The 115343-nt window shown below is 42.0% G+C and carries 87 protein-coding genes and 2 pseudogenes (1 of these 89 running past the window's edge); 55 read left to right on the forward strand and 34 right to left on the reverse strand.

Annotation, left to right across the window (positions count from 1 at the left end; all coding sequences use genetic code 11):
- A partial coding sequence (locus V7L12_RS06495; protein ID WP_335083149.1) for a hypothetical protein occupies positions 1-213 on the forward strand: 213 nt, incomplete at its 5' end.
- A 181-nt stretch (positions 214-394) separates the two neighbouring features.
- Here the strand turns inward: V7L12_RS06495 and V7L12_RS06500 are convergent.
- The 11 genes and pseudogenes from V7L12_RS06500 to V7L12_RS06550 all read right to left on the reverse strand — a co-directional run bounded on the left by V7L12_RS06500 (position 395) and on the right by V7L12_RS06550 (position 9988).
- On the reverse strand, positions 395-856 hold the full coding sequence (locus tag V7L12_RS06500; RefSeq protein WP_335083151.1) for a response regulator: 462 nt from the start codon (positions 854-856) through the stop codon (positions 395-397).
- Between the two features lie 72 nt (positions 857-928).
- Positions 929-1291, reverse strand: coding sequence for a DUF7219 family protein (locus V7L12_RS06505; protein WP_335083153.1), 363 nt, complete (start codon positions 1289-1291; stop codon positions 929-931).
- A gap of 89 nt (positions 1292-1380) precedes the next feature.
- Positions 1381-3693 carry an NACHT domain-containing protein gene (locus V7L12_RS06510; protein ID WP_335083155.1) on the reverse strand — a complete coding sequence of 771 codons (2313 nt, stop codon included), beginning with the start codon at positions 3691-3693 and terminating at the stop codon, positions 1381-1383.
- Between the two features lie 473 nt (positions 3694-4166).
- A pseudogene (locus V7L12_RS06515) lies at positions 4167-4561 on the reverse strand (fasciclin domain-containing protein).
- A gap of 421 nt (positions 4562-4982) precedes the next feature.
- Positions 4983-5585, reverse strand: a complete 603-nt coding sequence (locus V7L12_RS06520) for a hypothetical protein (RefSeq protein WP_335083157.1) — start codon at positions 5583-5585, stop codon at positions 4983-4985.
- 45 nt (positions 5586-5630) lie between these two features.
- A complete protein-coding gene (locus tag V7L12_RS06525) occupies positions 5631-6656 on the reverse strand; it encodes a glucokinase (RefSeq protein WP_335083159.1) in 1026 nt (341 codons plus the stop codon).
- An 84-nt stretch (positions 6657-6740) separates the two neighbouring features.
- The gene (locus V7L12_RS06530; protein WP_334822891.1) at positions 6741-7388 is read right to left on the reverse strand and encodes a histidine phosphatase family protein; all 648 of its coding nucleotides are present in this window, start codon (positions 7386-7388) and stop codon (positions 6741-6743) included.
- 156 nt (positions 7389-7544) lie between these two features.
- Entirely contained in the window at positions 7545-8285 is a 741-nt protein-coding gene (locus tag V7L12_RS06535) for a hypothetical protein (RefSeq protein ID WP_335083161.1), read from the reverse strand.
- Between the two features lie 30 nt (positions 8286-8315).
- Positions 8316-8588, reverse strand: coding sequence for an endonuclease NucS domain-containing protein (locus tag V7L12_RS06540; RefSeq protein WP_335083163.1), 273 nt, complete (start codon positions 8586-8588; stop codon positions 8316-8318).
- Positions 8589-8659: 71 nt separating this feature from the next.
- Complete coding sequence (locus V7L12_RS06545) at positions 8660-9223, reverse strand: Uma2 family endonuclease (protein ID WP_335083165.1); 564 nt, start codon at positions 9221-9223, stop codon at positions 8660-8662.
- Between the two features lie 33 nt (positions 9224-9256).
- Entirely contained in the window at positions 9257-9988 is a 732-nt protein-coding gene (locus V7L12_RS06550) for an ABC transporter ATP-binding protein (RefSeq protein ID WP_335083167.1), read from the reverse strand.
- 163 nt (positions 9989-10151) lie between these two features.
- Between V7L12_RS06550 and V7L12_RS06555 the strand changes: the two genes are divergently transcribed.
- From V7L12_RS06555 to V7L12_RS06565, 3 genes are all read left to right on the forward strand, one after another.
- Entirely contained in the window at positions 10152-10991 is an 840-nt protein-coding gene (locus tag V7L12_RS06555; protein WP_335083169.1) for an Rpn family recombination-promoting nuclease/putative transposase, read from the forward strand.
- A 133-nt stretch (positions 10992-11124) separates the two neighbouring features.
- Positions 11125-12660, forward strand: a complete 1536-nt coding sequence (locus V7L12_RS06560; protein WP_335083171.1) for an FAD-dependent monooxygenase — start codon at positions 11125-11127, stop codon at positions 12658-12660.
- Positions 12661-13146: 486 nt separating this feature from the next.
- Entirely contained in the window at positions 13147-14004 is an 858-nt protein-coding gene (locus V7L12_RS06565) for an Rpn family recombination-promoting nuclease/putative transposase (protein WP_335083173.1), read from the forward strand.
- A 21-nt stretch (positions 14005-14025) separates the two neighbouring features.
- Here V7L12_RS06565 and V7L12_RS06570 read toward each other — a convergent pair whose 3' ends face one another.
- From V7L12_RS06570 to V7L12_RS06600, 7 genes are all read right to left on the reverse strand, one after another.
- Positions 14026-14817 carry an ABC transporter ATP-binding protein gene (locus tag V7L12_RS06570; RefSeq protein WP_335083175.1) on the reverse strand — a complete coding sequence of 264 codons (792 nt, stop codon included), beginning with the start codon at positions 14815-14817 and terminating at the stop codon, positions 14026-14028.
- A gap of 51 nt (positions 14818-14868) precedes the next feature.
- Entirely contained in the window at positions 14869-15828 is a 960-nt protein-coding gene (locus tag V7L12_RS06575) for a branched-chain amino acid ABC transporter permease (protein WP_335083177.1), read from the reverse strand.
- A gap of 49 nt (positions 15829-15877) precedes the next feature.
- Positions 15878-16480: a Uma2 family endonuclease gene (locus V7L12_RS06580; RefSeq protein WP_335083179.1), complete on the reverse strand. Its 603-nt coding sequence runs from the start codon at positions 16478-16480 to the stop codon at positions 15878-15880.
- Positions 16481-16494: 14 nt separating this feature from the next.
- Entirely contained in the window at positions 16495-17445 is a 951-nt protein-coding gene (locus V7L12_RS06585) for a branched-chain amino acid ABC transporter permease (protein ID WP_335083181.1), read from the reverse strand.
- Positions 17446-17452: 7 nt separating this feature from the next.
- Positions 17453-18694 (reverse strand): ABC transporter substrate-binding protein, encoded by a 1242-nt coding sequence (locus V7L12_RS06590; RefSeq protein ID WP_335083183.1) that lies wholly within the window; start codon positions 18692-18694, stop codon positions 17453-17455.
- A 291-nt stretch (positions 18695-18985) separates the two neighbouring features.
- The gene (locus tag V7L12_RS06595; protein ID WP_335083185.1) at positions 18986-19309 is read right to left on the reverse strand and encodes a DUF6464 family protein; all 324 of its coding nucleotides are present in this window, start codon (positions 19307-19309) and stop codon (positions 18986-18988) included.
- A gap of 228 nt (positions 19310-19537) precedes the next feature.
- Positions 19538-20044 (reverse strand): hypothetical protein, encoded by a 507-nt coding sequence (locus V7L12_RS06600; protein WP_335083187.1) that lies wholly within the window; start codon positions 20042-20044, stop codon positions 19538-19540.
- A gap of 271 nt (positions 20045-20315) precedes the next feature.
- Between V7L12_RS06600 and V7L12_RS06605 the strand changes: the two genes are divergently transcribed.
- Complete coding sequence (locus V7L12_RS06605) at positions 20316-20786, forward strand: GNAT family N-acetyltransferase (RefSeq protein WP_335083189.1); 471 nt, start codon at positions 20316-20318, stop codon at positions 20784-20786.
- A 40-nt stretch (positions 20787-20826) separates the two neighbouring features.
- Here the strand turns inward: V7L12_RS06605 and V7L12_RS06610 are convergent, their stop codons facing one another.
- The 5 genes from V7L12_RS06610 to V7L12_RS06630 form a co-directional block, all read right to left on the reverse strand.
- Positions 20827-21477: a class I SAM-dependent methyltransferase gene (locus V7L12_RS06610; protein WP_335083330.1), complete on the reverse strand. Its 651-nt coding sequence runs from the start codon at positions 21475-21477 to the stop codon at positions 20827-20829.
- Complete coding sequence (locus tag V7L12_RS06615; RefSeq protein ID WP_335083191.1) at positions 21464-21700, reverse strand: hypothetical protein; 237 nt, start codon at positions 21698-21700, stop codon at positions 21464-21466. Before V7L12_RS06615 ends, V7L12_RS06610 begins: the two co-directional genes overlap by 14 nt.
- Positions 21697-22827, reverse strand: a complete 1131-nt coding sequence (locus V7L12_RS06620; RefSeq protein WP_335083193.1) for a CO2 hydration protein — start codon at positions 22825-22827, stop codon at positions 21697-21699. Before V7L12_RS06620 ends, V7L12_RS06615 begins: the two co-directional genes overlap by 4 nt.
- 175 nt (positions 22828-23002) lie before the next feature.
- A complete protein-coding gene (locus V7L12_RS06625; protein ID WP_335083195.1) occupies positions 23003-24517 on the reverse strand; it encodes an NADH-quinone oxidoreductase subunit M in 1515 nt (504 codons plus the stop codon).
- Between the two features lie 99 nt (positions 24518-24616).
- The gene (locus V7L12_RS06630) at positions 24617-26473 is read right to left on the reverse strand and encodes an NAD(P)H-quinone oxidoreductase subunit F (RefSeq protein ID WP_335083197.1); all 1857 of its coding nucleotides are present in this window, start codon (positions 26471-26473) and stop codon (positions 24617-24619) included.
- Between the two features lie 656 nt (positions 26474-27129).
- Between V7L12_RS06630 and V7L12_RS06635 the strand changes: the two genes are divergently transcribed.
- The 12 genes from V7L12_RS06635 to V7L12_RS06690 all read left to right on the forward strand — a co-directional run bounded on the left by V7L12_RS06635 (position 27130) and on the right by V7L12_RS06690 (position 37255).
- Complete coding sequence (locus tag V7L12_RS06635; RefSeq protein ID WP_012410633.1) at positions 27130-27438, forward strand: carbon dioxide-concentrating mechanism protein CcmK; 309 nt, start codon at positions 27130-27132, stop codon at positions 27436-27438.
- Between the two features lie 92 nt (positions 27439-27530).
- Entirely contained in the window at positions 27531-27875 is a 345-nt protein-coding gene (locus V7L12_RS06640; protein WP_010995041.1) for a carbon dioxide-concentrating mechanism protein CcmK, read from the forward strand.
- Between the two features lie 6 nt (positions 27876-27881).
- A complete protein-coding gene (locus tag V7L12_RS06645; protein WP_229460483.1) occupies positions 27882-28184 on the forward strand; it encodes a EutN/CcmL family microcompartment protein in 303 nt (100 codons plus the stop codon).
- A 113-nt stretch (positions 28185-28297) separates the two neighbouring features.
- Positions 28298-30304 carry a ribulose bisphosphate carboxylase small subunit gene (locus tag V7L12_RS06650; protein WP_335083199.1) on the forward strand — a complete coding sequence of 669 codons (2007 nt, stop codon included), beginning with the start codon at positions 28298-28300 and terminating at the stop codon, positions 30302-30304.
- 183 nt (positions 30305-30487) lie between these two features.
- Positions 30488-31240 carry a transferase gene (locus V7L12_RS06655; protein ID WP_334822934.1) on the forward strand — a complete coding sequence of 251 codons (753 nt, stop codon included), beginning with the start codon at positions 30488-30490 and terminating at the stop codon, positions 31238-31240.
- 57 nt (positions 31241-31297) lie between these two features.
- Positions 31298-32086, forward strand: coding sequence for a BMC domain-containing protein (locus tag V7L12_RS06660; RefSeq protein WP_335083201.1), 789 nt, complete (start codon positions 31298-31300; stop codon positions 32084-32086).
- 246 nt (positions 32087-32332) lie between these two features.
- Positions 32333-33274: a LysR family transcriptional regulator gene (locus V7L12_RS06665; protein ID WP_335083203.1), complete on the forward strand. Its 942-nt coding sequence runs from the start codon at positions 32333-32335 to the stop codon at positions 33272-33274.
- A 230-nt stretch (positions 33275-33504) separates the two neighbouring features.
- Positions 33505-35139 (forward strand): mucoidy inhibitor MuiA family protein, encoded by a 1635-nt coding sequence (locus V7L12_RS06670; RefSeq protein WP_335083205.1) that lies wholly within the window; start codon positions 33505-33507, stop codon positions 35137-35139.
- 87 nt (positions 35140-35226) lie between these two features.
- Positions 35227-35391, forward strand: coding sequence for a hypothetical protein (locus V7L12_RS06675; RefSeq protein WP_335083207.1), 165 nt, complete (start codon positions 35227-35229; stop codon positions 35389-35391).
- A gap of 120 nt (positions 35392-35511) precedes the next feature.
- A complete protein-coding gene (locus V7L12_RS06680; RefSeq protein WP_335083209.1) occupies positions 35512-36237 on the forward strand; it encodes a Uma2 family endonuclease in 726 nt (241 codons plus the stop codon).
- Between the two features lie 51 nt (positions 36238-36288).
- Positions 36289-36432, forward strand: coding sequence for a hypothetical protein (locus V7L12_RS06685; protein WP_335083210.1), 144 nt, complete (start codon positions 36289-36291; stop codon positions 36430-36432).
- Positions 36433-36472: 40 nt separating this feature from the next.
- A complete protein-coding gene (locus tag V7L12_RS06690; protein WP_335083212.1) occupies positions 36473-37255 on the forward strand; it encodes a COP23 domain-containing protein in 783 nt (260 codons plus the stop codon).
- Between the two features lie 410 nt (positions 37256-37665).
- Here V7L12_RS06690 and V7L12_RS06695 read toward each other — a convergent pair whose 3' ends face one another.
- A complete protein-coding gene (locus V7L12_RS06695; RefSeq protein WP_334822950.1) occupies positions 37666-37806 on the reverse strand; it encodes a hypothetical protein in 141 nt (46 codons plus the stop codon).
- 122 nt (positions 37807-37928) lie between these two features.
- Between V7L12_RS06695 and V7L12_RS06700 the strand changes: the two genes are divergently transcribed.
- A complete protein-coding gene (locus tag V7L12_RS06700; RefSeq protein WP_335083214.1) occupies positions 37929-43343 on the forward strand; it encodes a phytase in 5415 nt (1804 codons plus the stop codon).
- Between the two features lie 34 nt (positions 43344-43377).
- On the opposite strand, the gene V7L12_RS06705 is transcribed toward V7L12_RS06700, so the two are convergent.
- Positions 43378-45903, reverse strand: a complete 2526-nt coding sequence (locus V7L12_RS06705) for a molybdopterin-containing oxidoreductase family protein (protein ID WP_335083216.1) — start codon at positions 45901-45903, stop codon at positions 43378-43380.
- A 573-nt stretch (positions 45904-46476) separates the two neighbouring features.
- On the opposite strand from V7L12_RS06705, the gene V7L12_RS06710 reads away from it, so the two are divergent.
- The 12 genes and pseudogenes from V7L12_RS06710 (at position 46477) to V7L12_RS06765 (ending at position 81251) form a co-directional block, all read left to right on the forward strand.
- Positions 46477-51249, forward strand: coding sequence for an esterase-like activity of phytase family protein (locus tag V7L12_RS06710; protein ID WP_335083218.1), 4773 nt, complete (start codon positions 46477-46479; stop codon positions 51247-51249).
- 410 nt (positions 51250-51659) lie between these two features.
- The gene (locus tag V7L12_RS06715; protein ID WP_335083220.1) at positions 51660-54335 is read left to right on the forward strand and encodes an alkaline phosphatase family protein; all 2676 of its coding nucleotides are present in this window, start codon (positions 51660-51662) and stop codon (positions 54333-54335) included.
- An 845-nt stretch (positions 54336-55180) separates the two neighbouring features.
- Positions 55181-57208, forward strand: coding sequence for a non-ribosomal peptide synthetase (locus V7L12_RS06720; RefSeq protein ID WP_335083222.1), 2028 nt, complete (start codon positions 55181-55183; stop codon positions 57206-57208).
- Positions 57209-57211: 3 nt separating this feature from the next.
- The gene (locus V7L12_RS06725; protein ID WP_335083224.1) at positions 57212-62140 is read left to right on the forward strand and encodes an aminotransferase class III-fold pyridoxal phosphate-dependent enzyme; all 4929 of its coding nucleotides are present in this window, start codon (positions 57212-57214) and stop codon (positions 62138-62140) included.
- A gap of 86 nt (positions 62141-62226) precedes the next feature.
- Positions 62227-63225 carry a cupin-like domain-containing protein gene (locus V7L12_RS06730; protein WP_335083226.1) on the forward strand — a complete coding sequence of 333 codons (999 nt, stop codon included), beginning with the start codon at positions 62227-62229 and terminating at the stop codon, positions 63223-63225.
- A gap of 228 nt (positions 63226-63453) precedes the next feature.
- Complete coding sequence (locus V7L12_RS06735) at positions 63454-64614, forward strand: acyltransferase family protein (RefSeq protein WP_335083228.1); 1161 nt, start codon at positions 63454-63456, stop codon at positions 64612-64614.
- Positions 64615-64668: 54 nt separating this feature from the next.
- Positions 64669-67932 (forward strand): annotated as a pseudogene (locus V7L12_RS06740) (non-ribosomal peptide synthetase); the annotation flags it as partial.
- The gene (locus V7L12_RS06745; RefSeq protein WP_335083232.1) at positions 67932-72227 is read left to right on the forward strand and encodes an amino acid adenylation domain-containing protein; all 4296 of its coding nucleotides are present in this window, start codon (positions 67932-67934) and stop codon (positions 72225-72227) included. The pseudogene V7L12_RS06740 and the gene V7L12_RS06745, both read left to right, overlap by 1 nt.
- 471 nt (positions 72228-72698) lie before the next feature.
- On the forward strand, positions 72699-75167 hold the full coding sequence (locus tag V7L12_RS06750; protein ID WP_335083234.1) for a putative Ig domain-containing protein: 2469 nt from the start codon (positions 72699-72701) through the stop codon (positions 75165-75167).
- Positions 75168-75976: 809 nt separating this feature from the next.
- Positions 75977-78988 carry a peptidase domain-containing ABC transporter gene (locus V7L12_RS06755; RefSeq protein WP_335083236.1) on the forward strand — a complete coding sequence of 1004 codons (3012 nt, stop codon included), beginning with the start codon at positions 75977-75979 and terminating at the stop codon, positions 78986-78988.
- An 87-nt stretch (positions 78989-79075) separates the two neighbouring features.
- Positions 79076-80644: an HlyD family efflux transporter periplasmic adaptor subunit gene (locus tag V7L12_RS06760; protein ID WP_335083238.1), complete on the forward strand. Its 1569-nt coding sequence runs from the start codon at positions 79076-79078 to the stop codon at positions 80642-80644.
- A 109-nt stretch (positions 80645-80753) separates the two neighbouring features.
- The gene (locus V7L12_RS06765) at positions 80754-81251 is read left to right on the forward strand and encodes a DUF427 domain-containing protein (RefSeq protein WP_335083332.1); all 498 of its coding nucleotides are present in this window, start codon (positions 80754-80756) and stop codon (positions 81249-81251) included.
- A 269-nt stretch (positions 81252-81520) separates the two neighbouring features.
- On the opposite strand, the gene V7L12_RS06770 is transcribed toward V7L12_RS06765, so the two are convergent.
- Positions 81521-82513: a metal ABC transporter solute-binding protein, Zn/Mn family gene (locus V7L12_RS06770; protein ID WP_335083240.1), complete on the reverse strand. Its 993-nt coding sequence runs from the start codon at positions 82511-82513 to the stop codon at positions 81521-81523.
- Positions 82514-82604: 91 nt separating this feature from the next.
- Positions 82605-82775: a hypothetical protein gene (locus V7L12_RS06775; protein WP_335083243.1), complete on the reverse strand. Its 171-nt coding sequence runs from the start codon at positions 82773-82775 to the stop codon at positions 82605-82607.
- 509 nt (positions 82776-83284) lie between these two features.
- On the opposite strand from V7L12_RS06775, the gene V7L12_RS06780 reads away from it, so the two are divergent.
- The 3 genes from V7L12_RS06780 to V7L12_RS06790 all read left to right on the forward strand — a co-directional run bounded on the left by V7L12_RS06780 (position 83285) and on the right by V7L12_RS06790 (position 85029).
- Positions 83285-83620 (forward strand): hypothetical protein, encoded by a 336-nt coding sequence (locus V7L12_RS06780; RefSeq protein ID WP_334824590.1) that lies wholly within the window; start codon positions 83285-83287, stop codon positions 83618-83620.
- Between the two features lie 507 nt (positions 83621-84127).
- Complete coding sequence (locus tag V7L12_RS06785; RefSeq protein WP_292867016.1) at positions 84128-84478, forward strand: YtxH domain-containing protein; 351 nt, start codon at positions 84128-84130, stop codon at positions 84476-84478.
- An 11-nt stretch (positions 84479-84489) separates the two neighbouring features.
- On the forward strand, positions 84490-85029 hold the full coding sequence (locus tag V7L12_RS06790; protein ID WP_335083248.1) for a DUF948 domain-containing protein: 540 nt from the start codon (positions 84490-84492) through the stop codon (positions 85027-85029).
- 133 nt (positions 85030-85162) lie between these two features.
- Here the strand turns inward: V7L12_RS06790 and V7L12_RS06795 are convergent, their stop codons facing one another.
- The gene (locus tag V7L12_RS06795; protein ID WP_335083250.1) at positions 85163-85459 is read right to left on the reverse strand and encodes a DUF2281 domain-containing protein; all 297 of its coding nucleotides are present in this window, start codon (positions 85457-85459) and stop codon (positions 85163-85165) included.
- Positions 85460-85814: 355 nt separating this feature from the next.
- On the opposite strand from V7L12_RS06795, the gene V7L12_RS06800 reads away from it, so the two are divergent.
- From V7L12_RS06800 to V7L12_RS06825, 6 genes are all read left to right on the forward strand, one after another.
- On the forward strand, positions 85815-86621 hold the full coding sequence (locus V7L12_RS06800) for a TPM domain-containing protein (protein WP_335083252.1): 807 nt from the start codon (positions 85815-85817) through the stop codon (positions 86619-86621).
- A gap of 109 nt (positions 86622-86730) precedes the next feature.
- Positions 86731-87360, forward strand: coding sequence for a precorrin-8X methylmutase (locus V7L12_RS06805; protein WP_335083254.1), 630 nt, complete (start codon positions 86731-86733; stop codon positions 87358-87360).
- A 106-nt stretch (positions 87361-87466) separates the two neighbouring features.
- Positions 87467-88882, forward strand: a complete 1416-nt coding sequence (locus V7L12_RS06810; RefSeq protein WP_335083256.1) for a right-handed parallel beta-helix repeat-containing protein — start codon at positions 87467-87469, stop codon at positions 88880-88882.
- A gap of 276 nt (positions 88883-89158) precedes the next feature.
- Positions 89159-90157, forward strand: a complete 999-nt coding sequence (locus V7L12_RS06815) for a helix-turn-helix transcriptional regulator (protein ID WP_335083258.1) — start codon at positions 89159-89161, stop codon at positions 90155-90157.
- Positions 90158-90255: 98 nt separating this feature from the next.
- Positions 90256-92811 carry a TonB-dependent siderophore receptor gene (locus tag V7L12_RS06820; protein ID WP_335083260.1) on the forward strand — a complete coding sequence of 852 codons (2556 nt, stop codon included), beginning with the start codon at positions 90256-90258 and terminating at the stop codon, positions 92809-92811.
- A complete protein-coding gene (locus V7L12_RS06825) occupies positions 92765-93004 on the forward strand; it encodes a PepSY-associated TM helix domain-containing protein (protein WP_335083262.1) in 240 nt (79 codons plus the stop codon). The genes V7L12_RS06820 and V7L12_RS06825 overlap by 47 nt, the downstream gene beginning before the upstream one ends.
- 192 nt (positions 93005-93196) lie before the next feature.
- Here V7L12_RS06825 and V7L12_RS06830 read toward each other — a convergent pair whose 3' ends face one another.
- From V7L12_RS06830 to V7L12_RS06850, 5 genes are all read right to left on the reverse strand, one after another.
- A complete protein-coding gene (locus tag V7L12_RS06830) occupies positions 93197-93883 on the reverse strand; it encodes a phosphate ABC transporter permease (RefSeq protein ID WP_335083264.1) in 687 nt (228 codons plus the stop codon).
- 32 nt (positions 93884-93915) lie between these two features.
- Positions 93916-94752 carry a 4-hydroxy-tetrahydrodipicolinate reductase gene (dapB, locus tag V7L12_RS06835; RefSeq protein ID WP_335083266.1) on the reverse strand — a complete coding sequence of 279 codons (837 nt, stop codon included), beginning with the start codon at positions 94750-94752 and terminating at the stop codon, positions 93916-93918.
- 68 nt (positions 94753-94820) lie between these two features.
- Positions 94821-95003 (reverse strand): hypothetical protein, encoded by a 183-nt coding sequence (locus V7L12_RS06840; protein WP_335083268.1) that lies wholly within the window; start codon positions 95001-95003, stop codon positions 94821-94823.
- Positions 95004-95357: 354 nt separating this feature from the next.
- The gene (panB, locus tag V7L12_RS06845; protein ID WP_335083270.1) at positions 95358-96128 is read right to left on the reverse strand and encodes a 3-methyl-2-oxobutanoate hydroxymethyltransferase; all 771 of its coding nucleotides are present in this window, start codon (positions 96126-96128) and stop codon (positions 95358-95360) included.
- Between the two features lie 107 nt (positions 96129-96235).
- Positions 96236-97342: a ligand-binding sensor domain-containing protein gene (locus V7L12_RS06850; RefSeq protein WP_335083272.1), complete on the reverse strand. Its 1107-nt coding sequence runs from the start codon at positions 97340-97342 to the stop codon at positions 96236-96238.
- Positions 97343-98157: 815 nt separating this feature from the next.
- Here V7L12_RS06850 and V7L12_RS06855 point away from each other — a divergent pair.
- From V7L12_RS06855 to V7L12_RS06895, 9 genes are all read left to right on the forward strand, one after another.
- The gene (locus V7L12_RS06855; protein ID WP_334930702.1) at positions 98158-99588 is read left to right on the forward strand and encodes a form I ribulose bisphosphate carboxylase large subunit; all 1431 of its coding nucleotides are present in this window, start codon (positions 98158-98160) and stop codon (positions 99586-99588) included.
- 126 nt (positions 99589-99714) lie between these two features.
- Positions 99715-100122: a RuBisCO chaperone RbcX gene (gene rcbX, locus V7L12_RS06860; protein ID WP_104905045.1), complete on the forward strand. Its 408-nt coding sequence runs from the start codon at positions 99715-99717 to the stop codon at positions 100120-100122.
- 45 nt (positions 100123-100167) lie between these two features.
- Positions 100168-100506, forward strand: coding sequence for a ribulose bisphosphate carboxylase small subunit (locus tag V7L12_RS06865; protein ID WP_292731826.1), 339 nt, complete (start codon positions 100168-100170; stop codon positions 100504-100506).
- A gap of 304 nt (positions 100507-100810) precedes the next feature.
- Positions 100811-101356 carry a photosystem II reaction center PsbP gene (gene psbP / locus V7L12_RS06870; protein WP_334930705.1) on the forward strand — a complete coding sequence of 182 codons (546 nt, stop codon included), beginning with the start codon at positions 100811-100813 and terminating at the stop codon, positions 101354-101356.
- 120 nt (positions 101357-101476) lie between these two features.
- Positions 101477-102070 (forward strand): Maf family protein, encoded by a 594-nt coding sequence (locus tag V7L12_RS06875; RefSeq protein ID WP_335083275.1) that lies wholly within the window; start codon positions 101477-101479, stop codon positions 102068-102070.
- Positions 102071-102527: 457 nt separating this feature from the next.
- Entirely contained in the window at positions 102528-103265 is a 738-nt protein-coding gene (locus V7L12_RS06880) for a phycocyanobilin:ferredoxin oxidoreductase (protein WP_335083277.1), read from the forward strand.
- 830 nt (positions 103266-104095) lie between these two features.
- A complete protein-coding gene (locus tag V7L12_RS06885; protein ID WP_335083279.1) occupies positions 104096-105520 on the forward strand; it encodes an HlyD family efflux transporter periplasmic adaptor subunit in 1425 nt (474 codons plus the stop codon).
- Positions 105521-105688: 168 nt separating this feature from the next.
- Entirely contained in the window at positions 105689-106843 is a 1155-nt protein-coding gene (gene devC, locus V7L12_RS06890; RefSeq protein WP_335083281.1) for an ABC transporter permease DevC, read from the forward strand.
- A gap of 128 nt (positions 106844-106971) precedes the next feature.
- On the forward strand, positions 106972-107679 hold the full coding sequence (locus V7L12_RS06895; RefSeq protein ID WP_335083334.1) for a DevA family ABC transporter ATP-binding protein: 708 nt from the start codon (positions 106972-106974) through the stop codon (positions 107677-107679).
- Positions 107680-107751: 72 nt separating this feature from the next.
- On the opposite strand, the gene V7L12_RS06900 is transcribed toward V7L12_RS06895, so the two are convergent.
- Positions 107752-108576: a hypothetical protein gene (locus tag V7L12_RS06900; protein WP_335083283.1), complete on the reverse strand. Its 825-nt coding sequence runs from the start codon at positions 108574-108576 to the stop codon at positions 107752-107754.
- Between the two features lie 104 nt (positions 108577-108680).
- On the opposite strand from V7L12_RS06900, the gene V7L12_RS06905 reads away from it, so the two are divergent.
- The 7 genes from V7L12_RS06905 to recG form a co-directional block, all read left to right on the forward strand.
- Positions 108681-109478: an HAD family hydrolase gene (locus V7L12_RS06905; protein WP_335083285.1), complete on the forward strand. Its 798-nt coding sequence runs from the start codon at positions 108681-108683 to the stop codon at positions 109476-109478.
- A gap of 50 nt (positions 109479-109528) precedes the next feature.
- Positions 109529-110269 carry a Uma2 family endonuclease gene (locus tag V7L12_RS06910; protein WP_335083287.1) on the forward strand — a complete coding sequence of 247 codons (741 nt, stop codon included), beginning with the start codon at positions 109529-109531 and terminating at the stop codon, positions 110267-110269.
- 387 nt (positions 110270-110656) lie between these two features.
- The gene (locus V7L12_RS06915; protein ID WP_335083289.1) at positions 110657-110794 is read left to right on the forward strand and encodes a hypothetical protein; all 138 of its coding nucleotides are present in this window, start codon (positions 110657-110659) and stop codon (positions 110792-110794) included.
- A gap of 215 nt (positions 110795-111009) precedes the next feature.
- Positions 111010-111804 (forward strand): 30S ribosomal protein S2, encoded by a 795-nt coding sequence (rpsB, locus tag V7L12_RS06920; protein ID WP_163934263.1) that lies wholly within the window; start codon positions 111010-111012, stop codon positions 111802-111804.
- A gap of 238 nt (positions 111805-112042) precedes the next feature.
- Positions 112043-112987, forward strand: a complete 945-nt coding sequence (tsf, locus tag V7L12_RS06925; protein WP_335083291.1) for a translation elongation factor Ts — start codon at positions 112043-112045, stop codon at positions 112985-112987.
- A 241-nt stretch (positions 112988-113228) separates the two neighbouring features.
- Positions 113229-114095: a hypothetical protein gene (locus V7L12_RS06930; protein WP_335083293.1), complete on the forward strand. Its 867-nt coding sequence runs from the start codon at positions 113229-113231 to the stop codon at positions 114093-114095.
- Between the two features lie 111 nt (positions 114096-114206).
- On the forward strand, positions 114207-115343 hold the 5' portion of the coding sequence (recG, locus tag V7L12_RS06935) for an ATP-dependent DNA helicase RecG (protein ID WP_335083295.1). Its footprint extends 1359 nt past the window's final position; only the first 1137 of its 2496 coding nucleotides appear in the window; the start codon lies at positions 114207-114209; its stop codon lies beyond the right edge, outside the window.

Genomic DNA, 115343 nt, shown 5'->3' on the forward strand with positions numbered 1-115343 from the left:
CGGAGTTCTGAAGTGGATGAACGGAGTTCTGAAGTGGATGAACGGAGTTCTGAAGTGGATGAACGGAGTTCTGAAGTGGATGAACGGAGTTCTGAAGTGGATGAACGGAGTTCTGAGGTGGATGAACGGAGTTCTGAGGTGGATGAACGGAGTTCTGAAGTGGATGAACGGAGTTCTGAGGTGGATGAACGGAGTTCTGAGGTAGATGAATAAGTATCTTTACAATTTTTGTAGGTACTGCTTATCATTCGCTCAAACCCATGTGTTTACATTGTAGGCTGTGATCTAGCCTACGGTTGTACCCTGAGCAAGAGTTTGAGTCTACTTGAGTGGACTTTAGCTATGCAGTCTAGAAATTTATTTCAGGGCGGACAAACGACGCAGCTGTTTAAACTTATTTACACTGTAAAATTAGTAGTCTGTGGCAAAAATTTTCCGCCACCTTTTCCTGTACTTGATTGACAATCATAGAAACAAATTTGTCAAGGTGGAATGGTTTCAGTAAATATCCTTCAAACTCTACATCTGGAATTTGGTCATGAGTACCTGTAGTAGATGTTGAAGTCACAATGATTGGGATATGATTGCCATTGTCTGCTTCCATAGCACTCAATGTATTTAGCAATGTATAAATACTTTCACCTAAAAACCTAATTTCACAGACAATGACGTTGGGCGTGAACCAACTCAGGATTTCTAAAGCTTCTTTTACCAAACCAGCGGTAATCACATTTGCGCCCAGGTCTTTGAGTAAAATTGCATACAAATCTCTACTATCGCGATCGTTATCTACAACGAGTACTTCTACACCTTCGAGTAACCCAACTGCCAAGCAAAAGTCATTGATTAAATTCATAATAAGACCTGCGATTAGGGCTTGAAGTGTAAAGTGATCTGAGAAATCCGTAGTCTTAAGGAGACGAGACAATCATCCAGTTGCATTTTTCTCAATTCCTAGTGCCTTATAGCTCTGTGCTAACTGCTGCCAGAGCAACTCAATCTCCTCGTAGCACTCCTGTAAAGAAAGTTTTTCTCTACTCTGTAGATCGCAGATGTAACAAACGCTTTGAGAAAATTCCTGAAGATTAGCATTGAATACAAGGTTCTGGGGTGTGAATTCACCCAGGTATCGATGGCGGTGGTAGAGGAAATTGTTTTTGTCTACCTGATTGTAGTCATCCATATAAAAATCTTGATAGCGAAAATCCAGCTTTTTGACATAGTAAACTTGGTATTGTTTTATTTTGTGAATGAGTTGATTAATTTCGACACAAAATGTAGTCAAAATCATTTTTGCAATTCAAACCTCTTTGAGGAATTAACCAAAAGAATTAAGCTAATGCGCTTACATTCAGAGTGCAATTTAAATGCGTAACAGCATTATTGCCATTCCCTGTCCTCAAGTTCTTTTATCGGCAACAATAAGGTGGCTTCAATTTCCTGCCTGATAGCTGGCGTTACTTCCGAATTGCTATACAGGCAATCGAGTAGTAACTGATTGGCATCGTAGTAGCGTTGCAGTACTTGCTGTTGTTCAAGGCTAAACTGCCACTGATGGTTAATGTCACGATAATTAATCACCGTGATCTTTAACTGTTCAGCCCAGGCTGAATAGTTCGTCTGCCACCATAGCTCAAATCGTTCTTGACTTTGACGAGAATTGGGAAATTGATCAGAGAGTTGTTGCAGGGATTTATAGAGTCCAACATCTACAACAATGCCCAGAATGTTCGAGAGAGAATCTCCACAGGCGTGGATATGGGCGAAGTCTTGGCTGCCATCAATTGCACACTCCAGCAGCAGGTCATCTAATGCCGCATCCAGAAACATCCCCTGGTCGAGGCTGGCGGCTAGGGCAAAGTGAGGAGCTACGTGAGGAGTCCGACTCAAGGCAAGGTAAAATGCTCGAACTGTTGCATCTTTTGGTTGGGTGGGAATAGTGCGAGATTTTTGGCTAGCCCACGTCAAAAACTCTTGTAAATAAGGGTCTTCGGCAACCAGTGCATCAATCTGTTGCTTCATCAACTGTACTAGAGAGTCTGCACTTCGGAGCATGGTAGCGGTTAACAAGAAGATTTCGCGCCAGTGCGGGTCGGTGATATGACTTACCAGACCTTCGAGCGCTTGCTCTAATGCCTGTAGGTTATGGCTAGCAACGATTTTCCTCGCTGTGAAGTATTCTTGAAAGGCCAGATAAGAGAAGGAAAAAATTCCCCGCGCCCGTTCTGCCAGTAGCCCATGTTGAGCCTCGATTGACTTCAGCGCTGCTTCGCTTTCTATTTGCAGTTCTTCTGCATCTATTGGCACGTTGCTTAGATTCTGAATATAGTCACCAATGTATTGCTCAATGACGCGTTGCTCAAAAAAGTACTGACCCTGCTCAAATGCTGCTGCTGCAATTTGACTCAATAACTTCAGCTTTTGTGGTAGTAAAAACCCTCGGTAAACGTCATCCCGTTCTATGCCTCTGGCTTCATCCCATTTGCCCAACAGAAGGTCTAAACCTTGCTTATAAAAGTCAGTCCGCTTAGTCGGAAATTTTTCTTGACCGTGAAACAGCCAGCAGGCAAGGTGCAGAAATAGGGGTGTGACGACAAGTTGGCGAAATTGCCAGTTTTCAGGTAAGTCCAGCTTTTGAATAAAGTGAACGGACTGCGCCTGACCATCTTTTTGATTGGTCTTGGTAAAGGCGACGAACCATTTTTGAGCGAAGGCTCGGATTTGTTTTGAGGTAAATGGGGCAATTTCAACATCGGTAAAACCTCGGAGTCTAAGTCTTTGAGCTGCTGTTCGACAGCTCGATACCAACTGATTTTTGTGATACTTGTCTGAAAATCTGCGAATTTCGCTTAAGACAGCATTGCTTTGTTCGTTAACAACTTCATCTATGCCATCAAGTAACAGTAACACTCTGCCTGCATTCAGCAAGGTTTCGATGACTGAGGGATCTGAAATTCCAGATGTGAGAAACTCTTGGTGGATGTACTTTAATAAGCTGAACTCGTTGCTGACTTTAGATTCTTCAGCAAAATTTCTCAGTGTGATGAAGATTGGCACCTGCTTCGGCGCAAATGTGTCTTGGTTACACTGAATGGCGAGATGTTGCAAAAAAGTGGTTTTACCTACTCCTGGTTTGCCTAGCACCCTGAGCTTGGAGTATGTTTTAACTGCCTGTATACCAGATAGTTGTCTCTGGTCAATCTCACCTAAGCCAAAACGGTCAAATTCTTCTCGATCAAAGTTTTGCCGTTCAGTGATTTCTAGCCACTGTTGACTGGCAATTTTCTCCAAAATATTTACATCTATATATATGTCATTGATCGCAACGGGACGGCTGATATCCAATAACTGCAAAATACCACACTGGTCTTGAATTTTGTCGAAGCGTTGCGATCGCACTTGTTGCACTAATGTGTCAATATCCACCACAGATGACTGGGTGTATTCTTCTCGTTCCAAGAATTCTGCCGGAGGATTGGTAGCAATCTCCCGCCAATTCACTTCCAAAACCAAGCAAATCTCAATAAAGGTATGACGTTCAACCCCACGGCCACTGAAAAACCGCCAAATTGGTTGTCTAGTCTTGAGGTTGACTTCCGTTGCTAGATTGTCTTGTGTCCACCTCTTGCGAGTAAATGCTCTTTTAGCCTCTTCAATCCCAGTGACTGATGCTTGGAGCGATCGCTTGACCATAAGACAAAAACCCTGCTCCTCAAATCATGAACCTTAACTTTTATAAATATCTGCAATTTTATAGCTTTCTCTGTGATACTAACATTTTGCTCACTTAAAGTTATACAAAATCCTTGAGTCTACTCTCAAGTTTTTAAACTTTTGTGAAACACTCAAATCATTATACGTTCATCTTATACATTTCAATCGTTGATCAGACATGAATTCAAACAATGTTTCCTTTTCAAAGCATAAATTGTTCAATTAATTTAGCTGATGTTGTTTTTATTGATCAGGCAACTTTGAAAATAAATGATGTCGCCGTCTAAAGTATGAACTAAGTGAAACAACCTTAAAAATATAAAAAACCTCTCTCCTCTTAGGAGAGAGGTTTAGTTAGAGAGAGGAGTGATATTTAATGAAAGTTGAGTTACTTCAAATATATCTAGACAGTAGTGAAGTAGTGACTATAAATAGTTTCTATCCCACAGATGTTATTCGCCATCTATATGTTTATTTACCGAGGAATCAACAATGATGTGGATGACACCGTTATCATCAGCAGCATCGGGTTTTGAGCCTGTGGGGCATAATCTACCTTGACATTATGGAAAGGGTCAATTTTGAAAATTGAACCTTGAATCGGCTTTATGGGCATCACCTTGCCGGAAACTATATGATATGTCAGGATTTCCTGGAGCTTATTAATATTGTTAAGCAATGTTTCTACAGTATCTGGTGGAAGCTTGGCAAAAGCTTCATCTGTGGATGCAGAGGCGATAAACGAGTCAACACCTTTGAGAGTGTCTATCAGATTGGCAGCTTTGATTGCATCAACTAGGGTGCTAAAAGAACCAGCGGTAACAGCAGTATCAACAGTATCAGCCATTTATTTCATTTGGTTTTATTTAATTTGGCAATTATTGTTAGGATGACATCCTGGTGTTAGAAATCATGTTTGAGTAAGCGGTTGAGTAGCGTATAAGTTGTATGATATAAGCTAAAAAACTTAAAGATTAAATAAAATACAGCAGAATTTAGGGGTTAGGAGTCAATGGAAAAATCTTGTTAGCGACAATCCGAAATTGTTTATTCGATTTGCAGTGCATTGCATAACCCGTAACCGATTATACACTATCTGCCATTTCGCCTAACTACTTATTAGCCCTGCAATTGATTGCAAGGCTAATCTAGTAGAGGTTTTATAGCGCTTCTCGTTTGTGTGAGGTACGGGGCACGGCACTGCCGTGCCCCTACACCCCGCGATAGTAATCTTGTACCGCATCTAAATGGGAACCGCTATAGTTATTTCATTTTTTCAAAACCACATGGAAGGAATTTAAATACCCAGTGATGGTTTTAGCTAATATCTTCTGGTGTTTTTTTGTAGTTATTGCCATTACTTGATATAGTCTTCCTTCGGCAACATACATTCTACTTTTAGTAATTTTCCCTCCAGAATTGATGTACTCAATTTCTTTGCCGGGATGATTATTGGAACTACGAATGTTTCGTTGACTAATTAAATTGCTTTTCGTAGTTTTTAAAGCCATATCCCGTGCATTATTAAGTACAGCTTGAGGATCAGCCATTTCACCGTAACTATAAGGAAAATCATTGTAAGCAACTATGTATGCTACTTGCTGTTTTGGTGGTTGAGCAACAAATATTTCTAAGTTAATTTCCCCCATGTAGGTTTTTTGGTATTGGGTATTTCTGTTGGGGCTTCCCGGCATCAAAATAGTAAAGCGTCCATCTGGAGCGGTGTATAGCTTCCATTGTGGCTGCGCGGGTTGAGAAACGGTTGGTTTGATAACAGCCTTTGGAGGTTTTGGTTGACGCGCTTCCACAAGAACAGAGCCACCACAAACAATGGTGGCGGCTATTAGTGGCAACAGACTTTTAACTGTCATATTTTTTGCCCTTTGAGATGTTGATCTCACTGATGATGCCAGCTGTTATAACTTAGCAGCACATAAAGCAGCACCAATTAGGCCGACTTGGGAGTTAAGGATAATATACACGGGGATCTCTTCGAGGAGGCGGCGCATTCTACCTTTTTGAGTGAAATTTAATAAGAAACTGCTGTTTTGGATTAAGGGCAGGATTTTGGGCGCAATTCCACCAGCGATGTATAAGCCACCGTAAGGTAGGAGTTTCAGGGCGAGATTGCCGGCTTCTGCACCGTAAGCGTCTATAAATAATTGCAAAGTTTGTTCACAGAGGCGATCGCTACCTTGCAATGCAGCTGTACCAATAGCAGCACCAGCATCAACACTTTTCTCTTCCTGTCCGGCTTCTTGTTCCCAAGTTCTGACGATTTGGGCAATATCTGGTGATTCAGTGGCAAATTTGCGATCGCGCAAAAATTGGTAAATTGCCACAATTCCCATTCCAGAAACCACACGTTCCACAGAAAGGCGCTGGATATCATGTTTACCCAGCAGGTATTTCAACAGTTGAAACTCGATCTCGTTCCGAGGAGCAAAGTCAGCGTGTCCTCCTTCTGAAGAAAAAACTTGATAGTCGTTTCCTTGTCTAATTAAAAATCCTTGGCCTAAACCAGTACCAGCACCAATAATTGCAATCGGGGCTTCGGGTTGAGATTTACCAACTTGCAACGTCAGCAAGTCTTGTTTTTGTAAACCTAAAATGCCGTAACCAATGGCGGCAAAGTCGTTAATCAAAGAAATGTGCGGGATACCCAATTCTTCTTGTAGACGTTCGGTATCCAGAAACCAGACTAAATTGGTTAGTTTGGCAGTATTTTTGACAATAGGACCTGCGATCGCAAAACAAGCTTTTTCTGGTATTGGTGTATTAGCTTTGAGCAAAAACTGCTGCACTATAGGTACTAAATCGGGAAAATCAGCACTGTGGTAACTTTCCTGATAAATAGTATGTAAAACTGATGAATCTGATGTTTCAACCAATTGCAGAATAGTTTTCGTCCCGCCGATGTCTCCTGCTAGTAATAAAGTCATAGAATTTATTCGCGAATTAATTACTTTTTTTGTAGGATATACCCAACGTACCAGAAGCCATGAACGCAAATCTCTATCAGAGGTTTAAGCAAATCGAATAACTTCTTCTATATGGGTTAGATGGGAAGTATCTCCCGTTAGTTCTAATAACCATTCTGGGTCTTCGCGTACCACTTTTACTAGAGAACATAAAGAAGCTTTAACTTCTGTTTTGGCAATTTCCCCCACTAGCCCCATTGCTCCCCCCAACACAGATGCACCATGTGCTACTAGCAGGATATCCTCTGGGAGGAACTCAGTAGCTAAACATCTAGCAGTTTGCCCAGAACGATCTCGCACTTTTTCGCGAGTTTCAGGATATTTGGCGGCGATGCGCGAGGTATAGCTGCTGTCAATTCTGGGGAATAACTCTGCTAATGCTGGAGTTGAGAGTCTTTCGGGTTCTTCCGTCATCCAAACTGGATTTAGCCATTCACTCAAGCCTGTTTCGAGTTTAATTGGCAAGTTGAGCATTTCTGCAACTGCGTTTGCCGTTTGTACGGTTCGCAGGAAAGGAGAAGCGAAAATATGGGCAATATTTTCTCGTTTCAATCGTTTAGCTAACTGTTGTGCCTGCACCATACCATCATCAGACAAAGGTGGATCGTAGCGTCGTTCGGCGGTAAGAAACCAATCAGGGTTTACGAAGTCGAGGCGGTTAGCGTGTCTTGCGATCCAGACTATTTGACTCATGGGTTTAATTATTCCGGTGAATAGAATTCGCCGCTAAACAAATATATAGATATCTGCAAGGAGGGCTACAAATATTAATATATGACAAAAATCGTAATAATATTTAATAATACTAATAATTAGGAAAAGTTATAAATGCTGTCAATGTAGCTTTTCTTAAAGCCTTTTTAGCCAAGTTTCTAAAGCAATATCAACTAAAAGTTCTAAAGAGTTAGTTCCACTCAGAATAAGTTTTTCATATTTTTCATAACAGATGCGTGAGCGCTCATCTCGTAATTCATCCCCTGCACATCTTTTTATTGTTTCTATAAATGCTGGATATTCATACATGTTAGAGGATCTAATTTTATTACTTATAAAGGCTCTAGGGTAGTGAATTATTCTATAAAAAGTAGTCCAATCTTTATCAGGAAAAATATGCATTCTCAGAGTATTTTGTTTCAAATATGGTGCTGGTTCAGGTAATCTTAGAAATAGGTTAGGTCTACCTTGAAAACCATAAATAGTGCTACCAAAGTAAAACTCAGCACAGAGCTTACTTTTTCCTTTACCATATTCAATAGAATTAGGTTTAACAATTTCTTGGATGCGTTTGTCAAAGCCAAGAATTGCTTTACGAATTCTGAGTACAGCATCTCGCTCATTTTCACTAGAATTGTCACATTTAGCTAGTCGGTTAATAATTGCTCTAGGAGGAGCAGGTATATCTTCATTAACACCTCTTTCTTGATAAGGAATTTCTACTTTTGATAATTTGCCATTATCTAAGTCTTTTAGTTCTAAATAGAAGTTTTGACTTGCTATCAAGATTTGAAAATAGAGAAATTGAATAGACAGATGGCTGTACTTTCTATCTGTAAAATTATCTCGATGAAAGTTAGGCTTAATTGCTATCAAGCTAATAGGTTGTCCATAGTCTACCTTTTCTTAGAAGGGTTTATTCTCAAGTAAAGCTTCATAATATCGAGTTAGTTGCTGAACAATATATCTGTCTTCACCATTTTTCAATTCCAGTACTACTAACTGTTTCTTATCATTCAATGCTAAAATATCGCAAATTTGACCTTTAACATAATATTGTCGCTTTAGCGGAATTAATCCGAAAAGTTCCTTTAAATTCGCCCAGACAAAATCTTCTAAATCGGCTTCAGTCGCAAATTTCCAACTATTACCCGTTTTTATTAAATTCACGAAATCCATTATCTTGTTCTGACTTTAGTAAAATACTACCTTTAGTATTCCCAAAACTAGATATTAATCTATACAATTGCTTACAACTTCAACCATCCAAATAGTTGCCCTATAGTTAATTGAAAGTTGCTGACTAAATCGGGAACTGGTAATATTTCTTGTGATTCTTGTAAAAGTTCTGGTTGCTGCTTTGCGGGATAAACTAAAACAGAGCGATCGCCTGGATCAATTAACCAACCTAAACGACTACCATGTTTTAAACAATGTAGAATATTTCCGGTTACTTTAGTCTGGCTTTGATCTGGCGAAAGAATCTCAATCGTCCAGTCTGGATATGTCTTGAAGACATTAGCTACATCTCCACGCTCATCTATGGGAATCCGTTCCCAAGCAAACACAGCTACATCTGGCACAATTGAACGTCCGCCAAAAGTACACCGCAATTCTGGAAATGCAAGGGCAATTCTTTGAGGTTTTGCTACAGAATTGATATTACTGACTAGTTCACCCTGAAGAATACTATGTTTTCCTTGAGGCATTGGCTTTTGAATAATTTGACCGTTAATGTATTCTGAGCTAGGCTTTGTTTCTGGTAGTTTTAAAAACTCTTCTAAAGTTAGGGGTTTAGTTGGTGATTTTACCATGTGATTGTACCTCCAAATTTTTCATTTAATTAATCATCCTAAATAAGCTTTTTTAACTCGCTCATCACTAATTAATTCTGATGCTGCGCCTGTTAAGGTAATAGAACCAGCTTCTAAAACATAACCACGATCGGCAATTTGTAGTGCTAAATTCGCATTTTGTTCAACTAACAAAATAGTCACACCTGTAGCCCGGAGATTTTCAATAATTGAGAAGATTTCTCGGACGATCGCAGGTGCTAAACCCAAGCTAGGCTCGTCTAAAAGTAACAGTTGTGGTTTACTCATTACAGCCCGAGCGATCGCTAACATTTGTTGTTCACCACCGCTGAGAGTTCCTGCTAGTTGATTGCGTCTTTGTGACAAACGCGGAAATAGCTCAAATTGGTGCTGAATATCTGCTTTTACCTCAGCTTGATTAGAGCGAATATAAGCACCCAAAAGTAAATTATCAAATACTGTTTGCCGCGCTAATACTCTGCGTCCTTCTGGACAATGGGCGATACCAAGTTGTACAACTTCGTGAGTTTGGCGGCGGTTAATATTATGTCCATTATAGATAATTACACCACTCTTAGGATTAACTATTTTAGATATAGCGCGAAGTGTAGTAGTTTTTCCAGCACCATTAGCACCAATTAGAGTAACTACCTCACCTTTTTGAATAATTAAATTAATCTTTTTGAGAGCTTGGATACCGCCATAATTAACATCAAGTTCTTGAACTTCTAAAATTGTATAGTTTGGTTTACTATCGGCTTTCATGGGCGGTTTACATGCAGAAATGTTGAATGTTGATTCAAAACCTAAGATACATTAATAATACGTTTCCTAAAACAGTGCAATTGCTTTAACTTAAAAACCAACGCCAGAATACTGCAATCCTTGTGGTATACCATTAATTACTGAAAAAGATATCAAGCGTCCTGTGGTAAAATCAGCAGATATTGGTAGCAAGCGACTAATTAATTTAGCTCCCGATGCATGGGTCAAGTGGGTGACACAGCGTCCTGAAGTCGTGGCAAAAGAAATTCTGGGTTCTGAGTTTCAGTGGATTAACCGGGAAACAGATGTTTTAGTGAAGGCATACAGCACTACCCACGGGGATTTTCTGGTACTTAACGAGTTACATCTGCATTACACGGCACATCTGCCTCTACGTATGAGAGCCTATGCAGCCCTAGCACAAGAGCGCTACCGACTGCCAACTTACCCAGTACTCGTTAACATTTTACCGCCCCCATCTACCTTAACTATTGTCAATAGTTATGAGCAGGAATTTTTGGGATTACGTGCCATCCAAGATTATCGAGTGATTAATTTGTGGGAAATTGATGCTGAGATAGTATTTCAGCAACCATTACCATCGTTGTTACCCTTTGTACCAATCCTGCGAGGAGGAGGAGAAGCATCAGTTATGCAACGAGCATTACAGGTGCTACGAGCAGATGCACAGTTGAACGAGTTAGAATCATTGCTGGCATTTTTTGCTAGCTTTGTGTTAGACACGCCTTTAGTGCAACAAATCATGGAATGGGATATGGCAGTATTGCGAGAATCGCCTTGGTATCACGAAATTGAGGAAAGAGGTATTCTACAGGGTGCGCGACGGCAGCTAATCCGGGTGTTGGAACAACGCTTTGGCGAAATTCCTCATGAAGTGGAAGTAAGGCTTGAGCGCGAGAGTGTGGAAAAATTAGAAAGCTTAATGGATAGTGCGATCGCTGTGAATTCTTTAGACGAGTTTGTGAGTATTTTGTCTATTTGAGCAAACAGCGATCGCCTTTAGATTTCTCACAATTATATACGAACTAACTTTTATGGACACGGATGTGCTTGTTGCCGTAGCCGGACTACATGTCATCTCTGCCAACCAATAGGTGGTACAAATGGAAACACTTATGAATAACAACAAAAAGCAATCGGTTTACGATGTGATCGTTTCCGGGGCTGGCCCGGTAGGGCTTTTCCTATCCTGTGAACTTGCCTTGACCAAATGTTCAGTCTTAATACTGGAAAAGGCGGACAATCCGCACTCGCCCTTAAAGCAACTTCCTTTCGGGATACGGGGACTCTCGGCGCCTACTATTGAAGCGCTTTACCGCCGTGGGTTGCTAAAAGAACTTGAGGTACCTAAACGCCTTAAAAACCCCTTTGACACCTCAACTGCCGGACAAGGGTCACAACACCAACGTCAGGGAGGGCACTTCGCCGGCATTCCATTTCATTACGGCAATATTGACACCTCACAGTGGAGGTATCGCTTACCAAGCTCGACCGACACCAATTTGTTGTCTGAAATGGAGGAGCTTGAAGCAGTGCTGTCTCGCCGTGCAGAAGCCTTGGGTGTAGAAATCAAGTGCGGGCTTGCCATTACTGACTTTCATCAAACTGAGGACGGAGTAAGTGTTCAGTCAAGTGACCAATCTTTCAAGGGTAAATGGCTCGTGGGTTGCGATGGAAGCCGTAGTGTTGTTCGCAAGGCAGGCGGTTTTGAATTCGCCGGTACGGAGCCAGAATTTACTGGCTACTCTGCCCAGGTTGACATCGCCAACCCGGAGAAGCTCAGTCCGGGCCGAAACGTGACACCAACAGGCATGTACTTCCAATCCCAGCCAGGTTACCTAATAATGCAGGATTTTGATGGCGGGGCATTTCATAATGCAGAAAAGCCAATCACGCTTGAACACGTGCAGGAGGTTCTACGCCGCATCTCGAACACCGACGTTACTATCAATGCTCTGCATATCGTAACCACGTGGACTGACCGAGCACGGCAGGCCACAACCTACCGCAACGGACGGATTCTTTTAGCTGGCGATGCCGCGCACATTCATTCGCCGTTGGGAGGTCAAGGGCTTAACCTTGGACTGGGCGATGCCATGAACCTGGGCTGGAAGCTCGCCGCAACTATCCATAATATTGCGCCGTCAGGCTTGTTGGACAGTTATCATACTGAACGACACCCAATTGGTGCACAGGTTCTGGATTGGTCACGCGCCCAGGTTGCAATCATGAGACCAGTCCCACATGCCCGCGCGCTGAATGCAATTGTCCGCGACCTTATAAATACTCGCGATGGTGCCACCTATATTGCAGGAAGGGTGTGGGGCGTTTTCACACATTACAATCTCGGTGGCGACCACCCTTTAGTAGGCCACAGCGTTCCCAACTTTGAGTTCAAAGACGGTGCAAGAATTGGCGATCTCATGCACGATGGCCAAGGGATACTGCTTGATTTCGATATGAATGCTTCACTTGAGACTTTGGCGAGTGAATACGGCGACCGAATGAAGTATGTTTCGGGCCGGGCGAAAGAACAATTAGGCTTAAGCGCTGTACTGATACGCCCTGATGGGATTATCGCCTGGGCCTCTGAGAGCGAACCTAATGGGAAATCAATCAGACAAGCTGTTGCTCTCTGGTTTGCTCGATAGCCTTAAGTTCCAATATCATCAAATCCACCTAAAGTTGTATTAATTCCGCAATTACACCTTAGAGCATGTACGCAATTGTTAATTTTTGCTTGATTGCGTAGACGCTGACTTGGCGAGTCAAGAGACATGGCCTATTGTGTAGGAAGAATCTAGTGTGATTAAAGCAAGCGATCGCCTCTTCACCCATCCACTCATCCACCTTAGTACCGCAAGGCGGAATTCAAAATTCAAAATGAATATTAGAGGAATTGGATGAGTCGCGTCTACCCCAATACAGAACTAATCATCGCCAAACAGACTTTTCACCCAACAAACACGGCGATCGCGTAGCGTCTCCAAAGGAGAATCGCAAAACCCCATCACTAGCTGTTATTAACATTGCAGACAAATAAAGCAGGTAAAAGCTTACTTAATAAACATTCTTTAGATGTAATGGCACACTTCAAGCTACGATGAATCTCACTTCTTGAGAGCATCTACACCTCGATGGCAAAACCTGCTGATGTCAGCACCAAAAAATTAATCAGTCTCGCACCCGATAACTGGGTAAGATGGGTAACCCAGATTCCTAATCTTGTTGCTGGGGAAATTCTCAACAGTGAATTTCAGTGGATTAGCCGAGAAAGTGATGTATTAATCCGTGTCACAAGTCCCCAACACGGTGAATTTATGCTTCTCAACGAGTTGCAATTACGCTATCAATCCAAAATGCCACGTCGGATGCGTGCATACGCTGCACTTGCGGAAGAAAAATATAACTTGCCAACATACCCCGTTCTCATTAACATTCTTAAAACTGGCAACAACGAAATACCCACAAGCTTTACATCAAATATTGCTGGATTACGGGCAATACAAGATTATCGGGTGATTAACTTGTGGGAAGTCGATGTCAACATTGCTTTTCAACAACCTTTACCATCATTACTGCCGTTTGTACCTATTCTTAAAGGTGGTGAAAATGAATCTACTATTAGAGAAGCATTGCAAATTCTCCGTGCTGATGAACAACTAAACCAACTGGAAACAGTCTTAGCTTTTTTTGCTACGTTTGTTTTAGAGAGTGCCCTAATTCAAGAAATCATGAGGTGGGATATGACTGTATTACATGAGTCGCCTTGGTATCAGGAAATTTTACGCGAAGGAGAAGCACGCGGAGAAGCACGCGGAGAAGCACGCGGAATACTTTCTAGTATTGAAATTAATTTAGAGTTGAAATTCGGTGATAATGGATTACAGTTAATGCGACAAATTACGGAAATTAATGATATAGAACGTTTGAAGACAATTTTACGGAACGTTGTAACTGCAAATAGTATTGAGGAATTGCAACAGGTTTTGTAGTTTTAGACAGCTCATCAGATATCATTCATTTCCCAAATAAGCTTCAATTACAGCCGGATTATTTCTGACAACTGATGGTTCCCCCAATGCAATCAATTGACCGAAATCTAATACAGCAATGCGATCGCACAAACCCATAACCAATGGTACATGGTGTTCTATAAGGACGATCGTCAAATTGAAGTCATTGCGCAGGCTACGGATAAATGCACTGAGTTGCTGCTTTTCGTTGGGGTTCATCCCCGCCGCAGGTTCATCGAGAAGTAAAATTTGCGGTTCTAATGCTAAAGCACGGGCAATTTCTAGGCGACGCTGATCGCCGTAGGCAAAGTTTTTGGCTTTTTCGTCAGCGCGATCGCTTAATCCCACTAAATCCAATAAATCTAAAGCTTTTTGCTTAGTCTTCAATTCTTCACTAGGGGCTGGTGGTAATCCCAAAACTCCTGTAATCATATTACTTTTAGTGTGTAAATGTCGGGCAATTATCACATTTTCTAACGCCGATAATTCCCCAAATAAACGGATATTTTGGAAGGTACGAGCGATACCTAAAGCCGCAATTTGATGAGGACGCAGCTGAGAAACTTCTGCACCTTGATAAATTAATTGACCGCTAGAAGGTGGAATGAAGGCAGTAATCAAATTAAACAGTGTTGTTTTGCCAGCACCATTAGGGCCAATCAGTCCAAATATCTCATGTTGATTTACACTAAAAGATACATTATTTACCGCCACTAAACCACCAAAGCGGCGAGTTAATGCTCTTGCTTCTAAGACAATACTGTTATTATTTACTGGAATACTATGTGACATTTTTGCATACTATTATGAATATAAAACTTAGGCAATAACTCTCTAAAAATCTTATTCCTTTGCACTCTTCTCTTCGAGACGCTTCGCGAAGGCGGTTCGTTTTTTTCTTTGAAAAATATCTAGAGTAATTAGCCCTAGGGGGAAAAAGATTGTACCTATTACTATTAGAAAGCCAAAAATAATTAATCTACCATCTCGCAAAAACTGTGCTAACCAATTAGGTAAACCACCGATATCAGCAAGGCTTCGCAGAATCTCTGGTAAGGCTGTAAATACTATACCTCCAACTACCGGGCCTAAAAAAGTTCTCGAACCACCAATTAAAACAAAAGTTAAATATATAATACTGGCATCAAAAGTACCTTGACGAGCATTCCATGTATTGAGGAAGTGAGCGCTAATTGCACCTACAACCCCTGCAAGCATAGCCCCTAACGTAAACGCCAAAACTTTGTAATAAGTGGGATCAATTCCCATTGCACCCGCAGCTAATTCATCTTCGCGGATCGCGATAAAAGCCCTTCCGACGCGAATGCGTTCTAAACGATAAAGTAGCACCATACTAATTAATAGTAAAGGCAGAACAATCCATAAATATTCAATTTGTGTTTGGAAAGGTTGAGGAATACCAAAAATTCCGACAGCACCACCTGTAATATCTAAATTGAGGGAGATGACGCGCAGAACCTCCACAAAAGCAATAGTTGCGATCGCTAAATAAATGCCTCGCAACCGTAAAGCGGGAATCCCGACTATTACACCCAATAAACCAGAAATTACACCAGTAATTAACATCTCCAATAACAACAATGGAATTGGAAATAAACTACTGCTAGATGTTAAAACTTTTGTGGATAAAATTGCTGCAATATATCCACCTAAAGCATAAAATCCTGGGCTGGCTAAAGACAATTGTCCTGTCATTAGCGGTAAGTAAAGCGATAATCCTAATAGCGCCCCCAATACCATAGAGACAATTAAAGAAGCGTAAGTAGCGAAAAAATCACTCATTTTAATACATTTTGATTAAACTTAATCAGACTATTGGTTTTCTAAAATATTAAGATGTTAAGATTTCCTCTGCTGTCAGCGTCAGTTCAGGAAAAGTTCGTGACACAATTCGTTCTGAACCTCTAAAATATGTGCATTGGTATTTTCCATCAGCATCTAATAGAAAAACAAACACAGCCGGAACTTTTGGATTTACCAAATACTCTCTTAGCCCAATTGCCAAATAATCTACAATCCAATATTCTGTAATACCTAAACGTTGATATTCATCCAATTTATCAATGTAATCATCTTCCCAATTAGTTAATGTCACTTCTATAGCTAATTGGATAGGTTCTTCAAGTGCAGTATAAGCAGAACGATTTGAGCGCCATTTATCTTTATCTATAACACTTACATCAGGCTTGCACCCTTGCTCTATGCCATTGGCAGTTATAGTTTTAAAGACTGCTGTGTTATTAACTACATAATTCAGATTTAGTCGCCTAATTTCATGATTGAAACCAAACAATAGAAAATTAGCGACATCATCATGATTTCTGGTTGCACGCACTTCTACAATTTCTCCATCTACAAGTTCATATAAACCTGACTCTGGACACTGTTCTAAAAATTGGTCAAAAGTTAACTTTTGTTTAGTGTATGTTTTCATCGCGCTACCTCTCTTTAAACTTTCTGAATAAACCGCCGTCCTAGCAAACCTTGGGGTCTAACTAATAGCATGATAAACAAAATTGCAAAGGCTACTGCGTCTTTATATCCAGAATAATCAGCAGGGACAAACGCCTCTACTAATCCAATTACTAAGCCTCCCAGCACTGCACCAGGAATACTACCTAAACCACCTAAGACAATTACTGCTAAACCCCGCAAACCAAAAGCAATGCCGAAATATGGCCCAGCAATACTAACACTAGAGGCGACTAAAGTTCCTGCTAATCCTGCTAAAAAACTGCTGATGAAGAATGTTAGGATGATAAAGCGATCGCTATTAATTCCTAACAAACTAGCTGTAGTTGGATCTTCTGCGATCGCCTGCATTGCCTTACCATATTTAGTTCTATTGATAAAATAGGTAAGAATTGCCACAATCACCACTGATACAGTAAAAATTACCACCTGAACAGTGCGAATCGGAATTGGGTTTTCCGGACTACCAAAGTTAATCGCAGGTGGCAATTTTCCGTAAGTATCTGCGGGATATGTGTAACTTTCTGCACCTACTAAATACTGGATTAAGTTCACAATTACCACTGCTACTCCCAAGCTGGAAACAACAGTTAGTAAAGGGTCAGATCCTTGACGGCGCAAAGGTTGAAAAGCAACGCGTTCCATCACTACCCCGACCAATCCCGCCAAGGTGCTTCCTAAAATCAAGGATATAGCAAATGGTAATTTTATCGGCAAAGCTGCATTAGCTAGCAAGCCGTTAAATCCAAAGTTTTCACCCATGAGTGCATAAGTGAAATATGCACCCAAGGCAAAAATCGCACCATGAGCTAAATTAATGATGCCCAAAATAGAATAAACTAAGGTGTATCCCAATGCAAAAATTGCATAGATACTACCTATAGATAATCCGTTCAAAAATTGTTGCAGAAATAGAGTTATATCCATGTTGCAACTATTTTATAAATACGAACTTTCCAGTGTTTCCATCTTTATCCATCTTAATTTGGGCGACGTAAAATTCTTTTTGAACCACATCACCTGCTGGTGTAAAAGCAATCTCGCCTAAAGGAGTATTATACTTTCCCGCGAGTAGTTGCTTGTTCAATTCTGTACGCAGTTTATCAAGAGATAATGTGCTGATTTTAGATTTTTTATCCAACTCTTTAAGAGCTTCAACATACACCTGCACCGCAGCAAAAGATTGACCAGTGAATTGGGCTGGTTCTTTCTTGTATTGCTCAATATAGGCTTGGCGAAATATTTTATTAATCTCACCAGGATATTCAGGACTGTAAGCTTGAGCAATCAGCACACCATCGCAAAGTGCTTTACACACTGATAAAACATTTGGTGTATTTAGACCATTACCACCAATAATTATGCCTTTATAACCTAGTTCTCGCAGTTGTCGCACTAAGTTACCACCATCAGCAGCTAGTCCCGAAATAATTACCAAATCTGGTTTTAAGTTAATTGCATTGGTAGCTTGGGCTTGAAAGTCTGTATCAGTAGTTTGAAACTTTTGAACTGTTAATAATTCTAGCCCTTGATCTTTAACTGTTTGTTGAAAAATCTCCGTTTCTGATTTGTTAAATGCATCATTTTGGGCGTAAAAAACTGCCACTTTTTTAATGTTAGGATTCTGCTTAAGTGCAGCTTTCACCGAATTAGGGGCAACAATAGAGACGGGGGCAGATACACGAGCTACATAATCACCAATTTCTGGAATTCCTTTTGCGGTATTTGATGCTCCAATAACTGGCACTTTAGCACGTTCGGCGATAGGGTCAGCACTAAAAGCTTGCTGTGACAAAGTAGGGCCAACAATACCGACAACTTTATCTTTATTAATTAAAGTTTGAAAAGCGTTAATTGCTCCAGCTTCATCACCGCTAGTATCTTGGTTTACCAATTTAATCGGAGTACCATTAATACCACCTTTACTATTGAAATACTTCTCGGCAATTCTGGCTCCAACAAATCCCTCTTGACCAAGTAATGCGACGTTGCTGGTTTGTGCTAAGGCAATACCGATGGGAATAGCACTTGATGTAGTGGTTGTCTGGGTAGTGTTAGTTGTAGTAGTATTTGGAGAATTTGTCACAGTTACAGATCCACCGCCGCCACCACAGCCTGTTAGTAGCAAAGCACAAGTTGATAATAATGCTGTTGTCTGAGCAATCGCGTTGTTCATCGTTAAATAATCATCTAGTTATGAGATATTCGGCAAGAGTTAATAGTAAAGTTCATAATCTGCAAACAAAATGATGCAGATTTACACTTTTGCACGAATTCTATTAAATCATTCTTATTTCACCATGCAAAGAGAAATATTCAAAGTGCTTGTAAATACAAATTATTATAATTAGTAATGATTTTATCATTCCCTGGTTTTAGTGCTATGAAGTCGCTGGAAAATTATCCGCATCAGAGCGTCTGTGTTAACCAGGTAATTTTAGGTGGGTTAAGTATTGAGTAAGGAATCTTAAGTGCTTTTTTCATTACCAGTTAATTCTCTAGGTTCGTAGTGACGGCAACCGTTACATGGGCCTTCGGGATTGATAGCACAGCGGATATAGCCAGATCGAGCATTAAACTTGCAGCTGATATCGCCAATTAAATAACCCACCCCTTCTAAATAATAGCGATCGCCTTCCACAGGCCTGACGTTTTGCCGTCCCTGTACCACTGGAAAATTCATGGCTGCTTGCCTCATCCGCAAGCGCGAGCGCTGGGTTTTGCGGATCATCCACAGGGAAAACAGGGACGGTAAAAAACCAATGGCAATCACTAAAAGTGTCTTTAACACCTTCTTTTTACCTCTTCTGTGCACTGATTGATTGTCCCTGATGTTACACTCTGGTTTTACGGAAGTGCAAATATTAGGGCGGCTTTGTTTCTTTGTCACCAACTATGGTTGCAAAGAAATAATGGCAGTGTAGTCTCTAGCAATTTTGAGAAATAAGTTCCTTCTGCCACTTCAATCAGCATAACTGTTACAACCTCAAGGGTGAGATGCCGTTGAATGTTGATAATTTTAAGATTTGTTGACTAATACCTTTTTGAACAAGCATTTTGTGTCAGCCTCAGCCCCATTCTTGTTTTTTGTGTGTGGCTGTGATGCTAATCTTTTTTTGGTTTGCTGACGAAGTTGCTGTGCTAGCTGTGTGGCTTCCCTTTCGGCTCGGAATAAATCAACTTTTCGCGTCGTCAGAATAAATGAGTTGTCAGGCTTTTGTTTCACCCAAGGAACGCTAACTGTAAAATACTGACAAATATTTTTGCATGGCTCCTGATTTAGAACTGGGTAACTTTTTTGAGTATTTAGGGTGTTAGCGATCGCTTTCAACTCGAATATCGCTGCTTCTAACTCTCCTGCCATCTGATTGATACGTTCAACTTGTGTAATCAAACGCTCTCCTTCGCTGATGATTTTTTCCTCTTGGGGTCGCAGTGGCACTATAGCAGTAGTTACAGATTTAGGCTGCAACAACGAAACTTTCCGCAAAATGGGCTTTTTGTCCGTGTCTGGGATTTTTTTCATACTACCTCAAGCAAGGCTAGCTGACTTGTAAGGCATTTTAGCAGTAAATAGTATTTTTGTACTAAAACAATTTACCTTGAACATCAGCGAATTTCAAAGTCCCTCTCCCAAGCTTGGGAGAGGGATTTAGGGTGAGGGCTTTTGATTCATGCCAGAAGTCTATTATGATGAAGCGAAAATAGTGCCGCCAACTGGGCTTCACTGTGGAAACACTCAGACTCATCAACACTGATAATATTGTTAATTAGAGTTATTGATCGTTAATTACTTTATGAAAATAAGAATATACGAAATAGCTGATACCAAAGAAATTATGAAATTGTTCTACGACACTATTCATGAGGTGAATATTCTTGATTATACAGAAGAACAAGTAGCTGCTTGGGCACCAGCAAATATGGATATTGAAGTTTGGATTAAAAGTTTAGGAAGTAAGTTTACTTATGTAGCAGAAGAACAAGACAAAATTATTGGTTTTGGAGAATTAGAGGCTAATGGTCATATTGACCGTTTCTATTGTCATAAAGATTTTCAAAGGAAAGGTGTTGGTAAGAAAATCCTAGAACAGATTGAATTAAAAGCAAACTCTTTAGGGGTGGAAAAGTTATTTACAGAAGCCAGTATTACAGCTAAACCTTTTTTTGAGAGTCAGGGATTTATTGTTATAAAAAAGCAAGAAGTAGAGCGTAGAGGGCAAAAGCTGATAAATTTTGTCATGGAAAAACACTTCAAAAATTACTAAATTCACTGGATTCAAGCAATTTCAAAAAAGTTGTTCTAGCTTATGGTTTGTAAGCTAGAGCCAGCATCACAGAAGCGGGAATTTCCACACCATTTTCTGTGACATACTTTGAGGCTCCCTGGATAATTGCGTTTTCAATATTACACCGTTGCTCATCGCTTTGCATTGCCAACATCGACCCCAGACGCACCGAACTTACAACAATCTTTGGCATCACATCTTCAGGTGTAGAGAAAGTCCACTTGATGGGCAGTTCCGTGACAGACACCTGAGTGAATCCCTCGGCGCTTAAAACCATTTTGCATTCAGTGGGGTCGCCAAAGCGAAACAGGGGTGGCCCAGAAGGTAGATCCACATCCATGCTGCCATAAGTCTGCACCGAACCCAGTATCAGAGCCATAAATGGATTATGCGTTGGCGGTGTCCAGCAGGTGAAAGCATAGCACCCTCCCGGTTTTAGTACGCGAAAGGATTCAGCGATCGCTTTTTCTGGGTTTGGGAAATGGAGGATACCCAAGCTACAAACCACCGCCTCAAACTGGGCCGACTCGAAAGTTAGGTTCTCAGCATCCCCATGATGGAATGACCCTTGAGGACATCGCTCTCTAGCAATGGCCACCATATTCTCTGCAAAGTCTAATCCTGTTACTATAGCCTGCCGCTTTAGTGCTGCGGCACTAAGCCCACCCAGTTCCGCAAGCTACATCCAGCAATCGAATACCAGACTTAGCTCCGACGGCATCCAATATGGCTTCATCTACCTGAGAAGTCACAACAGCGATACCTCCGGTGAGCTTCTCTACGAGACGCTCCGCGAACGCTAACGCGCGATCGTATTCTTGAGCTACAAGAGAAAATTTGTTGCGCTCGAATTGCTTGAATGCCTCGTAAGTAATGGTGGAATCATCTGTCATTTATTCACATCCAACAACCGCGAAGTTTGTAACCGACTCATCCACTTCTCTAAATAAACTCGATTATCTTTTTGCTCATTTGGATCTTTAGTATCTAAAGGATGAGGCATCAGTCCTAAAATCGTTGCTGTCGTCACGCAAAACATCGATTTTTGGAAACTCATGCAAATTTGGACTCGCAAATCATCTTCACCCCGAAGACTGCGACGATAAATTTCGTGCAAATACTCTGGAAGATAATGACGCATATCTTGCATCAACAAGGTAGGAGGAATACCGGCGCCGCCGATGGGTAAAGGATCGGCATACAATGCACCATATTGAAATCGGGTTTGATCTGGGGGAATTTGATATCCTTGGGCATTATATGAAACTGTGCCGTGGAAAGGAGTTCCTCGGAAAAATACTGCTTCTACATAAGGTATTGCTGTATCTGCTAAGAAGGTCAAACCAACGCTTTTGGGAATGATTTCATAGACCTTACCTCGAATTTTAACAGCGTAGGTAATTGGGTTTGATGCATTTGCCACTAACCCGGCTTTAATGTGGTCTACAACTTGGGGAATCGATTTAATTTCGCCTCGGTCATAGCGGTCTGATAAACTGAGGAACATATCAGCCATGACTCGCCAGAATTGACCTAAACCAGTGTAGTAAGCAGAGACGCGCAACTGTTCTGTTAAGAAATCTGGAAACAGTTGGTTGATACTCAGAATGAAAGGATTCTTTTTAAATTTTGCGGCAATAACGGCTTGCGCTCTTTCTTGAAATTCTTCTGTATCTAAATACGTATCTAGTCCGCCACCACCGTGCCACATCATGCCTTTCATGCAATATTCAGCATATTCAAAATTAATTCGGTCATGCCACCAGTGACGGAGTAATTTCTGAAAAGAAACCTTTCCATTAAAGTATTTAAAAAATGGGAAAAATACTAAAAACTGATGTTCAGCAATATAGTTAAGATTTTTTGAGTAAGCATCTAAAACTACCCCATAGCTTTTAAGAATACCAACAACTTCCAGCACATTCTCTGGACTATCGGGGAGTAATGCATCTCCTTTTTGTAGACGTTCAATATACTCAGCTAAAGGATTGTGAATAGCTCTTTTTTTAATAGTTACCATTGCCATCTCTCCAAAAAGTTTAGGGATTAGTCATTAGTCATTTGTCATTAGTCATTTGTCATTGGGCATGGTTATTCTCCTTGTCCCCTTGTCCTTAATCCCTAGTACAGCACGGTGGAAGTAAACCACCCATTTCAAATCTATGAAACGCTTATGCTGTATTCATTTTTAATTTTTAATTCCGCCTTGCGGTACTAGTCCCCATTGCTTTATCTAAGGACACTACTACTACGTTTTGGGTATTTACCATTGCTGTAATTGTTGGTTCAGTCCAACGCACTAACCAACCAGGTTGAATGCCGAAAATCACAATCAACACAGCTAAAATTGCAGCTGGGATGCGATCGCTCCAATACACACGCGGTAAGTTGGTAACTGATGCAGACAGGCGTCCAAAAAAGGCGCGGTTGACAAGAATTAAGAAGTAAACTGCTGTTAAACCTGTACCAAGCATACATAACAGGGTTTGTACTGGAAAAACTGGAAAACTTCCCCGATAAACTACGAATTCGGAAATAAACCCTAGCATTCCCGGTATACCAGCGCTGGCCATGACTCCGACAATCATCAAGCTACCGATTACTGGCATACCTCGTTCTGGGTTCAGCAATCCTTGAATAATTGCTAAATCACGGCTTCCGGCTTTTTTATACACAACCCCTACCAGCAAAAACAGCATTGCCGAAATCAAGCCGTGGCTAATCATTTGCATCACAGCACCCAACACACTTAAAGGTGTCGCCGCTGCCGCCGCTAAAAGCACGTAACCCATGTGTCCAATGGAGCTGTATGCTACCATTTTTTTCATATCGGTTTGGGCGATCGCACAAGATGAACCATACAGTACACTCACTACTGCCCAAGTCGCCAACCAAGGAGCCAGATAATTCCAAGCTTCTGGTAACAAGTTCATGCCAAAGCGCAGTAAGCCGTAAGTTCCCAACTTCAACAGCACCCCAGCCAATAGCACGGAAATCGGTGTGGAAGCTTCAACGTGAGCATCTGGCAACCAAGTATGGAAGGGAACCAAGGGAATTTTAATCCCAAAACCGACCAAAATTCCTGCTAGCAATAAAAGCTGTGTTGCTAGAGGTAAAGTTGTCGTGTTCAAGGTTGCTAGTGCAAAGTTAGAGGAACCACTCAGCCAAACCATGCCGAGGAAACTTGCTAAAATCAGGATTCCCGAAACGGCTGTATAAATGAGAAATTTGGTAGCAGCATAACCCCGCTTGGCACCACCCCAAATAGCTATCAGCAAATACAGCGGAATCAGTTCCAATTCGTAAAACAGGAAAAATAGCAGTAAATCCTGTGCGAGAAAGGCTCCTGTCACCCCAGCGCTTAATAATAGTATCAAAGAGTAATAAAATTTAGGGCGCTGTAGCGATTCATCGCTGCTGTAGATCGCAATACAAGTTAACAATCCATTTAAAACCAGCAACGGCAAAGATAAACCATCTATGCCAAGGTTATAGTTCAAGCCTAAAGCATCTACCCAAGGGAGAGACTCGGCAAACTGTTGAGTAATTTCCCCTGGATGAAACTGAATCGCTAGTACGATTGTCCACAAGAAAGCAATACTGGCAAAGAGCAAAGCCACCACACGGGCGAATTTCCCACTGATACCAGAGGGGGAGAAACCAATTAAAGCTGCGCCGATTAACGGCACTAGAATTAAAACACTAAGCATAGACTTTAGGTAAGGGGAGCAGGGGAAGCAGGGGAAGCAGGGGAGAAATAATAACTCCTGTACAGACAAGGGTTAATCGCGTCTCTACTCTTAACTCGTTTAAAAAGGCAATTTATCTAGTAAACCCAATGACCAACTCATGAAAAAACCCAGGACGCTGACAACTGCTAGGATGGTCAACATATAGCCCTGAGATTGCCCAGAAATGCTGTATTTTAAAGTTTGTCCGCCGAGAATGGTTGCAAACCCAACCAAGTTTACTAAACCGTCAACTAAGTAGCGATCGCTCCAAGCAGAAATTTTAGATAGCAGTCCTACTACACTTACCACGGTTACAAAATAAACTCGGTCAATATAAAAATCATAACCTAACAGGTCTTGCAGAAATCTCCATGCCAAGATTCTGGATCTGGACCAAGCTTTGTGCAGATAAACTGTACACCCTACACCTACCCCCACTACGGTAGAACCAAACAAGGCTAACACCACATACCAATTAATACTTTCCCAATCTGGTAGTAAGTACCATTGCTGTAGCATCAGAGGTAGAAGCAGAGTCAGCACTGTCAGAAACACCATTGGCAAGGCCATCTGCCAACCAACTTCTGGGGTGCGACGGGTCTTTTGTTGCGGTTTCCCCCAGAAGACTAATCTAAATACTCTCGTCAAATTCAATGCTGTCAAACCATTGACTAATATTAAAACCCCAATTACCCAAGGGCTAATATTCACGAAACCGTCAGCCCATGCTAACATTGCCCAGAAACTTCCTAGTGGTAGCAGTGTTACCATCCCGGCTGAACCGACTATAAAGGCCGTGGTGGTGGCTGGCATTCGTGACCACAAACCGCCCATTTCTGTTAAGTCCTGGCTTTGGGTAGTCAAGATGACTGAACCTGAACTCATAAATAATAATGCTTTGGCGATCGCATGAGCTAACAGCAACATCAAGGCTACACCCCCTTGCTGCAACCCCACTGCCAAAAACACTAAGCCCATATATGCACTGGTGGAATGAGATAGCGATCGCTTAATGTCAATTTGAGCTATGGAGACTAATGTCGCCCCAATCGCCGTCACTGTACCCATGACTACCAAGGCATTCAAGGCAACTGGTGATAGGGCTAACAATGGTTGAAATCTATACAGTAAATAAGCACCACCAGCTACTACCAGCGAGTTCCGCATTACCGAGGCGGGGTTGGGTCCTTCCATTGCCTCATCTAACCACAGGTGTAGTGGAAATTGGGCACATTTACCAGCAGGCCCAGCAATTAGTGCCAATCCTAGCAGCGTCGATGTCATTGGACTTAAATTAGCTGTTTGCGCCCACTCATATAAATCCGAAAAGTTCAAACTTCCAGCTAAGGTGGAAAGTGTCACTACAGCCATCAGCAGCAACAAGTCTCCTACCCGTTTAGTCCAAAACGCATCCCGCGCCGCCGTTACTACTAGTGGTTGAGCATACCAGAACCCCACCAGTAAGTAAGTCGAAAGCGTCAAGACTTCCAAAAGGGCATAGCTGAGAAACAAAGAATCACTGATTGCTAGACCACTCAGCGCTGCTTCAAAAAATCCCAGCAGCGCAAAAAAGCGCGCTAACGACCAGTCTTTTTCCATGTAACCCAGAGCGTAAACTTGTGCCAGTAAGCTTAACCCTGTAATTAAAACTGTTGCCCCAATGCTGACTGGCGATAGTTCCAAGGAAAAAGATAAGTCTAAATCTGCTGCTTTGAACCAATTGATTAGTAAGTTTTCTGGTTCTCTATCCCAGATATTTTTAAATACAAACAGGCTATGGATGAAAGCTAAAACGGTCGTCAACAAGTTCAAGTATGCCGCAGGTCTTGGCCCTGTTCGCTGAATTATTCCTATTCCCCACGGCAAGGCCAAAATTGCGCCCAATAAGCTATACAAAGGCACAAACCAACATGTTGAAAATAGAAATTGATCCATTTAAATTTCCCTTGATGACTCAGCCTTGATTTTAAAAAAATCCAAACCAATTTTTATTTAATAAAATTAATTTATCAAAATATCGATGTTTTTTTACTATTATTTTAACTAAACTTCCAGAAGTACTTTTACTTAAAGTTACCCTATTAATTATAAGTAAAATATAACTTTACATAAGCAAAAGCATTTACTTGCCTTAACATCACCGACCTTTTTACATTTGTATTTCTACTTTGACCAGAGTAATTTATACGATATATTTGAAAAAATTATATATGTTTCACCTAGTCCTTGTACACTTAGGAATATTTGAGGAAAGATAGATACAGCAAAACATACAGCCGCTGCTTATCCCTCGTCAGATAGGATTAGCCTTGGTTATGAATGTCGTTTTGTAAATGTGATAAAGAAATTATAAAGCATAAGTGCCTGCTCAAGGAATCAGTAAACTTTAATTGCTCAGAAGCCTATATAAATTTATGTTAAGTTTTTTAAAACTTTCTTATCATAAACTATTATAGTAATTTATATTGCCAGGAACGCCAAGCTTTCCTATGCTTAATTTGGAAGTGTTTTCTTAGCTATAAGATCAGGCTCTCCCCGTCGAAAAATTCAAACGACAGTACAGATTGCATTAATTTTGTAGGAGTTCTGCGATGCCAATTGCAGTTGGAATGATTGAAACGAAGGGCTTTCCAGCAGTGGTGGAAGCTGCTGATGCGATGGTGAAAGCCGCCCGTGTCACCTTAGTAGGGTATGAAAAAATTGGTAGCGCTCGCGTCACCGTGATAGTTAGGGGAGATGTATCGGAAGTGCAAGCTTCCGTAGCAGCTGGAGTTGAAGCGGCGAAAAGAGTCTTTGGTGGTGAAGTGTTATCCACTCACATCATTGCTCGTCCTCACGAAAACCTGGAATACGTCTTGCCAATACGTTACACAGAAGCGGTGGAACAATTCCGTACTTAAAAGCTGTTTAAACAAAGTAATTAACGCTCTTTATCTGATTGAGCATCACTTTTGTCCAAGGCTAAAAAACTTTGAAATAGGGATTAAAACTAATGTCAATTGCAGTGGGAATGGTTGAAACGCTAGGCTTTCCAGCAGTGGTGGAAGCCGCTGATGCGATGGTGAAAGCTGCCCGCGTCACTTTAGTAGGTTATGAAAAAATCGGTAGTGGTCGGGTGACAGTAATTGTCCGGGGTGACGTTTCGGAAGTGCAAGCTTCTGTGGCCGCAGGAGTTGAATCTGTAAAGCGAGTCAATGGCGGGCAAGTGCTGTCTACTCATATCATTGCTCGTCCTCACGAAAACTTGGAATACGTCCTTCCAATTCGTTATACCGAAGATGTGGAGCAGTTCCGGGAAAATGTGAATGCAATTCGTCCTTTTGGTAGAAGACCGTAATTTGTAATGCAAGTTGCCAAAGTTCGCGGCACAGTAGTTAGCACCCAAAAAGATCCAAGTCTTAGAGGTGTAAAACTACTGTTGTTACAATTAGTGGATGAAGACGGAAACATCCTGCCACAATATGAAGTAGCAGCAGATAGTGTGGGAGCAGGAGTAGATGAGTGGGTACTTGTCAGTCGTGGCAGTGCTGCTCGTCAAGTGCTTGGAAATGAACAACGTCCATTAGATGCAGTAGTGGTGGCGATCATAGATACCATTCACGTTGAAGATCGCCTCATTTACAGCAAAAAAGATCAATATCGGTAGTCATTGGTCATTTAGTCATTGGTCATTAGTCATTAGTCATTAGCTCTCGACAAATGACAAAGGACAAATGACAAATGACAATTGACAACTGACAATACAGGAGGAATCTCGCGATGGCAGTCCGCAGCACGGCGGCACCCCCAACCCCGTGGTCAAGGAATTTAGCTGAACCCAAAGTCCATGAAACTGCCTTTGTACATTCATTCTCCAATGTAATTGGGGATGTACGAATAGGTGCAAATGTAATCGTTGCTCCGGGGACTACGATTAGAGCGGATGAAGGCACACCTTTTTATCTGGGTGAAAACACCAATATTCAAGATGGTGTTGTCATTCATGGGTTGGAGCAAGGTCGAGTAATTGGCGATGACCAAAATAAATACTCGGTATGGATTGGTAAAAACACTTGCATTACCCACATGGCTCTAATTCACGGGCCAGCTTATGTAGGTGATAATTCCTTCATTGGCTTTCGCTCTACGGTGTTTAATGCCAGGGTGGGTGCAGGTTGCATCGTGATGATGCACGCTTTAATTCAGGATGTAGAGATTCCCTCTGGTAAGTATGTACCTTCGGGAGCGATAATTACCAGCCAGCAGCAAGCTGACCGCTTGCCAGATGTGCAAGATCAGGATAAGGAATTTGCTCATCATGTGGTTGGAATTAATCAGGCATTACGAGCTGGTTATCTCTGTGCTGCGGATAGCAAATGTATAGCACCCATTCGGGATGAGAACGCTAAATCTTATACAGGTAATGGTATTACTGTTTTAGAGTTGGAAAGGAGTAGTGAAGTGTCGAGCAATAGCTTGGGTGCAGAAACAATAGATCAGTTGCGGTATCTATTGGGGCAAGGGTATAAAATTGGTACGGAACATGTAGACCAAAGACGGTTCCGCACGGGTTCTTGGACTAGTTGCCAACCAATCGAACCAAGATCGCTCGGTGAAGCGATAGCAGCATTAGAAAGCTGTTTAACAAACCATAGCGGCGAGTATGTCCGATTGTTTGGCATTGACAAAGGTAGACGGCGCGTGCTAGAAACCATCATCCAACGTCCGGATGATGATGTAAAACCAGCTACCAGCTTTAAAGCGCCGGCTAGTCGTGGCAATAGCAGTTACAGCAGCTACAGCAGCAGTAATGGTAATGGTAACGGTTCTAGCAGTGGCAAAGTCAGTGGCGAAACTTTAGAGCAAATCCGCCAACTATTGGCAGGTGGTTACAAAATTGGCATGGAACACGTAGATGAGCGTCGTTTCCGCACTGGTTCCTGGACTAGTTGCAAGCCAATTGAAGCAACTTCCACAAATCAAGTCATCTCCGCCTTGGAAGAATGTATAGCAAGTCATCAAGGCGAGTATGTGCGTTTAATCGGCATTGATACCAAAGCTAAACGGCGGGTATTAGAGACCATTATCCAACGTCCAAATGGTCAAGTAGGTTCCTCTGGTAGTCACAAATCATTTACTACTAGTGCAGCACCCTTTGCTACGGGAACAGCTAGCAGTAACCGCTTGAGTTCTGAAGTAGTAGACCAACTCCGGCACTTATTGGCTGGCGGGTCTAAAATTAGCCTTGAACACGTGGATGAGCGCCGCTTCCGTACAGGTTCCTGGACTAGTACCGGTCAAATTCAAGCCTCCTCAGAAAGAGAAGCGATCGCAGCCGTAGAAGCACAACTCGGCGAATACGAAGGGGAATATGTACGCTTAATTGGTATTGACCCGAAAGCCAAACGGCGGGTATTAGAGACTATTATCCAACGTCCAAACGATCAAGTAGCCTCCTCTGGCAGTCAGAAATCATTTACTAGCAGTGCATCCTCTACTACTGCTACAGCAACAGCTACTAGTACCCGCTTGAGTTCTGAAGTAGTAGACCAACTCCGGCAATTATTGGCTAGCGGCTCAAAAATTAGCATTGAACACGTAGATCAGCGGCGATTCCGTACAGGTTCCTGGACTAGTACCGGTCAAATTCAAGCATCGTCAGAAAGAGAAGCGATCGCAGCCGTAGAAAGACAACTCGGCGAATACGAAGGGGAATATGTGCGCTTAATTGGTGTTGACCCCAAAGCCAAGCGTCGCGTATTAGAAACGATTATTCAACGACCATAGTAGTGCTGAGTTAAAAGTGCTGAGTGCTGAGTTAACACTTTAAAGACACCAGTCACACCAACTGTAAACTCAGATTTTGAAACATACTAATTACTCCGCACTTAGCACTCAGCACGGGCTAAACGCCCCGAAGAAAGCTAACAGCACTCAGAACTACATCCGGCTTCCGAGGTTAAAATTTCCATGTCTGTGCCGCTACTGCGCCTCAGCAATAACTTTGATACTTACATTAGTGGTGAGGTAACTATTCATCCAAGCGCGGTACTTGCACCTGGGGTGATCCTCCAAGCGGCTATAAACAGCAAGATCATCATTGGGCCAGGGGTCTGTATTGGCATGGGAGCAATTCTCCAAGTCCATGAAGGCACCATAGAGGTAGAAGCAGGTGCAAACCTGGGAGCAGGTTTTTTGATGATTGGCAAGGGCAAAATTGGTGCAAATGCTTGTATTGGTTCTGCGACTACAATTTTTAACTATTCGGTTGAACCTGGACAAGTAGTACCACCTGGTTCAATTTTAGGAGACACCAGTCGGCAGATTGCTCAAACAAAGCAGCTAGAACCATCTACAAATACACCACCGAAGGAAGAGGAAAATGGCTCAGGTGGAGTTAAGGAAAAGGAAATTTCCTCAACTAATTTCTCAGCTTCGGCTTTTGTAGATTTCAAACAAAACAAGTCGATTTCTTATTTTAAATCTCCCGCGACTCTAGAAAGTCAGCCTCCTCCTCTGGAGGAACCAAGGAATTATGCTGACTCCACTTTGGCGGAAGCCGCCCAACCGTCTACAGAACATAACTTAGACCCCAGTCAGCCCGCCGCAGAATCGCCTAACGGTTTTGGGACTCAAATTTATGGACAAGGGAGCATAAGCAGACTGTTGACTACATTGTTTCCTCATAGACAATCCTTGAGCGACCCAAACTCTGACGATTAGCCTGAGTAAGTGTTAATTGTAAGTTGTCGGCTTTTTCCGTATTTTGGAGAATTCATCATGGAAACATCTAATCAACGGTCTATTCGCACCATCCAGGGAGCGAGTAGTCAAGAAACCTTTCAGGATACTGCTTTGGGTTTAGTTTCTACCCGCAGCTTTCCGGCGATCGTTGGGACGGCGGATATGATGCTGAAATCAGCGGGAGTTCACCTGGTTGGGTATGAAAAAATTGGTGGCGGTCATTGTACTGCGATCATCCGGGGTGGAATTGCTGATGTGCGTCTGGCGGTAGAATCAGGTGTGCAAACGGCTGAACAGTTTGGTCAGTTGGTTTCTAGTTTGGTGATTCCCCGACCCTATCCCAACCTAGATATAGTGCTTCCCATCACAACTCGTTTCACTAAATTAATGCAAGAGGGCAATTCCAGCCGTCTGAGTAACCAAGCAATTGGTTTGGTAGAAACGCGAGGATTTCCCGCGATGGTAGGAGCATGTGATGCCATGCTCAAAGCTGCTGATGTTCATTTAGCAGCATACGAGAAAATTGGTGGGGGTTTGTGTACAGCAATTATTCGTGGTTCCGTAGCAAATGTGGCGGTAGCAGTGGAAGCGGGAATGTTTGAAGCAGAACGCATTGGGGAATTGAATGCAGTGATGGTAATTCCCCGACCGCTGGACGAAATGGAGTTAACCTTGCCACTAGCAAGCTGCTGGATAGAAGAACGCGAACCGTTAAACTTGCCAGTGAATATTAAAGAACAAGTTGCGGAACTCGAGGTACTAAGATTACCAGACTTAACCAAACTACCTACAAAAGTTCAAGAAGAATTATGGAATGATGAATGATGATAGATGAATTTTGAAAAATCATCATTCAGCATTCATCGTTTAGATGGAAGGCATCTTACGCTTTAGCTATTCTGAATAATAGCTTTTTCAATCCATAAATAAAATACCTTTATTTTAATCTAAACGGTAGAGTTTTATCTATGATAAAACTCGTAACTTTCTGTGAGCATCACTATATCATTTGTCAGTGTTCAGCAATACTAGTTTTATATCTATTAATCGCTATCTATAGGAGAATCACCCTTGAACCAAGCGACGCTGCACCAGTTAAAGGTGTTCGAGGCGGCGGCACGGCATAGTAGCTTTACTCGTGCTGCTGAGGAATTGTTTCTCACCCAACCTACCGTTTCTATGCAGATCAAGCAACTAACAAAATCGGTAGGTTTGCCATTATTTGAGCAAGTGGGGAAGCGATTGTATCTGACGGAGGCAGGACGAGAATTATTTGCTACTTGTCGGCAGATTTTTCACAATATAGCCCAGTATGAAATGAAGGTAGCAGATTTAAAAGGGCTAAAACAGGGACAATTACGTTTGGCAGTGATTACAACAGCAAAATATTTTATCCCACGTTTGTTAGGGCCATTTTGCGAACTTTATCCAGGGATTGATATCTCGCTGCAAGTAACAAATCACGAACAAATTTTGGAACGGATGAGTCAGAATCTGGATGACTTATATATTATGAGTCAAATTCCAGACAATATAGATGTGACTTGTGAACCATTTCTAGAAAATCCTTTGATTGTATTTGCACCGACTAATCATTCTTTATCCAAAGAAAAAAATATTCCTATACAACGCCTGTCTAACCAACCTTTTATTATGCGGGAACCAGGTTCAGGAACTCGTCGCGCCGTCCAAAAGCTATTTGAAGAAGAAGGGGTGACGGTAAAAGTCAAGCTAGAATTGGGAAGTAATGAAGCAATTAAACAAGCGATCGCAGGTGGTTTAGGTATTTCTGTTTTATCTCGTCATACCTTACTATCAGACACTTCAGAGTTCAGTATTTTAGATGTACAACACTTCCCGATTCAGCGATATTGGTACATGGTTTACCCATCTGGCAAGCAGCTGTCTATCGTCGCTCGTGCCTATTATGAGTATCTACTAGGTGCGGCGAAGAATTTCGTCGAGCAAAATGCTGATACTGCTTCTAGCACGCTTGAACCAATTCACGGGTAATACCAATTCTCTATGAAGCTGCACATTATTTTGACTCCTCCCAACCTCCCCGAACTCGCGGGTAGGTGCCGCGGTGGGGTTTTTTCTATGCGTCTTCATAAATAAATGGTATAATTCGTAATTCGTAATTACGAATTACGAATTACGAATTAGCTAAAGGGGTTGACTGTTATACCGGGAAACATTGACAATTAACCAGCAGAATCATTAAAAATGGGGGAAAACTGGCAGTGGTTAACCCGGAAATACCGTCTTGGCGCAAAACAGTACAAAGCGAGATTGTAGCTGTTACCGTGTATTCTGACAGAGCATTGGTTACACGGCGGGGTGTAGTTGATTTAACAGGAATTGAACAGGAATTAGTAATTACCCCAGTGCCAATGACTCTAGAAACTGAGTCTGTTCGGGTTAGCGGTACAGGTACGGTAGGGGTGCGCTTGGTGGGAGTTAGTAGCGATCGCATCTACACTACTGAACCTGTAGCGGAACGAGTAGCACATTTGACAAGGCAAATTCAGCAATTAGAGGTAGAAAAACGCCACCTGCAAGCCCAGGTGGATGCTTTAGCATTGCAATCTAGTTTTATCGCCGGCTTACGTGAAAAAACAGAAGAACCCTTTTCACAGAGTTTGTCTCGAAAAAATCTCAGCCTCAGCGAAACATTGGATTTCCTCAACTTTCTCGGAAGCCAGTATAGTGAATATGCGATCGCATCTGGAGAGTGCAAAACCCAACAGCAGGAATTAGATAAACAACTGCAAGCACTGCACACCTCATTGCAAATAATCCAAACACCCCATCCTAAAGAAAGTTTTAGCTTAGTTGTAGCAGTTGAAGTAGCGGGTGAAGGTGAATTTGAATTAGAGGTATCCTACATAGTAAATCGCGCTAGTTGGACTCCCCTTTATGACTTACGCTTTAGCACTACCAGCGATATTGTACATCTAAGTTACCTTGCAGAAATCACTCAAAGCACAGGCGAAGATTGGATTGGTGCAAATCTCACCCTTTCTACCGCTAAACCGGGATTAGGTACACTTCCACCCAAACTTCAACCCTGGTATATTGATGCGCCACGTCCCCAAAGAATGCGAAGATCTCGACTAGCTGCCGCCCAGCCACCACTGCTGCCTAGCATACCAGAGCCGCCTGCTTCTGCTGCCAGAGCGGATTGGCAAGAACAAGATGAAGTTGCAGAGGATAGTCTAATCGCAGCAGAAACCGTTACAGCAGAAGTATCTAAAGAAGGGAGTGTAGTTACCTTTAAACTGAATGCTGGTGGTAATATTCCCAGCGATGGCGCACCCCATAAAATTACGATTTTCAACGATGATTATCCTTGTAGCTTCGATTATGTGGCAATGCCGCGCTTGGTAAGTTTTGCTTATCTACAAGCAAATGTGAAAAATAGTCCCAACGGTGCGACTTTGTTACCAGGTAAAGCGAATATTTTCCGCGACAACGTTTTTGTCGGCACTACTGGGTTAGAGAATATTGCACCAGGGCAAGAATTCAAACTGAATTTAGGAATTGACGAAGGTTTAAAAATAGAGCGCGACTTAGTTGAACGTCTGGTAGATAAAAAATTAATTAGCAACCAGCGGCGGATTACTTATAGTTATCGGTTGATAATTACTAACTTACTCGACAAAGAAGTAAATCTGAAACTCACTGAACAATTGCCAGTTAGCCGCAACGAGCAAATTAAAGTACGTCTCAGTCGCAGCAATCCACAAATTCAACTTGGTGAAATGGGGATTTTAGAATGGCTGTTAACTCTTCCAGCCCAAGAGCGACGAGAGATATATTACCAATTTAATGTTGAACATCCGCCTGACTTAATGGTAGTTGGGTTAAATATTTAGGAAATCCCAAAAATTGAAGGAGGCAGAAAGAGCAAATCGGCTATAGGATTCGATCCCTCTTGATTTGGAGCTAGCCAAGTCGAAAGTATGAGTGGTGCTAATTTGCAATCCGCTTCTATTACCCAAACTCAACTGGGTAACACCAATATGAGTGGTGCCAAGTATGTGAGTAATGTTGACTGGACTGGTACTCGCGTCAAAGGTCTTGTATTGGAGGATGGAACCGCAATCGATTCCGATGGCGACTGGTAAGACTGTTGTTGGTTGAGAATCAATGCGATTTTATCTGCATCTTAGCTTTTTTGTCGCCCCGTCAGCAACAAACCACTGGTCAGCCATAAAATAAAGACAAATCAATAAAAGGGGGTGTTTATGACAACCCAACTCGGTGAAGCTAAATCTTCAACAGAACTGGTAATATCTTGGGAAGCATTGCCCGCAGATTTTCACCTAGAGGATGAACCAGTGGAAAATACAGGTCAGCCACTATTGGCTGGTGCTTTGCGCGAAAGCCTTGAGATAAGTGGTTTCATCCAACCGCAGATGTTGATAGCCTCAAATTTTGGACTTTGTGCGACGGTAAACGGACAATTTGTTGCTAAAGCACCCGACTGGGTTTATGTGCCATCAGTAAATCAGGTTTTAGGAGAACGCAAAAGCTATACACCCAATTTAGATGGAGATATTCCAGCAATTGTGATGGAATTTCTCTCTGACGCTGAGAGTGGAGAATACTCTTTTAAACGAACCTATCCACCAGGAAAATGGTTTTTTTACGAGCAGATTCTTCAAGTCCCAATTTATGTAATTTTTGACCCAAATGGCGGTTTGTTGGAATTTTACCAACTCGAAAACAGGCGCTATGAGTTAAAGCAACCTGATGAAAATGGTCGCCATTGGATTGATTCAATGGGTTTATTTTTAGGAACTTGGCAAGGAACAAAAGAAGCCAGAACTGCTTATTGGTTGCGCTGGTGGGATGAGGGAGGTAATTTGTTACTTTGGGCAGTGGAACAAATTGAACAGGAACGTCAGCAAAAAGAACGGCTAATTGCCTATTTACAATCTCAAGGTATTGATCCAAATAATTTGCCTTAGCATATACAAATAAAATTTTAAGTATTTGAGTGATTCAGTTTAAGCAAATAAGTGCTACAACCGTTACATCTACAAAGAGTGGAGCGTCATACAGAAATTCAAGCACGGGTGAAAAAGCTACTCGCAGAGAAAAAAGCACGAGAGAAAAAAAATAAGTTTTTGCTGAATCAAAAGCCAGAATTATTCGTCATTTAAACTATCAATTCCCTACTTAATTTCTCCTGGAGGATGATTTATGTCATCACAAATGCTGCGGTTGATATCTTTGGGCAGTCTTGGCTTATCTTTGTGTCTGGGCAATTCGGCAGCAATGGCGCAATATGATTCTACTGGCGATGGTGTAGTAGTACCAACAGTACCATCAGACGGCACATCAGCACCAGTCCCAATAGACACATCGACAGGTGTACCACCTTCACCCTCAGCTGATGGTACAACTCGGTTTACCTGTCAAACTTATAATGGACAGTACACTGTCATGTATCAGCCACAAAGTCAACCAGGACAATTCTTTGCTTGGGCAGCGCCTGCGGCTTTAGGTGGTGGTTGGGACGCACAAAGACGTTGTACAGCAATTGCTAGTCGCTTGGAACTTTATCGCCCGGATGGTTTACAAGAACTTCAGACATCCGTAGAAAATAACGAAAATACTGTCTGCGTCACAACTGATGCTAATCCAACCTGTAGAATTGTGCTGACAGTCCCCCCTGGAAAAGATCCTGTTGTTATCCGCAATAGCATTTTTCAGAACTTGACTACTGCTGACAGCGGACAACAAACTATAGCCGTTAACACTTATGGCGATCGCAGTAGTGGAGGCAACGAATTATATAATTTAGGACGCACACTTCTAGGTAGTGGCAATAATCGGGTTAGTTCATCTAAAAGTGGGATTAATCTGAAACCTTTCCTCGATCGTCAAGATGGCGGTACTGGAAACAATTTGCGGAGTGGAGTAGCAATTCGTCGTCAGTCTCAACCTAACAGTGTTCGTCTAAGCCCTGGTAAGTTCCGGTAAGCAAGAGTGGCTTTTAATACAAAATGACTTTCAAATAAAAAATATCCAACTACTTATTGTGTGGCGGGCATCTTGTCCGCCTTTTTTTATGGGCGTAAAATTCCTGCCCCCCGGACTTCTTCGAGAAGTCGGGGATCTAAATCCAGCTGTATATTCTGAAGGCAACTCAATACCAAATATTTCTTCTTTTAACCTTTTGCTAGCAGTTTCTTAACGTTGCTGAGATAACTTGAGGTTGCTGAATATGGATTAATACTAATAAAAACCGTAGCTTTGTTGACTAAAAAATAGTTTTTTTGATAGTGATATTACGATTGTCAATGTGACTTGATTATGTTTGCAAATTATTACTGAACATCAGCTTTTCAGGCGATTTTCAAACAATACAAAATAAATTGAAGGAGACGTTGTTAATGGCTTTGACACAAGGCGATATTGCTTTTATCTCTTTCAAAACTTCCCAAAATATTACGATTACCAACACTACGCTCCTTGGGAAACTTGAGAGCGATCGTTTGAATCTGCTCGTGTCCATCTAAATTGTTTATCAAAAAAAACTCTGCGTCCCCGCGTTAGCCCTAATAATAAGTATTCGACCGGACTTGATATAACGCAGAAACGCCCACTCCCCACTCCCCATTCCCAATATCTAGAATCTATCTCACAATTAAACATGGTAACTACTAATACAATTCGCTTTTCTCAGTTCAATGCTTCCCTGAATCGGAACGCTGAAGGTCAGTTAGTCAGTGATTTGTCTACTCCTGACAATGCTCAAGCAAAGGCAGTTGCAGAAATCATCCAGCGTTATAACCCGGATGTGTTGCTAATTAACGAGTTTGACTCTTCGCCGCAGGCAGTTCAACTATTCCGGCAAAATTACCTAGCCGTCAGCCAGAATGGTTCAACTCCCGTTGACTACCCTTACTTTTACATCGCTCCTTCCAATACGGGTATTGCCTCTGGTTTTGACTTAAACAACGACGGTACAGTAGTTACAACCCCAGGTGCAGCCGGATACGGCGATGATGCTTTCGGATTTGGGAATTTCCCTGGTCAATACGGGATATTGCTGCTGTCTAAATATCCCATCGACACTGCCAACATCCGCACCTTCCAAAACTTCCTTTGGAAGGATATGCCCAATGCTTTGCTTCCCGACGAGCCGACAACACCACAGCCAAATGATTGGTATTCTGAGGAGGAATTGGCAGTTCTACGCCTTTCTTCTAAAAGTCACTGGGATGTACCCATCCAGGTAAACGGCGAGACAATTCACATCCTCGCCAGCCACCCCACACCCCCAACCTTTGATGGTGCGGAAGACCGCAACGGTAAGCGTAACCACGACGAGATCCGCTTTTGGGCAGACTACATAACCCCTGGTAATGCTAATTACATTTATGATGACGAGGGTAAAATAGGCGGTATTGATGCTGGATCAAGCTTTGTGATTGTCGGCGACCAAAATGCAGATCCTTTGGATGGTGATAGTTTTGACAACGCTATTCGCCAACTCTTGCAAAATCCCAATATCAATACTAATGTCATCCCTACCAGTCTGGGTGCGCGCCAACAAGCAGATTTGCAGGGTGGTGCAAACGCTAGCCAAAAGGGTAATCCTAGCTTTGACACCGCAGACTTTGCTGATAATACTCCCGGAAACCTACGGACTGACTATGTGCTACCTTCCGCTGACCTGAAAATTGCCAACTCAGGAGTATTTTGGCCTCTAAATACTGATTCAACGTTTCCCTTGGTAGGTACTTTTCCTTTCCCCAGTTCTGACCATCGCTTGGTGTTTGCAGATGTGCAAACCGAAGCAACGGAACCAGGTAAAACCATTCCCAATGTAAGATTTGTGGGACAAACTACCTTTGTTACTGGCTTTATTCCTGCTGGCGCGGCGGGAACTGTGAATGGAACACCGACTCCACTAGGGGGACTATCTGGTGTCACCTACGATGCAGTTAACAACCGCTACTATGCAATCTCAGACGATCGCTCCCAAGTTGCCCCTGCTCGCTTTTATACCTTTACTGCCACCGATTCCGGGGTGAATTTTACTAATGTCACCACCTTGAAAGATACCAACGGCAACTTTTTTGCAACCAACAGCCTTGACCCAGAAGGTATTGCTTTTAGCAACAAAGGTACAGTCTTCATCTCTTCCGAAGGCGAAGTAAACCCTGGTGCTGGTCGTGTTACCAATCCCTTTATTAAAGAGTTTTCGCTGACCACAGGGCAAGAAGTACGCTCACTATTTGTCCCCAGCAAATTCCTGCCAGTAGTAGAAGATACCAACAGCAACGGTATTGTAGATGCAGGTGATACGCAGATATCAGGCGTTTACAATAACTTAGCCTTTGAAAGCCTCACCATTACACCCGATGAGAAAACCTTATTCACCGCCACCGAAAACGCGCTGTCCCAAGATGGATTAAAGGCTTCGCTCACCAGTGGCAGCCGTTCCCGGATTCTGCAATACAATCTGGTTAGTGGACAACCAGAAAAAGAATACCTCTATATTACTGATGCAATACCCGAATCGCCCAACCCTAGCACAGGTTCAGCTGACAATGGTTTGGCAGATTTATTAGCGATCGATAATCGTGGCACTGTCCTAGCGTTGGAACGCTCCTTTGCTCAAGGTGTAGGCAACACGATCAAAATCTACGAAGTTTCTTTGCAAGGTGCAACTGACATTAGCTTCTACAATTCTCTCAATAATTTGAGTACAGAACAACTAGCTACTATCAAACCTGCTCAAAAGCGCTTACTGTTGAATTTAAATGACTTAAACTTGCCTAACGGTACAGATAACATCGAGGGTATTACCTTTGGCCCAAAACTAGCAAATGGTAGCCAGTCGATTGTGCTGGTAAGTGATAACAACTTCAATCAAAGCCAATTTACCCAAATCCTCACTTTGAATGCAGACTTAGTTCCAACTGCTGCACCCAGAGTAGAAACTCGTCCCGATTTATTGGACGATGAAACCCTACCAGTGGATCAACGTGCCGATGCTGATGATCCTGCTATCTATGTGAACGCCACAAATTCTGCCGAGAGCCTAGTATTGACGTCAGTCAAAAATGCTGGACTGCGAGTTTATGACTTGTCTGGTAATTTGTTGCAAACAGTTAATCCTGGTGGTATTCGCTACAATAATATTGACTTGCAATACGGTTTTCAATTAGGCAATCAATCTGTTGATATTGCCGTAGCTAGCGATCGCGGCAATGATAAACTAGCAATCTTCAAAATTAACCCCAACACCCCCGGACAATACTTGGAAGATATCACCGATAGCAACATTGGTACTATCTTCCAAGCATCACCTTTTGAACCTCCCTATTCCGCATCAACTCGCAGTTCTTATGGACTTACCTTATACCGTAGCCCCATAACTAATGATTACTATGTCTTTACCAGTCGCCGACAAACTGGAGATATAGCTCAGTTCAAATTGATTGACAAAGGTAATGGCAAAATTGGATCTGAACTGGTGCGGGAGTTCACCATTCCCTCGCCCACGGCAGCAGGGCGTTCTTCCCAAACAGAGGGTATGGTGGTTGACCAAGAAACCGGTTTTCTCTACATAGCCCAAGAAGATGTGGGCATTTGGAAATTCCAGGCAGAACCGGACGGTAGCACAACAGGTAAGCTGATTGATCGCGTTCGTTTTGAGGGTGGTTCTCACCTCACCGATGACGCCGAAGGCTTGACCATCTACTACGGCAAAAACGGTACAGGCTACCTGCTAGCATCCAGCCAAGGTGATAGCACCTTTGTTACTTACACTCGTGAAGGTAACAACGAATACGTGGGTAACTTTGCCATTGGTAACAATGGGTCAATTGACAGCGTGCAAGAGTCAGATGGTGCCGATGTCATTAACGTGCCACTGGGGCCTAACTTCCCATTTGGTTTATTTGTCACCCAAGACGGCTCCAATGAACCTGCCAAGACAATCAATGGCGAAAACGTCAACTCTAACTTTAAGCTGGTGCCTTGGGAGAATATAGCCAATTCCTTCCCCAATTCTCTAAATATCGACACCACTAGTTACGATCCTCGCAATCCTGTTGCCCAACCCAAGCTGACTATCTATGAATTTGAAAACCTACCGAAATTAGGTACAACCTCTGAAAATCAAGATATTTTCTTGGGTGGTTTTTCTGGATTGTATTTCCAAGGGTTTGCAGCAAATGGCAACCTGAAATTTTTCACCAACACAGACCGTGGCCCCAATGGAGAATCTAATGGTTCAAACAGACCATTTTTCTTACCCGACTTTCAGCCAGAAATAGTCAGCTTTGAACTCAACCGCACTACAGGTGAAATCAGCATTACTAACAGAACAAAGCTATTTCACCAAGATGGAACGACGCCATTAACGGGACTGCCTAACCTACAAGGTGTAGCAAACGGTTTAGCCTACACAGATGAAATTGCCGTTGACTTAGACAACAAGGTTCTAGCTAACGATCCTTTGGGCGCTGACTTAGAGGGAATTGTAGTTGCAGAAAATGGTGATTACTGGCTGGTAGATGAGTACCGTCCTTCCATCTACCACTTTGATACTAATGGAAAGCTGATTGAGCGCTTTATCCCTCAAGGAACTGCCACAGCACCCAACCCACATCAACCTGTGGGAACTTTTGGCACAGAGGTATTGCCAACGGTTTATGCCCAACGCCGCAATAACCGAGGATTTGAAGCTGTCGCACTAGAAGGTAATAAATTATATGCCTTTATTCAGAGTGCGATCGATAATCCAGATGTCGCCAATGATGCGACTTCTAAAGCTTCTCTCAACCTGCGAATTCTGGAGTTTGATATTGTCAGCAAGCAAGTAACAGGAGAGTATTTATATCGTCTAGAAGGTCTACCAGGAACCGATAAGATTGGCGATGCAGTTTCCTTGGGTAACGGCAAATTTGCAGTAGTTGAGCGAGATGACAATGCTATATCTGCTGGCAATAAATTAATTTACCAAATTGATTTAGCTGGAGCAACCAACATCAACAACCCTGCTAACTTTACCTTGCCAGTTGGTAAAACTATTGAACAACTGACCTCTGCGGAGTTAACTGCTGCCAATATTACCCCTGTCAGCAAGAGTTTAATTGCTAATGCTGCTCAGTTAGGTTATACCGGGGTGGAAAAATTAGAAGGTCTAGCATTGGTAGCACCCAATACTCTAGCCTTGATTAACGACAACGACTTCAACATTACGGGTAATACGGCTGCTGAAAAACTCAGTATTCTCGAATTACCCAATAATCTGACAACTGTACAACCTACTTTTCCGAACGGTTTTGGTTCTAGCAACAGCGATACTGTCAATCTTGAGCCAGGACAATTCTTTAGTGCAGGTGACGGAGCAGACTTTGTAGAAGGCGCTCCAGATAACAAAATCCTGGCTGGAAACGGTGATGACACAGTGCTTGCAGGCAGTGACTCTTCAATTTTCGGGGAAGATGGTAGCGATCGCATATTTATTGGTCAAAATGGCTCGGTTCAAAATACCAGTGCCGATGGTGGCAGTGGTGATGATGTTATTACTGTGGTAGAAGCCAGTGGTAGTAATAATTTGTTTGGGGCGACAGGTGATGATAATCTCACGGTAATTGAAGGTTCTCGTCAATCATTATTCGGTGGCTCAGGTAACGACACCCTCACGAGTAACGGTAGCAATAACCGTCTCTACGGTGGTTCTGGAGATGACAGACTCTTCTCTAATGTCAATGACTCCCTGTTTGGTGGCGATGGTGATGATGTGCTATTTGCTGGTCAAAGGGGTAGTAATAGCATCACTGGTAATACTGGTGTCGATCAATTCTGGATTGCTAACGCCAGTCTGCCAATTAGCAAGAATATTGTGACTGATTTTACAGTTGGCATTGATAAAATCGGGCTGGGCGGTATTGGTGTTACTCAGTTTAGTGCCCTGACACTATTGCAACAGGGTAGTGATACGATCGTGAAAATCGGAAATACCGAGTTAGTTTCATTGCTAGGAATTACATCAACTAGGCTCACAGCAAATGACTTTGTTTTCTCTGTCAGTGTTGTAGGTTAAATAACTAATTAGTCGGACATGATATAAGTTTCCATTATGCTTTTGTTATTCGGCACGCAAAACATTTAAAAGCTTGCTGTCCTGAAAGATTGTCATAGTACTTTTGGTCAATCAAGACATTAGCTGCTTCATAGTATGGTGTGCCTAAATCTTGAGCCATTTGTTGTTGGGAACCAAACCAATTAGGCACAAAAATAGTATCTTCTCGAATTCCCTCCCAAAGCAATGCTGTGCCTTTGATCGATCCTCTGGGACTTTCGACAATAATCTCATCACCATTTTCAATACCAGCAGTTTGCGCGGTTTTTGGGTGAATTTGTACTAAGCGAACACCATTTTTTTGCTTGCCTGTGTAAGTCCAGTGAGTAACAGAATGAAAATGAACTATACTAGACCTGCCAGTAGTCCCCATTAGTGGGTACTTTTTATGTATTTCACTAGTTGAAAGTTTTCCCAACTTCACATTGTGAGTCAGTGCGTGGGGATTCACCGGATTTTTTACTAGTTCTGCTAGATACTCGATTGTAGGATTTCTACCTGTAACTTCTGGGTGGGTATAGAAAATAGGTAATGCAGAGTGTCCTGCTTTTGTCAACTGCTTTTGTAACTGTGAAGTGTAGATTTCCACTTTTCCACTAGGAGTTAGAAATCGCTTACCAATATTATCAACATTGAGGCTTTCTGCGGCCTGATACCAAGACGAACGATCCAGATAAAGAGTGCTGACACCAGGATGATCTACTGTTGGGCAAGGCCAACGTAAGGGTTCGGTGCGTTCACTCAGCCTTTGTTGAGTCATACCAGCCATGCCTGGAGTGTTCGCCACAAAAGTTGCCCACAGATGGCGGTAGTCTTTCCACGCTAAAGGAAAGTTGTCCTGCCAGTATTGCGGTGGATTACGTTTGTCTAATTTAGCTGTGGCGTGTGCTAATTCAATCCAAATGTGCCAATCTGGTTTTGATTCACCTACAGGCGCAACTACTTGTTGTTGCCAACGAATTGCCCTATCGTCTCGTCGCATATAAACAGTTTCCATCTCAAAACCACTGGTGACGGGCAAGATGATGTCGGCATAATAAGCCGATTCCTCCATAAATAATCCCGTGTAAACATAAAATTCTAATTGGCGGTAAGCCTGTTGTACTTTAGTTGTGTTGGAACAAGCTAGCAGAGGATTGCCTTGAGTTATGAGTGCTTTGAGTTGATAAGGTTGACCGGAGATGATAGCTTCGCTAAGATAATCCGGCCCAACTGGTAAAGCTATATCTTTTTTAGGTATTTTGCCTTGAATCGGTGGTAGATTTAATCCCCCTGGCCAAGTGTTGTGCATAAAATTGCAGCCACCACCAGGAATACCAATATTGCCCGTAATCGCCGCCAAGAATGCCAGACAGCGGTAAGTATCAAAAGCATTCAGTTGATGGGAAATGCCTGCATTGCAGAAAATGGCAGCAGGCTTGGTTTTAGCATAAGTTTCAGCTATAAATTTGATTTTTGATACTGGAACATCCGTAATTTCTGCCGCCCATTCTGGTGTGTAATTATTGCTCTTGAGGTGTTTTTTGAGTTCTTCAAAACCCAGCACCCACTTTTGTACAAAAGCAGCATCATATAAGTTATGAGTAACTATGTGGTAAAGCATTGCTAAGACTAAAGCCAAGTCTGTGTGTGGTTTGGGTGCAATCCACTCATCAGCTTGCGCTCCTGTGGGAGTTAAGCGTGGGTCGATGACTACTAATTTGGCTTTGGTTTTCGCTCGGCTTCTCAAAAGGTAAGTAAAGGTAACAGGATGAGTTTCTGCTTGATTCGTACCCAAAAACAGGAAAAATTTAGCTGAGCCTAAGTCTTCTTTTTTAGTCGCGCCATCAATCCCGTAACCATTGGTAAAATTGCCTAATCCAAATGTCCAAGCCAAGGCATTCCCACCAGCATCGTTACATACAGGCCCGACATCAGTATCGTTGGGACTGCCCAACAAATTGAAATAGCGTCCGACCAAAGAACCTGTTCCCCGTGGTAATCTACCAGAAGTTTTATTCGCGATCGCTCTAGCTTCTCCAGCATCTCTAAGTGCCAAGAACTTGCTGGCGATGATTGAAAGAGCTTCATCCCAAGAAATCTGCTCAAATTGTGAATCTGGTGAACCTTTCTCTCCTGCAACCCGCTTCATCGGGTATTTTAGCCGAAAGCGATTGTAGACTAGCTCAGTCATCATTGGCCCCTTGATGCAAAAACCACCAGCCTGTACTGGATCGTCCGGTTCACCTAAGACATCTACGATCCGTCCGTCTTTGACATGAACTTTCAGACGACACAGAGAATTACAAAATTGGCAAGCACTATTAACAATCTTGTCTGGCTGTAAGGCTGCTGATTTCTCGGTAAAGTCAAATTCAGTGCTTTGAGAAGGAATCTCTCCGCAATACACTTCACTTGCTGCATCTGCTGCATCTGCCACATCTTTTTTTAGTAACTCAACTCCAGTAACCGCAGCTGTGCTAATGGCTACTCCTTGGAGAAAACTACGCCGTGAGGTCTTTTTCCTGCTCTTTGATGTCATGGAGATAGTCTCCTTATTATTTCGCACTGACTACAGCTTTTCACAAAAACATAGCAAAGTCGGCTTTTTATTAAAAACTAAATACTTGGGCAATTTAATCACTAACATAGAAGTGCAAAAAAAATTATATTATCAGAAATATACACAAAATTTTTGACAACACATTAAGCAAAAGATTGCAATACAACATTTCTTAACCAGTCCACAATTTTTTCACAACTTTTGCTATGTATGTTAATTAACATGCAATTAAATTTGTTAATTTTGATACCTTAATCCTCTAGTGAGATGTCAATTATAGTGGTTGATATTTAATAGTTCAGACTCAACAAGTTTACAAGTCAACTACATCTCTAGATGTCTAGAACTACAAATTTTGCCCTAATAATACAGCAGAATACAGAATTCAGAATGGGCTACGCCCCGCTGCGCTAACAGGAGTAAAACACGCTTTATTCCTGGGTAACAGACTTAGCTTGTGTACCTCACTAATTTGAATTCTGCTGTATTACTTTTTTGATTCCACTAGAGCGAAGACCATCTCAACAATTAAACACAGGGAGATTCTCTTTCATGGCTAAGAACGTCATTATTATGATTGGGGATGGTATGGGCTGGGAAATGGCTCGTGCTGCGTCCATCTACAAAGAGATTCAAAATGGTAAGACAGGTGCTAATCTGAGTGATTTTTATACACAAGGTAAGGGTCAAGGACTCAACTTTCAAACACTCCAAGGCTACGGTTTGGCAACCACCTATGGGACAACGATCGCTGATAGTAATGGAGTTTTTGGTAATGGGAATTCCGCTCTTGACGGTACTAATCCGATCACAGGAGAAAGCCCGGTTCGCCCTGGTTTCACCTTTGATCCAACTTTTAACCCAGGTAATACCCCAACAGGTGGTGCAAAAGTTAGTGATGGTGCTGTTGGAAATCTAGTAGGTTATGACCCTACCAGAGGTGGTGTTAATCCTTGGACTCCTGGTAACGATCCTGAATATATTAAGTACAGCTATCCTGACTCTGCAAACACCGCGACAACTCTGTACACTGGCGTCAAGAGCTACAACAACGCTGTTGGCGTTGATATTTTTGAGAATCCTCTAGAAACAATTCTCAAAACTGCAAACGAAGTTGGTAAATCTACTGGTTTGGTAACTTCAGTTCCCATTGACCACGCCACACCTGCTGCTGCTGCTGCCAACGTTAACCGTCGCAGCAAGTATGATGCTGACTATCCGGCATTAGACAACATCCTGCAACAGCAACTCCGTGTCTATCAACCGACGGTATTACTTGGTGGTGGACACCCACTTTCAGCTCCTGGAGACTTACTACCAGCAGGAGTTGAGCCGAATAGGAGCAATGAATATATTAGTCAATCTACCTACACAGAACTTAGCACTAAACCAACTAATAACATCTACGATTACACCTTTTTGGAGCGGGGTGAAAATGCCGCACAGAAACTAGCTGAAACTGCGGCGACAATCGATCCAGAAAAAGGCGATCGCCTCTTCGGTCTATACGGTGCGCGTGGTCAAAATGGTAACTTGCCTGTAAGTTCTGCCAACGGCGACTACAGCACCACTGGTTTAGATATGTTCAGCGTTTTCACTAACCAAGGTGATAACACCAAAGTGGACACCACACGTCCACTGCTTCCTGGAGAGACGGATGCATCTTTCATTGCCAAAGAGGTTAACGAAAACCCAACTCTCAAAGACTTGACAAGTGCTGCATTAGATGTATTAGCTAAAGACCCCGATGGTTTCTGGTTGATGGTTGAGGGTGGCGATATCGATTGGTCTGCCCATGATAACAACATGGACAATTTGATCGGCACCACCTTGGACTTCGATAAGGCAGTTGGATCTACGATTGACTGGATCGAAAAAAATGGTGGTTGGGAAGAAAACCAACTTATCGTTACTGCTGACCACGATCACTACCTGACTCTTGATGGTGACTTTCCGACTTTAGTAAAAAATCAAAGTGCTGAAGCATTAACTAATTTGGATACCCCAGCAGAAGTTGGACACTACTGGGGGTCAGATCCCACTGTCAAGTATGGTTGGGGAACTCACACTAACCGTCCGGTACCTGTTTACTACCAAGGTGCTGGTTCTGAAGTATTAAATAGCTTGGTAGGTAAAGGTTATAACGCCTACGGTTCTGATATTCCAGGAATTGCAGGTTTAAACGATCAAACCCACATCTACCAAACGATGTTTGCCTCAATAGTGCCAAAAGTTGAGTTAGTAGGCTTTGCCTCATTACCTGCTGATACTTTTATTGATGGGCCTGCTTCTGGCGAAGACGTTTCAGCGAATGGTAGAACCGGGCCTTTCCCAGGACAGCCAATACAAGGCTTTAGTGGTGTTCAATTTGCTAACAACAACTCTTTCTACTTCCTGTCAGATAACGGTTACGGTAGCAAAGATAATAGTGCAGATTTTCGATTGCGAATCAATCGTCTAGACCCAAATTTTAAGGGAACAGAAAATGGAGACGGCAGCGTTAAAGTTTTAGACTATATTCAACTGTCTGACCCTAACCACAAAGTTCCTTTTGGAATTGTTAACGAAGGAACTAATGACAGATTACTAACTGGTGCAGACTTTGATGTAGAGTCATTCGTCTTTGATAAAGATGGGACAATCTGGATTGGAGACGAGTTTGGCCCCTACTTGCTGCATTTTGATGCCACTGGTAAGTTATTAGAGGCTCCCATTGCTACACCCGACCAATTCAAAACATTAGATGGAGAAGCACCTAAAGTTATTGGTCACAGAGGTGCAAGTGGCTATCGTCCAGAACACACCTTAGAGTCTTATAAGCAAGCAATAGAGCGCGGCGCTAACTTCATTGAACCTGATTTGGTTGTGACAAAAGATGGTGTGCTAATTGCCCGCCATGAGCCAGCGTTAGCAGTTTTAAATGCTGATGGCACTGTCAATTTCAACAACACAACCACAGATGTTTACAAACATCCAGAGTTTGCCGATCGCAAAAAAACAGTAAGTTTAGATGGAAACACAATTACAGGTTGGTTTGCTGAAGATTTCACCTTAGCTGAAATCAAGACTTTACGAGCAGAAGAACGTTTATCTTTCCGCGATCATTCCTTTGACGATAAATTTGAGATTCCTACTCTTACAGAAATCATCAATTTAGTTAAAGATGTAGAAGCCGACACAGGTAAAAAGATTGGCATCTACCCAGAAACTAAGCATCCGACCTATTTGGTCGATGAAGCCACTTATGTAGGCACTACGGACAAAATACACAGAAACATCAGTCAGTTACTCATCGATACGCTCAAAGCAAATAACTTCACTGACCCAAGTCGCATCTTCATCCAGTCCTTTGAAGTGAGTAACCTCAAAGAACTGCACGATCGCATTATGCCTGCGGCAGGAGTGGATATTCCACTTGTCCAACTTCTAGATGCCAGTGACATTGATATCAACGGTAAGATTATCGAGAGTCAGCCTTATGATTTGAAAGTCAGTGGTGACACTCGCACTTATGGCGACTTGCGAACTCCAGAAGGTTTAGCTGAAGTTGCCACTTATGCTGATGGCATTGGCCCTTGGAAGCGGATGATTGTTAGTGTCAAAGGTACTGATGCTAATGGCGATGGCAAGGCAGATGATGTCAATGGGGATGGGGTAGTAAATGAGGCTGATCAAACGACGTTACCTGCCTCAACCTTAATTCAAGATGCTCACAACGCTGGTTTGCAGGTTCATCCTTACACCTTCCGGGCGGAAGATCAGTATTTAGCAGCAGATTACAAAGGCAAGCTAGAGCTAGAAATTCAGCAGTTCTATCAATTAGGTGTAGATGCGCTATTTACAGATTTCCCAGATATCGGGGATAAAGTACGGGATCAACTCAGAGACGATCCTCAGTATAATGTAGTGCGATCGCCACAAAACCCCGATGTACTTTCAGGAGATGCTTTTGCTAACTTGGCTAGCTCCAAAGGTTTTGAAGGCGGAGCAATCAACGCCAGCAAAACTAAGCTTTACTTCCTCCTAGAAGGTACAGTTCAAGGTGATACTCCTGGTGCTTTGCGGATTAACGAATTTGATTTAGCCAGCCACAAATACAGCGAGCAGTTACGTTACTACAGATTGGATAATCCGTCAAATTCCATCGGGGATTTAGCAGTCATTAATGATAATGAGTATCTAGTCATTGAACGGGATAACAATCAAGGGGCTGCGGCTAAATTTAAGAGGGTCTACAAAATAGACTTGTCTAAAACAGATTCTAATGGCTATGTCGCTAAAGAAGAAGTTGCAGATTTGTTAAATATCCAAGACCCCAATGACCTCAATGGAGATGGCAAAACTAACTTTGACTTCCCCTTTCAAACAATTGAAAATGTTTTAGTTGTTGACAAAAATACCATTTTGGTAGCTAATGACAACAACTATCCTTTCTCAACAGGTCGTCCTGGGAACGATCCTCAAAATCCAGTTATAGACAACAATGAGATTCTAGAACTGAAGTTAGAGAAGCCCCTTAACCTTGCTCCTGGCTTAGGTCAACCTCAAGCTGAAGAAATTAAATTTGGCTCTAATAGCAGCGATGATATTACCGTTCAGCCCAATCAAACCTTATTCACAGGTGACGCAGCAGATTTTGTAGAGGGTACTAAAGGTAACACAATTGTGACTGGGAATGGTGAAGACACTGTGGTAGTCGGTAGTGATTCCTCGGTGTCCACAGGGAACGATAACGATCAAGTCTTAATTGGCGCAAATAGCCCTGCTAACAACACTAATGCTGATGGTGGTGCTGGTGATGATGAAATTACCGTAGTAGAAGCCAATGGTACTAATAATTTACTTGGGGCAGCAGGTAATGATACTTTGACAGTTGTTGAAGGTTCGCGTCAATTATCCTTCGGTGGCTCAGGTAACGACACTCTCAAGAGTCAAGGTAGCAATAACCGTCTCTACGGTGGTTCTGGCGATGACAAACTCTTCTGTGGTGTGAATGATTCGCTATTTGGTGGCGATGGCGATGATGTGCTATTTGCTGGACAAGGGGGTGGCGATCGCCTCAGTGGTGGTGCTGGTATTGACCAATTCTGGATTGCTAATACCAGTCTGCCAATTAGCAAGAATATCGTGACTGACTTTGCGATCGGCATTGATAAAATCGGGCTTGGCGGTGTTGGTATCGCTCAATTTAGTGCTTTAACATTGTTGCAACAGGGTAATGATACTATCGTGAAAACTGGAAATATAGAGTTGGCTTCGTTGCTGGGAATTACAGTAACTAGCCTTACAGCAAATGATTTTGTTTTTTCTGCGAGTATCGTTTAGCCAAAAGATGATTACAGCTTAGATTCAACATTCATTCATTAGTTAAGCTGTAGCGATTTTGCTAATGCGGGGGAATCATATTCCCTCGCTTTTTATATCTATTAGTAATTTTGTATTTAAAAATTATTTTACTTTTTGTCCGAAATCTTAACTTGTTTATAACTTTCCTTAAACATTGAAAAACTATCTTTTGAAACAGTAACCAAAGTTAAGTTCATTTAATTGTCTGCACTAGTTTGTGTGGACACTAAGCATTTTGTCGGCAAATACTACTTAGGTTTCTGTAGCCAATAGTTTTTCGCTTGGCTTGAGTGTAATTAATCGCTCAGTCTATAGACACACAATTGCTGCGTAGGCGTAGCCAGCCGTAGGCATCGCTCGTAGCTCATAATACTTAAGGAGTAATCGGTATGGCTGATACAAATGGCAACGGTAGAAATGTGATTATTTTTGTTGCAGATGGATTGCGTAACGGTTCTGTAAACCCCATTGATACCCCAACTTTATATAGCATCCGTCAGCAAGGAGTTAGTTTCGCCAATAGTCATTCGCTGTTTCCGACATTTACCACTCCGAATGCTGCTGCGATCGCCACGGGGCATTATCTTGGTGATACAGGCGACTTTAGTAACACTATCTACACTGGTTTTCCTAGTCCTAATGCCAATGGTAGTGTCACACCATTCATCGAAAATGATGCGGTTCTGGGGGATATCGATGAAAAGTTTCCCGGTAACAACTTTTTAGATGAAGAGTCACTTCTAGCTTACGCGCGATCGCAGGGTTTCAACACCGCAGCAGTTGGTAAATTAGGGCCAGTTGCGATCCAAGATGTTACACAAGTTAACCGAGAAGGTGGTACTACGGGTACTATTCCTACTCCCGATACAATAATTATTGATGACACTACAAATGGTGCAACACCGCCGACTACAGCCGCTGGTTCACCTTCTGGTGTTCCACTCGATCCAGATATTGTCAATCGCTTACAAGCCGCTGGTCTAGATGTAAAACCGACACCGCGAGTCCAGCCAGCTGGTAACAACACAACTCCAGGAACCCTGAATGCCAATGTGGCTCAACAACAATACTTTGCAGATGCCACAACCAAGGTAATTATACCCAAGTTTCAGGAAGATGCTAAACCATTTGCATTGGTGTACTGGTCAAGAGATCCTGATGGTAGTCAACATAATCAAGGTGATAGCTTAAACACCTTGACACCAGGTATTAATGGCCCTACTCCCAAAGCTGGGGTGAAAAATGCTGATGATAATTTAAAGCAACTTCTTGACTATCTCAAAAGTACAGGTTTAGACAAGACTACTGATGTCTTTATTACTTCCGACCACGGTTTTTCTACTATCAGCAAACAAGCTATTGATAGCCAAGGCACAAAAACTACAAGTTATGCTGCCACCCAAACTTATGCAGGCGTAAATCCAGGATTTTTACCCGCAGGCTTTGTGGCGATTGATTTGGCTCACGATCTAGGTCTACCCTTATACGATCCTAACCCTACAACTCTTCCCCCAGACCTGAACCACATCCAGTATGCCACTGTTGATGCTACACAAGGTCAACGTCCTATTTCTGGAAATGGTGTAATTGGAGGTACAGGTCAGGTAATTAATGGCCAACTTGACCCAGCTACAAAGATAGTTGTAGCTGCCAATGGTGGTTCTGACCTGATTTATCTGCCTAATGGCAATGCTGATTTAGCTAAACAGGTAGTGAATTTGCTTTCGCAAAAAGACTACATCAGTGGTATTTTTGTAGACGATGCTTATGGAAACATCCCAGGTGCTTTACCTCTGAGTGCGATCGGGCTAAAAGGTGATGCTCAAACACCAGTTCCATCTATAGTTATCAACTTTAAAACCTTTAGCACCGACCTAAATAACCCAAACAACCCTCAAGCTCAAGTAGAAATTGCTGATACAACTTTACAGCAAGGGCAGGGGATGCATGGCAGCTTTGGCCGAGGTGATACCTTCAATAATATGGAGGCTATTGGCCCTGATTTTAAACAAGGTTATGTGGACTATGCACCCGTCAGTAATGCTGATGTAACACCTACACTTGCTCGTATTTTAGGGTTAGAAATTCCCAGTAATGGCGATTTGAAAGGTCGTGCCATTACAGAAGCACTGGTGGGAGGCCCGGATGTAGTTCCCTCCACTAAACAAGTCTTGACTTCGGAAGAAACTACTAATGGTCAAGCAACAATTCTGGATTCTCAGAGTGTAGGCAATACTCAGTACTTTACAGCGGCAGGGTTTGATGGTCGCACTGTTGGACTAACAACACTAGACCTTCAATTTGGTTCTACCAGTAGTAATGATCTCACCCTCAAGCCAAATCAAACCTTATTTACAGGTGACGGAGCAGACTTTGTAGAAGGTAATAAAGGTAACACAATCCAGACTGGCAAGGGTGATGATACGCTAGTAGTTGGCAGTAACTCTTCAGTGTCCGCAGGAGACGGTAACGATCAAGTCTTGATTGGCGCAAATAGTCCTGCTAGCAACACTAGTGCCGATGGTGGCAATGATAATGACCAAGTTATTGTAGTTGAAGCCAGTGGTACTAATAACCTGTTTGGAGGCGCGGGTGCTGATACACTGACAGTATTTGAAGGTTTTCGTCAATTATCTTTCGGTGGCTCAGGCAATGACACTCTCAAAAGTGAAGGTAACAATAACCGACTATATGGTGGCTCTGGGGATGACAAACTCTTCTCTAGTATGAATGATTCGCTCTTTGGTGGCGATAGTGATGATGTGCTATTTGCTGGTCAACAGGGTAGTAATAGCCTGAATGGTGGTGCTGGTGCTGACCAATTCTGGATTGCTAACGCCAGTCTGCCAACTAGCAAGAATATTGTGACTGATTTTGCGATCGGAATTGATAAAATCGGGCTGGGCGGTATTGGCGTTACTCAGTTTAGTGCCCTAACCCTATTGCAACAGGGCGCTGACACTATCATAAAAACCGGAAATACAGAGTTGGCTTCATTACTACAACTTACCTCAACTAGCCTGACTGCAAATGACTTCGTTTTCTCTGCTAGTGTTGTGGCTTAGTCTATTCGGCTAGCGCAGCGTGGCAGAAATAACTATCAGTTGAAACAGCGGTTTTCAATTACGTAGACTACAGCAAATAGTTCGTTATTGTGGGGTGGGCATTGTAATGCCCACCCTATTGTCGTTTCGCTGGAGTCAACCTACCTCGAAGGGTTTACATTACTTATTAGTTGCTAAAATCGCTGTATTTTTTCTTCCTCAATGTATTAATTATTCTTATTATCTGAAAATAAGTCTACGTATAGTTAATATTCCCATTGCAAACATCTCTAAAGTTTTAATTTTCAATGAAGATGTAGTGAAACTACCTACGATTTTGAGGAAATAGGTCAGAATAAGAGAACTAAATCTTAGAGTCAGTGCCCTTTCACACAAATATTGTCGGATTGCGGCATAATTTGTTGTCAAATTAGTGTTTTAATATAATTTTAAAGCTAAAAATATAACTATTGAGTCTAAGTGAAAATACTAGGAGTTTAACATATAAAAATGCTTTTTCGGTTTTTATTTTATCTGTTTCTCTAAATACGGAAAATAACAAGCTCATCTTAACTTTAAATACACTCAATTCCTTATTAATCATTGATCTCATAACAATATCGTGCTCGAATTACATGGTTCACTGGTTTAGCCAAAAATCTAGATCGTTAATATACAAAAGTATCTTCCATGTAATTCTGGAACAACCTTTAATATTTTTCAGTCAGTGATATTCTGGTTTTGGAGATTTCAGTAGTAATATTAACTGCATCGCTAACCCATAAAGTTGTTAAGTTAAAATCAGCGCTACTTAAAAAAGAAAAACAAGCTTTTTGTAAAAAAATTATTTTTGCTTCAAGTTAAATATGAAACTAATAACTAATTCATTGGCTCAAAATAAAAATGAATTTCTGACAACCAAGAGTCAAATTTCATTATCAGAAAACAACTTAGAACAAGATAATTTAAGATTACCTATTTTGAAAGAACCCCAAAAATACCTACTAATCGAGTTGAATCATACTCAAACTGATTATCCTCAACAAGCGTGTATTCATCAGTTGTTTGAAGCACAAGTAGAGAAAACACCTGATGCTGTAGCACTAGTTTTTAATAATCAGTATTTCACCTATAGAGATTTGAATAGTCGTGCTAATCAACTAGCAAAACATCTACAATCACTAGGGGTAAGCGCAGAAACTCTTGTAGGAATCTGCATAGAGCGCTCCTTAGAAATGATTGTAGCACTTTTAGCTATCCTTAAAGCAGGTGGAGCTTATGTACCATTAGATCCAGGCTATCCACAAGAACGTTTAGCTTTCATGCTGTCAGATACCCAGGTATCTATACTATTAACTCAAAAAGAATTAGTTGCCAAATTACCTACTCACACAGCATTTGTAATTTGCCTAGATGCAGATTGGAGTACAATCGCCCTAAATAAAAAAGAGAACCTAAGCACTAGTATCACTGCTGATAACTTGGCTTATGTCATGTATACATCAGGTTCTACAGGTACACCCAAAGGTGTTAGCGTTATCCATCGTGGTGTAGTTAGGTTAGTCAAAGAAACTAATTATGCTCACCTCACGGCAGAAGAAGTAATTCTGCAACTTGCTCCTATTTCTTTCGACGCTTCAACTTTTGAAATTTGGGGTTGCTTACTTAACGGCGGACGACTAGTAATCTACCCTCCTCATACACCATCTTTAGAAGAATTAGGGCAGATTATTCAGCAATACCAAGTTACTACTCTTTGGCTGACAGCAGGTTTATTCCACCTGATAGTAGATGAAAAAATTGATGCTTTAAAATCCTTGCGTCAACTTTTAGCGGGTGGCGATGTTTTATCTGTTACCCATGTGCAGAAGTTTCTCCAAACAGTAGAAAACTGTCAACTAATTAATGGTTATGGCCCAACTGAGAATACAACTTTTACCTGCTGCCATCTTATAACAGCGCCACTACAACCAGATGTCTCTATTCCTATTGGTCACCCAATTGCTAATACCCAAGTTTATATATTAAATAACAATCTTCAATCAGTATTAATTGGAGAAGCTGGCGAATTGTACATTGGTGGTGATGGATTAGCTAGAGGCTATTTGAACCGTCCTGATTTGACTGCCGAAAAGTTTATTTATCACTCCTTTGATAGCAATTTAGCAACACGGCTTTATAAAACTGGAGATTTAGCTCGTTATCTTCCAGATGGCAATATCGAGTTTTTAGGTCGGATTGACAATCAAGTAAAAATTCGCGGTTTCCGAATTGAACTAGGGGAAATTGAGCGGGAGATTGCACAACATCCTGATGTTCGGGAAATTGTCGTTTTAGCTCGTCAGGATGAAGCAGGTGAAAAACAGTTAACGGCTTATATTGTCCCTCACTATAACAGTAAATATACGCACAATAAATTACGTGGTTTCTTACAACAGCGACTACCTAATTATATGGTGCCATCGGCGTTTGTGATGTTAGAATCACTGCCTTTGACTGCAAATGGCAAAGTAGATAGACATAAATTGCCAGCACCAAGTAAAGAACGTCCGCAACTGGAACAAGCGTATATTGCTCCCCAAACCGATTTAGAACGTCTGCTTGCAGGTATTTTATCCGAACTGCTGAAAATCGATCGCGTCGGGATTGATGATAATTTCTTTGATTTAGGAGCAACTTCAATCTCAATTCTACAAGTTGCTGCGCGAGTAAAACAGGAACTTAATATTGAGCTACCTGCTGTAAAGCTATTTCAGTATTCAATGATTGGCTCTTTAGCAAAGTATTTGGATTCAAACCAGAATAGCCAACCGTCTTCTGACAAGCTGCAAAATCGCGCCCAACGCCAACAAGCAGCTCGGACTCGTCGCCGTAATCATCAACAAGGTGTTTAAGCAATGGTGAATATGCAAACCTCAGATAACCAAGATCCTATTGATGGTGTTGCCATTATTGGCATGGTAGGAAGATTTCCTGGCGCTGGAAATGTCGATGAGTTTTGGCGCAATCTGTGCGAGGGATTAGAATCAACGACTTTTTTTGAAGATGAGGAGTTAGATCCTAGTATTGATCCAAACGTTTGTAAAGATCCTAGCTACGTGAAAGCTAGAGGAGTAATTCCTGGGGGAGAAACCTTTGATGCTGCGTTCTTTGGCATTAATCCGCTAGAAGCTGTGGTTATGGACCCACAGGCCAGAGTTTTCCTAGAGTTGGTTTATGAAGCTTTGGAAAATGCTGGTTATGAATCAGAGTCTTTTGAAGGTTTAATTGGTTTATACGCTGGTTGTGGTCAAAATACTTATTTTGCTAACCACATTTCTGGACGTATGGAAATTGTTGATCGCATCGGTGAGTTCCAAACGATGTTAGCCAATGAAAAAGACTTTTTGACAACCCGTGCTGCTTACAAACTCAACCTCAAAGGCCCAGCCGTCAGCGTCAATACAGCCTGTTCCACTTCTTTGGTAGCAGTCATTCAGGCTTGCCAAGCCTTAACCAGCTATCAGTGCGATCTAGCTTTAGCAGGTGGTGTATCTATGACTACACCTCAAAACAGCGGTTATGTGGCTCAAGAAGGCAGTATGCTCTCTGGGGATGGGCATTGTCGTCCCTTTGATGCCAGCGCTCAGGGCACAATGTTCAACAATGGCGCAGGAGTAGTTGTCCTCAAGCGTTTAGAAGATGCACTCAATGATGGCGATCGCATCTATGCCGTAATTCGTGGTTCTGGTATCAATAATGACGGCGCTGATAAGGTGAGCTTTACGGCTCCCAGCGTAGACGGACAAGCAGAGGCGATTGCAATGGCGCAAGCTTATGCTAACTTTCATCCAGAAACCATCTCTTATATTGAAGCTCACGGCACAGCTACACCTTTAGGCGACCCGATTGAAATTGAAGCGCTGACGCAAGCATTTCGCGTACATACAAATGCTAAACAATTCTGCGCCATTGGCTCTCTTAAAAGCAATGTCGGACATTTAGTTGCGGCGGCTGGGGTAGCAGGGTTAATAAAAACCGCTCTCGCTCTGCACTATAAAAAGATTCCCCCTAGTTTAAATTTTGAGGCTCCCAACCCCAAGATTGACTTTGCCAACAGCCCCTTCTATGTAAATACCAAACTAGCTGAATGGTCAGAGGGTGAAACTCCGCGACGAGCCAGTGTGAGTTCTTTTGGTGTCGGCGGTACTAATGCTCATATTGTGCTAGAAGAAGCGCCACAAATCCAAAGTTCAGGATCTTCTCGCCCACAGCAGCTATTGTTACTCTCGGCAAAAACTAGTCAAGCTTTAGAGGCTGCAACAGCGAATTTACAGCAGCATTTACAGTACAATGCCGAAATTAAGTTAGCTGATGTAGCTTATACTTTACAGCGAGGGCGCAAAGCTTTTAGCTACCGACGCAGTATAGTTTGTCACGATATAACAGATGCGATCGCAGCCCTGCAATCTTTAGATCCAAATCAAGTAAACACTCGTCATACAGAAATCCGCAATCCAGCCGTTGTCTTCATGTTCCCCGGACAAGGATCGCAATATGTAAACATGGGACTGAATCTCTACAACCGCGAACCTGTATTCCAGGAAGCAGTAGATGAATGTGCTGAAATGCTTAAGCCTTTGCTGGGCAAGGATTTACGAGAAATCATCTATCCCGCACCGAGTGATCGCGAAACTGCGGCTATCTCCCTGCGGCAAACCTGCTTTACCCAACCAGCATTATTTGTCATTGAATATGCTTTAGCGCTACTGTGGCAAAGTTGGGGAGTCAAACCCCAAGGCATGATTGGTCACAGTATTGGCGAATTTGTCGCCGCTTGTATTGCGGGTGTATTCACCTTAGAAGATGCGCTAATGTTGGTTGCAACTCGCGGTCGCTTAATGTGGGAGTTACCGGCAGGGGCTATGCTCTCAGTGCGCCTACCAGCCGAAGAGGTAGAGCCGCGATTGAGTGCAGAACTAGCGATCGCCGCAATTAATGGCCCTTCCCTGTGTGTAGTTTCTGGCCCCACAGAGGCGATCGCGGTTCTGCAAAAACAACTTGAAAGCGAAGAAGTTATCTGTCGCCATTTACACACTTCCCACGCTTTCCACTCCCCGATGATGGATAGTATCATTCACCCGTTTGCTGAGGTAGTTGGAAAGGTTAAATTATCGCCGCCCCAAATTCCCTTTGTATCTACAGTTACCGCCGACTGGATTACAACCCAGCAAGCAACCGATCCGATGTATTGGGCTACACATCTACGTCAGACTGTGAGATTTGCGGAGGGCATACAAACCCTATGGCAGCAGCCAGAACGCATACTGTTAGAGGTGGGGCCGCGAATCACAACTACGACCTTAGCCCGCCAACAAGCAAAAGATATTAAACAACAGATAGCCTACGCTTCTCTGGGTGATAACGCTGAGAATGAAGCCGAATGGACGGCATTACTCAAGGCAGTAGGACAACTGTGGCTAGCAGGAGTATCTATTGATTGGAGCAACTTCTATCAAAGGGAAACGCGACAACGAATTCCCCTACCCACCTATCCCTTTGAACGCCAACGCTTCTGGATTGATCCTCCACCTCATCCCAATCGTGCAGTAACTCCCAAACTTCCAAATCCCCAGTTATTAGAAAAGACCCAAACTATGACAACATTTCCTCAGCAAAAGCTTATTCCCCTGCTCAAAGAAATTATCGAAGAAACATCAGGATTGGAAATTGCTAGTGTTGACGACTTGACAACGTTTTTAGAAATGGGATTAGATTCCTTATCTCTGACACAAGTCGGGTTAGCTTTAAAGAAAAAGTTTCAAGTCAAGGTAACGCTTAGACAGTTACTAGAAATTTACCCGAATTTAGGAACACTGGCTGACTTTATCAATTCAGCCTTGTCTCGCGAAACTTTATCCGCATTAGGATTAACAGAAACCGTTGCAGAACCAACTCCAGAAGCAGCATTACCAGCACCTGCAACCACATCACCCACTTTGCTAGTGCATGAAGTTCATACAAATGGATCAAATGGATCTGCACCTCAGATTTCCCTGCAACCAGCTGCATCTAGTGTCCTAGAAAGTGTGATTAATCAGCAGCTACAAATCATGAGCCAGCAATTGGCACTATTGGGTAATAGCAGTCAATCTCTAACAATCCCAGTTGTACCTGCGGCGATATCTCAAAATAATGGTGTCAAGCCACAAAACGCTCTATCTATCCCCCCAACCCAAACCAACAAAGAATCACAAGCATCGGTAGACACAGAATCAAATGGTGCGAAAAAAGCATTTGGTGCGGCAGCTCGAATTGAAAAGACCCAGACTAAAACTCTCACAGCGCAACAACGCACTCATCTAGACAAAATTATCCAAAGATATACACAACGGACTCAAAAATCCAAAGAATATACTCAAACTCATCGTCCTTATTTGGCAGACCCAAGAACTGTTTCTGGGTTTAACCCGACGATGAAAGAGATGGTTTATCCCATTGTGGTGTCTCGTTCATCAGGTTCTAAACTTTGGGATGTTGATGGCAATGAATATGTTGATTTAAGCAATGGCTTTGGCTTGAATTTGTTTGGTTGGTCGCCACCTTTCATTACTGAAGCAATTGAAGCACAACTGAAACTCGGCATGGAAATTGGGCCGCAAACTCCCTTAGTTGGAGAAGTGGCAAAGCTAATGTGTGAGTTGACCAACTTTGACCGAGCAGCCTTTTGCAACACAGGTTCAGAAGCGGTATTGGGAGCGATGCGGATGGCACGCACCATCACAGGGCGTAACTTAATCGCCATCTTTTCTGGAGCTTATCATGGTATTTTGGATGAAGTAATTGTTCGAGGTACAAAAAAACTCCGGTCAATTCCAGCTGCTCCTGGTATCCCACCTGAAATGGTGGAGAATATTTTGGTGGTGGACTACGATTCGCCTGAGTCTCTAGAAATCCTCAGAAGTCGGGCTGATGAGTTAGCAGCAGTGATGGTGGAATCTGTGCAAAGCCGTCGCCCTGAATACCAGCCCAAGGAATTCCTCCAGCAATTGCGTGATTTCACAGAGGAAGCTGGTATTGCCCTAATTTTTGATGAAATCGTTACCGGATTCAGAATTCATCCAGGTGGCGCTCAAGCACATTTTGGTATCAAAGCTGATATAGCAACCTACGGTAAGATTGTGGGCGGTGGGCTACCAATTGGAGTCATTGCTGGCAAATCACAATATATGGATGCTTTGGATGGCGGGTTTTGGCAGTTTGGCGATGACTCCGTTCCAGAGGTAGGTGTAACTTACTTTGCTGGCACCTTCGTCCGCCATCCTTTAGCACTAGCAGCCGCCAAAGCAGTACTTCAGCATTTAAAACAGAGTGGCCCCAGCTTACAGCAAAATCTCAATGTAAGAACTGATAAGTTTGTAGCAGAACTCATGGGTTATTTCCAGCAAGTTCAGGCTCCGTTTACAGCTTATAATTTCGGTTCACTGTTTATGGTGAAATCTGCACCAGAGTTTGCCTATGGAGATTTACTGTTTTACTTGCTGCGGGATAAAGGAGTGCATACTTGGGATCATCGTCCTTGCTTCTTGACAACAGCCCATTCCGAAGCTGATCTGGCTTTTGTAATGGCAGCCTTTAAAGAAAGTATTGCCGAAATGCAGTCTGCTGGCTTCTTGTCTGCACCGCCCGTAGAAGTAACAAACCGCGAAATTACCAATAACAGCCTACGCAATCGTCCTCCGCAACCTGATGCCAGATTAGGACGAGATCCCCAAGGCAACCCCGCCTGGTATATTCCTGATACCGAGCGACCTGGGAAATATTTACAAGTTGCCAGTGTTTCCTGAAGTGTTTTAAAAAAGCAATTGCAGAGAAAGTATAGTGTGCTTCAATAATTTTGCAAATAGTAAATACTCATCCATAAAGGTTTTGTATGTCGATTGATAATCTACTTGAACCTAGTTCTATAAAGTCCGATCCGAAGCTTCCTGAACAAATCATTGAAACTGATATTTCAAACTTCCGGGAAAACTTCAACTCTTCTCACTTCATATTTTCGCATAAACTTGCAGGACATCCTTTATTTGAGATCCCCCGCTTAGTTGAGCTGGCAAATACCATGCTTAGTCAGGGTAGAACAAATAAAATCCAGTCTTATATCAGCAAAGTCCCTGTTGAGCAAAAGTGGAATCAGCGTCCTGGAATCAAGCAAATTAACGAGGCGATCGCACATATTGGAGAATCCGATTCTTGGGTAATGCTTGAAGATGTTCAAGTAGACTCAGAATATGCTGCCTTGGTTGACCAAATTATAACTGAACTCGAAACTCTTACAGGTAAACCCCTTCGGCAGCAAATGACGTGGCTAGGTGCTTACATCTTTATTGGTTCTCCTAATTCTATTACACCTTACCATATCGATAGTGAGTTGAATTTCTTGTTTCAAATTCAGGGCAAAAAAGATATGAGCCTCTTCAATCAAAACGATCGTTCTGTACTGAGCGAAGAGGAGATTGAAAAATTTTATGTAGGCGACCTGAATGTAGCAAATTATAGAAAGGAGAATCAGAGTAAAGCAAAGGTTTACCATTTGCAACCAGGCAAGGGACTCCATCATCCGATACTGGCACCCCATTGGGCTAAAAATGATAATAATGTCTCTGTAGCTTTGAGTATCCTCTTTTATCTGCGACCTTACGATCTCAAAGCCAGAATATATCAAGTCAACAGTTATTTACGCAGACTGGGATTGGAACCCACTCCACCAGGTAAATCTCCCTTGAAAGACCGGATCAAAATTTTGGCTCTGGGTCTTCTATCCGATCGCCGACCGAAAAGTAAATTTATGCTACTGCGCTCTGGTGTATTAAGACTCAAATCTCTTGAGGGAAGGCTAAAGCAATTTCTCGACAAGATTACGAAAAAAATCTAAATTTTTCCAAATGATTAATTATGAATTAGCCTGAATACTGAATCTGTGTTCTATAGCAATTCTAAATCATTTGTGAAATATTCTATTTTAGATGCTTTGCGTAGCTTGTTTATATACAACATTACATCCTTCATTGTCGCCGATAACAAGCAACTACGCATCTATATTAAAAAAAAATAACTTTCACAACTAAAAGAGGATTGCTATAAGTAAAAATTAAAACCAAAAATGTCAATATATAAACACATCAAATCGCTCACTTCTTTACGCGGTATTGCAGCCTTGGTTGTTGTTGTACACCATTTTTCTTCCTACGGTTTACCGAAAACAGGTTCAACTTTATCAACTTATAGCAATTTTTTTACAAATGGATATTTATGGGTTGACTTTTTCTTTATTTTGAGTGGTTTTATCATGACCCACGTCTATGCAGAGGATTTTTATTTAAAAGTAAGTTTAAATCACTATTGCTCGTATTTATTCTCACGTTTTGCTAGAATTTATCCTTTGCATATATTTATAATTTTTCTATTTATTGGATTAGAATTTGTCAAAGCATTTTTACTAAAGACTTCTGCTTTTACTGGTAAATTTAACTTAACCGCTCTTGTTGCCAATATTTTTCTTTTACAAGCGTTCGACCTAAAGTGCCCACCTTTATTATGGTGTAATACCTATTGGAATGAACCGGCTTGGTCAATTAGCGTAGAATTTTTTATTTACTGTATATTTCCATTTTTATTATTAATTTTATTAAAAAACAACCACAAAATTGATTTGATTATTTATAGTTCTACTCTCTTTAGTATATTACTACTAATCACCTTTACCCGCGGCAATTTAGATACTATTATTGGCATCCCTTCGATAGCTAGATGTGGGCTAGAATGCATACTTGGGATTATTACTTACAAAATTTACCGTAGAGGTAATTATAAAAAGCATTTTAATCTTAATTTACTGGCAATTATAGCTATAACTTGGATAATTTTAATTATGCATTACTATTGGCATGATTTTCGTAACATTCATGATTGGCTAATATTACCAGCTTTTTCTCTACTGATTTTATCAGTATCTATCAACAACACAAGTATAATATCAAAGTTTCTAAATTCACAGTTAATGCTATATATCGGGACGATATCTTACTCAATTTATATGGTTCATTGGTTTGTTCAAGAATTATTAAAAGTTTTCTGGCTTTATAAATTTCACAATGTTTTTGGCAAAGGATTCACAGAATATCAATCGTTGACATCTTTAGGAGTATTTCTGATGATTATTTTATTTATAGCATCATTAACATATAAATTTGTAGAAGTTCCTACTCGTAATTATTTAAAGTCTAAAATCTTGGATGGAAATTTATTTAAACTTAGTAATTAAAAAAAAGACTGAGATTTAACCACATTCAATAAACTGAGAAAATAATAAAGTTTTATGACCTTATCACCTGTAGATTACCAATCCACATTAACTGCGGTTGACTTCGATCCATTTGCAGATGGAGAATTACTTTTAACTGCCCCTGCCACAGAATCACAAAAAGAAATTTGGGCTTCTGTGCAAATGGGAGATGCTGCCAATTGTGCTTATAACGAGTCTCAATCTCTGCTACTAAAAGGCGAACTTGATGTCAAACTTTTCCAGTCTGCGGTGGAAAAGTTAGTACAACGTCATGAAGCACTGCGGACAACTTTTAGTACCGATGGCAATACACTTTGCATTGTTGCTTCTCGGCAAATTGAAATTCCGATTATTGAACTTTTTAACCTGGAACCACAAGAACAACAGGAAAAATTAGCTAGTATCTGGCGACAAGAGGTAGAGCAACCTTTTGATTTGGAACATGGCCCGCTATTTCGGGCAAAAATTGTTAAATTGCAGCCGCAGGAGCATCTAGCTATTTTGACAGCGCATCATATTATTTGTGATGGTTGGTCTTGGGCAGTGCTGATGCCAGATTTGGGTAAACTTTATTCTGGCTTGCAACAGGGTATTGTTCCTGAATTAGAAGAACCAGACTACTTAAGTGAATATGCGATTTTACAAGAAGAAGAGGCGGATAGTCCAGAAGCGATCGCCACAGAAAAATATTGGTTGGAACAATTCGCTGACTCTGTACCTGTACTGGATTTCCCTAGCGATCGCCCCCGTCCACCACTCAGAACCTTTAACGCCGCCCGCGAAGATTGGCATTTAAATTCTGAATTAGTTGCCAACCTGAAACAACTAGGAACAAAACTCGGTTGTAGCTTTATGACCACCATTTTGTCAGGATTTGAGGTCTGGCTGCACCGGCTAACAGGACAAAACGACTTAGTTGTAGGCATTCCAGCCGCCGGACAAGCTGCTTTAGGGCAATATAATCTTGTAGGTCACTGTGTAAATTTATTACCCTTGCGTAGCCAGATTAATGGCGAAAAATCTTTCAGCGACTACTTGCGATCGCGGCGCTCGGCTGTCTTAGATGCTTATGACCATCAACAATTTACTTTTGGTAGTCTGATAAAAAAATTAGTATTGCCACGGGATTCTAGCCGCATTCCCTTAGTACCGATTATATTTAATGTCGATCAAGCTTTAGACAGCGATCGACTTCCGTTTATCGATTTAGAGGTAGAATTTTTCTCCAATCCCCGCGCATTCGAAAATTTTGAACTGTTTATCAATGCTACGGAATCGCATGATGAACTTATCCTCGAATGCCAGTACAACACTAATTTATTTGACGCTGATACTATCCGCCGCCGCATGGCAGAGTTTGAAACTTTGTTATTGGGTATAGTTGCTAACCCTAATCAAAGTATTGCCAAATTGCCAATTTTGCCAGCAGTTGAGCAACAGTTATTAGCAACATGGAACAAAACTCAAACAGCTTATCCCCAAAATATCTGCATTCATCAGCTGTTTGAAACTCAAGTGGAAAAAACTCCCGATGCGATCGCTGTAATTTTTGAAAATGAACAAATTAGCTACCGCGAACTTAATTTGCGAGCCAATCAGCTAGCCCATTACCTCCAAAGCTTAGGAGTCGGGTCAGAAGTTCTAGTTGGCCTGTGTGTCGAGCGCAGCTTGGAAATGGTTGTGGGAGTTTTAGGCATTCTTAAAGCCGGGGGAGCTTATGTACCATTAGATTATGCTTATCCTCAAGAACGTTTAGCTTTCATGTTGCAAGATGCTCAGGTATCAGTGCTAGTAACGCAGCAGAAGCTAAAATCGGGTCTACCCAAGCATCAAGCAGAGATTGTTTGCCTTGATAGCAACTGGCAATCCAGAGATTATGGGTTAGATAACCCGACACATAACGTCACTGCCAATAACTTAGCCTATGTCATCTATACATCTGGCTCGACAGGTCAACCAAAAGGCGTTCAAATTCAACATCAGAGTGCTGTTAATCTCCTAAATGCGATCGCTAAAGAACCCGGTTTAACCGCTGAAGATACTCTCCTCTCTGTTACTAGCCTATCCTTTGATATTGCCGTTTCAGAAATTTTTCTACCCCTATCTGTAGGTGCAAAGTTGGTATTGGTAAGCCGTGAAGTTGCGGCTGACGGCACACAACTGTTAAAAGCCCTAACCACCTCCGGGGCAACCTTTATGCAACCGACACCAGTTACTTGGCGGCTATTACTGGCAGCCGGATGGCAAGGTAGTCCTCAACTGAAGATGATTTCCACAGGCGAAGCCTTACCTAGAGACCTCGCAAATCAATTATTACCGAAGGGGGCTTGTCTGTGGAACCTCTACGGGCCTACAGAAACAACGATTTGGTCAACAGGCTACAAGGTGACAACAGCAAATAAACCAATAGGCATTGGTTGCCCTCTAGCTAATACGCAAATATACATTTTAGACTCCCATTTACAACCCGTTCCCATTGGTATATCAGGTGAGTTGTATATTGGTGGCGAAGGATTAGCAAGGGGATATCTAAATCGTCCCGAACTGACTGCTGAGAGATTTATTTCTAATCCCTTCAGCCCAAACCCTAAATCGCGCTTATACAAAACTGGGGATTTAACTCGCTATTTACCAGATGGACATATTGAATACTTGGGTCGGATCGACTATCAAGTAAAATTGCGTGGTTTCCGCATAGAATTGGGTGAAATTGAAACCGCACTCCTGGATGTTGCAGGAGTAAAAGAAGCCGTTGTAGTTGTTCGAGAAGACATTCCTAATGAGACTAGTTTAGTAGGTTATATTGTTGCGGAAACTGGTCAAGATAGCTTGCAAGTGATTTCGCAGTTGCGTCGATTCTTGAAACAACAACTTCCTGATTTTATGGTGCCAACGATTTTTATGGCACTAGAAGCTATGCCGTTAACCCCCAATGGCAAAGTCGATCGCAAGGCACTGCCAGAGCCAGATGCTCACCGCCCAGAACTGGAGGCAAATTATCTAGCACCTCGCACTCCTATTGAACAGCAGATTGCAGATATCTGGGCGCAGGTTCTTAATGTCAAGCAGGTTGGGATTAACGACAACTTTTTTGAATTGGGTGGATATTCTCTACTAGGAATTCAAGTAGTTTCTCGAGTGCGCCAAGCCTTGCAAGCAGAAATTCTGATGTCCAATTTATTTGAATTACCAACGGTAGCGGATTTGGCTGAACGAGTGGAAACTCTGCGGTGGGCAACCCAAGGCGTTCAAGCTGCTGAGAGTGAAACAGCTGATGATTACGAGGAAGGTGAGCTATGAAAACATTAAATGAACTACTATCTGAGCTACGTCAGCGCGATGTCAAACTTTGGCTAGAGGGTGAACGCTTACGTTATCGGGCGGCAAAAGATAGCCTCACACCAGAATTGCTGACCGAGTTAAAAACTCAAAAAGCCGAAATCATCAACTTTCTCCGACAAATTAACACAGCCGCCAGTTCACAAATTCCCCCAATTGTCGCTTGTGAACGGAATGACAACTTGCCGCTTTCCTTTGGTCAGCAACGGATATGGTTCCTCCATCAGTTTGAACCTGATAGTTCCTCAAATAATATGCCAGTTGTGGTGCGTTTTACGGGGAATCTCAATGTTGCTGTCTTAGAGGAAAGTTTAAGAGAAGTCGTCCGTCGCCATGAAGTTCTGCGGACAACTTTTCCAGCAGTGAATGGAAAGCCTACTCAAGTAATTGCCACCGATGTTTCCTTGACATTGCCAATAATTGACTTGCGGCAAGTAGCAAATGAACAACGAGAGGCGGAAGCTCACCTACTGGCAACTAAAGAAGCTCATCAACCCTTCGATTTAGGCAATGGGCCGATTTTGCGGGTGTTACTGCTCCGATTGAGCGATCGCGAGCATCTGCTAATTTGGAATATGCACTGCATAGTTTGTGATGGAGCTTCGTCCGATCTCTTCTATCAAGACCTCACTACTATCTATAAAGCATTGTCGGCAGGAAAGGCTTCTCCTTTAACTCCCTTACCAGTGCAGTATGCTGATTTTACCAATTGGCAATATCAATGGCTCCAGGGAGAGGTTTTAGAGTCACAGGTAAACTACTGGAAGCAAAAGCTAGAAGGTAATTTACCGATCATTGAGTTACCTTACGATCGCCCCCGTCCTCAAAGCGTACAAACCTATCAAGGCGATCGCGCTGCCCTGCTGCTATCAAAGGCGCTGAACCATGCTCTGACAGACCTGAGTCAAAAATGGGGTGTTACCCTGTTCATGACTCTATTAGCAGCATTTGAGCTATTGCTCTATCGTTATTCTGGACAAGAAGACCTACTAATTAACTTTGCAAGTGCAGGTCGAGGACAAGTTGAAACCGAGGGGCTGATTGGATTTTTTTCTAATACTCTTGTGCTGCGGAGTAACTTTGCAGGAAACCCAACTTTCCGAGAATTATTAGACCGAGTGCGTAAGGATTGCTTAGAAGCTTATACCCATCAAGACCTACCTTTTGAAAAGCTAATTGAAGAACTTAGACCAGAACAGCGAAGTCGCAATAGTTCGCCCCTGTTCCAGGTAAAATTCTCCCTCAATCCTCCTTGGTCAAATGGTCGTGGCATGGCATCAGTGCAACTACCTGATCTGACTATCACTTCTCTATTTGGCTACATCTATCATGGCAAAACCAAATACGATTTAACATTGGTCTTGCGGGAACAGGATAATGGTCTGGGCATGGTATTTGATTACAATGCCGAGATGTTTGATGCCAGTACAATAGAGCGGATGTTGGGACACTTCAAAACTTTACTTGAAGGTATTGTTGCTAATCCCGATCGCCCGATTGCTGAATTACCCCTGTTGACAGCACCTGAACAACATCAATTGTTAGTTGAGTGGAATAACAAACAAGCTGATTATCCCCAGGATACTTGTATCCATCAGTGGTTTGAAACTCAAGCTAAAAGAACTCCAAATAATATTGCAGTAAGTTTTGAAAATCAGCAACTAACCTATCAGCAACTCAACCAGCGTGCAAATCAACTAGCCCACTATTTGCAAACTCTAGGGGTAAAATCGGGGGTACTCGTCGGTCTTTATGTCAAGCCTTCCCTAGAGATGATTGTCGGGCTGTTGGGTATTTTGAAAGCTGGGGGAACTTACGTACCGATCGCTCCGACATCTGGGCGAGATGATTTGGCTGTCATTTTAGAAGATGCCCAGATATCTTGGGTATTAACCCAAAGCTCATTGCTTGAGAAACTCTCTGAGCATCAGGCACAAGTTATCTGTTTGGATAGTGATTGGGAAAATATCGCCCTACACGGGACCGAAAATTCAGATAATCACACCACAGATCGGATCGCCTGTGTGATGTATGTGTCCGGCTGCAATGGAAAACCTAACGGTATAGCTATTACCCACCGTAATCTTGTCACCCACAGCTTGGCAATTAGCGAAACTTGGGAGTTGAATCAGAGCGATCGCCTATTACTTATACTTAGTAGCAATTGCAATACTTTCATTGAATCACTTTTCCCCAGTTGGATTACTGGTGCTACTGCAATTCTCCAGTCTCAAGAGCTACAAAACTCGACGACGCAGTTTTTCCCATTCATTGCTCAACAACAGATTACCGTTGTCAATTTACCTACTTATTTTTGGTATGAGTTAGTTAAAGAGCCATCTGTATCTCCACAAACTTTGCCAGCCAGCTTGCGCTTAGTTATGGTTGGTGGTGAAAAAGTCTCACGCCATGCTTATCTAACTTGGGTAGAAAAAGTTGGCAAGCAAGTACGCTGGCTGAATGCTTATGGATCGCTAGAAACAACGTTAACCGCTACGGTTTACGATCCGGAAACTGCCACCGAAGCCAGTAACACTCGTTCAGAAATTCCCATAGGAAAAGCGATCACCAATACCCAAATCTACATTCTCGATCGGCGATCGCAACTCCTCCCTATTGGCGTAACTGGTGAAATCTACATCAGCGGTATCGGTGTTACCCAAGGCTACTTTAATCGTCCCGAATTAACATCTGCGAAATTTATCCCCAATCCCTTTAGCAGCGAATCTGGGGCATACCTTTACAGAACTGGTGACTTCGGACGCTACTTAAGTGACGGCAATATTGAGTTTCTGGGTCGCTTAGACAATCAGGTTAAAATTCGCGGCTTTCGCATTGAGTTGGCTGAAGTTGAGACAATTTTGGGTCAATATCCAGGTGTGCAAAAAACTGTGGTGATTGCCAAAGAAAATGTTCCTGGGGATAAAGGTTTAGTTGCTTATGTTGTCCCTAAACAAGGGGAAACTTTTGGGAGTGAGCAACTGCTGAGTTTTCTCCAGCAAAAGTTACCTGAACATTTATTGCCTTCTGCCTTTTTCATAGTCGATTCTCTACCATTAAATGCTAATGGTCAAGTTAATCGCCAAGCCTTATCTGCGCTGAATCCAACTAATTCTAAAATAGAAAAAACATTTGCCACAGCAGAAGATCCATTACAACTTCAGTTAACTAAAATCTGGGAAAACCTTTTAGGTATTCATCCCATTGGCATAAAAGACAACTTTTTTGATTTGGGTGGAAACTCACTACTTGCAGTACATCTGTTTTCTCAGATTGAAAAAACATTTGGTCTAAATCTGCCCTTAGCTATTCTCTTGCAATCTTCAACCATTGAACAATTAACTAATTTTATTCGCCAGCAAGGGTTTTTGCCAGAAAGGCATAATCAGGTTGAGAGTAGTACTAGTATCGACTCAGAAAAATCGATGCCTTGGTCATCACTAGTACCAATGCAGCCCAACGGTTCTAAGCCACCTCTATTTTGTATCCATGCAATTGGTTTAAGTGTCCTCTACTATCGAGATTTATCACTTCATTTTGGTGAAAATCAGCCATTTTATGCACTACAAGCACGAGGATTAAATGGGAAAGAAGCTCCCTTTACCAAGCTTGCACAAATGGCGGCTCATTACATCAAAGAGATACAAACTATTCAACCTGAAGGCCCTTATTTTTTGGGTGGCTCCTCCTTTGGCGGACTAGTAGCTTGGGAAATGGCTCAACAACTCGTAAGGCAAGGTCAAAAAGTAGCTCTCTTAGCTTTATTTGATACCACTGGTCCAAATTATATTAAACAAGCGCCATTAGAAAAGCGAGTTTCTCAACATTGGGACAACCTGACAAAACTTGGGACTAATTACGTGCTTGAGCAAATCAGGAACAAAAGTTCTTGGCTGAAGTATAAACTTCAAGAAAAGTTCCGAAAATTGCTCTTTAAATTCTCTTTAAGAATCTGGCGGACTGTACCTTATAACTACCGTAAATTAACAATTGAAGAAGCCAATAAACAGGCAGCTAGAGAATACGTTCTACAAATTTATCCAGGTCGAGTCACTATATTCCGAGCAGAAGAGCGCTTTGCATTGGAAAAACGGGAAGTTGACCCCCAAATGGGTTGGAGTGAAATGGTCTTAGGAGGTTTAGATATTCAAAATGTCCCAGGAAACCACGACTCTATTTTTAGAGAACCCCATGTCCGAACTCTATCTGAAAAGATGAGGGCTTGTATAGATCGAGCTATTGTAGACATCTAAAATTCATCTAATTCGCAGAAATAATTAGAGCTTTCCAACCTCATCTCGCTTCCGGGATGGGGTTGTTTTATTTGTAGGTAATAACTTCAATTATCTATATATATTATGTATAAATGCGATCGCCAATAAAGCCTTTGCATCAGTCCTAAACCTGTGTGTAGGCGTGTTGCAGGCATTTTTTGACGGTGAATAACCAAAAAAATAGCAAATTACACCGCGACTTTCAAAGCTGATTCCCTGTTTGCACTATTTATTGTTATTGATGCCAGACCTGATGTTATTTGCGATGGCAATGGTAATATTGATCCGCAGGTTTAAGCAGTAAATTTACTGGAGTTAACTATTTGCCTTTTATATAAGTTTAATAATTGACTCCTTCGCAATGTCAAAAAAAATCCTGCTTATACGTGATTTCCAGGATATAGCACGCAACGGCTGCAACGAAAAAACTATTAATTAATAAGAGTAATTATGTCAGACACCATCCCGATCGCAAAAGAGCCAACTCAAGACTTGTATGAGCAAATACCTGCTACTCACCTAGTTTTCATAGACCCACAGGTTGAGAACTACCAAAGTCTGGTAGCAGGTGTCTTGCCGAACACCTCTGTTGTAGTCTTAGATCCTGACCAGAATGGCATTGAACAAATTAGCCAAGTGCTGGCAACTCATCAGGAAATCAACACCCTACACATTGTTTCTCATGGCGCACCAGGGCAAGTCTACCTGGGGAACAGTCAACTCAGCTACGAAACCCTCAACCATTATGCTTGGCAACTCATGGACTGGGCAAATGTTTTGAGTGCAGATGCACAACTGCTGTTGTATGGTTGCGAAGTCGGGCAAACAGAGCAAGGTAAAGCATTTGTACAGCGTCTGAGTGAATTGACAGGTGCAGTAGTAGCGGCGTCTGATGACTTAACGGGGAGTACTGCATTAGGTGGTGACTGGGAACTGGAAGTTTCTACGGGGGCAATTGTTCCTACTCTGGCGTTTCAGCCAGAAGTAATGGCAGCCTATGCTTCAGTACTAAGTGTCCCACTGGTAGCGAATGCAATTCAGGATCAAGAAGCCACTGAAGACATACTCTTTAACTTCACCTTCCCAGATGACACCTTCACTGATGCGGATGTTGGAGACATCCTCACCTACAGTGCAACCCTAGAAAACGATGATCCTCTGCCAAATGGGTTGAAGTTCAATCCTAATACCCGTACCTTCAGTGGTACTCCTGAGAATGCGGACGTAGGTAGTATAAACATCAAAGTTACCGCTAAGGATGTTGGTGGAGAAACAGCCAGTGATGTGTTTAAAATCACGATTAATAATGTTAATGATGCTCCAGTCTTGGTAAAAGAAATTGCAGACCAAGAAGCCACCCAGAACATACTCTTCAACTTCACTGTCCCAGATGACACCTTTAGTGATGCGGATTTTGGAGACATCCTTACCTACACTGCAACCCTAGAAAACGATGATCCTCTGCCAAATGGCTTGAAGTTCAATCCTACTACCCTTACCTTCAGTGGTACTCCTGAGAATGAGGACGTAGGTAGTCTAAACATCAAAGTTACCGCTAAAGATGTTGCTGGTGAGCAAGCCAGTGATGTGTTTCAACTCACGGTTAATAATATCAATGATCCTCCAGTCTTGGTAAAAGAAATAGCAGATCAACAAGTCACTGAAGACACAGTTTTTAACTTCACCGTCCCAGTTGACACCTTTACTGATGCGGATGTTGGAGACATTCTCACCTACACTGCAACCCTGGAAAATGATGACCTACTACCCACTTGGTTGAACTTCAATCCTACTACCCTTACCTTCAGTGGTACTCCTGAGAATGAGGATGTAGGTAGTTTGAACATCAAAGTCACAGCTAAGGATGTTGCTGGAGAGCAAGCCAGTGATGTGTTTCAAGTTGCAGTTGCTGACAATACTCCTCTAGTGACAGTTACAGGCGATACCTTTAGTGTCAAGACTAAGCTGAACATTAAAGGTGATAAAGGAAAACTCTCAATCCAGATTAAAAACAACACCTCTAAAGAGGTGAATGAACTAAATGTATTTACTGTTGACGATGAAGAAGGTAGGATTAACGGCATAGCCCCTGGTGCAGAAGGCTATACACAAGCGGCTCTTTTGCGTTCAAAGGTGGTTTTCTCCACTCTTGCCAATTTGCCTAATGGTTTTAATCCTGCCGACCTGAAAAACATTTTAGAATTCGACTCTGATACCGAACTCAGATTTTATCTGGTATCCAACAGTACTACTCAAGCTGTACTGTCTGGAAAAACCCCCTTCTCAAGTGTGCTTTTTTCCTCAGCGACAAATAACAACATAGAAGATGAAGGGTTTTCTCTTAATTTCCAGAATTTGGTTGTGAATATTCAGCCAACCAATCAAGAGGTATCTTTGGGTACTGGTCTGCAAGGCAAATATCAAGGCGAACTGATTGATTTACGGAGTGTGACACAACCAGTAACAGCTGAGTTTGTAGTCAATAGAGAGGCATCTTACAATAACTTTGTCGGTTTCTATCAGGTAGCTGATGAAAATGGTGGTATTGACACCAACGGTGATGGCACGGCAGATATTCTCGTTGGACAGGCTGGCTACGCCGAAGCTGCTGTGCGTGGGCGTGTTGCAGGCATTGACTTAGCGGTGGGCAACCAAGGCACTGCAAATTACACTGGCACTTTCGATCCGAATTCTTTGTTTGCACCATTTATTGTTGTGGATGGGAGACCCGATGAGATTCTCAATGGTAATGCCAATAAAAATGTTTACTTCACATTCTTGGGTGCTAATTCAGATAAAGTAGATCACATTCGGCTGTTGGCAAATAATACCTTTGGTTTTGAAGATTTAGCAAATGGTGGTGACAAAGATTACAACGATGTGATTGTGCAAGTCAATTTGAGTGCCAATCTTGCCTAGTATCAAAGGCAAGTAATTACTTAGGAAAATAAAACAACCTCATCCCGGTTGCGGCATGAGGTTATTTTATGCATGGTGATTAAATGGACTCGCTATTAATTAAATTAGTAAATTTACTGAAGGCAGTTATTGTCTTTCCTTCATAAATTTAATAGTTGATTCCTCTAAGGTGACAAAAATCTTCACCTTTACTTTTCCAGTTAATTTTTATTAAATTAAGCTAGCAAAAAAGTGATGGAGAATTCTTTCATAATTAGGTATAGGTGATGTTTAACGAGGAAAGCTCCTGTTTTTCGCCATTAGTGATATTGTCAATCTCTATATTCGATGTAAAAAATAATTCAGAAATTTAAAGTTTTTTTTATTACATAATTTTTCATTAGGGTATTTACTTAGGAAAGCATCTGTGATATTTTCATGTTGATTATCATAAATTAAAATATGCAACGCTAAATTTAACAACCGCGTTTATGTGTCTTGGTTTGACGATCGGTATCCATATTGCATACTTGCAATGCTAAATATTGATTTTAATTTTGTATAAATTATATGGCGTTAACCAAGTGATAACTTATCCTCGATCTATTTATACTATGCTTGGTTTTGAAAAACGCATAACAATCGTAACCGTGTGATATAAAAACAGGTCTGCAATTAGACGAACCTTTCCTCTGTGGTTTTACACATTTAAACACCTGAATTCCAGAAAAGTATTGTCACTACTGGCATAAAACCAAACACTGCCACTGTTAGTAAAAGAGATAGCCCTTAATATTTTCGACTTAATTCCTCACTTTTACTTGTTTTATATGACTTATATTAAGAACACTTTTCCCGAATTTCTCACCGCCCTAGAGGGGTTTGAGCAGTTGCCAGATGGGGCGATCGCTAATCTGTCAGAACAACTGCAAGCCTGGCGCTATCGCATAGGTCAGAAAATCATCGGTAAAGAAAGCCTCCCGGAACACATCACCATCATTTATGAAGGACAAGTGCGCCTGTTAGGATATGACCCCCAGACGCAAATGCCAATCACCCTAAAATTACTGCAACCGGGGGAAATTATCGGCGAAATCAGTTTATTGCGCGATGTCGCCTGTGAAACAGCGATCGCTTCCACCGAAGTAGTATGTTTAACCTTGAGTGCATCAGCATATTTTAGCTTTCTGGCTTCATACCCAGCTTTTGCCGAAGCTCGTAAGAACCGCAGTTATTTGGTAGAAGTTTTCGATATTCTCGGTTCCTATTGGCAAAAGCAAGCGATCGCTACCTTAAATCTCAGAGAACTGGCAGAAAAAGCCTTACCCCAGGCGAAAATACATTATTTCCCTTTAGGAAAAACTCCATTCAACCAACTCGATAGCAAAAGCGTTTGGTTTGTGAGTGGCGGTGGTACAGTCACGAATTTCTCACCTGGCGATCGCCTAGAATCAGACGATGACAGAGACAAGATCCAGGTCATCGGTCAAAACCCCGCACGCTTGCTTGGTATACATCCGTCAGATTTGATTTTAGAAGATAATCATCAGATAGAACTTGCGGTAACTGAAACCAGAGTAGATAGAGATAGCGCTAACGACCTAGATATTATTCCGTACGCATCAGACGAAATAGTTCCACAGACACCCCCCGAAAATTCAAAGAATTCGTCAAAACAAAAATACCCATTTTTTGGTGGTAAAGGAGAACTAAATTCAGCCTTCGCCTGCTTCCAAATGCTCGCGAAGCACCTAGAAATACCGTTTCGTCGAGAGGTGGTTCGCCGCATCTTAACTGAGCAAATCAAACGTCAGGGCACTATATCGTTTCAAGTGACTGCTTACCTGGCAGAATTAATTGGACTTAAAGCGCAGTTGATAGAGTTACCAGTCGCCTCAGTGACGCGCATTCCGACACCGGCGCTGATTCATTATGGTGATAATTTTGCCGTTTTATATGAAGTAAATGCAAATACCGTGGTTGTGGGTGTCCCATCCAAAGGAATTGTGCGTTGCAAACCCGCTCAATTGGTTGAACAATTAGATGTCGATCCAACTGACTTTCCGCCCAAAGTTAGGGTATTACTGCTGAACGCTACCAATCAAACGCCGCAAGAGCGTTTTAGTTTGCGGTGGTTTATACCCTATTTGTCAAAGCACCGTCGAGTCCTAATAGAGGTCTTTATTGCTTCCTTTTTCGTGCAGTTGGCAGCGTTGGCAAATCCCCTAGTCGTTCAGTTAATTATCGACAAAGTTATTACTCAAAATAGTATTGGCACACTACATATTTTGGGGATTTTGTTATTAGTAGTCGGACTATTTGAAGCAGTGTTGACTACCTTACGAACCTACTTATTTGTCGATACCACTAATCGGATCGATATGGGTTTAGGGTCGCAAATCATTGACCACTTACTACGTCTACCGCTGCGCTATTTTGAACGCCGACCGGTGGGTGAACTTTCCACTCGCATCAACGAATTAGAAAATATCCGCCAATTCCTCACGGGTACTGCCTTAACAGTGGGGTTAGATGCTCTGTTCTCGGTGGTTTATATCGGTGTAATGCTGATTTATAGTTGGCAACTCACCTTAGTCGGCTTAAGCACAATTCCTGTGTTTGTCGTGATCACCTTAATTGCTTCTCCCACTATTAGCAGACAGTTACGTGCCAAAGCCGAACGCAACGCCGAAACTCAATCTTATTTAGTGGAGGTGATGTCAGGCATTCAAACAGTAAAAGCGCAAAATATCGAATTGCGATCGCGCTTTTCCTGGCAAGAGCGTTACGCCCGGTTTGTCGCTGCTGGTTTTAAAACAGTTGTGACTTCTACCCTCGCTAACTCTACCAGTAACTTTCTCAACAAACTCAGCAGCTTACTAGTTTTGTGGGTAGGAGCTTATTTAGTACTGCAACAACAATTAACTTTAGGCGAATTAATTGCTTTTAGGATTATATCGGGTTACGTCACCAGCCCAATATTACGTTTAGCTCAACTCTGGCAAAGCTTCCAAGAAACAGCCTTGTCTCTAGAGCGTTTAAGCGATATTGTCGACACCCCACAAGAAGGAGAAACAGACCGCTACAATATACCTTTACCTACGATCAAGGGAGCAGTGAAATATGAAAATGTTTCCTTCCGGTTTGGCACAAGTGGTCCTCTGCAACTTTCTAATGTCAACCTGGAATTTGCGCCAGGTAAATTTATCGGCATCGTCGGGCAAAGTGGGTCTGGTAAAAGTACGATGATGAAATTACTGCTGAGACTTTACGAAACTGAGTCCGGCAGAATTTTGATTGATGGTTATGATATCGCCAAAGTGGAACTTTATTCGCTGCGACGACAAATTGGCGTAGTTCCCCAAGAAACATTATTGTTTGACGGCAGCGTTCAGGAAAATATTGCCCTAACCAATCCCGATGCGACAACCGAAGAAATTATCGAAGCGGCTCAGGTTGCGTGCGCCCACGAGTTTATCATGAACTTACCCAACGGTTACAACACGCGGGTGGGAGAACGGGGTTCTGCACTTTCAGGTGGACAACGACAAAGAATTGCGATCGCTCGTTCTGTTTTACAACGACCAAAATTATTAGTTTTAGATGAAGCAACTAGTGCATTAGATTATCCCACGGAACGGCAAATATGTCTCAACTTAGCCAAAGCATTCAAGGGTGATACAGTATTTTTTATTACCCACCGACTGAACACCGTGAGTAATGCAGACATGATTGTTGTGATGGATAATAGCAGGGTTATAGAACAAGGTAGCCATCAAGAATTAATGGCTACTAAAGGTCATTATTATTACCTGTATCAGCAACAAGATGTAAACTTGTAATTAGTCATTCTTGAGGGCAAAGGTTTTTGGCATCGGGAAACATTGCCCACCCTACAAAAAATTCAAAATCCAAAACCCAAAATCGTTATGACTCAACTTAATGGGAATCACCTCAACGGCAATCACAAAAATGGAGTGAAGCAAGATTCACGGGTACTGACAAAACAACAGAAAGCTATTCAAGAGTCTTTAACTAACTCCAACACTCAGGAATTTGAGCAATCTATTGTCTTGCGCCAATCTCCAATTTGGTCGCGTACAATCATGATTACACTCGTGGGGCTAGCCTGCTTTGGAATTGCTTGGGCTTATTTTGCAAAAATTGAGCAAGTAGTGCCAGCAACAGGGCAGTTAAAACCGCAAGGAACAGTCAAAGAAGTTCAGGCTCCTGTTAGTGGAGTGGTGAAAACAGTTAATGTTAAAGATGGACAAGAAGTAAAGCCAGGAACTTTACTGCTAACTTTTGATTCCATAGCCTCTATTGCCGAATTAAATTCTTTGAATAAAATTCGCCTTGCATTAATGAAAGAAAACCAGATTTATCGCCGATTGATGAATGCAAGCACGGCCAATGGATCTGAACTGTTATATTTGCGTAGTAATTTGCCACAAGAAACTGCTTTTTTGCTAAAAAGTCGGTCAGCACTAGTAGCAGAAAATGAATTATTCCGCACTCAATTAAAAAATTCTGGTCAAGATTCTGGAGTAGGAATTGATGAACAACAACTTCTACGAGTAGCCAAACAAGAATTAGACTCTCGCTCCTCATCAGCACGATTAGAAGTAGAAAAAACCAAAAAACAATTTACTCAAAATCAAATTAAGCTGGAAGATAGTAAATCAAGTTTAGCTATTCAACAGGGGATTTTAAATAAACTGAAAGTATTAGCAGAAGAAGGTGGTATTTCTCAACTTCAGTATCTTAACCAGAAACAAGAAGTACAAAACCGTACAGCGGAAGTAGCGCAACTAGGTGAGGAACTAAAACGCCTCCAGTTTGATATAGAAAAAGGACAACAAGAGTTAAGCAATACGGTCGCTGTTTCTGATAAAAATATTTTGGATAAAATAGCTCAGAACAAACAGCAGATTGCCACAATCGATAGCCAATTCATGAAAGTTGTGCTGGATAATGAGCAGCGTTTGGCAGATGTCAATAGTAAAATATCTCAATCACAGTTAAACGTTAAATATCAAGAACTACGCGCACCTGTAGCTGGAACAGTTTTTGATTTGCAAGCAAAAAATCCTGGATTTGTCGCAACTCCAACTACAAAACTGTTGCAAATTGTCCCCAATGAAAACTATATCGCTGAAGTTTTCATCACTAACAAAGATATTGGGTTTGTGCGAAAAGGTATGAAAGTAGATGTCAGAATTGACTCCTTTCCTTACAGCGAGTTTGGCGATATCAAGGGAGAAGTGACTGGGATAGGTTCAGACGCATTACCGCCAGACCAAACCCATCAGTTTTACAGATTTCCGGCAAAAGTCTCATTAGATAAGCAATCCCTAGTGATTAAGGGCAAAAAAGTTAACTTGCAATCAGGTATGTCCATCAGTGCCAATATAAAAGTGCGCGAAGAACGAACTGTGCTTAGTTTATTCACTGAGTTGTTTACCAAGCAAGTTGATGCTCTTAAAGAGGTACGATGAAGAGGGTTGAGTTAAAAGACCGCAGTGACTCCACAAGGAGAGTTGCTGCTTCACTAAGTACATCAGTACTGAGTACTTTTTCCTCTCTCAGCACTCAACACTCTTGATGATGGTTAATTTTCAACGCATCGAACCTGCTCCCGGACAAGAATCAGTTTGGGATTATCCCCGTCCTCCTCTTTTGGAGGACACAACCAAACATATCCAAATAATCTTTAACGGAGTAGTAATTGTAGATACTCACAGCGCCAAACGTGTTTTAGAAACCAGTCATCCTCCTTCTTACTACATTCCCCCAGCGGATATCAAAATGGAATATCTACAGATGACTCCGCAATCTAGCTTTTGTGAGTGGAAGGGAAGTGCTGGTTACTACACAATTCGAGTTGGTGATAAAGAAGTCCATAATGCTGCCTGGTTCTACCCCAAACCCACACCAGCCTTTGAATCTATCAAAGAGTATGTAGCTTTTTATGCTCATTTAATGGATAAATGCTACGTTAATGGCGAAGAGGTGCAACCACAACCAGGTAATTTCTATGGCGGTTGGATAACCAGTGATATTGTTGGGCCATTTAAAGGCGCTCCTGGTACTTGGGGATGGTGAGTCGATTTCGGATTTTGGATTTTAAATAGCGAAACAATATCCTAACGATATCATCGGATATATGGATGGGAAAGATGGGTTCATCAAAGAGATGCAAAAGAAAGCATTGGTATGGTGGACACTTGATAAATCTGAATAACAGAATCTCTTTTACCCATCTTCCGTAATATTTAAAACTCCAATTCTGTCTTCCAAAGATAGATTAATAAACTAAGTTTTTTAAAATATCAAAAAAACCTGTTTCTCGGATTACTGAATTGATGTTCTAGCTACCTAGCAGCTTTCGTTTCAAACATCAAATACGTCCCTCCTAGTCCTTCTACAATTGTGCGTGTATTGGCAACCATCATTTTCTGATAAGTGTCCGCATCGCTTCCTGGTTCACCAAGTCCCTCAGCATATAGCTTTCTGTCAGAAATGTTCACTTCAGCTTCTGTGGCTACAGATTGAATCAGATTAGGATTAATTTCCACTTCAGCAAAAATTGTTGACACTTTAGCCCGTTTAATGTTTGTAGCCAAATTTTTGACTCGTTCGGCTGTCAGCTTTTTGTTAGTACTAATACTTTGCAATCCTCCTGCCAATGAAATACGGTATGCTTTGGCGTAATAACTCAGTGCATCAGAGGTTGTAACTAACTTACGTTCTTTGGTAGGAATACTGGCAATTCTTGACTTAATCCAGCTATCTAGTTGAGTGAGTTCATTTGTAATTTTTTTAGTATTACTGCTATAAGCTTCTGCATCACTAGATTGTAATTTTCTCAAATTACTATTAATTACCTCCACCATTCTGATAGTATTTTTGGTATTGTGCCAAACATGAGGATCGGTTACATTCTTACCACCTGCCTGAAATTTTTGTGGCTTAGGCACTGCCAGTTGAGCGACGGCTATTTTTGGTGTAGGGTTTTTAGTCGCTTTAATTAACTTGATCAGATTTGGTTCAAAATTGTAACCATTATAAAGAATAAGATTAGCTTGCTGAATGGCTTTACGATCTTCCGGTTTTGGTTTATAAAATTGGGGGTCGGCAGTAGGGGAAATTAAGCAGGTGAGGTTAACTGTATTTCCGGCAACCTGCCTGGTTAAGTCACACAATACGCTTGTAGTCGCTACAACTTGGGGAAGATTCTCATTTACTTGGGTGTTAGTCTGAGTGAATGTAGTTCTTACAGCTTGATTTCCACACCCAACAAATCCAATCGTCAAGGCAGCAAGAATAGCTGGGAAAAAATTATTCAATGGTGATTTTTTTGACATCCTCAGCTCCTACTGGATGTATAAAAAAAGATAATCATTATTGGTAAAGTATTAGTAAAATACCAGGGGAAAGTCTTCAGCAGGGAAGAGGTTAAGGGCTGACGGGGAAGCCTTCGGCAAAGAAAAGGGTAAAGGTTAAGGGAAGAGGAATTAATAGACTTTCTCCTTTATCACTTGTCTGTTTTCCCAGTCCACACCCAGCAATTTTTGGTTGGCGAACCACTAGTAAGGTTTTTACAGGCAAAATATTAGTTAATTGCACACGACAGGCCAGAAAACTGGTAGAGGTAGGAACACAATAATAAAGGCAATGCTAGGGAGTCTCCAAGGAGTGTAGTGTAGTTCTCTTACCATCTGTTGAAGGGTCTATACCATTGTGCTTACATCCCACAAAGGTTGCAAATTGACTAAGATTATCAGGTTAAGGAGTGGGAGGTAGTAATGATGGGGCTTATCGAGCATACGGGTTGATTTCGCAAACCGAGTCGTGAATCTAAGGCAATTGTAGCTGTGGTTTTGCGAGGTGTGGACATATCATTGTTACAAAATTGGCAAATTGGCGATTTTTTAGCCATCAACCTTTGTTACACTAATTTTCAGCTAGTAAAGCCTTTCAATATCGTTTAGAGCATCATCTAACTACTTTTTATTGCCAGAATCCAGATGTACTTTGTGCCATAAATTTTATCCTTTAGTTTCTTCATCATTAAATAAGAGCCAAATCAAGTATATAGAACAATTCCTCAAAGCTAATATTGGTCAAGATAAACAATGGTAATTTTAGTTGTCATAATTAACACCCTGATTTCACTGATACTAATCTATGTGGCTTGGCGGGTGTGGCAACTTAAGCAGCAGCTAGCATACATAGCAGATAGGTTAACCGCCTATGAAAGTTGTACCAATGCAGCCCTGAATAAAGCACCCGAAAATATTTATCTCAGTCAACAGAATATTTATAACTTACGGCAGAGAAATCAAGCGCTACAAATACAAATTCAACAAGTGCGGCAAATTATCAGTCTACTTTTGCTAGGACGGCAAATCTGGCAGCGTTATTTTCTGAAGTTAGAGTTAATATCTGGGAAAAGAACAGTTGCAAAATGAGTTACAGCAGAATTCAGAATTCAGAATTCAGGAGTAAAACACGCTTTATACCTGGGAAACAGAATTAGCTTGTGTACCTCACCAACTTGAAATCTTCTGTATGCCAGGTTGAGATGAACATTTATGATTAGGGGTGATGCGGGGACATATAGAGAAGTCCGTAGTAAGATCCCATAGGGTGCATTAGCTTCTAGCGTAGGCATAGCCCGCCGCAGGCATCGCTTCCTCTTTCCATAACCTAATCTTAAGCAACCTAGCCATACCGGGTACGGAACCACGCAAGACATAACACAAAGAAACGCCCGCCAGAAGGCTTACCGGAGGTATCAAAACTTTGGGAGATACAGGGAGTTTTGAATTATAAGTAATTAATGCTTTTAGTATTAATGAATAAAAGCAACATTTCTGGCTGATATTTTGTCACCATAGATTAACTGAATAAAATCGGTTAAGTCTTGCAAGGGGAGAAAACCCACCTAAAATGGGTGTAAGGAGAGAAACAACAAGATGTCTAATAACCGTTCTGGAGTATTTTTTGGCGGTTTGATGCTAGGAGCTACCATCGGTGCTTTAACCGGTTTACTGGTGGCTCCACGCACAGGGCGCGAAACGCGTAAAATTTTGAAAAAATCTGCCAATGCTATCCCAGAATTGGCAGAAGATTTATCAATGAGTGTGCAAATTCAGGCAGATCGTCTCTCTGCTAGCGCCCTACGAAACTGGGATGACACTTTAGATAGATTACGGGAAGCGATCGCAGCAGGTGTAGATGCCAGTCAGCGAGAAAGCCAAGTCTTGAAGCGACAAACATCTGTTGAAGACTCAGATTCACTTCCCCAGCAATTAGAACGTTCATAAATGACACAACCGTGATTGAACCCCTGTTTTGGTTGGGACTTTCTTTACTTTTAGTCGCCACAAGCTTGACTGCGGTTTTAGTGGCGGCGATACCGGCTTTGCAGGAGTTAGCACGCGCGGCTCGCAGTGCAGAAAAGCTATTTGATACTCTCTCACGGGAGTTACCACCCACTTTAGAAGCTATCCGCGTGACTGGCTTAGAACTTACTGACTTAACCGATGATGTCAGTGAAGGCGTAAAAAGTGCTAGTCAAGTCGCGAAACAAGTTGACCAAAGTCTTGATACTGCCAGAAAACAGGCTCAAAATCTGCAAGTAGGTACACGCAGTATCTTTATTGGCGCGAAAGCTGCTTGGAGAAACTTCACGCGCCAAAAACCCGCAAGGCGGATGAGCGATCGCTTGCCAAATAATGAAAAACCACCACTGACGTTGCGACAACGAGAAGTGCTGAGGCAAGAAAATCGCCGAATCAAAGCAGAAGTGTACCGCGCTAATGACGGTTACAACGACGCCACTAGCTGGGAAAACAATTTCGATGAGGAAGATTGAGCAAAAAAAGGGCATAGAGCATTGCTTATCTTCCTTGTTGCGGATGTCAAAAGGTGCTATTTCATCAGCTTAAAAAAAGCGATTTTCGTTTATGGATAAACTTATATTTTAATTGGAGATAGCTGTATTTTAACTATAGCTGAACGATAGGTACTGTAAAGTTAATTAGAAGGCATTCTTCAAAGTCGTCACCTTCCCAAGTGCCAGCGTGTCGAAGGATGGAGCGTCCAGAAGCAGGACGGTATGTAAGTTGCTCTTGATCATTAGAAGTTTCTGTAGAATCCCTTAAAGGGATAGGTTCAAGCTTACCTAGTTGCAACTCCTTTTTTGTATAGTTAACCTTAATAGAACGGATCAAATCGAGTGCTTCTGTTAGCAACTCCGGCCGTAAAGTTTCTATTTCTTGGATTAATAATTCTTTGTTAGTCATCTCTCACCTCTAATCATTTCCCTTTTATTGTATGAGGAACCCACTATGGCTTAGTCAATTTTGAGTTGTTAAAAACTTTGACGATAATAATAATCAAAAATAGGGTGGATGAGTCTAGTGTCTATAGCCTGCTCCCCTCTCCCTAGCCACAGGAAGATTTTGAGTATTTTAACTGATTGACAAAATACACTTTATCTTTATATATCACGAAGGCTACTCTCCACTCTCCAAAAACCTTTTGCTTTGATCCCCTAGATTAGAGTAAAGTAAACAAGTGTAAAGAACTATCATTTTTCTAGTACTCTTTTAAAACAACTTGTTCGCTTTTACCGTTGATATTTGTATAAAAACGTCCATGCAATCTTGTTTTTGGCGACGAATTCTAATATCTATTGCAATATTTTTCCTGGCTGGGTCAATTTGGGTGATGCATTCTCCCCCAGCACTGGCTTATGACAATCCTGAGTTACTTCCTGACACCTTTACCCCAGTTGTAGATTTAGCTAAATCTCTGCCTGTGCTGCAAGAAGAAAAGCTTGTCAAAGATTTAGAGCAGTTTGAAGCCGACACAGGCTGGAAATTGCGAGTCTTAACCCAGTATGACCGCACCCCAGGTCGCGCGGTTATAAAATATTGGGGTTTGGATGACAAAAGCATTCTACTCGTTGCTGATTCTCGTGGTGGTAACATCCTTAGTTTTAGCGTCGGTGATGCTGTTTATGAACTTTTACCCCGGACTTTTTGGATAGAACTGCAAACCCGTTTCGGTAATTTGTACTTTGTCCGAGAAGAAGGCGAAGACCAAGCCATTCTACAAGCCTTAGAATCGGTTAAAGGCTGTTTGCTTAAAGGGGGTTGCAATGTTGTCCCCGGACTACCACGAGAACAGTGGATTCTCACCTTGATTACCTCAGTTATTGGTGGGGTGATTTGTGGATTTGCAGCTCAACCCCGCGAAAAAGGACAAGTTTTTGCTTGGCAATGGGCTTTAATTTTCTCACCTTTGTGGGGAATATTGTTTATTGCCTTCGGCATTGGGCCAGTTGTGACACGTACGAGCGACTGGTTGCCTTTAGTTCGCAATATCTCTGGGTTTCTCATTGGGGTCTTGGTTGCCTATCTATCTCCTATTTTCACTCGGTCTTCGGGTAATGAGTTATGAGTGAGTAGTTAGGAGTGAGTAGTTTAATTAACTTATAACTTTTAACTCCTAACTGTTAACTCTCTGAAGCTGATAAGCTGAAAGCTAATATTTGAGAAGCTCAACAAAAATGGAATGGCACGTAACTGATGCTCAAAGTTTAGCAATCATTGATAGTGAAATTGGCGATCATGTCTTTTCACCCGCAGAGTATGAGATTGTGCGTCGGGTAATCTACGCCACGGCTGACTTTGAGTATAAGTCTTTGATTCGCTTTTCTGAGCGTGCCTTGCAAGCTGGAGCAGCAGCGCTAGCCGCACGTACCACGATTGTGGTAGATGTCCCGATGGTACAAGTAGGTATTGCCTACGACATTCAAAACACCTTTGCGAATCCAGTGTATTGCAGCATGGAAGCTCTAACACGCCCTCAAAAAGAAAAAACTCGCGCAGCATGGGGAATAGAAACGTTAGCAAAGCGTTATCCAGAGGGCATTTTTGTGGTGGGTCAAGCGCAAACGGCACTGACTGCACTGGTGGATTTAATTGAAGTTGAGGAAATTAGACCTGCTTTAATAATCGCAACTCCAGTGGGATTTGTAAATGTTGATGAAGCTAAGGAGCGTTTACAAGACTCTCTAGTGCCTCACATTATAATTGACAGCCGCAAAGGTAATGCAGTTGTAGCAGCTGCGATCGTTGATGGGTTGGTAGACTTAGCTTGGCAAGCCTATGGACAAGATAGAAATCGGGGGAGCTAGAAAAGTCGGCTTTATCATACCCTTGATGCCAAATAGTATTTAAAAGGACTGACATATCCTGATATTATATTTTTGTTAAGTAGTGCCTATAAAGGAGCCTTTTGTTGTGGTAATTCGAGGTTTCAGGTTAAGCGCATATCTTGCAATTCCTGTGGTATTAGGTCTTTTGGTTGAGCGAGAAAGGATAAAAATATATTTAGTTGAAAACATTCCTCAGATATTCACTAACAAACAAATTATCCTATCTAGCCATCAGCTAATCAGTAGTAGGGCAACTCCGAAAACATACTATGTTAGTGGTAGTGGAAATGACAAAAATAGCGGACTCTCTACTTCATCTGCCTTTAGAACAATTCAAAAGGCAGCAAATCTGACTAACCCTGGCGATACAGTATTGATTATGAACGGAGTCTACAGGAATGCAAAACCAGGTGGGGACGTAGTATCTATTACTCGCTCTGGAACAGCAAATGCATGGATTAAGTTTAAAGCATATCCTGGACATCGACCTAAAATTCAACACAATGGATGGCAGGGAATTTTCATTCACAAGGGAGCGTCATATATTGAGATAAATGGGTTGGAGGTGATAGGAAACAATGCCAACATAACTCTTGATTATGCGATGAGTCAGAAAACTAATAAACAAAACCCGCTAACGAATGGAAACTGTATTAATGTAGATGGCCGAAAAGATGGTCGTAGTCATCATATAAGTATTGTCAATAACAAGGTACATGGGTGTGGAGGAGCAGGCATTTCAGCGATTGAATCAGACTATGTGACAATAGATAATAACGAAGTGTTCGATAATGCCTGGTATAGCGTTTATGGTTGCAGTGGCATTTCGATTTTGAACGGTTGGAATTATGACAACAAGCGGGGATACAAGATGTTTGTTACTAATAACAAAACCTACAACAATCGCATGTACATCCCTTGGATTGCAGTCGGAAAGATCACAGATGGTAATGGTATTATTATCGATAGTTCTAGAAACGATCAGAATAACTCAAAATTGGATGCATATAAAGGATATACTTTAGTTAAAAACAATCTTGCATTTAATAATGGTGGCTCGGGTATTCATGCATTTTTAAGCGAGCATGTTGATATTGTAAATAACACAGCTGTTTTAAATAATCAGAGTCCAGAACTTAATGGCGGGCAAATATTTGCTCATACCTCATCTGATGTCAAAATTCTCAGGAACATTCTTTATGCTTTTCCTGGAAAAAATATTAATAATAAGACTAAAAATAAAAACGTTATTTATGATTATAATATCTACATCAATAGTTCTAAAATAAATGTTAAGGGGTCTCACGATATTGTTGCAGACTCACAATTTTTAAGCAAGTATCCCACTCTAGAAAAAATATCTGGCGATTGGAAATCGCGGTTAGATAAACAAAATCCGCCAACACGGTCTTATGTAGAACCTAAGTCGGCAGGTTTTGCCTGCGGGACGGTGACTTATCGTTTGCAAGGAAAACTCATCAAAGTAGGATGCTCTCGTTAGCAATAAGGCAGGAAATTCAGGGTAGGAGAGATAGATTTATCCCGAGTCCGAAAGCTCGAACCTCCTGTAGCAATTTTGTATAAATATGCGCCAAATTATATAAGAAAGAAACCGCATAGACGCAAAGCGGCTACCCGCAGGGTAGGGCGCATAGACACGAAGTGGTTTCCCGTTCGCGTAGCGTCTCCGACAGGAGAAGCGGGAACCTAAAATCAAATAGACAAATTTTAATGAGATATTTCTTTTTAAGAGCTAAGTTTTTATCTCAAGATCGCTATGACAATCACCCTTTCCCAGCAAGCCTTTGATGAACTATTTCAGGAGACGGTGGAACGTTCCCAACACCCAGATCCAGATGATGTGTTGGATGTGGTATACAAATATCCGCGACGGCTGGGACAAGGTTACTGGCGGAGAATTGAGTTACGCCAAGGGTTGGAGTTGATAATTGGCAATTTGCAAATGCGCGATCGCATGATTATTATACAGCCAGAACAAGAACATGATTGGTTAGAGTATCACTTTCATTTTTCTGGAGAACATCACGATCAATACAGAAGTGTTGGTGCAGGCGAGTATAGTTTCGTAGGAAGTGGACTAGATCCCAAGCAAACGAGTTATTGTTCAGATAAAAACTCCTTTCTGGAGGTGAATATCCTGATGCAGGCTGAATCACTATATTCTTTTGCTGCCAATCAACAAGGACAATTACCTCAAGTTTTGCAACCGTGGATTCGGCAATCTCATCAAACATATTACTGCAATTGTGGAACTGCAACACCTGCTATGCAGACTGTTACACGGCAAATTATTGAGTGTCCTTATCAAGGAATTGCCAAGCGGCTGTATTTGGAAGGTAAAGCTTTAGAGTTGATGGGAATGTTGGTTGCACAGGAGATAAAAATTAAGGATGGTAATAACCACCCTCACACTTTGAAGTCGGATGTAGTAGAAAGAACCTATCATGCCAGAGATATTCTGGTGAAACGATTAAGTAATCCGCCTTCGTTTATGGAATTGTCAAGGGCAGTAGGTTTAAACGACTATCTTCTCAAACAGGGATTTCGTCAGGTATTTGGCACAACAGCTTTTAGTTATTTACATCACTATCGCTTAGAACAAGCGCGTCAACTCCTAGAAACTGGAGATATGAAAGTGTCAGAAATTGCTAACATTGTTGGCTTTATCAGTCACAGTTACTTTACCACCGCCTTTAGGAAAAAATTCGGTTTTTGTCCTAAGCAATATCAAATGCAGCAGAAAAAATCCGTCTAGCGATAAAAAAAAATCCGTCTAGGGATAAAAAAGGCTTCACGTTACACCAGAAATTTGAGTAATGTTTTTGACAATTACTATCAATTTTGGTGTGAGCAGTGTTGAATTTGTGGCAGACATCGCTATTTCTGACAGGTATATTTTTTATTTTGGGGATACAAGTAACATCGGCAGAGACTGCTGATTCTAATCGCAGCGCCCAAATTTTGGTACAGTTACCAACATCCACATCAGAAATCATCCCAGTCACCGGAGTAAAGGCAAATCCTACAGACAAAGGTGTAGAGGTAATTTTAGAGACAACTCTTGGGGAACAACTGCAAATTACCAACCGCAGCACAAGTAATAATTTTATTGCTGATATTCCTAATGCTCAGTTGCGTTTGCCCAATGGTGATGGTTTCACCTTCCGTTCAGAAAAACCGCTTGCAGGAATTACTGAGATAACAGTTACAAATATTGATAGCAATACTATCCGAGTGACAGTGGTAGGTGAGAATACTTTACCGAGGGTTGAGTTATTTGATGATGATGCAGGGCTGGTTTTTGGGATAAATTCTGCTGCAACAGCAATGCAGCCACAATCAGAAAAGCCAACAACTGAGACACCACAAGAGCAACCACTTGACTCACAGCAAGATGAGCCGATTGAGTTGGTAGTTACGGGAGAACAAGATGGGTATCGCGTACCCAACTCCTCAACTGGGACAAGAACAGACACACCTTTGCGTGACATTCCTCAATCAATTCAAGTCGTGCCCCAACAGCTACTGCGCGACCAGCAGGTTAATCGCCTAGACGATGCGCTCAGAAATGTTGCAGGTGTCATAGCAGAATTTACGGCTGGTCCAACCGTTTACTATAAAATTCGCGGATTCGGTGTAGCGGATAATAGCTTGCTCAGAGATGGATTACCTGATCCTGGTGTTGGAGATTCGGTTGAGCTTGCCAATGTAGAGCGAATCGAAGTCCTCAAAGGTCCCGCATCCGTGCTATTTGGCTTGGGCAGTCCGGGGGGAAGCATCAATATCGTCACGAAACGTCCCTTGAGCGAACCTTTCTACACCGTTGATGCCACCATTGGCAGCTACAGTTTCTACCGAGGCGCGGTTGATTTCTCTGGGCCATTAAATGACTCAAAAACTGCACTGTATCGTTTTAATGCCGTCTATAGAAATTCAGGTAGTTTTATCGATTTCTACAATAGTGAAAGTTTGAGCCTATCCCCTGTCATTAGTTTGGCGATCGGCAAGAAAACTAATCTAACTTTGAGCGCAGACTACATCGGAACTAGAGACTCTGGCAAAGGATTTGGTCTGCCGACTGTGGGCACGATATTTGCGAACCCTAACGGTAAACTCCCCCGTAATCGCAACTTGACTGAACCGACCGATAACATAGATGGAACAACCGTCAGAGCTGGGTATCAACTAGAACATAAATTTAACGACAATTGGTCTTTAACCAATGCGTTTCGGTATGGTTATCGTAGTTACTATTCCACAGAAACGAGACTTGATGGTTTGGATGCAGACAACCGAACGATGAATCGTTCTTTCTCAATCTATGACAATAGGTTTACTAGCTATACTCTAACCACAAATGTTGTGGGCAAATTTTCTACAGGTTCAATTGGGCATCAGCTTCTATTTGGGGTTGATTTGAATCGGTCGATAAGTGCAGTACCAAGAATTGCATCTGATGGTGCTGCTGCTTCCATTAATATATTCAATCCTGTTTACGGTCAACCCAATGGTGGTAGTGGTTTATTTCCCTTTGAATATAGTAATGAAGCAACAACAGACTCTTTTGGCATTTATCTTCAAGATCAAGTCGCCCTTACAGAAAGCCTGAAAGTACTTCTAGGCGCGCGATTTGATGGGTTTAAGCAAGTTTCTGAAGATTTTATTGCGAATACAGAAAGTAGCCAATCAGATAGCGCCTTAAGTCCTCGAATTGGCATTGTTTATCAACCCATCCCCGCTGTTTCACTCTATGCCAGCTATATCAGTTCATTTACGCCAGCAAGAGGCACATTTCTTTTTGGCAGTAATTTGGATACCCTTTTTGATCCAGAACGGGGTAGACAGTTTGAGGTTGGAGTAAAGGCAGATTTAAACAGCCGACTTTCGGCAACACTTGCTCTCTATGATTTGACCCGTACCAATGTTTTGGTAACAGATGATCAAGATTTTCAAATCCAAACGGGCGAGCAGAATAGCCGAGGGGTTGAACTGAGTTTGGCGGGCGAAATTTTGCCGGGATGGAATATTTCTGCCGGCTATGCCTATACGGATGCCCGTATTACCGAGGATGCTACTTTTGAAGTTGGAAGTCGTTTGCAAAGTGTCCCAGACCATACTTTCAATCTATGGACAACCTACGAAATTCAAAAAGGTGATTTAAAGGGTTTAGGATTTGGTTTAGGTTTGTTTTTTGTAGGCAATCGCGCTGGAGATTTACCAAATACTTACGATATCCCAAGTTATCTTCGGACTGATGCATCTATTTTCTACAACAGAGATAGATTTAGAATCGGACTCAATTTCAAAAATTTATTTGACGTAGAGTATTTTGAAATTGGATATTTTGGTGGTCGTGTTGACTATGGACAGCCCTTTACAGTTCAAGGAACTGTTTCTTGGCAGTTTTGAGGTTGATCGTAACAAGGGCGATCGCCAGTGGGAAACCAGTTGGATTGGTAGGGTTTATGAGTTGCACTACAAACTACTCGCAGGCGACACTGGCTTGCCGATCGTGGGTATCGTCGCCCTCTTGACCCTGATTCTCAGGCTCACGGGGATTGTGCTGTGGCCCGGTTGGCGCAAACTTGTTATCGGGACTTAAACATTTTTGAGGCACAAACAATCCTCAAACCCATACAGGGCAAGAAAAATACACCAAATGCTCAAAAATGCTTTAAACCCAGATATATCAAGAAACTAGACAAAACGATGTCAAAGTCTCTCTGTATATAAATTTGAGGCTTTTTTCTGGCTACTTTTTGTCTAAGTCCCAAAACCTATACTAATCACTTCTTCAATCCTCTACTCTACGACGCTGCCGACGCGGCTTTTGTTGTTGGTCTTCACGCAAGCGGCGACCGACTTCGTTAAAGAAATCCCGCCGCAGATAAGGATAATCGCTAACCCACAGGTCACGATTGGGAAAGTATATATCACTGAATTCTTCAATACTGCTCAAATCTGGGCGATTTGACATCACTACCATTTCTGCAATTTGACCGCGAGTAATAACTTTGTGAGCAGGACGCAATGGTGCTACAAATTCAATGCTAAATCCTGTATCATCACCCACCTCTAAGTTTATCTGTTTTTCTCGGTTTTCTACAATCACCAATTCGCCTTTGTTGTTGACTGTTTCGGTTTTACCCATCAACTGGTCTGTAATCCACCAATCTAGGACTCGACCACGGAAAAAGCCGCCGTACTTGTAACGGCGGCATTGTAAATTCCGCATACTTGCTTGAAACACTGGATACCACAACCAAAAAAAAGCGCCAATTACCCCTAGCACAAATACTATTGAAGCAAACTCAAGCTTGAAAATAACTGTTATAAGCAAAATAACAACTATCGCAACTACAGAAATTAACAGCCGTTGCAAAAAATTTGAGAACTTCCCCCAGTAGTACTTGTACTGCAAACCAGTGGCAATTAGGGGGACAACTTGTTCAAATTTCTGGCGAGTCAGTGGTACTAACATGAGTGCTAAGTAATGAATGCCCAATAGTGAGTTTAAAGTATCTTTTCTAATCCATATACTAACGACTTTAGCGCTAAGACTTTGCGAATCGCTAGTAGCACTCCTGGCATATAACAAGCGCGATCGCTCGTATCATGTCGTAAAGTATAAATCTGTCCTGCTGCGCCAAAAATTACTTCCTGATGGGCAATCAATCCCGGCAAGCGCACGCTATGAATTCTAATCCCTTCATCTGCGATACTGCCCCTCGCTCCTGCTAATTTTTCTGTTTCTTCTACAAGAGCAGGGTTAAAAGTTTTACCCAATTCTCCTAATAACTGCGCCGTTTGAATGGCAGTACCACTGGGAGCATCAGCTTTTTGGTTGTGATGCAGTTCGATAATTTCCACATGGTCAAAATATTTGGAAGCTGCAACTGCGGCTTGTTGCAACAGTACCATCCCAATGGAAAAATTAGGAATAATTAGACAACCTGTGCTAGCTTTGTCGGCAAAATCTGCCAAATCTTGAATTTGTTCTGGACTTAACCCAGTAGTGCCGACTACAGGACGAATACCGTAAGCGATCGCACTGCGAATATTGTCATAAACTGAATCGGGATGGGTAAAGTCTACAATCACCCCTGGAGGAGATTGTCTGTCACCAGCCACATACCCCAACATCGGTTCTAATTGATTGGTAATCGGCACTTCCAGAGGTTCACTTAAACCCGCCAACTCCCCAGCATCTTTATCTTGATGTTCCAAACTGTGGTCAATTGCACCCACTAGGTTTAAGTCAGGCGCTTGCGCCACCGCCTTAATTACTTCACGGCCCATTTTGCCAGCAGCACCGTTGACAATAACCGGGATAGGAGCTTGATTCGTCATAGGTCGAGAAATACTTTTTGAGTCAACAAGGGAATTGTAAAGACTTTGGCGATCTAGTAGCTAGCTTCTCAAATTTCTGGCTTAATTCCACCTACCCTGAATTGTGCAGCTAATCGCTTAGTTTTTCTACTTCCCAAAATATCGGTTCTCGTTTTCATTGCACTATAGCGCTTCTCGTTTGTGTGAGGTACACCCGTAGGGGCACGGCACTGCCGTGCCCCTACACCCCGCGATATAATCTTGTACCGCATCTAAATGTGAACCGCTATATCTTACCCAGTAACCCGTTTTATTTGCCGATCGTACTGCCTTGATAAGTAGTTCTTATAAAATATATCAGCCTTTGTTTGTCAAGTCTAGTTGACCATTTATAATATTATTGTTATATTTATTTACATAGCTTAGTAAAGCCCCAAAGAAAGCTGCATAGCTAAAATTGCACCTTGTTTATTACCTATATAGTTTTGCTTGCGTTGGGTGTTAACTAAGAAAAACAGACTTTGGTATTGCAATATCCTATCGACATTTGGACTTCTCCCATCTACCTCGGCTATCAAGTCGGGGTTTTTTATGTTCTCGATTAGCACCTTATTTCTTTAACTTTTCTAAGGAAACTTTCGTTCGCGCACTTCCACAGCATAATCTTGCACGGCTTTGGTAATCGTCTCGCGCAAATTCGTGTAAACTTTGGCGAATGGTGGATGCTTTTCTGCCAGTCCAAGGACATCTGAGGTAACTAAAACTTGTCCATTGCAGTGAATTCCTGCACCGATACCAATTGTGGGAATACTTAATTTTTGTGAAATCTGCATTGCCAAATCTGCGGGTATATGCTCTAACACTAGAGAAAATACACCCGCTTGTTCGAGAGCGATCGCTTCTTGTAAAATCCTCTCACTAGCTTCTTGCGTCTTTCCTTGTTGTCGCAAACCCAGTTGATGTATTGATTGCGGTGTCAAACCCACATGACCCATGACCGGAATTCCAGCTTCTACTAAACGAGCCACAGTTTGGGCGATCGCTGGATAGCCACCTTCCAATTTTACCGCTTGAGCGCCCGTTTCCTTTAGTACTCGCCCAGCTGAGTGCATCGCTTGTTGGAGACTTTCTTGATACGTCAAAAATGGTAAATCTACAACTACTAATGCCCGTTTAACCCCACGGCGCACAGATTTGGCGTGATAGATAATTTCATCCAAAGTTATTGGCAGTGTTGTTTCATACCCTAGAACTACTGCCATAGAATCACCCACAAGGATTAAGTCTACACCAGCTGCGTCGAGGAGTTGAGCGATCGCATAATCCCAGGCGGTCAACGCGACAATTGAACGTCCCTGTTGTTTCCATTGAATTAATTGCTGGGTAGTGATTGCCATTTATTTGAGTGCTGAGTAGTGAGTGCTGAGTGCTGAGTTAGAAGTTAGGAGTTTTGAATCTAAAAAATTTTTTAACTTATAACTCCTAACTCATAACTCTTAAGTAATCATTTAACAGCGCGACTGAAAGCAATATGGGGTTTTGCACTGTCTGTTTTGGGCATTAACCAAGCTAGACCTTCACTAGTGCCAATCCATAATTTATTGCCGATGTCAGGTGCAAGGGTAATAACCCGACTAGAAGGAAGTCCAGCAACTTCTCCATCTAATACAGCTCCTGTATTTGGATTTAATCGTAACAAACCATTATTAGTCCCCACCCAGAGACTACCATCTTTAGCAAAACGTACCGCTGTCACGTCACGCCCGCGCAGACGAGTTACAGACCGCAACACTGCACCAGTTTTTGGGTTAATAACTAGCAAATTATTCGGCATTCCCGCCCAAATTAACCCTTCTGGACTAATAGCCAAAGCTTGTACAGTTGTCCCTGGTAAATCGGCTATTCGCTTCATAATCGCAGCACTAGCAGTATTTACCCGCACCAATCCATCAAGAGTACCAACCCACAATTGACCTTCAGCATCTAAAGTCAGGGCGTTGGCGCTGACACCAGGCAGATTTTTTAATGTTGTCATAATCAAGCCTTGGTCGGGACTAATGAGAGCTAAACCACTATCGGTTCCAGTCCACAAATAACCTCGTTTGTCAAGTAATAGTGACAATACGCGTTTAGAAGGCAAAAATAAATTTTGTGCGGTGATTTCGTTAGTGCGGGGGTCAACTCGAACTAGTCCCTCATAACTTCCTACCCACAAACGTCCTACCTTGTCTTGGGCTAAAGCACCAATGGCAACATTTGGTAAACTAACACGAGAAATAATCTTGCCGGTTTTAGGATCAATCCGCGATAGTCCCCGCCAAGAACCTACCCAAAGATTACCTGTAACATCTCCTAGTAAGTTACCAACACGATAATCAGTTTTTGGCGAATTTTCTTCAACTCCCCGCTCATCGGGTAAAGGTTCTACTCGCGGTGGCGGTGGGGAAAGTGGGTAAGCAGGGGTTACATCAGATGAATTAATCTCAGGGGTTTTTTGTGCCCATCCCATATTTGGCAAAGCTATCAACCCCAGCAAGATAGAAGTAATTAATAAACTAGTACGCTTGTAAAACAATACCACGGTGACATTTCCTTTGGAGACAGTACCCATAGCATTTACCTAAACTGGCTTTGGGTTAATTTCAGTGTTCCCCTAGCTGTGATTTTTTAAACATTGGGAGTGGGGAGTGGGGAGTGGGGAGTGGGGACTGGAGACTGGGGAATAGGGACTAAAAAATAAATACTTAGGAATACTTTCTCATTAGCCAATCCCCAGAGATCATTGATGACATTTTGTAAAGCTTTTGTAACAAAAAGTTTAAATCTTTATGTAATAACAAAATTAAATAGATAAGTTAAAAACTTTCAAAGAATAACTTATCGAATTCTTGATATATTGTGAAACAAGTTACAAATTACGTGGTGTGCAATTCTTTTATCTTTTGCTCACCACTCTGCTAAATCTCTGTCAAATAAATTCTTTTCTGGTATCTTTTCCATCAAAGGGAAAGATATAAGGAGTGTAAAGGCGGGAATGTGTGCCAGCCAGCCCAATCCCCTGAATACCCTGATTTATGGGGGAATTATCTAAATCAAGCCACAAAAGGCGGAAGTTTTAGTGAAATTGAGAAGGTTTAGTTGGGTGCGAAGAAGAGGTAAAAAAGAATTTTGATTTTTAGCAAGAGGGAACAGTAGAAGCGCTAGGTCGTGTACCCCTAGAAGGGGAAAACACTGGTGAGGAGGGCTACCACTGCTACCAAAGTGTCCGCCGCAAAAAAACTGCTAACCTTTGCCAAAGGCAACTCCTAACAAAAAGTTTTTCGGCTCTTACCCTCGCTCAAGGGGGGCAAGAGCGGGGTGAGGGTGAAGTTGCACGAAACGTGATTTGATAATTAAAAAAGAGTGATTTCAGGGAAGGATAAAATTATGTCTTACGCTCAAACGAAGACTCAGAGCAAATCTGGGTATAAAGCCGGGGTTCAAGATTACAGACTAACTTATTACACACCGGATTACACTCCAAAAGATACCGATCTTCTAGCTGCGTTCCGTATGACACCCCAGCCAGGTGTTCCTCCCGAAGAAGCAGGTGCGGCTGTTGCGGCTGAATCTTCCACAGGTACTTGGACAACTGTGTGGACAGATTTGCTCACCGACCTCGATCGCTACAAAGGTCGTTGCTATGATATCGAACCAGTTCCGGGTGAAGACAACCAATATATTGCCTACGTTGCCTATCCTTTGGACTTGTTTGAAGAAGGTTCTGTAACCAACGTGTTGACCTCAATTGTAGGTAACGTATTTGGTTTCAAAGCTCTGCGGGCACTGCGTCTAGAAGATATTCGCTTTCCAGTAGCTTACATCAAGACCTTCCAAGGGCCTCCTCACGGTATCCAAGTTGAGCGTGACAAGTTAAACAAATACGGTCGTCCTTTACTGGGTTGTACCATTAAGCCCAAATTGGGTCTTTCCGCTAAGAACTACGGACGCGCTGTATACGAGTGTTTACGCGGTGGTTTGGACTTCACCAAAGACGACGAAAACATCAACTCCGCACCATTCCAAAGATGGCGCGATCGCTTTTTGTTCGTAGCTGAAGCTATCAACAAAGCCCAAGCTGAAACTGGTGAAATCAAAGGTCACTACCTAAACGTCACCGCCCCCACCTGTGAAGAAATGCTGAAGCGGGCTGAGTACGCTAAAGAACTCAAAATGCCCATCATCATGCATGACTACCTCACCGCCGGCTTCACCGCCAATACCACATTGGCTCGTTGGTGCCGCGACAATGGTATATTGCTGCACATTCACCGTGCTATGCACGCTGTAATTGACCGTCAAAAGAACCACGGTATCCACTTCCGTGTATTGGCTAAAGCCCTACGTTTGTCTGGTGGCGATCACATCCACACCGGTACAGTAGTTGGGAAGTTGGAAGGTGAACGTGGTATCACAATGGGCTTCGTTGACCTGTTGCGTGAAAACTACATTGAGCAAGACAAGTCTCGTGGTATCTACTTTACCCAAGACTGGGCTTCTCTACCTGGTGTAATGGCAGTTGCTTCTGGTGGTATCCACGTATGGCACATGCCCGCACTGGTAGAAATCTTTGGTGATGACTCCGTACTACAATTTGGTGGTGGTACTCTAGGACACCCTTGGGGTAACGCTCCTGGTGCAACCGCTAACCGCGTCGCCTTGGAAGCCGTTGTTCAAGCTCGTAACGAAGGCCGTAACTTGGCTCGTGAAGGTAACGATATCATCCGCGAAGCTGCCAAGTGGTCTCCTGAACTGGCTGTTGCTTGCGAACTGTGGAAAGAAATCAAGTTCGAGTTTGAAGCAATGGATACCGTCTGATCAAAAGCTAGGAGTTAGAAGTAGAGACGCGATTAATCGCGTCTCTACAAGAGTTAAGAGTTAAGATTTGCATAAATTCATAACTCATAACTCATAACTCATAACTCTTCAGGGCTGGGGTCAAGCATGAATCTTAAGCAAATTGCGAAGGACACAGCCAAAACTCTCCAAAGTTATCTGACTTATCAGGCTCTAAGGACAGTATTGGCACAGCTAGGCGAAACTAATCCGCCATTAGAACTTTGGCTACATAACTTTTCGTCTGGCAAAATTCAGAATGGTGAGTCATTCATTGAACAACTGTTGCGAGAAAAACCAGACTTGGCTTTGCGAATCATGACTGTCAGAGAACACATTGCGGAAGAAATTGCAGAATTTTTACCGGAAATGGTACGCACTGGCATTCAGCAAGCCAACATGGAACAGCGTCGCCAGCATTTAGAACGCATCACACGAATAGACACATCTAACCCCAGTCTGCAACCAGAACAGCAAGCAACTTCAGATCAAAATTTGGATAACTTATCCAATTAGTTCGGTCAATCTACTAGTAAAAATCGCAACCCATTATCAAAAGCTATGCAAACTTTACCAAAAGAGCGTCGTTACGAAACCCTTTCTTATCTGCCCCCTCTGTCTGACGCTCAAATTGCCAAGCAGATCCAGTACATTTTGAATCAAGGTTACATTCCAGCGATCGAGTTTAACGAAACTTCTGAGCCAACAGAATTATATTGGACAATGTGGAAGTTGCCTTTGTTCGGTGCTAAATCCACTCAAGAAGTATTGAGCGAAGTCCAAGGATGCCGTTCTCAATTCAACACCAGCTATATCCGTGTTGTGGGTTTTGACAACATCAAGCAGTGCCAAATTCTCAGCTTTCTTGTTCACAAACCCAACAAAGCCAACAGATACTAAGCCTAGTAAGTTGGAATTAATCATGGGATAGTTGAAGCAATTTGTCTATCCCCGTATAGGAGAGGTAGAATTATCTGCCTCTCCTTTTTTATAATTAGGTGCGGATTGGAGTGTATTGCAATAGTCAAAGGATGGTATAAACGTGCCATACAAGAAGTATTTGGGATCTTAATATCATTGAGAACTTTAAGCATTTATACTTCACCATCTAATGCATAATCCGAAGCGTCCCGGTTGGTGGGAAAATAAAGACGAGAAATGATGCAAGTCTTGTGTTATCTCCAGCCCAAAGGAATCTGTAGAAATGTGGAAACGAATTGTATTAATTTTGCTATTGGTGTTGAGCTTCAGTCTGAGTAATTCGGATGTAGCGGCTGCGGCTGGACTCAAAAGCTTTGTAGACAGTAGTGATGGCTATCAGTTTTTATATCCTAACGGCTGGCTACCAGTTAAAGTTGCCGATGGACCAGATGTGGTTTTCCACGATTTGATTGAGGTGTCTGAAAATGTTTCGGTTGTGATTAGCCCAGTTCCAGAAGGCAAAACTTTGTCAGAATTGGGAACCCCAACAGAAGTAGGATACAAATTAGGAAAAGCGGCTCTTGCGCCTCCTGACTCTGGTCGTTCGGCTGAATTAGTCAATGCTGCACAGCGAGAAGTAGACGGTAAAACATACTACCTTTTAGAGTATGAGGTTAATCTCCCAAATCAACAGCAACGACACAACATCGCTAGTGTTGCTGTGAGCCGTGGTAAACTTTTTACCTTCAACGCCTCAATTCCTGAAAAACGTTGGCAGAAAGTCAAACGAATGATTGATGAGGTTGTCAATTCTTTTTCTGTTTATTAATTGGGGAGTAGGGAGACATCAATTAAAAATTAAAAATTAAAAAAAGACTGAGGGAAAAGGGGAACAAGGGAAATAAGCAATGCCCAGTACCCCATCCCCAATTACCAAGTTGGTCAGATCATGAAAAATCCACCTTTTGTACTTGCTTCAGCTTCTCCAGCCCGACGCCGCTTGCTGCAAACTGTTGGTATTGAACCGATAGTTCGACCTAGTGACTTTGATGAGTCGCAAATTGAACTAAGTGAACCAGCAGAATTGGTCAAAACTCTTGCCCAGTATAAAGCGGAAACTATAGCCCCAGAGTTTGAATCAGCTTTGATTATGGGTTGTGATTCAGTTTTGTCCATCAATGGTGAAATTTACGGCAAACCAGCAGACTTCTCGGAAGCGATCGCACGTTGGCAGATAATGCAAGGTAACTTTGGCGACTTGTACACAGGTCACGCCTTAATTGACACTGACCAAAACCGTACTTTAGTCAAGTCACAAGTTACAAGAGTTTACTTTGCTCAAATGAGCGAGAAGGCAATTAAAGCTTATGTTGCCACAGGTGAACCCCTCAAGTGTGCTGGTGCCTTTGCCATTGAAGGTTTTGGAAGTTTCTTTGTGGAAAAAATTGAAGGCTGTCACAGCAATGTAATTGGACTCAGTTTACCCCTGCTGCGGCACATGCTAGAGGAATTGGGATACGATGTCACTGATTTCTGGCAATAGTCATTTGCTCAATGCCCAATGCCCAATAACTAATAACTAAATTGCCTGATATTGAGTATTGCCTCTCCATAATCTGGAATCCAGGCTAACCACTCATCTGCTGAAACTGGATATAATAAAAGTGCTTCATCAAAACTAAAGGGGTTGGGAAGTTGCAAAAGGTTTACCCAAGTAGAAGCTCTGAACCTCTGTAAGCCTTCCAGATTATTGTGCCTTCTTGCTTAGCAAAATTTTTACTATGAGAATCTAGTTTCATAGCTTTCTATTAGCCTTCACAAATGGGCTAATCTAAAATTATTTTTGTAACCTAGACTACAAAATAAATAATCCTTGTGAAAAGTATCCGTCTTATAAATTTACGTTGGCTGGGTGTAAGTGTTTGCTTATATTGCAGACCACAACAGGTATGGCACGACAGGTTGTAGACTGGCCATTAGATCGCATTCCCAACTAGAATATGTCATTTACTTCTATGCCCTCGCTGCGTGAGCAACAACATCCCCTAATTCGTCAGCTAGCTGATTGTATTGAGGCAGCTTGGCATCAGCACCTGGATTTATCCCCCTACCATTTGCCTAATGAGTTGGGGTATGTGGAAGGTAGATTAGAAGGCGAAAAACTGACGATTGAAAACCGTTGCTATCAAACGCCCCAGTTTCGGAAAATGCACTTGGAACTGGCGAAAATCGGAAATATGCTGGATATTTTGCACTGCGTCATGTTTCCTCGTCCAGAATACAACCTGCCGATGTTTGGTTGTGATTTAGTTGGAGGTAGAGGTCAAATTAGTGCAGCGATCGCAGACCTTTCTCCTATCCAAGTAGAACGAACCTTACCAGAATCTTATACTTCTGCACTGACACAGCTAACAGTGCTTAACTTTTCCCAACCCCGTGAATTACCTGAATGGGGAAATATTTTTTCGGATTTTTGTATCTTTGTGCGCCCCAGCTCCCCAGAAGAAGAAACAATGTTTCTGTCGCGGGTGCGAGAATTTTTAGACATTCATTGCATCCAAGCGATCGCCTCACGTCCTGTTTCAGTTGAACAAGTCACGCAAAATCTCGCCGGACAATACAACTACTGTACCAAACAGCAGCAAAACGATAAAACCCGCCGCGTACTAGAAAAAGCCTTTGGCCCAGCTTGGGCAGAAAATTACATGACCACAGTTTTATTCGACCTGCCAACTTAATCATTCCCTGCATCTCCCTCATCTCCCCCATCTGTAGGCTCTGTTACGTTTTCAGCTAACGGATAAATGTAGAATTCATTCAACGAGAGTTTAATGGAGTCCCAAAACAGTAGGCAGGAGAAGAGTAAGGTCTTTGAAGCGAATATCACAAAATAGTTTGTTGTCTTGGTAGGTGCAAGCAATTAGAGACAGCTAACTTATTGACCAGAAAGTTAAAGAAACTCTGATATTAGGAATGTTCAAGTTGACAGACATTTTTTAGTTAGTTAATCGTTGATTTACTTAAGGAAGACTAACTTTTGTAGCAAGATTGTGTCCAACAAAGGCAACAGTCTATTTTTAATGTTTCTTTTCAATTTTGTGACTAACTATAGCTGTAGTAAATGTAGCAGTAAAGTACCGCATCATACCAATTTAGAATTTTTTATAGAGACGCAATATATCGCGTCTTTATATCTAGATTCATACTGCTTTTGACTTCTGCTAACTCGCATTGCACTCATGTCTCAATAATACTCAGAGTTATTGAATAGCCAGCTACTATAGCGTTTCTCAGTTTCCATACAGACCTAACCGCGCCCCTTAGTAAGCCTCAAAGCCTCTTTCGTGAAAGGAGAGAGGTTTGGAGAAAGGTCAAAGTGTATTGCATACATACGGCTATAGAAAACACCATTTTGTAAAGCCATAGTGTTGAACGTTCATCAGACAATGGATTTTTAAGCCATACCCAGCTTGAAACCACTGTTGTTTGTCCTAACAGCTGGCTGTTGATTAAAAACCTTTTTATTTTTACTTCCATCAGCACAATTCAGGTAAATGGGCAACATACTATGTCAAGGGTGACTGAAAAGCCGAAGCCAAGTGAACAGACACTAAATCATGAACAACCTAAGATTTGGTGGGGTATCGCTGTAGCCGTGCCAGTAGTAATCGCCGCTGGGATACTAGGTACGGCCAAAATCGAGCAGTTAAGAAAATTAACTACATCCGTACCAGTAATGCCATCTACCAATAGCATTAGTGCTGTAGGGCGTTTGGAACCGCGAGGCGAAGTTGTTAAATTATCCGCCCCATCATCAGGATTAGCACCATCGTCACGAATTCAGCAACTTCTGGTGAGAGAGGGTGAACGGGTAAAGCAAGGTCAAATTGTGGCAATTTTGGACAACCGCGATACCCAAGTAGCCGGACTACAAGAGGCAAAAGCGAAAGTCCAAGAAGCCCGTGCCAATTTAGCGCAAGTCAGGGCTGGATCTCCAAGAGATATTCAAGCTCAAAGAGCAGTTATTGCTCGCCTACAAGCGCAGTTAATTGGGGAAAGTAATGGTCAACAAGCAACAATCGCACGAGTTGCAGCCCAATTAAGTGGAAATAAACTTGTCCAACAAGCAACAGTAAATCGCCTAGAAGCTGAACTTAGTGGGCAAAGAGAAGCTCTGAGAGCAACGGTTATACGTATTCAAGCCGAACAGCGCAATGCTCAAGTCGATGCCGGACGCTATGATTATTTATACAAAGAAGGTGCTATTTCTCAGCAAGAGCGGGACAGAAGACGCTTGAGTGCAATAACTGCTAATCAGCAGGTGGCTGAAAGCCAAGCTACGCTAAAGCAGACATTGGCAACCTTGCGACAGCAACTTGCTGAGGCTAGAGCGAACCAAATACAAAATTTAGCAACTTTGCAACAGCAGTTAATCGAAGCTAAAGTTAACCGTGACAAAACTTTAGCAACTTTGCAAAGACAAATTGATGAAGAAAAGGCCAAACTGAGCAGAATTTTAGATGTTAGTCCTACCGATGTGCAAGTAGCGCAAGCCCAAGTTAGTAATGCGATCGCAAATGTCAGAAAAGCCGAAGCAGAACTAAGGTTAAGCTACGTTCAAGCACCAATCGCTGGAGAGATTTTAAAGGTTTACACCAAATCGGGTGAAGCGATCGGCGCAAATGGCATTGCTGAAATTGGCCAAACCAACCAAATGTTTGTAATTGCTGAAGTCGCCGAAGACAGCATTGGTAAAGTGCGTCTTGGTCAAAATGCTACTATCACCAGTGATAACGGCGCATTTAGCGGCGAATTAAAGGGAACTGTCACTGAAATTGGCAGAAAAATTGGTAAAAAAGATGTGCTGAATACAGATCCAGCAGCAGATGTAGATGCCAGAGTTGTAGAAGTTAAAATTGCTCTGTCTCCAGAAGATAGCCAGAAAGTTTCTGGTTTAACTTACGCCAAAGTTATTGTCGATATTAATAATTAATTAAGTTGTAGGTGAGCAGTAATCCCAACCCATAATTTGATATTTTGGATTAAAAATATTATTTAATAGTTTGTTTAATCAATCTTAAACATTCTATAAATTCGGTACGACTGTCACCATAATGAGTTGAAAATCTAAAATCGCTAACCTTGCTGAGACGCCTATAAAATGAATCAAAAAATACCTTTGTCATGGCTACAACTGACAAGAGAAAAAACTCGCCTAGCTGTGGCTTTAGCAGGAATTGCTTTTGCTGATATTTTAATGTTTATGCAACTTGGCTTTCGGGATGCTCTGTATTATAGTAACGTTCGATTCCATAATAGCTTGCAAGGTGATATTGTTTTAATTAATAGTCAATCTAACGCTATATTGGCGATGAGAGGCTTTTCTCAACGACGATTATATAAAGCTTTAGAGTTACCCGCAGTTCAATCCGTACATCCGATATATTTGGACTTTACAATCTGGAAAAATCCTGTAACCGGTCGTCCTCGGAGTATCCTAATCTTTGGAATGAACCCAGAAACTAACCTAGTTAACTTATCTGGAGTTCAGGAAAATTTAGATAAACTTAAACTACCTGATGTAGTTCTATTTGACCGTTCTTCTAGGTTAGAGTATGGCCCGATCGCTGCTAATTATGACCAAGGAAAGACTGTAACAGCAGAAGTACGAAGGCGGCGAGTTAAAGTAGAAGGGCTATTTACTTTAGGCGCATCCTTTGGCGCAGATGGTAATTTAATTACGAGTGATATAAACTTTCTACGAATATTCAGCAATCGTCAAAAAGGATTAATTGATATTGGGCTAATTAGATTAAAACCGGGAGCCGATGCTAATGTTGTTGCCCAAGAATTACGAAAGTATTTACCTAATGAAGTAAATGTTTTAACTAAACAAGAATTTATTGACTTTGAGCGGAATTATTGGGCAAATAGTACAGCTATTGGCTTTATTTTCACATTAGGGACTGTCATGGGTTTCATTGTGGGTACTGTGATTGTTTATCAAATTCTTTATACAGAAGTTGCAGATCACTTAGCTGAGTACGCTACCCTCAAGGCAATAGGTTACACACAAAACTATTTATTGACGGTTATTCTTCAAGAAGCTTTATTATTAGCCGTTTTAGGCTATTTTCCTGGAATAGTTTTTGCCTTGTTTATGTATAACAGCGCCAGAAATGCAACACTTTTACCAGTTTTTATGAGTTTTGACCGAGCGGTAATGGTATTGATTTTGACTATGCTAATGTGTATTATTTCTGGTGCGATCGCAGTTAGAAAATTACGCTCTGCCGATCCAGCAGATATCTTTTAATTAATACAATGTTAATTAAAATCTATTAATAATAAGTTTAATTTATAATAATAGTTAAGTAAATTTAATTTCTGACAGTCACTACAGTTAAATTTTGGAACGAATAATTTATAACTAACAAAAATATGATGGAAAAAGAACCTGTAATCTCCATTAAAAATCTCAATCACTTCTATGGCAAAGGCGCACTGAGAAAACAGATATTATTTGATATCAACCTAGAAGTTTATCCAGGTGAGATTGTGATTATGACCGGTCCATCAGGTTCAGGTAAAACAACATTACTGAGCTTAATTGGTGGTTTGCGGTCTGTACAAGAAGGAAGTTTAAAATTTTTAGGTGAAGAACTTATTGGTGTCAGTCAAAACAAATTAGTGCAGATGCGACGCAACATTGGTTATATTTTCCAAGCTCACAATTTGCTAGGTTTCTTGACAGCCAAGCAAAATGTGCAAATGGCAGTAGAATTGAACGATAATATTTCTCAAACAGAAGCAGTGGCTAAATCAAAAGCTATGCTGGGGTCTGTTGGTCTAGAAGAACGAGTTGATTACTACCCAGACAATCTTTCTGGTGGACAAAAACAAAGAATTGCGATCGCCCGCGCCTTGGTGAACCGTCCTCCCTTGGTACTAGCAGACGAACCAACAGCAGCATTAGACAAACAATCAGGACGTGATGTCGTGGAAATAATGCAGAGTCTAGCCAAAAATCAGGGAACTACTATTTTATTAGTGACACACGACAACCGCATTTTAGACATAGCCGATCGCATCGTAGAAATGGAAGATGGTCTTCTAACCCGTAATTCCCCCAATACAGTTATTCAGTCATGATTTTAGTAATTAGTCATTTGTCCCTTGTGAATGACCAATGACTAATGACCAATGACTAATGACAGCCATAATTTATTGTCTAGCCGAGCCTGATTTTTTAATTCCAGATGACTTTGGTGGAGTTGGAGTATTTGGTTGGCGACTAGTACGAAAAGTTACATTCACGCCTTCATTCGATTGTTCCAGCACCAGTAGAGGCGTAGGTTTAGCCTTTTGATCCCAATGCATGGTAGCAATCCGACCTTGAATTATTGGTTGCCAACTATCTTCGTCTTCGATGGGGCTTAGGTAAGTTTCTATACAATCAATAATTTGACTAATAGTCGCAGAAGTTGCTTGCGTCGGTAATTTCATTAACTTGATTTGAATCCGAAACAGCACCCGTTTAGCAGAATTACCTGGACTACCAGTTTCATATTCGACATCAAATATTTCATCTACTTGTCGTCCAGCGCTATTAGCAATTCCGACCGATCCAAGTTGTGCTTGATTTGGACGCAGGGCTTGAGAAATTTTTTCTTTGATCTGAATCTTTATTTGATTAAGAATTGCAAAATGAAACACCTCCTCTGACATCCGCATTCGCAGATAATCCAGGTTAAAGTCCCGTGAATTCACCAAATCGGGATTAGTTTCCATTTTGCGAATTGTTTCCAGCGCCAGCTTAAACTTTTTCTCTAGTTCTCGCGCGCGGAATTGTTCAAACTTAAGTTTTTTCTCCAGCTTATCCTTCTGGAGTTTAATATACACAATCAAAGCAATCACCACTAAAGCCAGTCCTCCAGAAGTTACCAACAATAACGGTGGTATTTGAGGATTACTTGCTGGTACTTCCTGGGATGCCTTTTTAGTAGTCTTTTTCCCAGAGGATTGGGCAAGAAACATTGAGGTGGACATGGTTGGAAACTGAAAAACTTGACTCCTGATGTTTAGGATGCCCAAATCTTCAAGGTCATCTTGCTGTATGATTAATATTTTTTACAGCCTTTTACAAACCGTATATGTCCAGACACTTGAGCCTCTCTCCCCTATCTGAGGTTTCATCTACAAGCTTTAGCAATATTCGTCTGATAGCCACAGATATGGATGGAACTCTGACTAGACAAGGAAAATTTACTCCTGCACTGCTGCAAGCTCTAGAGGATTTAGCCGCAGCTGACATTAAGGTGCTAATTGTCACCGGACGTTCTGCTGGGTGGGTAAGTGGACTGAGTAGTTTGATGCCAGTGGCAGGTGCGATGGCAGAAAATGGCGGTTTGTACTTTCCCCCTGGAAATCAGAAACCAGTCGTTTTAACACCCATTTCCGATTTAGCTCAACATCGCCAGCATTTGGCTACAACTTTTGAGAATTTACAAACTAAATTTCCCCAAATTCAAGAATCTGCTGATAATCGCTTTCGCGTCACCGACTGGACTTTTGATGTAGCTGGTTTGCGTGAAGACGAACTACAAACCCTAGATAATCTCTGTCAACAAATGGGTTGGGGATTTACCTATAGCAACGTGCAATGTCACATTAAACCCCAAGGGCAAGATAAAGCTGTAGGATTGTTGCAGGTATTGCGCGAATATTTGCCCCAGTATTTATCAGAACAAATTGTCACTGTTGGCGATAGCCCCAATGATGAAAGTTTATTTGATCGGCGTTATTTTCCTGTTTCTGTAGGCGTAGCAAACGTGCTGGAATATGTGAATCAGTTGAAATATCAGCCTGCTTACATTACCACTGCTGCCGAAGGGGAAGGTTTTTGTGAGTTATCTAGTTATATTTTAAAAAGCTTGTACATCCCAAGTTAGAGAGAAGTAGAGTTGTTCTACAACAATCTCGTAGCACTGAGTTTATAACCATGACGCCTACTGTACCTGTTAGTGTCGAATCAGAAATCTTCTACCCCAGTGCTGATGGTCAACCAGTCGCAGAAACCTACGACCACCTTTATGCTTTACTAACTACCTTAGAAGTCCTGAAACAGTATCTGGCAAATCGTCAGGCAACAGTATTGGGAAATCAATTTCTTTATTATGCACAGGGCTTTCCCAAATTGCGGGTAGCCCCAGATGTGATGGTGATTTTTGATGTTGCACCTGGCGGTCGAGACAACTATAAAGTTTGGGAAGAGGGTCAAGTACCCACAGTTATTTTTGAAATGACATCTTTTGGGACTAAGGGACAAGACGAAATCTTCAAAAAGACCCTCTATGAACAGCTAGGTGTCAAGGAATACTGGCTATTTGACCCTAAAGGCGAGTGGGTGGAACAACAGTTACGTGGCTATCGCCTGCGGGGAGAAATCTACGAACCGATACAAGATGGACGCAGTGAACCGTTACAACTACGCTTGGTGGTTGAGGGAAGGCTAATTGGGTTTTACCCTGAGGATACAGGGGAAAAATTACTGATCCCAAATGAACTGGCAGAGGCTTTACGACAGGAAGTTTTAGCAAGACAGCAAGCAGAGGAATTGGTAGAACAGGAACGCCAACGAGCAGAACAGGCAGAATTGCAGATAGAACAGTTGGCAAGGTTGCGTTCGCCCTTGGCGTTGGCGCAGCCATCGCTCAATGTAGATCCTGATACTATTGAGTAACATACACCAGAAGTTGCTATAGCTACGCCCGTCGTAGACATGGTAGGTGTTATAAACAAGTAGACAATTTGTTACCTGTGTGTTTACCACATTTATTACCTGAGACAGAATACAATAGATGAATCTCTAGCCCTCTCAACAATACTGATTTTATTGAGAAGACTGTTTTATACAGTCATTCACAAGCAAGACTGAATCAAAGTATAAATAAACCGCTAACTCTTTAAGTACTCAGAGACGCTAAGAGACTAATAGATACATCAAGGATAGGTTAGCGTTTTATTTCCTACTTTCACTAGAAAGTCCAAGATCAATGTATAGTCAAGAATTTACCTTTAAGTACTGAGGTATAAAATTATGTAGGAAATCGAAGGATTCTTTGGCAACTTGTTCAGTGGCATAATCAACCGCTTTAAATATTCTGCGATGGACGCTGCCGATCGCAAAATGAGAGAAACTATCGACGATCAGCTTGAACAACGGCGACAAAAATCCAAACCTAAAGATCAAGAAGACCGCGAGTAGACCTTTAAAACAGCAAGATTTTCATTACTAGTGCTGCTTGATTGTTGAGTAGGCAGCGCTATTTTCTTGACCTCACTCGGTCAAGCAACTACAACTCTTCAGAATATGCTAACCTAGTATGGTTAACTAATCTCGCACATCTAAGAATTCGGGTGTTTCCCGATTGGGAAATACACTTGGATGGAGGTTTAACCCGAATCGGAGTTGAAAAATATATGCCAGTAGTTTCATTGGCTCAAATGATGGAGTCAGGGGTTCACTTTGGGCATCAGACCCGGCGTTGGAACCCAAAAATGTCTCCTTACATTTATACTTCCCGCAATGGTGTGCATATTATCGACTTGGTGCAAACTGCCCAGTTGATGGATAATGCTTACAACTACATGCGATCGCACGCAGAACAAGGGAAGAAATTTCTTTTTGTCGGCACCAAGCGCCAAGCAGCTGGAATTATTGCCCAAGAAGCCAGCCGTTGTGGTTCCCACTACATTAACCAACGCTGGTTGGGCGGAATGTTGACCAACTGGGCAACCATTAAAACACGGGTTGACCGTCTGAAAGATTTAGAACGCCGTGAAGAAACTGGCGCACTAGATTTATTACCGAAAAAAGAAGCATCAATGCTACGTCGGGAAATGACGAAGCTTCAGAAATACTTGGGTGGCATTAAAACAATGCGGAAAGTGCCCGATATCGTGGTAATCGTAGACCAACGCCGGGAATATAACGCAGTTCAAGAATGCCAAAAGCTGAATATTCCCATTGTGTCGATGTTGGATACAAACTGTGACCCCGATGTAGTAGATATCCCCATCCCAGCAAACGACGATGCTATCAGGTCAATTAAACTGATAGTCGGAAAATTGGCAGATGCCATTTATGAAGGTCGTCACGGTCAGCTGGATGCTGAAGATGATTACGAAGATTACGACGGTAGTGAGTATGACGATGACTACGAAGAAACCGAATATACTGATGCCGTAATTCCCGAAGAGGAAACAGAAGAATAGTGCTGAGTGAAGAGTGCTAAGTCCTGAGTAAGATAGAAAGACTCAGCAAATTGAATAGTGCTGAGTCTTGATTTTTGAAGTTGTAAGTTGTGATTTGTCAATGAAGAATAAAATTGATAACTGAACACTCAAAACTCAGCACGGGCTAAACGCCCCGCTAACGCTAACAAAACTCAGTACTCAGTACTAAATTAGGTGAGTGATTACAACTCGAGGTCAAGTTAGGAATTGAGGCAAAATGGCGGAAATATCTGCAAAACTCGTCCAAGAGCTACGCCAAAAAACTGGTGCCGGCATGATGGACTGCAAAAAAGCGCTGATAGAGACTGAAGGCAACGTAGAAGAAGCCGCAGACTGGCTACGGAAAAAGGGCATCTCTAAGGCGGGGGCAAAAAGCGATCGCATTGCGGCAGAAGGTCTAGTAGACACTTACATTCAGCCCGGAGGTCGAGTGGGTGTACTCATAGAAGTCAACTGCCAAACCGACTTTGTTGCTCGTAACGAGGCTTTTAAAGCTTTAGTTAAGAATCTAGCAAAGCAAGCAGCGACAGCTGATAGTGTTGAGTCTTTATTGGCTCAACCCTATATTGATAATGAAAGTGCGACTGTAGAAGAATTTATCAAGCAAACTATTGCCACCCTTGGTGAAAACATCCAAGTGCGCCGCTTTGTCAACTTTCCCTTAGCAGAGGGTACACAAGGCGTAGTAGACAGCTACATTCACACTGGCGGTCGAGTTGGTGTATTGGTAGAACTAGGTTCCCAAACTGAGTCAGCGGCTGCTAATTCAGAGTTCCAAACCTTGGCACGGAACACTGCAATGCAAGTTGCAGCTTGTCCCAATGTCGAGTATGTGAGCGTAGACCAAATCCCCGCCGAAATTGCCCAAAAGGAAAAAGACATTGAAATGGGCAAGGATGATTTGGCGAACAAGCCTGAAAATATCAAAGAAAAGATTGTTCAGGGACGGATTGAAAAACGCCTGAAAGAATTGACTTTGCTCGATCAGCCTTACATTCGCGATCAGAGTATTTCCGTGGAAGACTTGATAAAGCAAGTGAAGACACAATTAGGCGAAGAGATTCAAGTGACTCGCTTTGTCCGTTATATACTGGGCGAAGGCATTGAAAAGCAAGAAATGAGCTTTGCTGATGAAGTCGCTGCACAAATGGGCACCAAGTAATATTAGTCATTGGTCATTGGTCATTGGTCATTAGTCATTAGTCTTTACCAAGGACAAATGACGAATGACTAATGATTCTTTAAAAAACAGGTCAGGTTATTTGCTTGACCTGTCTTTTATTTAGTAAAAGACGTGAAATATCGCATTTAATTTAAAATCTAAAATTCTCTGGAAAGTTATCCTCAAATAAATTTGTACATTTGTACCATGTAATGGTTCAGATGGGCAAGAGTGAAAAAATATGGCAAGAGCAATCGAGCGAATTGAGCAGGATATTGCAGCACTCCAAGAAGCGATCCGGGCGATCGCAATCGAACTACAAAGCGCTTATGCTAGTTATCTAAATACCTTGGGGCTAGCTGTACGCAAACAGTTGATTCTCGCGAGTTACCACCTCTGTACTCAAGGATATCCCGAAAACTTTCTGCATTTGTCATTGAATCAGCGTCAACAATTGCAACAAGCTATTCGTAAGTCGGGTCAACTAGCAGCTGAACAATTGCTCATTTATCTTACAAGTGAAGAATCAGGGGAAGATGAGGTGGATGAGGTGGATGAGGTGGATGAGGTGGATGAGGTGGATGAGAAAGTAATATCCTCTTCATCTTCACTATTTCTGAACACTTCTAGTTCTCAGTATCTCACTGCCAACACCTCCGATCCTATAGAACTGGCAAAATGGCAACAGAAATTAGAAGAAGCCGCGCAAGATATACTGAAAAAACTTTCGCACGATGCTAATCTTTTGTTACAAAAAGCTGGAGTATTACCGAAAAAATTACCAGAACCGATTTTAGCAGCGGCGGCGGCAGCGGCATCAGAAGCATCTGCTGAAGTAATGCCAGGGCCACCCAATTTATTAAACTTAGTAATTGAAATTGAAAATGAGCAACAGTCAGAAGATTCTGGACTGACTCAAATCATGGCTATTAACCTGCGGCTAGGAGAAATTGAATTTGCTGATGTGACGCTTTCCTCAGAGCGCAAGCGAATCCGCAGTATTTTAGTTCAGCTAAACAAACTAGGACGAGAGTATAAAAAGAGATATAAAGAAAAGGCGATCGCTGAAGCGGAAGCTGCATGGCGTGCTAGTTGGTTTGAGGATTAGTCATTTGTCCTACCCTGCGGGTACTCCGTTGGAGAACTCGAAGAGTAGCCGCTGGCGCGTCTATGTCCTTTGTCCAGAGTCAAATGACTAATGACCAATGACCAATGACCAATGATTAATGAAAAACCAGATTGGATACGATTGCACAAAGCCTTGGCAATAGAAGCTGAACGTGGCTTTACAGACTTGATGGGCAGAGAATACCGTTTCAGTGAATTTCTGAGCCTAAGTTTGGGCAAATTCCCAACAGGCTTACCCCAAACTGAACGCCGCCGTTGGCAAGGATTAGCGGTGCAATTTGCTAGTTATCCACATCTAGCACTGGAAGAAAGGCAGCATTTAGTAGCAGAGACTCGTAGGTATATTTCCCAACTACAGCAAGAGGAGCAGGGGGAGCAAGGGAAGCAGGGGAGCAGAGGATCAGAGGAGCAAGGGAGAATTTATAAATCTAAAATTAAAAATCCAAAATCTCCAATTGTTACTGAGGTGAGTCGGAGACTTGCACCAAAAATTGAGCAAAAACTCAGTGATTTACCAGAAATAGGTTTTAAAAAAGCTGATAATTTGGCACGGCTTGGTTTACATACCGTCCGTGACTTGCTTTTCTACTATCCTCGTGACCATATTGATTATGCGCGTCAGGTGAATATCCGCGAGTTACAGGCGGGTGAGACGGTGACAATAATCGCTACAGTGAAGCGTTGCAACTGCTTTACTAGCCCTAAAAATCAGAAATTATCAATTTTAGAATTGGTAGTAAAAGATAACAGCGGTCAAATCAAAATTGGCCGTTTTTACGCAGGTACGCGCTTTAGCAGTCGCGCTTGGCAAGAAAGTTTAAAACGCCGTTATCCAGTAGGTAGCATTCTAGCAGCCTGTGGGTTGGTGAAAGAAAGTAAATACGGATTGACACTGGATAATCCAGAACTAGAGGTTTTGGCAAATCCAGGAGATACGATTGAGTCGCTAAATATTGGGCGGATAGTGCCAATTTATGGACTAACTGAAGGCGTAGTGGCGAATACAGTGCGACAGGCGGTAATTGCTGCTTTACCCGCTGCTGCTAACTTGAAAGACCCTTTGCCAAGTGGTTTACGGCAGAAGTATGGTTTGATGGAATTAAAAGATGCGATCGCTAATATCCATTTTCCTAGCGATAGCGCCGCCTTACAAGTTGCCCGTCGTCGCCTAGTTTTTGATGAATTTTTCTACTTACAACTTGGATTACTACAACGTCAACAGCAAGCA

The sequence above is a fragment of the Nostoc sp. genome (assembly GCF_036918245.1).
Lineage (GTDB): Bacteria > Cyanobacteriota > Cyanobacteriia > Cyanobacteriales > Nostocaceae > Nostoc.

What these genes read in the sequence shown, in the direction of transcription:
- V7L12_RS06500 (WP_335083151.1), bottom strand. Translation starts at nt 856, where the DNA reads ATGAATTTAATCAATGACTTTTGCTTGGCAGTTGGGTTACTCGAAGGT.
- V7L12_RS06505 (WP_335083153.1), bottom strand. Translation starts at nt 1,291, where the DNA reads ATGATTTTGACTACATTTTGTGTCGAAATTAATCAACTCATTCACAAA.
- V7L12_RS06510 (WP_335083155.1), bottom strand. Translation starts at nt 3,693, where the DNA reads ATGGTCAAGCGATCGCTCCAAGCATCAGTCACTGGGATTGAAGAGGCT.
- V7L12_RS06520 (WP_335083157.1), bottom strand. Translation starts at nt 5,585, where the DNA reads ATGACAGTTAAAAGTCTGTTGCCACTAATAGCCGCCACCATTGTTTGT.
- V7L12_RS06525 (WP_335083159.1), bottom strand. Translation starts at nt 6,656, where the DNA reads ATGACTTTATTACTAGCAGGAGACATCGGCGGGACGAAAACTATTCTG.
- V7L12_RS06530 (WP_334822891.1), bottom strand. Translation starts at nt 7,388, where the DNA reads ATGAGTCAAATAGTCTGGATCGCAAGACACGCTAACCGCCTCGACTTC.
- V7L12_RS06540 (WP_335083163.1), bottom strand. Translation starts at nt 8,588, where the DNA reads ATGGATTTCGTGAATTTAATAAAAACGGGTAATAGTTGGAAATTTGCG.
- V7L12_RS06545 (WP_335083165.1), bottom strand. Translation starts at nt 9,223, where the DNA reads ATGGTAAAATCACCAACTAAACCCCTAACTTTAGAAGAGTTTTTAAAA.
- V7L12_RS06550 (WP_335083167.1), bottom strand. Translation starts at nt 9,988, where the DNA reads ATGAAAGCCGATAGTAAACCAAACTATACAATTTTAGAAGTTCAAGAA.
- V7L12_RS06560 (WP_335083171.1), top strand. Translation starts at nt 11,125, where the DNA reads ATGAATAACAACAAAAAGCAATCGGTTTACGATGTGATCGTTTCCGGG.
- V7L12_RS06565 (WP_335083173.1), top strand. Translation starts at nt 13,147, where the DNA reads ATGGCAAAACCTGCTGATGTCAGCACCAAAAAATTAATCAGTCTCGCA.
- V7L12_RS06570 (WP_335083175.1), bottom strand. Translation starts at nt 14,817, where the DNA reads ATGTCACATAGTATTCCAGTAAATAATAACAGTATTGTCTTAGAAGCA.
- V7L12_RS06575 (WP_335083177.1), bottom strand. Translation starts at nt 15,828, where the DNA reads ATGAGTGATTTTTTCGCTACTTACGCTTCTTTAATTGTCTCTATGGTA.
- V7L12_RS06580 (WP_335083179.1), bottom strand. Translation starts at nt 16,480, where the DNA reads ATGAAAACATACACTAAACAAAAGTTAACTTTTGACCAATTTTTAGAA.
- V7L12_RS06585 (WP_335083181.1), bottom strand. Translation starts at nt 17,445, where the DNA reads ATGGATATAACTCTATTTCTGCAACAATTTTTGAACGGATTATCTATA.
- V7L12_RS06590 (WP_335083183.1), bottom strand. Translation starts at nt 18,694, where the DNA reads ATGAACAACGCGATTGCTCAGACAACAGCATTATTATCAACTTGTGCT.
- V7L12_RS06600 (WP_335083187.1), bottom strand. Translation starts at nt 20,044, where the DNA reads ATGAAAAAAATCCCAGACACGGACAAAAAGCCCATTTTGCGGAAAGTT.
- V7L12_RS06605 (WP_335083189.1), top strand. Translation starts at nt 20,316, where the DNA reads ATGAAAATAAGAATATACGAAATAGCTGATACCAAAGAAATTATGAAA.
- V7L12_RS06615 (WP_335083191.1), bottom strand. Translation starts at nt 21,700, where the DNA reads ATGACAGATGATTCCACCATTACTTACGAGGCATTCAAGCAATTCGAG.
- V7L12_RS06620 (WP_335083193.1), bottom strand. Translation starts at nt 22,827, where the DNA reads ATGGTAACTATTAAAAAAAGAGCTATTCACAATCCTTTAGCTGAGTAT.
- V7L12_RS06625 (WP_335083195.1), bottom strand. Translation starts at nt 24,517, where the DNA reads ATGCTTAGTGTTTTAATTCTAGTGCCGTTAATCGGCGCAGCTTTAATT.
- V7L12_RS06630 (WP_335083197.1), bottom strand. Translation starts at nt 26,473, where the DNA reads ATGGATCAATTTCTATTTTCAACATGTTGGTTTGTGCCTTTGTATAGC.
- V7L12_RS06635 (WP_012410633.1), top strand. Translation starts at nt 27,130, where the DNA reads ATGCCAATTGCAGTTGGAATGATTGAAACGAAGGGCTTTCCAGCAGTG.
- V7L12_RS06640 (WP_010995041.1), top strand. Translation starts at nt 27,531, where the DNA reads ATGTCAATTGCAGTGGGAATGGTTGAAACGCTAGGCTTTCCAGCAGTG.
- V7L12_RS06645 (WP_229460483.1), top strand. Translation starts at nt 27,882, where the DNA reads ATGCAAGTTGCCAAAGTTCGCGGCACAGTAGTTAGCACCCAAAAAGAT.
- V7L12_RS06650 (WP_335083199.1), top strand. Translation starts at nt 28,298, where the DNA reads ATGGCAGTCCGCAGCACGGCGGCACCCCCAACCCCGTGGTCAAGGAAT.
- V7L12_RS06655 (WP_334822934.1), top strand. Translation starts at nt 30,488, where the DNA reads ATGTCTGTGCCGCTACTGCGCCTCAGCAATAACTTTGATACTTACATT.
- V7L12_RS06660 (WP_335083201.1), top strand. Translation starts at nt 31,298, where the DNA reads ATGGAAACATCTAATCAACGGTCTATTCGCACCATCCAGGGAGCGAGT.
- V7L12_RS06675 (WP_335083207.1), top strand. Translation starts at nt 35,227, where the DNA reads ATGAGTGGTGCTAATTTGCAATCCGCTTCTATTACCCAAACTCAACTG.
- V7L12_RS06680 (WP_335083209.1), top strand. Translation starts at nt 35,512, where the DNA reads ATGACAACCCAACTCGGTGAAGCTAAATCTTCAACAGAACTGGTAATA.
- V7L12_RS06690 (WP_335083212.1), top strand. Translation starts at nt 36,473, where the DNA reads ATGTCATCACAAATGCTGCGGTTGATATCTTTGGGCAGTCTTGGCTTA.
- V7L12_RS06700 (WP_335083214.1), top strand. Translation starts at nt 37,929, where the DNA reads ATGGTAACTACTAATACAATTCGCTTTTCTCAGTTCAATGCTTCCCTG.
- V7L12_RS06705 (WP_335083216.1), bottom strand. Translation starts at nt 45,903, where the DNA reads ATGACATCAAAGAGCAGGAAAAAGACCTCACGGCGTAGTTTTCTCCAA.
- V7L12_RS06710 (WP_335083218.1), top strand. Translation starts at nt 46,477, where the DNA reads ATGGCTAAGAACGTCATTATTATGATTGGGGATGGTATGGGCTGGGAA.
- V7L12_RS06715 (WP_335083220.1), top strand. Translation starts at nt 51,660, where the DNA reads ATGGCTGATACAAATGGCAACGGTAGAAATGTGATTATTTTTGTTGCA.
- V7L12_RS06720 (WP_335083222.1), top strand. Translation starts at nt 55,181, where the DNA reads ATGAAACTAATAACTAATTCATTGGCTCAAAATAAAAATGAATTTCTG.
- V7L12_RS06725 (WP_335083224.1), top strand. Translation starts at nt 57,212, where the DNA reads ATGGTGAATATGCAAACCTCAGATAACCAAGATCCTATTGATGGTGTT.
- V7L12_RS06730 (WP_335083226.1), top strand. Translation starts at nt 62,227, where the DNA reads ATGTCGATTGATAATCTACTTGAACCTAGTTCTATAAAGTCCGATCCG.
- V7L12_RS06735 (WP_335083228.1), top strand. Translation starts at nt 63,454, where the DNA reads ATGTCAATATATAAACACATCAAATCGCTCACTTCTTTACGCGGTATT.
- V7L12_RS06745 (WP_335083232.1), top strand. Translation starts at nt 67,932, where the DNA reads ATGAAAACATTAAATGAACTACTATCTGAGCTACGTCAGCGCGATGTC.
- V7L12_RS06750 (WP_335083234.1), top strand. Translation starts at nt 72,699, where the DNA reads ATGTCAGACACCATCCCGATCGCAAAAGAGCCAACTCAAGACTTGTAT.
- V7L12_RS06755 (WP_335083236.1), top strand. Translation starts at nt 75,977, where the DNA reads ATGACTTATATTAAGAACACTTTTCCCGAATTTCTCACCGCCCTAGAG.
- V7L12_RS06760 (WP_335083238.1), top strand. Translation starts at nt 79,076, where the DNA reads ATGACTCAACTTAATGGGAATCACCTCAACGGCAATCACAAAAATGGA.
- V7L12_RS06765 (WP_335083332.1), top strand. Translation starts at nt 80,754, where the DNA reads ATGGTTAATTTTCAACGCATCGAACCTGCTCCCGGACAAGAATCAGTT.
- V7L12_RS06770 (WP_335083240.1), bottom strand. Translation starts at nt 82,513, where the DNA reads ATGTCAAAAAAATCACCATTGAATAATTTTTTCCCAGCTATTCTTGCT.
- V7L12_RS06780 (WP_334824590.1), top strand. Translation starts at nt 83,285, where the DNA reads ATGGTAATTTTAGTTGTCATAATTAACACCCTGATTTCACTGATACTA.
- V7L12_RS06785 (WP_292867016.1), top strand. Translation starts at nt 84,128, where the DNA reads ATGTCTAATAACCGTTCTGGAGTATTTTTTGGCGGTTTGATGCTAGGA.
- V7L12_RS06795 (WP_335083250.1), bottom strand. Translation starts at nt 85,459, where the DNA reads ATGACTAACAAAGAATTATTAATCCAAGAAATAGAAACTTTACGGCCG.
- V7L12_RS06800 (WP_335083252.1), top strand. Translation starts at nt 85,815, where the DNA reads ATGCAATCTTGTTTTTGGCGACGAATTCTAATATCTATTGCAATATTT.
- V7L12_RS06805 (WP_335083254.1), top strand. Translation starts at nt 86,731, where the DNA reads ATGGAATGGCACGTAACTGATGCTCAAAGTTTAGCAATCATTGATAGT.
- V7L12_RS06815 (WP_335083258.1), top strand. Translation starts at nt 89,159, where the DNA reads ATGACAATCACCCTTTCCCAGCAAGCCTTTGATGAACTATTTCAGGAG.
- V7L12_RS06825 (WP_335083262.1), top strand. Translation starts at nt 92,765, where the DNA reads ATGGACAGCCCTTTACAGTTCAAGGAACTGTTTCTTGGCAGTTTTGAG.
- V7L12_RS06830 (WP_335083264.1), bottom strand. Translation starts at nt 93,883, where the DNA reads ATGTTAGTACCACTGACTCGCCAGAAATTTGAACAAGTTGTCCCCCTA.
- dapB (WP_335083266.1), bottom strand. Translation starts at nt 94,752, where the DNA reads ATGACGAATCAAGCTCCTATCCCGGTTATTGTCAACGGTGCTGCTGGC.
- V7L12_RS06840 (WP_335083268.1), bottom strand. Translation starts at nt 95,003, where the DNA reads ATGCGGTACAAGATTATATCGCGGGGTGTAGGGGCACGGCAGTGCCGT.
- panB (WP_335083270.1), bottom strand. Translation starts at nt 96,128, where the DNA reads ATGGCAATCACTACCCAGCAATTAATTCAATGGAAACAACAGGGACGT.
- V7L12_RS06850 (WP_335083272.1), bottom strand. Translation starts at nt 97,342, where the DNA reads ATGGGTACTGTCTCCAAAGGAAATGTCACCGTGGTATTGTTTTACAAG.
- V7L12_RS06855 (WP_334930702.1), top strand. Translation starts at nt 98,158, where the DNA reads ATGTCTTACGCTCAAACGAAGACTCAGAGCAAATCTGGGTATAAAGCC.
- rcbX (WP_104905045.1), top strand. Translation starts at nt 99,715, where the DNA reads ATGAATCTTAAGCAAATTGCGAAGGACACAGCCAAAACTCTCCAAAGT.
- V7L12_RS06865 (WP_292731826.1), top strand. Translation starts at nt 100,168, where the DNA reads ATGCAAACTTTACCAAAAGAGCGTCGTTACGAAACCCTTTCTTATCTG.
- psbP (WP_334930705.1), top strand. Translation starts at nt 100,811, where the DNA reads ATGTGGAAACGAATTGTATTAATTTTGCTATTGGTGTTGAGCTTCAGT.
- V7L12_RS06875 (WP_335083275.1), top strand. Translation starts at nt 101,477, where the DNA reads ATGAAAAATCCACCTTTTGTACTTGCTTCAGCTTCTCCAGCCCGACGC.
- V7L12_RS06880 (WP_335083277.1), top strand. Translation starts at nt 102,528, where the DNA reads ATGTCATTTACTTCTATGCCCTCGCTGCGTGAGCAACAACATCCCCTA.
- V7L12_RS06885 (WP_335083279.1), top strand. Translation starts at nt 104,096, where the DNA reads ATGTCAAGGGTGACTGAAAAGCCGAAGCCAAGTGAACAGACACTAAAT.
- devC (WP_335083281.1), top strand. Translation starts at nt 105,689, where the DNA reads ATGAATCAAAAAATACCTTTGTCATGGCTACAACTGACAAGAGAAAAA.
- V7L12_RS06895 (WP_335083334.1), top strand. Translation starts at nt 106,972, where the DNA reads ATGGAAAAAGAACCTGTAATCTCCATTAAAAATCTCAATCACTTCTAT.
- V7L12_RS06900 (WP_335083283.1), bottom strand. Translation starts at nt 108,576, where the DNA reads ATGTCCACCTCAATGTTTCTTGCCCAATCCTCTGGGAAAAAGACTACT.
- V7L12_RS06905 (WP_335083285.1), top strand. Translation starts at nt 108,681, where the DNA reads ATGTCCAGACACTTGAGCCTCTCTCCCCTATCTGAGGTTTCATCTACA.
- V7L12_RS06910 (WP_335083287.1), top strand. Translation starts at nt 109,529, where the DNA reads ATGACGCCTACTGTACCTGTTAGTGTCGAATCAGAAATCTTCTACCCC.
- rpsB (WP_163934263.1), top strand. Translation starts at nt 111,010, where the DNA reads ATGCCAGTAGTTTCATTGGCTCAAATGATGGAGTCAGGGGTTCACTTT.
- tsf (WP_335083291.1), top strand. Translation starts at nt 112,043, where the DNA reads ATGGCGGAAATATCTGCAAAACTCGTCCAAGAGCTACGCCAAAAAACT.
- V7L12_RS06930 (WP_335083293.1), top strand. Translation starts at nt 113,229, where the DNA reads ATGGCAAGAGCAATCGAGCGAATTGAGCAGGATATTGCAGCACTCCAA.